The organism is Mucilaginibacter defluvii, from assembly GCF_039543225.1.
Lineage (GTDB): Bacteria > Bacteroidota > Bacteroidia > Sphingobacteriales > Sphingobacteriaceae > Mucilaginibacter > Mucilaginibacter defluvii.
Genome location: NZ_BAABJI010000004.1, coordinates 403,047 through 517,594 on the forward strand (window position 1 = coordinate 403,047; position 114,548 = coordinate 517,594).

Sequence of the window (114,548 nt, forward strand, 5' to 3'; positions counted from 1 at the left end):
ACAAACCACACGTGGTGCTGGAATATTAATTGAATTTTGCAGGAACGATATTGCTTTTGGCCAGGGTGATGATACGCCACGCTATTACAATCAAGGCCGGTATACCTAACCAATGGGCTTGAAACGAGTTGCTGATATTGCCTCTGAAAAGCCACGAAATAGAATGGCCCAGGCCACAGCCCGGGCACCAGCCGATACCCGCCATTTTTAGGGGGCATAAGCTAAAATGTGTTTTGGCGGCGGGATCAGTAATCGCGAGCGCTATAAGCGCCGCTACCAAAAAGCATAATTCAAAATATTTAGCGAACAGTTTTTTAATCAATTTTTTCGGACTTGGTTGCGTATAGTAAAGATACACCAAATGCACTTATTACACCAACCAGCAATGCACCGAACATACGGCCAGAAAACTCTTCGAAATTATTGCCGCTGGATACATAATTGATGAAAACTATAGCAGCAAACACAGCTAAAATACCACCAAAAATTAGTATTTTAAAGCTTTGAACCAGAGCTTCTAAAAAGCCCATTTTTCCATTAAGGTAATTGTCGCGGTAATCCTTAATGGCGATGAGCAGGCCAATAATTGGTATCAATGCCGAAATGTACTCAAAAGGTGATGCCTTTGAATCTTCCAGATTGTAACCGGTTTTGTACATAATAAATAACCAAAGGCCGCTAAAAATACCAATAACCACTCCGGATAGTAATGCGTTTTTCATCTTTATAAATATAAAAGTTAGGTTAAACTGTACTGTCGGCACTTATAGCGCCATGCAGATAATAAAGCGCATTAAAGCTGCTTTTGTTTGAACTTTATGTCACAATTTGGGTTATTCTAAATAAAAAAGGCACTTTTAAGTATATTTGCGGCAATTTTGGATATACGTGATATTTTAGAACGTTACAAGGCTGACAAGAGGGTAACGGCATTAGCATCAGCGCTTAACGCCAGGAAAAACCCGAGGGTTCAGCTGCGTGGTTTGGTTGGCTCAGGTGATGCCGCCATTGCGGTAGCATTGTATTTTTTGCAGCACAGGCACATGATATTTGTGCTGCCCGAACGGGAAGAGGCTGCCTATTTTCAGGCCGACCTGGAGAGCCTTACCGGTAAAGAAGTACTCCTGTTTCCGTCATCATACCGCAAGCCTTTTGAATTTACCCAGCCCGATAGCAGCAATGTGCTGGCGCGCGCCGAGGTTTTAAACGAACTCAACCATTCATCAGAATATGGCCGGCTGATTGTTACCTATCCTGAGGCTCTGGCTGAAAAGGTGATAGACCGCTCATCACTTGAAAAAAACACGCTCGAAATGAGTGTGGGCAGCAGCTTAAGCATCGACTTCATCATTGAATTTTTAGTAGAGTACGATTTTGAACGGGTTGACTTTGTTTATGAACCCGGTCAGTTCTCGGTACGGGGTGGCATAGTGGATATCTTTTCGTTTTCGCATAACCTTCCTTACCGGGCAGAATTCTTCGGCGATTACGTTGAATCTATCCGGACTTTTGAGATTGATAGCCAGTTATCGGCAGAGCAGGTTAAAAGCATTACCATCGTACCTAACGTACAATCAAAATTCCTTACTGAAAATAATATATCACTGCTTGAATACGTAGAGCCCGATACGCAGGTATGGATGAAGGATGTTCAATTCACCCTGGATATTATTAAAACAGGGCATAAAAAAGCTACGGAGTTATGGAAGGCGTTATCGGCTGATGAAAAGCAGCAAAACCCCGAATGGATTGACCCGAAATTTAGTTTTACCGATGAAAAGATGATTGCCGACCAACTGCGTGATTTTGCCGTAGTTGAGTTTGGTAAACAGTTTTTTTACGAGGCCGATGAGCAGATGCATTTTGAAATGCGTCCGCAGCCATCCTTCAATAAGGATTTTAGCTTGCTGATCCACAACTTGAAGAATAACGAGGCTGATAAGATAGAGAACTTTATTGTTACCGATTCGCCCAAGCAGATAGAGCGCCTTTATGCTATTCTGGACGATTTGGACAAAACCATTAAGTTTACACCGATAAACATAGCGCTGCGCGAAGGCTTTGTTGATCATGAACAGCACCTAGCCTGCTACACTGATCACCAGATATTTGACCGCTATTACAAATACAAGCTCAAAAAAAGCTACCAACGCTCGCAGGCCATTACTTTAAAAGATCTGCGGGAGTTAAAGTCAGGCGATTACGTTACCCACATTGATCACGGTATAGGTAAGTACGCCGGATTAGAAAAGGTTGAGGTTAACGGCAAAACACAGGAAATGATTCGGCTTATTTATGCTGATAACGACCTGTTGTACGTAAACATTAACTCGCTTAACCGTATCTCCAAATACAGCGGTAAAGAGGGGCATCAGCCTAAAATGAATAAACTGGGTACTGATACCTGGGAGCGGCTGAAGAAAACAACAAAAAAAAAAGTTAAGGACATAGCCCGTGACCTGATCAAGCTTTACGCTGTGCGTAAGGCGCAAACGGGTAATGCATTCTCTCCTGACAGTTATCTGCAAACCGAGCTGGAGGCTTCCTTTTTATACGAGGACACCCCCGACCAGGAAAAAGCTACGCTTGATTTCAAGAAAGACATGGAATCGCCACACCCGATGGACCGTCTCATTTGCGGCGACGTGGGTTTTGGTAAAACAGAGGTGGCCGTACGCGCTGCGTTCAAGGCCGTTGCCGATAGTAAGCAGGTAGCCATATTGGTGCCCACCACTATTTTAGCGGCGCAGCATTACAAAACATTCAGCGACCGATTGAAGGGATTTCCCTGCAATATTGATTATGTTAACCGTTTTAAAAGCAGTAAGCAGATCAAGGAGACACTGGAGAAGCTGAAGGAAGGTAAGGTTGATATCATCATCGGTACCCACCGTTTGGTGAGCAAGGACGTTAAGTTTAAGGATCTGGGCCTGATGATTATTGACGAGGAGCAGAAGTTCGGCGTATCAACCAAGGAGAAGCTGAAACAAATGCGTGCCAATGTGGATACGCTAACGCTTACGGCTACGCCCATACCACGTACCTTGCACTTCTCGCTTATGGGCGCACGCGATTTGTCGATCATATCAACCCCGCCGCCAAACCGCCAGCCGGTAGTTACCGAGCTGCATGTATTTAACGATAAGCTGATAAAAGAAGCCGTAGAGTTTGAGCTGGCCCGCGGCGGTCAGGTCTTCTTTATCCATAACCGGGTGAGTGATTTGCCGCAGCTTGGCGGATTGATTCGCAAACTGGTTCCACACGCGCGCATTGGCATAGCCCACGGCCAATTGGATGGCGATGCGCTGGAAGATGTGATGATGAAGTTTGTGAATGCTGAGTACGATGTACTGGTAGCAACCACCATTATTGAAGCCGGTTTGGATATACCTAACTCCAACACCATCATTATAAACCATGCCCACATGTTTGGCCTGAGTGATTTGCACCAGATGCGCGGCCGTGTAGGGCGGAGCAATAAAAAAGCATATTGCTATTTGCTGAGTCCGCCACTTTCAACCCTCACAAGCGAGGCACGTAAGCGGTTGAGCGCAATTGAGGAGTTCAGTGACCTGGGTAGCGGTTTCAATGTAGCCATGCGCGATCTGGACATTCGCGGCAGCGGTAACCTGCTGGGTGCCGAGCAAAGCGGTTTTATAGCCGAAATTGGTTTTGAGATGTACCATAAGATATTGGATGAGGCTATACAGGAGTTGAAAGATGACGAGTTTAAGGAGGTATTTCCGGATGATAAGCCACGTGCCTTTATATCATTTACCCAGATAGATACAGACCAGGAGATATTGATTCCGAATGAATATGTAACTAATTTGTCTGAAAGGTATAATCTGTATACTGATCTATCAAAACTGGAAAATGAAACTGAACTGATCGCTTTCAAACAGCAGCTCCATGACCGTTTTGGCCCCGTACCACCACAGGTTAATGATCTGCTGAATACCATGCGCCTGCAATGGCTGGGCAAGGCAATAGGCTTCGAAAAAATATCACTTAAAAAGAATGTATTGCGCGGTTATTTTATAACTAACCAACAATCGCCATACTTTGAAACAGATGCATTCAGACGCGTACTTACCTTTGTTCAGGGTAATCCACGCCGCACTAACCTTAAAGAAGTTAAAAACACGTTGCGACTAAGCATCGACAGTGTAAGTACCATTGATGAGGCGGTGGAGCTATTGAGTGAGGTTGCAGGTGTGGTAGAAGTATGAGCCAATCTGTAAAAGCAATAACAATAAAAGCAGCTCTAAAGCTGCTTTTATTGTTATATAGTATGTAATTTATAATTCACTAGTCCCGGCTCACAAAAAACTATCTTCCTTTTTTTGCGTTCGGGAATTTCATTTTATAGTCTACCTTAACAGCCCCTTTTGAGATATCGCCCAGGCGTTTCTCGATCAGGCGCTTACGTAGCGGGCTTAATTTATCGGTAAAAAGTTTACCCTCAATATGGTCATATTCATGTTGAATGATGCGTGCCGCCATGCCAGAAACTACATCTTCATGATGCTTCCAGTTTTCATCATAATATGATATTTTGATGGTTGGCTTGCGGTAAACATCTTCCCTCACATCGGGTATGCTCAGGCAGCCCTCGTTAAAACCCCATTCTTCGCCTGTTTCCTCAATAATCTGCGCGTTAATGAACGCTTTTTTAAAGTTGGCCAGTTCCGGCTCCTCATCGTCAAACGGCGTGGCATCTACTACAAACAAACGCATGGAAAGGCCTATTTGCGGAGCCGCCAGCCCAACGCCACGCGCATTGTACATGGTTTCAAACATATCATTAACCAATTCTTTTATATGCGGATATTCGTCGGGCTCAATAGCTGTGGCTTTTTTGCGTAAAACAGGATCGCCGTATGCGATAATAGGATACTTCATAGTACAAAAATACGTGAAAAAATTTATTTAGGTTCAAATACCAATGTCATCAGGCGGTTATTATCAAACACTTCGTTGCATATCCGCAACACCTGGTCGGCCGTTACGGCGTTTACTTTGGCAAACACTTCGTCCAGGCTATCGGCATGACCAAAATCAAGCAGGCTCTTAGCCATGGAGATGATCAGGCTCATGCGGCTTTCCTCGGCAAGCGCGATCTGGCCGATAAACTTTTGTTTAGCCTGATGGAATTGCAGCGTGCCCAGTTTGTTATCGCGCATCTTTTTCAGTTCCCGCTGGATCAACTTGGTAGCTTTGGCCGCTTTTTCGGCATCGGTACCAAAGTATATCGAGAACATGCCCGTATCCGTCAGAGAGGTATAATTCGACTCAATAGTGTAAGCTATGCCGTGCTTTTCGCGTATCTCTAGGTTAAGCCGGCTGCTCATACCCATGCCACCCAGCAGGTTATTAGCCAGCAGTAAACCATATTTATCTTCGTGTGAAGATGAATAAGCTTGTGTGCCTATAACACAATGGGTTTGTGTAATGGGCTTTTGTTGGACGATATGTGCGGATGAATTAATTGCGGGCGCCAGCCGTTGTTTTTTATTGTAATTTGCTGGTACTGGGCCAAAATATTTTTCGGCAAGCTTAACCACTTTTTTAAAATCGTAATTGCCAAAAACGCCGAATACCATTTCGTCCGTAGCGTAGTTAGCTTTAATGAATTGGCTAATGTCGTCCCCGTTCAATTGCTCAACTGTTTCGGCGGTGCCGAGTATATTGTTGCCAAGCGGGTGGCCGCTGAACAACATGCCTTCAAAGTCATCCTGTATAGCTTCTTCGGGCTGATCGAGGTATGAGGCAATCTCATCCTGGATAACGCCCCGCTCCTTCTCCAGTTCGTCTTGAGGGAATGTGCTGTGAAATAATATATCTTCAAACAGGTCGGCAGCCCGTTCCAGGTGCTCCTGCAAAAATGAGGCGTGAATACACGTGTACTCTTTGGTGGTATAAGCATTCAGATCGGCACCCACCAGTTCAAGGCGGTTTAATATCTGCGAGGTGTTGCGCCGCTCGGTTTCTTTAAATACCAGGTGCTCTATAAAATGCGCGAGGCCATCTTTTCCTGGCGCTTCATCGCGCGAGCCGGCATTAATTAAAAAACAGCAATGCGTAATCGCGAATGGTGCGTGTTTAAACAGTATACGTATGCCGTTGGGCAACCTATGTAGCTGATGATCCATATTAAGTGCGCAAAGATAGGGTTAATTAAAGCAAACAATGTCAGCCTTATGTATAGTGGCATTTGCAGGCTTAATAACAGTTGCCACATGCGCAATTGCATTTAATTGCGGTTATTTATTTGTTTTGTGTTACATTAGTAGTAAAAATTACTTTGCATATTAAGCCATACCCCAAGGCTGATGCAAAGCAGGTACAACACCCACAAAAAAACTGACATGAATATTAAGATAGCCGACCTTGAATTTGAACCGTTTATAGCAGCCGATGAAATAGAAAAACGTGTTAGGGTGATAGGCGCGCAGCTTAATGTTGATTTTAAACATACAACGCCCATTATTGTAGGTGTGCTTAACGGTAGCTTTATATTTATAGCCGACCTGATTAAGCAGATCACTATACCCTGCGAGGTTACCTTTACCAAGTTGGCATCATACTATGGTGGCACATCAAGCACACGCAAGGTACGCGAGGACATTGATTTGAGTGTTGATATTGAAGGCCGCGACGTGATATTGATTGAGGATATTGTAGAAAGCGGTAATACCCTGCATTATTTGTTGGATAAACTTGCTGTGCGCAAACCAAAATCGATAACAGTATGCACGCTGCTGCTTAAGCCCGCCGCCCTCGACCATAAGATAGATGCGCTGAAATATGTAGGCTTTGAAATTGAGAACGATTTTGTGATAGGCTACGGGCTGGATTACCAGGAACTCGGCCGTAATTTAAAAGAGATTTACAGGAAGGTGTAATCACCCCGAACTAACCCTTCCAATGGAGAGGGTTTAAGATATTCTTGTCTTTTCGACGAGGTACACGCGGAGAGATCTATCGCCTGGCAATGAACGCGTGAAGAGTCCTCACTAACGTTCGGAATGAAAAAAATTTATAAAAAGAAGAGCCTGCAATATTGCAGGCTCTTCTTTTTATATTTCCGTGGCTGGTTGCAGCTTGGTCTTTTTCGTGTTTACTGGTTGCGGTACTTTTACGTAGTAGCCCGTACCATCGTAAGTACGCTTGCGGGGGTGGCTCATGCAGGCATCGCTACAGCAGCCTTCCATTTTGGTGCCGCAGGCATCGCATTGGGTAAAGTGTTCGTTGCACTCGGGGTTAGCGCAGTTGATCATCTTATCAGTAATGGCGCCGCAGTTATAACATTTTGAAATAACTTCAGGGTTTACGCTGTTTACATCAACCGACAGGCGATTATCGAAAACGTAACATTTTCCTTCAAAATCCTTACCGCCGGCCTCCTTGCCATATTTTATAATGCCGCCATGTAATTGGTAAACATCGGTAAAACCTTCGTGCAATAACAGGGCCGATGCCTTTTCGCATTTGATGCCGCCGGTGCAATAGGTCAATATCTTTTTATCCTTGTATTGCGCCAGCTCGTTGATCATGGCCGGGAAATCGCGAAAGTTATCAATGTCAAGTGTTACGGCATTTTTGAATTTGCCTAAAGAGTGTTCGTAATTTGAGCGAACGTCGAGTATCACCACATCATCCCGGTCCTTCATCTCCATAAATTCAACCGGTTCCAGGTGTTTACCGGTTTTTTGTTGCGGGTTGATGATATGCGGATCGCGCAGGCCCGAGTGCACGATCTCCGATTTATAACGAACGTGCATTTTTACGAACGACGGTTCGTCAACCTCATCAATCTTAAACTCCAGGGAGTCAAAGCGGCTATCAGCCTTAATCGCGTCCATATAAGCCTGGCAGGCTTCAACCGTGCCGGATACGGTACCGTTAAGCCCTTCACCGGCTACAATTATGCGACCGGTTAAGCCAAGTTGTTTACAAAATTGAAGGTGATCTGCGGCATACTGCTCCGCATCAGCTATTGTTGTGTAACAATAGTACAGTAGGGTATTATACTTTGCCATAAATACATTGATACCGCTGCAAACGGTGTTAAATGAGCCGCAAAGATAATCAATATCGTTTGAACTGTAAATAGCCGTATTTTAATCGGAATTAATCAACCTTACTGCTTCGCTTTGGCGGCTTTGCTTTCCTGCTGTTTGGCCAATGCTTTAATCGCCTTGTTAAAAAGCGCGATATCGTGGGCGTTGGTAAGTTTTTTCACTTCCTCACCATCAACTTCATAAGTCATCGCGGAATTGTTCATGGTTGATACCGCTATCTTGTCGCCATCAATTTCGTAGGACATAAAGCTTTCCGGGTCCATATGGACGATTTTGGTTTTTGTATTATCCAATACAATTTTTCCGGAAGTGCTTAGTGTTTCGGTATGGGTTTCGCTTCCATAATTGCATGATGCAAATGCAATGCTCAGGCTTAACACTAAAACAGCAGCTAATTTTTTCATGGCGATGCGTTTTGATTTATTGTTAGACGCACCGCGCCCCGTAATTGTTACCTGATACCGTAATAAAGCCTGATGCCCTGCACGTATTTCTGGTTACCAACAAATGATATACCGTAATCAACCCGGAAAAACAGCTTTTTAACACCTACATACAGCTCAGAGTAATTACGGCGGTTGTTTGTATTGAGATAGTTTGCACCAATTACTTCTTCAAGCTTTAAGCCCCGTAAAAAGCCGATCTTGTTAAAAAGTACTCCCGAGAAATTATGAAAATAATGGGCTTCAACAAAAGTTCTGTCAGTACTGAATTCATAAAAAGGCAGAAAGTGGAAGCTACCCACATAAGTAGGGTCGAAGGTGGTACCCACGTTGCCTAAAAAGTGGTTATAATCCATAAAGTAAAGGGTGTTTCGGTTAAAGAATGTGCCCGCGGTTACTTTATATGATGAACGGCCGTACAGTCCCATGGTAATTTCATCCTGCGAAAGGTCAACCGAAGCAAAATCATAATCCACGTCAGAGCCCAGCACATTATTGATCCCTTTACGATAATTAAATATAAGCGTTGGGTATTTTGATTTTACGTAGTACTTTCCATCTGGCCGGTTTAAGTAACGTGGATTAAAGGTAAATTCAACCGAGGTTTTAAACGTAAGGGCATTATGGTCCGGAAACAGGAACGAGCGGTCGTCCGCCGGTGCGGTAACCGGCGCCAGCGGATTGTTTGACCGGTAATCTTTATTCTTCGAATCAAAAATGTGGTTAAAAGAGGTGTTGTATAACTGCCTGCGGTTAGAGTATCCCAGGCTGGTGTTCCATAATATGCCCGCAGCCAGTTCGCGCTGATAGCCAACCTCTCCAAATTTAGAGCGATAGTATTTTACGTAGTTATTCTCATAAATGAGTGAGCTAACTGTATTAAAGAAAAGAGAGCGTGTGCCTACGTTGTTAAGATCCAAAACATCCGACCCAAAACTTGTATAGATTTTTGCGTTGTTAAACTGGTCGTATAAATAGCTGGCCTTTACGTTTGTACTAAACATCTTACTCGAAAAACCGTAGTGCAGCGTAGGCTGAACGGTAATATTGCTGAGGTTAGTGAACTGCCTGCTGAATGTCGGCCTGAAATCAATACCCCAGCCTTCAACCGTGTTGTAAAAAATCGTCTTATAAAAAGGCTCAATGCGTACCGAGCGTTTGGTGCGCCAATCAGTAGCGATGTAGGGAAATATTAACCATGATACCGGCTTAAACTGGTTCTGCGATTTTTGCATCGAGTCAAGGTATTCGGCCGAATGGGTTATTTCAAAAACGCTGTCTTTGCGAATGTAGTCCCGTTTTTCCTGGGCGGTAAGCGGTATCGGGCGGGTTTCATTCCAATACTCGCTGGTTTTTTTGTTGGCGGCGGTATCTACCTTTAAAATCTCACCATTAAAAAAGCCAGGTTCAAATTTAGGGTCAAGTTTATAGTTATTATAAATGGCTACATAATAGCCTGCAAATTGAAAGCCGAATACATTGCCGCCAAAATCAAAATGCGCCGATACGGGCATCCATTTATCGTTTTCAACAGGCACAAATTGCTGACTGATCTGCAAGGTATCAATCAGGTTGATCATATTGGTTTTGCCGGTCAGCATCAGGTCGGCACCATAAATGCGCCAATCGCCATGTACAATGTAAATATTACCCTGAAAAGCCTGGCTGTATTTTCGGCGAGGGATGATCTGTATTTTATCAATAGTTTCGCCGTTTGATATCGTGCTGCCTATCAGTTTAAACCGGTAAAAATCAAAGGCGTTATCAGCTACGGGTGTAACAAAGCCACGCGCGCTTAAGCCGTTTATAGTAAATACGTTATCGTACAGGTTGAATTGCAGGTCTGAAGCCTTGTTGTAGCTAAAGGCGGTGTTTTGGCCGGCTACTTTAGAGGCGATGGTTATTTCGCGCACCTTGTTGGGTCGCTCAAAATTAAATTTTGAAAGTGATTCTGACTGATAAAGAATTCCCCTGCCGTTTGAATCGAGATCAAGCGCACGGGTAACTTCCTTGCTCATCAGGTTTTTAGGTGATTTTATAAGTTTTTGTACACCTTTTATATATACCGCGCATGAGTAGCCTTTTACTTCTTCAAGATAGAATTTGCGTTTTTTTACCACCTCGCGCATAATAGCCATGCCGGGGTCGGCATTGGCGGAGCGTTTTCCGGTAACGGTTACTTCGTTCAACAAAAATATTTCATCCTGCAATTGAACATTGTTTTCAACGTCTTTATCGGTAATGGTAATTTTTACTACCTTTTCCTTATATCCTACAAAGCGATAAACTACATTGTACTGCCCGGGGCTAAGGCGCAGGTCATACCGTCCAAATTCATTAGCCGTAGTGCCGTAGGTGGAATTGCGTATGTATACAGAAGTGAACGGAATTACCTTACCATCAGCATCGGTTATTTTCCCCATAAGCTCATATTGCTGCTGAGCGAAGGCGGCAAACGTGCTTAAAACACTTAAAATCAACAGTAAATATCTTCTCATAGTTGTATTCACATAATACAATCACTGATAAAAATGTTTTATTATAGGCAGATATATTTCAAACGTTGATTTTTACACACTAATAAGTTTTCAATGTGTAATTTTGCCCGATAAACTAAACTGACTTTATGTACAATACACTGCAGCCTGTATTACAGCAGGAACTTACCGAAATAGAGAATGCCGGATTATATAAAAGGGAGCGCATTATAACCTCACCGCAAGGTGCTGATATAACCGTTCAGGGTGGTAAAGAGGTGATTAACTTTTGCGCTAATAATTACCTGGGTCTTTCATCACACCCACGGGTAATTGAGGCAGCAAAAGCTACTATGGATACCCATGGTTACGGCCTATCATCTGTGCGCTTTATTTGTGGTACGCAGGATATACATAAGCAGCTTGAACAAAAGATATCTGAATTTTTAGGTACCGAAGATACCATTCTATACGCCGCGGCATTTGATGCTAACGGCGGTGTTTTTGAGCCTTTGTTTAACGATAAGGATGCTATTATATCCGACGAGTTGAACCATGCCTCAATTATTGACGGTGTGCGCTTGTGTAAAGCGCAACGTCATCGATATAAACATGATGATATGGCCGACCTGGAAGAAAAGCTGAAAGCTACGCAAGATTTGCGTCACCGTATTATTGTTACTGATGGCGCCTTTAGTATGGATGGTACCATAGCCCAGCTTGACAAGGTTTGTGAACTGGCCGAAAAATACAATGCCTTGGTGATGATAGACGAGAGCCATTGCTCCGGCTTTATGGGTAAAACCGGCCGCGGTACGCACGAGCATCACAATGTAATGGGTAAGATAGATATCATTACCGGTACGTTGGGCAAAGCACTGGGTGGTGCATCCGGTGGTTTTACATCGGGCCGTAAAGAGATTATAGATATGCTGCGCCAGCGTTCACGCCCTTACCTGTTCAGTAATACCTTGGCTCCGGCCATTACCGGTGCTTCAATAGCCGTGTTGGAAATGCTGAACGAAACTACTGACCTGCGCGATAAACTGGAAAGCAACACCCAATACTTCCGCGAAAAAATGACTGCTGCAGGTTTCGATATTAAACCCGGCGTACACCCAATAGTTCCTGTTATGTTATATGATGCCAAACTGGCGCAGGAGTTTGCCGCTAAAATGCTGGACGAGGGTATTTATGTTATCGGTTTTTACTACCCGGTAGTACCACAAGGCAAGGCGCGTATACGTGTGCAACTATCCGCCGCTCATGAGCAGGAGCATTTGGACAAAGCAATAGCAGCGTTCACTAAGGTTGGCAAAGAATTAAAAGTAATTGAGTAATTTTGGAAATGAAGATTAAAACCTTACTTGTCACAATTGGTTTGTTGGTGTCGTGTATAGGCGCATTTGCGGCGCAAGGCGATTCAACAAATGTAAAAAGACGTTTTTTTGTTAAAGATTACGAACCAGGATACATAATCTTAGTAGATAATAGTGTAAAAACCGGCCTCGTTAAGTTTAATGGTGACGTTAGCTTTAAGGATAAAAAAGAGTCAGATCGAACAAAATACTCGCCCAAACAACTAAAGGGCTTTGTTATAGGCCGTGACACATTTTGTGTTGCGCAAAATTTAGCTTACAGGGCTCAAGGCATATGGGGAGATAGTTTTACAAAAGGTATAACTTACGTAAAACAGTTAGAATATGGACCTGTGTGTTTATATGAAATGCAAACTAACGTAGCAAATGCTCCTGCATCTTTCGGCGGTTTTTCAACTTATTCGAGTTATATGAAATCAAACTATTACGTTAAACGTAAAGATGATGGAGAATATACACTGGTATCAGAAAACAAGAAAAAATTTAAACTGGGAATGTCATTGTTTTTTCAAGATGACCCTTCTCTCAGTTATAAAATTGGTGAGGGTGAATTAAAGCATGATGATATCGTAAACATTGTTAGGCAATATAACCAGCAACATGCAGCCGGTATAACCAAAGTTAACTAAACAATAAATGCAACAACAAATAGATAAATATACTCAGGAAATAAACAACTTTGTAAAAGCCACGGCCGATGAGCTGGAAGCCTTCCGTATAAAGTTTTTGGGCACCAAGGGTATTGTGAAAGACTTGTTTGAGCAGTTTAAAACCGTTGGTGCCGAAGAAAAACGCACCTTTGGTAAGGTGCTTAACCAGTTTAAACAATTGGCCGAGGCTAAATACAATGAGCTTAAGGAAGGTGCCGGTACCGCTGCCGAAAGCGGCAAAACCGAAGCCGACCTTACCCTGCCGGGCGACGGCTTTGCATTGGGTTCACGTCACCCGCTATCATTGGTGCGTAATGAGATCATTGATATTTTTAAGCGTTTAGGTTTTGTTGTGGCTGAAGGACCAGAAATTGAGGACGACTGGCATAACTTCTCAGCGTTGAACTTCCCTGAGGAACATCCGGCCCGCGATATGCAGGATACCTTTTTTATAAAAAAGAACCACGGTCAGGATGATATCGCGTTGCGCACGCATACCTCATCTGTACAGGTACGTATGATGGAGAATGGTAAGCCGCCATTCCGTGCTATTATGCCGGGGCGTGTTTATCGTAACGAAGCTATTTCGGCGCGTGCGCATTGCTTTTTTCACCAGGTAGAGGGTTTGTATGTTGACGAGAATGTATCATTTGCCGACCTGAAGCAAACGCTGTTTCACTTTGTGCAGGAGCTGTATGGCGAGGGTACCAAGGTACGTTTCCGCCCGTCATACTTCCCATTCACGGAGCCATCAGCCGAGATGGATATATCATGTACCATTTGTAAAGGCGATGGTTGTAATATGTGTAAATACTCCGGCTGGGTAGAGATTTTGGGCTGCGGCATGGTTGACCCGAATGTTTTGGAGAACTGCGGCATCAATAGTAAGAAATACACCGGTTTCGCCTTTGGTATGGGTATAGAGCGTATAACCAACCTCAAGTATGTTATTCGCGATCTACGCTTGTTTTCAGAGAACGATGTGCGCTTTTTGAAACAATTTAAAACCGAGATCATCTAAATGAAGGTTGTGCTGTGCGCATTGCTGGGTTTATTACTGGTTAGCTGCGGTAAGCAGAACGATGTAGTGCCTTATGTGCCGGTAAACATCACAATACAACGGGCAGATCCGCGATATAACAGCATCAGCAGCGCCGGAAGCGTAATCACTTTAAACGGTGGCGTAGCCGGAATTGTGGTTTACAACACCGGCAGCGGCATTGTGGCTTTTGACCGTTGCAGCAGCTATCAGCCTGAAAAAGCCTGCGCTGTAACCGTTGATGAAGGTCTGTTTACAGTAACTGACCCGTGCAGCGGTTCAAAATTTTCATTACTGGATGGATCGCCCGTTAAAGCGCCTGCAACACGGTCACTGCGGTCATACACAGTAGTTATAACCCAATTTGAGATCAGAATAGTAAACAGTTAATGGAAGCCGATAAAATAAAAGACAGTATAAAGCGGGCAGCGCAGGATCTGTTCCGCAAGTTTGGCTACCATAAGACCAGCGTTAATGAGATAGCTAAAAAGGCAAAAATTGCCAAGGCAACCATCTATAAGTATTTTGATAGTAAGGAAGCGGTGTTACACTCCCTGCTGATGGATTACATACGCGTTAGCGTTGACGACCTGATACACATCAACACGCCCGAAAAAAGCGAGGAGGAACACCTGAGTAATCTAATCATGAAAACCTGCCGCCTGTCGTACACCGTGTGTAACGAGTTTATAGGCTGGGAGTTTATCCGCGAATCGGCCAACTCGCAGGAGTTTTTGAAGAACCTGTCTAACGAGCTGGAAGATCTGCTGGTGTTATCCTTCACCCAGTTAACGGGTATGCGCAAGCACGAAACTTTTCAGCAACGTTTACGCTTTCTGATCAAGAGCAGCAAAAGTATTGTGTTCAGTTTCGCCTTTACCTCGGTTAGTGATGCCGACGTGCGCAAAAACTTTGTATCCTTCCAAAAAGAGATACTGCCTTACCTGGTTAAGGCAGCACTCATTGTTTAAGATTTTTATAGGAATACCGGCCTGTCCAGCTTGATGGCTATACGATAGGCGGCATTCATCAAGCCCACGTGGCTATATGCCTGCGGGAAGTTGCCCCACATGCTGCCGGTCTCTTCATCCACATCCTCGCTGAACAGCAATAGGTGATTACAGTATTTCATTAGGTTTTCAAATTCACGCATAGCGTCATCTAATCGCCCTACACAAGCCAGTGCCTCAACGTACCAAAATGCACAGATCAGGAAAGTGGTTTTCGGCTTTCCGAAATCATCAGCATGCAGGTAACGGTAGAACAAACCATTTGGCGTTTTTAGCTCTTTTTCAAGCGCGGCCAAATGGTCTTTTGCCCGCTGTGATGCCGGGTCAAGATAGTTCATCATGATGAGTTGCAGCGTGCTGGCGTCCAGGTGCGGGCTACCGGCCGCGTTGGTATACACCTTTCGTACCGGGTCGTAACAGCTTTCAATATGCGCCGCGGCACGTTCCTTCAGCGCTTTCGCTTTCTCCTCTAAATCTTTATTGCCGATGGTAAGCGCCATTTTTTCGGCGGCGTTACAACCCGCCCATTGGAACAGGTTGCTATAGCAATGTATATTGGCCATGTTACGGAACTCCCATATACCGGCATCCTTTTCGTCAATGGTACGCTCAATTTTGTTGAGTACCGACTCAATCCAGCGTACCGAATCCTTACGTTCACTAAATATGAAACGGTGATCAGTGTATAACGGCAGCAGCGATATCAGTACCTGCCCGTAAATATCATTCTGAATATGCTCGTACGCCTGATTCCCTACGCGCACAGGTTTATCGCCCAGGTAGCCGTCCAGGTGGTCCATGATCTCTTCAACCAGTTTCTTTTTGCCGGTAATGCCGTACAGCGGCTGGTAGCGAAATTCATCTCCTTCGGATATGGAAATGTCGGAAACATAATTAAAATACCGCTCCATCTCCTCAAAATGCCCGATGTGGTTAAGCGAGGTAAGCACGTAATACGTATCGCGCAGCCAGCAATAACGGTAATCCCAGTTGCGGGTACTACCCGGATGTTCGGGTAAACTGGTTGTACTTGCGGCGATGATAGCCCCGGTATCTTCATACTGGTGTATTTTAAGGGCCAACGCCGAACGAATAACATAAGGCTGAAAATACCCGGCTATTGATGAATGCTTGATCCACAATCTCCAATATTCCGCCGTGTTGCGTAAAAACGTTTCGGCTGTACTTACCAGGGGCGCTTCCAGCGGGTCGCCGTAGGATAGCAGCAGGTATTTGGCCTCATTCAGCTGAAAATATTGCTCGTCGATAATATAACTCAACGGTATATTGGTGGTCAGGCGCATGGTTTCTTCACAACCGGCATAATCAATATGGTTACTGCCGCGGCGGGCCTTTTGTTTACGACGGCCGTAATCACACACAGGCTCACATTTCACGCGTATTTTAGGCAAACCTTCAAGCGGTTCTATCTTGCGGATCAACATCAGTGGTTTAAAGTACCGGTCGTACTGGCGAAAGCGCGGAGCAAAATCTGTTATCAGGTATTGGCCGCCTTCGCAATTCACTTTAGTGCAAAGCACGTTGGTATTTTCAAGATAATACTGCTCCGTTTCATAATCGCCTTCAGGCAGTATGGAAAATTCGCCCCCTTTTTCTTTATCGAGCAAACTGCCGAAAACAAAGGTGCTATCAAAACGTGGCCAGCAAAGCCACGTAACATTCGTGTTTTTGTTGATGTGGGCCAGGTAGGCGCAATTACCTATCAGGCCTGCATTATACATGTGTTTCTCCATACTTTTACTAACGGATCAATTTAAAAATTTATGCCTCTGCGTACATTAAATCAATTAAAGTGCTGATTTTGTTTGCGTTTTTAGCCATTTAAACCACATATCGTACATTCAGCAAATATTTTTAGCTTTAAAGTGCAACTAATCCACAGTTACCTGCGTCTAATAATCAACAAAGCTTAAACACAATTAACCAATACACTATTAACATCATGAAAGCTATCAATAAAATTATGCTGGCCACCTTGCTAATCGCCGGCAGCAGCGCAGTCACTCAAGCATCAAACATTAATCATAACGCCGCTATCCGCTCAGTACAAACGACCGAGGATCGCCATCTTTCGGGCTTTAACGCCGTGTCGGCATCGGGTTCATGGGATGTATATATTACACAGGGATCTACCGAATCAGTTAAAGTTGAAGCGCCATCTGATGTGATTGGCAAGATCATCACCGAGGTTGATGGCGGCACATTAAAAATTTATAGCAAGAACAGTAACTGGGGCTGGAGCATGGGCAACAAAAAGATCGCGATATATGTAACGGCCAAAAGCCTGAACAGTATCACTATGTCGGGCTCGGGCGATATCTTCTTTAAGAATGGCATCAAAGGCGATAAACTTGCTTTGCGTTTAAGCGGTTCGGGAGATATTACAGGCCGTGTAACCGTAAACGAGTTGGAGAGCAGCATATCCGGCTCAGGAGATATCAAGGTAAGCGGGACAGCCAAAACATCGGCGGTCAAGGTAGTGGGCAGCGGCGATTTTACCGGTTCTGACCTGGTTACCCAAAGCACCATGGTTAAAGTAGCCGGCAGCGGTGATGCACGCGTAAACGCCAGCCAAAAAGTTGATGCATCCGTAGTAGGCAGCGGCGACGTATATTATACAGGCGGCGCCACCAATGTATCGTCATCAAGCGCAGGCAGCGGCGATATTCATAAATTTTAATTCCCTTTCCCCTTTTTAATAAAAAGAGCGATGAGATTATTCTCATCGCTCTTTTTTGACTACTTGATTTGTATCTCGGGTATTGGATGCGAGACGAAAATATTTAATAGTTTATTTCGATATTGAGCAAGGCTCTGTATCAATTCTTCCGCTCCGGAATCATATGCCCTATGGCTAAAACCAAACATTAATATTCCTTTATTGCCGAACTTATCTGTGTATTCTTTATAGTGGTAAGCATTCCATTCCAGCAGCTTTAAATTGTATCCACTGCCTTCGCTCATAAGAAAATCAAGGATGTACTCATTGCCTTTTTTGCTGAGCTGGTAATTGCAAACAGCGTCTGACTGTTTGCGGATTTTTAGCGTATTGACCTGTGCATTGACAGCATCTTCTAAAGATTTATCAGTTTGAAGAAAGTCAATCAAAATCATATCCTTGAATTTATCGGCTGTTTCATCTTCAGGAAGATATTCCTGTTTATAATATTGTAAAGATGGATGCGAGCTCCAGGATAACTTATAGCTTCGGTTATTGAACGATATTTCCTTAATGCCAAAGTAATCTTTTTCTGTGTAGCTGGTTATGGCAGATAAATTTAAAAAGGCAATTACGATACTTGGAATTGCAATAAACTTTGGTTTGATATTCATGTTTAGCTTCTTTATCAGGCTACTACAACCTTGTATAAACAGCCAGGTGAACCACATTATTTGCTGTACCGCTGCTAACTGCTTTGGTGTACTGATTCATATAGCCCAGCTCCATATCAAACTTTTTGCTAAAGCGGTAGCCAAACCCCACATAGGCGCGGTTTTGGTCAAAAAAGTGTGTGTTCACCTTGTCCTTGTTCTGCACATTTAAAAACACCTCGTTTTGCAGGCCAATATAGGTACCTTTGCTAAAATTACTATCGCGTTTAATGGGTATAACAGCGCGGATAAAATATCGGAAACGCTGGGCGAAATAATTATCGTCACGGTCATCAGCCGAGTCGCCCAGGTAACGCTGCTCCAAACGGAAGCGGTGCGACAGTTGTATACTTGCCCCTGCTTTATGTACCTGCGTAAACTGCTCAAATATTCGGCTTTCGGGCCTGAATGTTTTTTCACCATCCGGGGTACGCCCGTTGGTAGTTACATATGCATAACCCACGTTTACAGATTGGTTCTTGTTAAAATGATACGCTACCGATGGCCGGAGTAAAATGTTACGTAAATAGTCAACCTTATCAGCCGAGCGGAATTGCCCGTCGAACGCGTAACCCCAATGTTCTGATAATTTTTGCGTATGAAACCAAGCCCCCCAAACGCTGAACTGCGAATTTTGTGCATGCAGCTTACTGCCGCCCAGGCACAACAATAGCAACAGTATAAAATATTTGTTTCTCATAACGCAGGTGGTTCTGTATTAGTTAAAGTTAACCAGTTTTTTGCGGCCAAGGTCAACCACTATGCGGAAAGCTTGCTGGTTATCATTCAGGTGCGCGGGCGACTGGTGAAAACTGAACACAAATTGCCCCTTAATGTTTTTAAAGAGGAACGGCGTATAGATCACATCCAAACGGTTGTACAGCTTTTTAAGGTAATACGAGTCGCCATAAATCACATTCTGGCCTTGCCCGGCGTAAAATTCATCAAACAAAGCAATGCGCTTGTAGCTGAAATAGGCGGCGGCCACAAAGCCTGCGTGGTTTTGAAAACCGATATCGCGGTTCATGCGCTCAAGCGACATCATGCCGCCGGCTTCAACACTTAACGAGTCGAGACCGGTTAATTTAGTCAAATTCAAACCCAGCTTGATCTGCGCCGCGCCATTATCGCCCAGCGGGTGTGTAGGGTCGGCTATCTCGGCACCGGCATCATGCAGCATCATAAAATAGTGCGATAGGTAGAACATGCCGTTTACGGATGGTTTGAACTTTCCGGAAAACCCGAAAAGGAACTGTTCACGGTCGGTAGCGGTTTGGCGGCTTACCCAATCCAGCCATACGGTTTCGGTAAAATGCTCGTTTGTGTATCGCGTTAGCAAACCCTCTACGTTGGGGCGGTAATAACGCAGGGTATCATTCAATATAGATCGCGGATAGTCGGACAGCAGGCCCTCACGCGGAAACATACCGGCATTAAACAGCCAATTTTGGCCATGATACTCATAATAAGCAACCGGGTTAACTTTTAAAAAGTAAGGTTTGGCACCAAATTCATGTATGCCGTTCATGCCCACCACAAAGCGGTTAACACTGTCAATGTTCCACCCCAGGTCAAGAGCTAATCGTGTGCCCGAATATGTACGTGAGCGCGGAATGAATGCCTTATACTCGCGGTTATCTAAAAAGCCGAGGGCATTAAAATGTATATCAAGGTTCTGCTGCGCCCAGGCAGCAGTATTTATCGTGATAAATAATAAAAACAGGTAAAGTTTTTTCAACATGCGCAAATGTACTATTCCACCACGAAAGTTATAAAGCCACTGTTACGGTTTCCGTTGAAAGGTGTTGTGTGTAAGGAGAAAAGCATATCGTACCGCCCTTTTTTTGACGGTGCTTTTACCGTAAAGGCAAAGTGCGCGTTGCGCCCCGGCTTAATTTGCAACTTATTAAAGCTATTGTCAGCCACCTGAACATCCACTTCCTGCTTACCATCAAAAAAACAGGCTTCTAAAATTACCTTTTGTTTGATGCCGGTATTGCTGAAACTGATAGGGTATTGGTACGGATTAGTAATTGTTAAGTTAAACGTATGTGCCTGCCCCGGTTTCAGCGTCAGCTTTTTTTCGTTCGTGGTAATGGTTACACGCTGATAGGTACGCAGGCTGTCAATCCATCCTGTATACCACTTGCCTGTGGCGGTGCTAATGGTATCGGTAGTGGCATTATCGGGTTCGCGGGCTACATAAAACACACGTTTGTTTTGCACGCTGTCTTCCAGCGGCCATATTTCAAACTGCGTAAGGCGGTAGTAACGCGAATCGTACGAGAAGCATTTAAGCGTATTATTATAATAGCAATACTTGGCGGGTAACTGAAAGCCATCATTCATTACCACCCAGCTATCGCCTGCCTTTTGCTTGATGGTATGCGCCCAATCCTTGTACCCAAAGAATTTTTTGATAGCCTGCACCTGCTTTACCGGAGCGGGTTGTGCTATTACCAGCAGGCGAATTACCGCGATGATTATAATATTAGCTACCGCCAGTTGTTGCAGCCATTTGGGTGGGGTGGTGACGGATAACTGCGCACTTAGCCAGGTCAGCAGGGCGGCAAAGGCGATGATAGTCCATTGCGGTTGTACCTCGCCGCGCAGTGAAGTAAATAGAAAAAAGAGGATAGTCCCTATAAAATTCACCTTTAATACACGTGTGAAGTTATCCGAAGCGCGCAGGGCGAATCCTCTATAAAACAACAGCCACCCGGTTAATACACCCGCCATTAACACCTGTGACAGCATATAAAAAAAAGTGTAATCAAACCGGTAGGTTTTCTCAGAACGATCGGCCAGGTGGTAGGCTACCGAGGGGTAGTTATGGTTGATCTGCCATAAAATGTGTGGTGTATACAAAGCCAGCGCCATCAAAGCTATCAGCCAGAAAGTGCCGCGCTTTAGTATTTTAATATCGGCCAGTATGGTAAAGCCAACCAATAATATCCCATGATATTTACTGTACAATAGTCCTGCTAAAATAATACCCAGTAACACCGCTTGCGGCCAGGTGTCTTTTTGCAGATAGCGCTGGTAAACGTAAAAAAATAAGGCGGTAAAAAACAGCAGCGGCCCGTCGGGCGTGGTGATAAAGCCGTAGATGTGCAGGGTAAACATACCGCCGGCTACCAGTATAAACCACCTGGCTGATGCGCCGCAGCGTTCGGCCGTTTTCCATAACAAAAACAGCGAAGCCGTGCTCGAAAATATATTGATAAAACGCAGGCCGAGCTCATTGTGCATCAGCAAATCGCCGGCACGGATAAACAGCGCCACAATTGGCGGATGGTCGAAGTAGCCCCAGTCTAAAAACCTGGAATAAAGCCAATAATAGGCCTCATCGCTGTGCAGCTCAAGCGTACAGGCTTGTATAATGTTAAACAGCGTCCACACGGCCAGGAACGAGCCGATATACCTGTCGCTGTTTTTAGCGTATGTGTTTTTTATAGATAACATTAAGTTTTGTAAAGGTAAACTTAATACGGTTAAGTTTATTTTATGACAGGATAAAGAGATTCCTGTTAAGGATAAATAATAATTTAGGCCTTTTAACCACCAACAATTTAACTATGATAAAAGCGATAGAAATATTGCAAAAACCCCGTTTGCAGCTGCTGCAATTAATTGATTCGCTCGACATTCACTTGCTGAACGAAGTACCGGCCGGTTTTAACAACAATATTGCCTGGAACCTGGGCCACATTGTTGCCGCTCAACAAGGCGTTTGTTACCTGCGCGCCGGGCTGCCAATGCGCATCAGTGAGGATTTGTATGAGCTTTATAAACCCGGCAGCCGCCCCGAAAAATTCATCAGCGAAGCTGAAATAAAAGAGATCCGCGGCTTGTTTACCGCTACATTAACGCAATTAGAGCAGGACTACACTGAGGGCTTATTCGGCAATTATACCCCATGGATAACCCGCTACGGCGTGGAGATAAAAAGTATTGATGATGCCATCAGTTTTTTGCCGTTTCATGATGGCCTGCATCATGGCTACATTTTAGCGCAGCGCCGTGCATTGCTGGGCAGGCAGCTTTAATGTTGATGGGGTGTCAAATATTACCCATGCAATAAAAAACATAGGTAAATATTTTGCATTTTTGTGATACTGAGGTAGGTTGTTGTTCTGATAACTATGAGTGAACGGATTATACTGGTTTGGTTTAGAAATGATTTGCGTGTGCATGATAACGAGATTTTGTTAGAAGCTACTCGCAAAGCCGATAAAGTATTGCCCGTTTACTGTTTCGATCCCGTTTATTTTACGCCTGATGAGCACGGCCGTTTAAAAACCGGAAGCTTCCGTGCCCGGTTTCTGCTGCAATCGGTAGCTAACCTGCGCGATAACCTGCGTAAGCTTGGGGGCGAATTATTGATGCGCTGCGGCAACCCGGCTGAGATCATCCCGCAATTAGCTGCCGAATACCAGGTAAACGAGGTTTACCATCACCGCGAAGTAGCCTTTTTGGAAACCGGTATATCTGAAGAAGTGGAAGCCGCCCTATGGAAACAGAAACTTAACCTGAAACACTTTATCGGGCACACCTTATACCACAAAGAGGATTTGCCGTTCCCGATAAAAGATATTCCCGACAGTTTTTCGGTATTTAAAAAAAAGGTTGAGCGCGACAGCAGCGTAAGACCGGAAACCGATACGCCTGAAAAGATCATTACCCCTGAAATTACGGATGCCGGTGAACTGCCCATGCTTACCGATCTGGGACTGGATGAACCGGTTGATGACCCGCGTGCAACGATAACTTTTGCCGGGGGCGAGTGTGCGGGTATCGCCGCGCTCGACGAATATTTTACTACAAACACACCTGTTAAAGCTAAAGCCGCGCGTAACCCGCAGGCGGCCGCCGATAATACATCAAAACTATCGCCTTGGCTCGCCCTTGGCTGCCTGTCGCCGCGCAGGGTATATTTTGAAGTGGCCCGCCACGAAGGGCAAAGCAATAGTAATCCGCTGATATTAGAGCTGCTTTGGCGCGATTACTTCCGCTTTATGTTTAAAAAGCACGGAAAGAAATTTTTTGATGCAGCTGGATTTAAGGCTGGTGCGCCCGAAACCACAGCGGAGCAGGATGCTTTATTTGCGCAATGGGCAAACGGCAATACTGGCGTGCCTTATGTTGACGCCGCCATGCATCAGCTCAACGCCACAGGTTACATTAACAATTACGCCCGCCAAATAGTTGCCGGGTACCTGGTACGCGACCTGAAGGTTGACTGGACCCGCGGCGCGCTTTATTTTGAAGAAAAACTGATCGATTATTCGCCGGCCAGCAACTGGGGTAACTGGGCATTTGTAGCCGGTGTAGGCAATGATCCGCGCGAGAACAAGAACTTTATTACCCGCCAGGTATCGCAGCTCGAAACCAAAAGCCCGTTTATTGACACCTGGCTGTCTGCGCAGGAAGCTGAACCAGCCGTTTAATGTTTCCGCTATTTTAAACCAATCTGCATAACGCTTTTTTAAAACCCTGCTTTGAATGCGCTGTTGAAGTTGCATGGGCAAAACGCTGCGTTTAATTCTTGGCGATCAACTTAATAGCACTCACAGCTGGTTTAAAAAGGTTGACGAAGATGTGGTTTACGTGATGATGGAAGTAATGCAGGAGCAGGAGTATGTAATGCACCATGTGCAAAAAATACTGGCCTTTTTTGCTGCCATGCGCAACTTTGCCCATCAGCTTACCAAAAAGGGGCACGAGGTAATTTACCTCAATCTTGATGATAAACATAACACGCAAACCATTGAGGGAAACATCAAACGTATAATTACGGAAGAAAAGATAGAACGCTTTGAATACCTGCTGCCCGACGAGTATAGGTTGGATGAACAGTTAAAGCAAATATGCAATAAGCTGAAAATAGAGACATCATCAACCGATACCGAGCATTTTTTTACTACCCGACACGAGGTTAAAGAGTTTTTTGGCGACAAGAATTTTTTAATGGAGAATTTTTACCGCAGCATGCGTGTAAAACACCAGGTACTGATGCAAGGCAGCAAACCACTCGGCAACAAGTGGAACTTTGACCACGAGAACCGGAAAAAATACGATGGTAAATTGCCTTTGGTGCCGGCCATCGAGTTTAACCACGATGTATCGGCGCTTAAGGAAATGATCGATGCCAAAAAGGTAAAATACTTTGGCGAGGTTGATGAAAAGCATTTCCCATGGCCGTTGAGCAGAAAGGAAGCGATTAAGCTGATCGATTATTTTTGTGAGCACCTGTTGCCGCACTTCGGTACATATGAGGATGCCATGCTGCAGCAGCATATCAGCTTATTCCACTCGCGCATCTCCTTCGCGCAAAATTCAAAAATGATCGCGCCTCATGAGATCATAGGTAAGGTTTTGGCCCATTACGATAAAAACAAGCACGAAATAACCCTGGCGCAGGTTGAAGGTTATACCCGCCAGATATTGGGCTGGCGCGAATTTATGCGCGGCGTATACTGGGCTAAAATGCCGGAATTTGCCACGCTCAATTTTTTTGATCACCGCGGCGAGCTGCCCGAATGGTTTTGGACGGGTAAAACAAAAATGAACTGCCTGAGCAAATGCATCGGCCAATCGCTGAACAACGCCTGGGCGCACCACATACAGCGGTTAATGGTTATTGGCAACTTCGCGCTGCTTGCCGGACTAAACCCCGACGAGGTTGACGCCTGGTACCTGGGTATTTATATTGATGCGATTGAATGGGTGGAGATCACCAATACGCGTGGCATGAGCCAGTTTGCTGACGGGGGTATTATCGCGTCAAAACCCTATGTGTCATCAGCAGCCTACATTAATAAAATGAGCGATTACTGCGGCAGTTGTTACTATGATTACAAAAAGAAAACCGGCGATAAAGCGTGCCCTTATAACAGCTTGTACTGGGACTTTTTTTACCGTAATGCCGATAAGCTTGAGGGTAATCATCGTATAGGGATGATGTACAACATCCTCAAAAAAATGAACAGGGACGAAATAAACGAAATAAATAAGCAGGCCGGTATATACCTCGATGCAATAAATGAGTTATAGTTATAAACATTACTATGTTGGTAACTGTTAAATCATTTTTTAGAATACGGTTCTGTTAAGCGTATCATTTACAAATAAAATTGAAAGTTTGTAATACGTTATGTTTACTTTTGCACTGATTTTACATACAATTCACCATGAGTGACCTTGACTATATAAACAGCGGGAACGCTTCATACATCGATTCTTTATACGAAAGTTATAAACAAGACCCGGAATCAGTCGATTTCGGATGGCAAAAATTCTTCGAAGGCTTTGATTTTGGTAAGGATGCCCCGGCTCAACAGGCTGTTGCTGCAGATACGCCAGAGCATTTTCTGAAAGAAATTAACGTATTGAACATGATCAACGGGTATCGTACACGCGGTCACCTGTTCTCAAAAACCAATCCGGTGCGCGAGCGTCGTAAGTATTTTCCGGGTAAAGAGCTTGAAACATTTGGTTTAAGCAATGCTGATCTGGACACGGTTTTCAACGCCGGTGTTGAAGTTGGCTTAGGTGCAGCCAAGCTGCGCGATATTCATCAGTTGCTGGAAGATACCTATTGCGGCCCTATCGGTGCTGAGTATCGTTACATCCGTAATCCCATAAAAATAAACTGGTTTGAGCAGCGCATGGAAAAACAGCGCAACAAACCGGATTTTTCTGTTGACGATAAAAAGCACATTCTTAACAAACTTACCGAGGCGGTAATATTTGAAAACTTTTTGGGTACGAAATTCCTGGGCCAGAAACGTTTTTCACTTGAGGGTGCCGAAGCTTTGATACCGGCCCTCGATTCGGTAATTCAAAAAGGCGCGCAAATAGGTATTGAGGAATTTATCATCGGTATGGCGCACCGTGGCCGTTTAAATGTACTGGCCAACATAATGGAGAAAACCTATAAAGAAATTTTCTCTGAATTTGAAGGTAAGAACTATGATTCGGAATCACCATTTGGCGGCGACGTTAAATATCACCTCGGCTTTTCAACCGATATTGAGGCGGCTAATGGCAAAAAAGTTCATTTGAGCCTGTGCCCTAACCCATCGCACCTTGAAGCGGTTGACCCGGTTGTTGAAGGTTTGACCCGCTCAAAAATCGACTACAAATACAAAGGCGATTTCACCAAGATAGCGCCGATATTGATACATGGCGATGCCTCAATTGCCGGTCAGGGTATTGTGTATGAGGTATTGCAGATGGAGAAACTGGAAGGTTACCGCACCGGTGGTACCATTCACCTGGTTATCAACAACCAGATAGGCTTTACCACTAACTTTAAGGATGCCCGTTCAAGCACCTATTGTACCGATGTGGCCAAAACCGTGCTTTCGCCGGTGTTCCACGTAAATGGTGATGATGTTGAGGCTTTGACTTACGTAATCAATATGGCAATGGAATACCGCCAGGTTTTCCACGACGATGTGTTTATAGATATACTATGTTACCGCCGTTATGGCCATAACGAGAGTGATGAGCCTAAATTTACCCAGCCGGTGTTGTATAAGGCCATAGAGAAGCATCCAAACCCGCGCGAGGTGTATCTGAAAAAACTGATCGCCGAAGGCAGCGTTACTGAGCAATTTGCCAAGGATGACGAAAAGCAATTCCGTGCCCAATTGCAAAAGGAACTGGATGAGGTTAAGGCGCAGGACCGCTTTACTGACCAGTTGCCGATGTTTGCCGGTGCGTGGCAAGGATTACATTTGCCAACCGAAAAGGAGCTGATGCTGCCGGTTGACACATCAGTGCCTGAAGAAGATTTGCTGGAGATCGGTCGTGCGATTACTGAATTGCCTAAAGACAAGGAATTCTTTAAGAAGATAGAAAAGCTTTTTGAAGACCGTAATAAAATGGTTAACGAAACCCGCGTGTTCGATTGGGCAATGGGCGAGTTGCTGGCTTACGGATCGTTATTAAAAGAAGGTCACCCGGTAAGGCTGAGCGGAGAGGACGTTAAACGCGGTACTTTTTCGCACAGGCATGCGGTACTTACCCTTGCCGAGAGCGAGAACGAGTATACCCCACTGGAAACAGTAGCCGGTAATACGCCGTTTTATATCTACAACTCCCTGCTTTCTGAGTACGGTGTATTGGGTTTTGAATACGGTTATGCCCTGGCTAACCCTAAGGCCCTTACTATTTGGGAAGCCCAGTTTGGCGATTTCTTTAACGGCGCACAGATCATTGTTGACCAGTATATCGCCAGTGCCGAAACTAAATGGCAACGCGGTAATGGTTTGGTGATGTTGCTGCCGCACGGTTACGAAGGTCAGGGCCCTGAGCACTCTTCAGCGCGTATAGAGCGCTTCTTGGAACTTTGCGCAGATAATAACATACAGGTAGCCAACTGTACTACCCCGGCCAACTTCTTCCATATACTGCGCCGCCAAATGAAACGCAGCTTCCGTAAGCCGCTGGTTATATTTACACCAAAGAGCCTGCTGCGTAGCCCTAAATGCGTATCGCCTATTGAGGAGTTCACCAAAGGCCGTTTCCACGAGTTGTATGATGACGAATGGGCTGATCCTAAAAAGGTAAAACGCGTACTGCTTTGTACCGGTAAAATATATTACGAACTGCTTGAAAAACAGCAAACCGATAACCGTAAGGATGTAGCTATTGTTAGGGTTGAACAATTATACCCTACCCCGGTTCACCACATCCTGAAGATCAAACAAAAATACGCTAAAGCGAAGGAGTTTATCTGGGTACAGGAAGAACCTGAAAACATGGGCGGCTGGCCTTACATCTGCCGTAAATTCCACAACGACAGTGTATTCAACCTCCATGTTATCTCGCGTAACGAAGGCAGCAGTACCGCAACAGGTTATGCCAAGCAACACGCGGCGCAGCAGCTATACATCATTAACAAGGCATTTGAAACGCCGGGCGAAAAAGATGTAAAGAAAACCATCGACAAAACAACTAAGAAGATGGCGGAGACCGGGGCGGATTGATATTTATAGGCGATAGTCCATGGACCATGGTCAATAGTAAAACTATTTTATGTACCATGGACTATTAACTTATACACTGAGAAAAGCATAAATCACCATGGGTATAAACCATGGACTATTGAGAAATAAAACAACTATAACTACTATCATGAGTTTAGAAATAAAAGTTCCGCCGGTAGGCGAATCAATTACCGAAGTAACCCTGTCGAGCTGGATAAAAAAAGACGGCGACCAGGTAGCCATGGATGAAGTGATCGCCGAGTTAGAATCAGATAAAGCTACATTTGAGCTAACCGCCGAAAAAGCAGGAACTTTAAAAACTATTGCCGCCGAAGGCGATACGTTAGCCATCGGCGCTGTGGTGGCCAGTATTGAGGATGGCGAAGGCGCAAGCGCTGCTTCCCCGGCTCCGGCTGATACTGATAAAGCCGACGAATCGGCGCCGTCTGCACCTGCGCAACAAGCGGAGGCACCTGCACCGGCTGCTGAACCTGCACAAGGTGGCAGCACACTCGAAATAAAAGTTCCGCCGGTGGGCGAATCCATTACTGAGGTAACGCTTTCGCGCTGGTTGAAAAAGGATGGCGAAGCCGTTGAGATGGACGAAGCCATTGCCGAACTGGAATCAGACAAAGCTACATTTGAATTAACTGCCGAAAAAGCCGGTACACTAAAAACCCTGGCTGCCGAAGGTGATACTTTACCGATAGGCACCGTTGTTGCCAGCATATCTGGCGGTGGTGCTTCGGCTCCTGCTCCTGCTCAAAAGGCAGAAGCTGCGCCATCTGCACCGGCGGCACCTGCTTCTGAGGCTTCAACACAAAAAACTTATGCTTCGGGCACTCCATCGCCTGCCGCAGGTAAAATACTGGCCGAAAAAGGCGTTGATCCGCAATTAGTAAGCGGAAGCGGCGTAGGTGGCCGTATTACTAAAGAGGATGCCCTGAACGCGCAAAAAGCTGCGCCTGCTCCGTCTAAAACCGAAAGTAAACCTGCTGCTTCAGCGCCTGCCGCTGCTCCTGCTGTAACCGGCGAACGTGGCGAGCGTCGCGAAAAGATGTCGTCGCTGCGCAAAACAGTTGCAAAACGTTTGGTTGCCGTTAAAAATGAAACCGCGATGCTTACCACCTTTAACGAGGTTGATATGTCGCCGATCATGGAGATCCGCAGTAAATACAAAGATAAATTTAAAGAAAAACACGGCGTTGGCTTAGGCTTTATGTCGTTCTTCACCAAGGCGGTTACCGAGGCGCTGAAAGACTGGCCTTCGGTTGGCGCACGCATTGAGGGTGAAGAAATTGTTTACAGCAATTACGCTGATGTTTCTATCGCAGTATCTGCTCCTAAAGGCCTGGTTGTTCCGGTTATCCGTAACGCTGATAAACTGAGCCTGGCTGAAATTGAGAAAGAAGTTATCCGCTTAGCAGGTAAAGCCCGCGAAAACAAGCTGGGTATTGATGAAATGAGCGGTGGTACTTTTACTATCACCAACGGTGGTGTATTTGGTTCGATGATGTCGACCCCGATCATCAATTCGCCACAATCAGCCATCCTGGGTATGCACAATATTGTGGAGCGCCCTGTGGCTGTGAACGGCCAGGTGGTTATCCGCCCGATGATGTACTTAGCCCTGTCATACGATCACCGTATCATTGACGGGCGTGAGTCGGTAAGCTTCCTGGTGAGGGTTAAGCAATTGCTCGAAGATCCGGCAAGACTGCTATTGGGGGTATAATAATACCTATTAGCCGAACCATAATAAAAAAGCTCGACACTAAAGTGTCGAGCTTTTTTATTATGGTAATCAATATAATATATTAATCTACACCGCCACCGTCGCTGCCATTACTTGTTACGCTGGTTATGGTAAAATCCCATCTAAGGCAGCTAAAGGCAGGGATGGTAGTGCTGCTCGCATAGCCGTATAGCAAATGAGATGGCGATATAATAGACAAACTTTGTCCGTTATGGGCCTTTAACAAACCCTCCTGAATTGCGGGTTCACGGTTCTCCACTACAAAAGTAGTGCTGGTTGTAGATTCATCCAGTTTGGTGTTTTTCATGTTATATAAAGCGTAAGTAACACCAACGGTTGAAGTTTTATTTATAACCTTGCCGGTATCTGAGCCTGAAAGTTTATAGTAAAGCCCCGAAGCTGTTTTAGTATATCCGTTAAGCCCTATACCGTTAGCATTCGCATATTTTTGGATGCTTAGGTCGTCATAGGCTTTTTGGTCGGCTACTATACGTACCCAGTAATCCAGGCATTGGTTACCGGCAATGCGGTTTCCAGAGCTGCTACTGCCTGATCCGTAACCATTAATGCCATATGCCATGCGCGATGGAATGAGCAAACGCGCACTTGCGCCTTTGTATTTAAGCACGTTGTAAATAGCATTCTGAAGTCCTTTTGGTAAATTAGATACCTGGAACTGGCCTAAAAAGCCATAATAGTGATTAATAATGGTATCAGATGCTATATACCGCCCGTCAAAACTGCGAATGGTATAAACCATTGCAACGCGGTCAGCATATTGAATGCGCGGGCTATCAACCAACCCTTTATCTATGATCTGGTAATACAATCCAGAGGTGTCGCCATCGCTTGTATCGCGTACCACGGCGCTTAGGCCATTCGCGCTTATGTAGTTTTGGATCTGCTGATCGTCATACTCCTTGATGTTGGGATAAACCTTATCCTTATTGCATGACGCGAAGATGGCGGTTGATAAAAGTAAGAATGTAAAAAGTTTTAATTTCATTTATGTTAGTTCGTTACGTCGTACAGCGTTATATCAAAATCCATCAGTGAGTTGGCCGGTATGCCATATTTAGGCTGTTCATACGGCCCGTAAGCATACCTTGATGGTGTAAGGATGCGTACCCTGCCACCTTTTTGCACCTGTGGTATACCCAGTTGCCACGACCTGATGATGCCGCTGCCCAGTGTGTATGACGGATGGAAGGTGCCTGTAGAATCAACCGTCTGGCCTGTAAGTAACAGCTTTGCCGTGTACCCTACGGTAACCCGGGTTGAGTTGGTAAATACGGCATTACCGCTGCCGGGGTTAAGTACTATATAATACACGCCCGATGTATCAATACGTTTGGCTACATCCTGCAGGTTATTATCGGTAATGTACTTTTGCATCAGTTCATCGTCTATGCGTGCCTGCTCGCGGTACCTCTCGGCCCCTACTAATGATTTTTTACAGCCTGTGGCAATCACCACAGCCGCAAAGCAGCATATAACCAACAGTATCCTGTTCATTTTGATATCTCAACCAGCAAAGTTATCGTTTTATAATTCAAAAACAGCAGCTTAACACTTTTTAACGTTTAACGCTATTGCCGTGGCTTTATTTTAGCCGTGTTAATGTTTATCAGGGTCGTAGTTTGAGGTGAGTGTATTTATTTTTTTTAGCAGATTGCTGAGGTACTCGCGTTCTTTTTCGTTAATGCGGCTATTCAGGTAATTGTTAAACTGTTTAACCACCTGCCTCGCCAGTTGCCGTTTTTCTTTGCCTTCGGCGGTAAGGTATATTTTAACCGAACGTTTGTCTCCCGAATTAGTTTCCCGGTATATCAGTCCGGTTGTTTCCAGGTGATTAAGCATGCGCGACAGGCTGGTTGATTTTAGGCCAAGCAACTGCGCCGCCTGCGATACGGTTGTGCCTTCTGTTTCATCAATATTTATAAGCAGGTAACCTATTTTTTGGGTGATGCCATGCTCAATAACAATTTGGTTATAGCGATTGGCCATATTTTGCCAAACAATTTTAAGCAGGTAATCAATAGTTTCCTGATGCTTTAACGGGTTACGCATAATCAAACATACATAAATTTATTGCCCGCCGGTTTTATCAATAGTCTCTAAAAACTTCACCAATCCATCAAGTGCCCGGGCGCGGTGGCTTATGGCATTCTTTTCTTCCGTGCTCATTTGGGCGAAGGTGATGGTATGGCCGAGCGGCTCAAATATCGGGTCGTAACCAAACCCGCCGTTGCCCGCGCGCTCCTGCCTTATGGTTCCCTCAACTGTACCCTCAAAAAAATGCTCCTGCCCTTCCCATATTAACGATATTACAGTACGAAAGCGTGCCGACCGATTATGTACACCTTCCAAATTTTTGAGCACCTTATCCATATTGGCATCATGGTCTCCATGTACGCCCGAGTACCGCGCCGAGTAAACACCCGGTTCGCTGTTCAGGGCATCTATTTCCAGTCCGCTATCATCAGCAAAGCAATTTATGCCATAACGGTCGTAAATAAAGCGGCTTTTTATTAAAGCGTTTTCGGCAAAGGTAACGCCTGTTTCGTCTATATCGCCGGTAAAGCCTATATCTGCCAGGGTAAGTAATTCAATTTTATTACCGGTCATCTGCGCTACTTCTTCCAGCTTGTGGCGGTTATTGGTAGCCAATACAAGTTTGTGCATGTTTGTTTAAAAGTTTTTAGCCTGTTCCCAAAAGGCCTTTTTGTTCTCGTTGCTGGTCATCATCTCGCCAAAAGCAAAAGTAATCAGCACCGGCAGGTTGTTAAATTGCTGCGGCTGGTTAAATGTTAATTCGCTTAATTCAGCCATTGCAGCCTGATTACCCAGCACCAGTAATTTTGATGGGTTAAGTTGCTCGCGTAGTGCAGACAAAGTCATTCCATCACTACCGGCAGTATTAACGATGGCGATATCATCAATCGTATAATCCTTACGTTTTAGGGTAGCCTCGAGAGCGGCCTGATGATCGGGGGCAATAAAGGAGAAATCAGTATAGTGCGTTAAAACAAGCAGGCTTTTTTTATTTTGGCCGAGATATGGAATTGGCGATGCCTTTACGGTTTGGGCTAACGTTTCAGCTTCAGGTTCGTATTGCGCCTTCGTATTTTCTGGCTCAATAGTCAGCGGTTCACCGTTGAACAAATGTTTCTCGCTGTTCAGCAAAAAGATGTCCTCGTTATACAAATACCGGTATGCTGCTGTATCTTCTACTCTCACTTTAACAAATTTTAACAAAAGTAATTAAACGCTTTAACGCTTTATGGGCATATTAGCACAATAATAAGTTGCATATTTATTTTAACGCGGTAATTAACAATTTTTTACCGAAATTCGTGTTTTTTTAAAGGATAGCTATCCGATACAGAATGAGTAAATTAAGATACATCAAAAACATTGCGAAGGTGGCCTTAGGGTTAATGCTGATGGCAGGTACCGCGTTCGCGCAAAAACAAACGCTTGATAAGGTTGCCGCCGTGGTTGGTAACAGCCCGATACTTTTATCAGATATTGAGCTGCAATATGCACGCATTATGGCCGAGGGCGGTACACCCAACCCGGATATTAAGTGCCAGATAATGCAAACCCTGATAAGCCAAAAGCTGCTTGGCCAGCAGGCTATTATTGATAGCGTACAGGTAAAAGACGAAGAGCTTGATAATGAAGTTGACCGCAGGATACGATACTCTATCCAACGGGCGGGCGGCCAGGAAAGACTGGAGGGCTTTTTAGGCCGTTCAGTAATACAGTATAAAGACGAAATTCGTGATGATTTGCGTGAGCAGATGATCGCCCAGCGTATGCGCGAAAAGATCATTGAAAAGCTGAACGTTACCCCGCAGGAGGTAAAAGAGTATTTTGAAAAGATACCAAAGGACAGCCTGCCAACAATAAACAAAGAAGTTGAGGTTGGCGAGATCGTTTTTCAGCCAAAGCTAACCAAAGAGGAGAAAGCTGTTTATAAGCAAAAGGCCGAAGACTTGCGCGCCCGTGTAAAAAAAGGTGAAGATTTTGCCTCCCTTGCGCGCTTATATTCTCAGGACGGTTCGGCTGCCGAAGGTGGCGACCTGGGTTTTGCTGACCGTAACAGCTATGTTAAGGAATTTGCCGCTTACGCATTTAAATTGAAGGCAGGCGAAATATCGCCGGTATTTGAAACCGACTTCGGTTTTCACTTTTTACAGGTGATTGAACGCCGTGGCGAGCAGGTACACGTACGCCATATATTGATTATACCCGCTACTACCGAACCAAGCCTTGCCCGCGCAAGCCACATGGCCGATAGTATTTATACCATGATGAAAAAGAATAAGGCTATCGATTTCTCGAGCGCCGCGGCTTACTATTCAGACAATAAGGACACCAAGTACAACGGCGGCATGATGCTGAACCTTGAGGATGTACAATCGCGCAGTACAATGATACCAACCGATAAGCTTGACCCGCAGGTTGCCCTGGTTATTGATACCATGAAAGTAGGCGAGTTTTCAAAACCTCAGTTGTTAACGGAGAAGGATGGCAAGAAGAACTATAAAATACTCTACCTGAAATCAGTAACAGATGCGCATAAGGCCAGTATTGAAAAGGACTTTCCGAAACTGAAAGAACAGGCTTACAATGCCAAAATGAACCGTATGATAAGCGAGTGGTTTGAGCGCAAGCGTAAAGAAACATACATTCGTATTGACGATGAAAATGCGGCTTGTCCGCAGCTTAAGGGCTGGTCAACGGCAACAACTACTACTGCGCAAGCCAACTAATTAATATGCAATACAAATCAGACGTTGAGGCAGCTGATGCTTTATGCCAGGCCTATAAAAAACTCCGTGCCGAAATAGGCAAGGTAATTATAGGGCAGGATGAAGTGATCAAGTACGTACTGGTATCTATCTTCAGCAACGGGCATTGCCTGTTGGTTGGGGTGCCGGGGCTTGCCAAAACGTTGCTGGTGCAAACCGTAGCGAGCGCGTTACAGCTCGATTTCAAGCGTATACAATTTACGCCCGACCTGATGCCATCGGACATTATCGGCGCGGAGATTTTAGGCGAAGACCGCAATTTTAAATTTATACACGGGCCTGTATTTTCAAACATTATACTGGCTGACGAGATAAACCGTACGCCGCCTAAAACACAGGCGGCGCTGCTCGAAGCCATGCAGGAGAAAGCCGTTACCGCGGCAGGCGTTACCCATAAGCTGGCACAGCCGTTTTTTGTACTGGCTACCCAGAACCCCATTGAGCAGGAAGGTACTTACCCATTGCCTGAGGCACAGTTGGACAGGTTTATGTTTAACGTAACACTAAACTACCCAACGTTTGCTGAGGAGCTACAGGTAGTTAAAAACACAACGGGCACCCTAAAAAGCGAAGTTAACCACGTGCTCAACGCGCAGCAGATAGTTTACTTTCAGCAATTGGTGCGCAACATACCTGTGGCCGATAATGTTTTAGAATATGCTGTTCGTCTGGTAGGTAAAACCCGCCCTAACGGCGAGCTTGCAACGCCGCAGATAAAGCGTTTGTTAAACTGGGGCGCCGGCCCGCGGGCATCGCAGTTTTTAATACTGGGCGCTAAGTGCCATGCGGTTATCAACGGTAAGTATTCGCCGGATATTGAGGATGTACAGGCCATAGCCAAGCCTATTTTAAGCCACCGCATAGTGCGTAGTTACCATGCCGAGGCCGAAGGGCTTAGCAACGATGATATTATACAGCAGCTTTTTTAGCATCCGTATTAATTCCATAAATAATGGCGGCATTTTTTTAAATAGTCGCCTTTATCATAAAAAGCGGATGAACATCTTAGTGCCCATCCGCTCAACTATATAATCACTATTAAAATTTTTATTGATCCTCTTCTTCGTCGCCGGTGCTATCCGCGGCCGGCTGATCGTTGTTGTTCTCAGGAACGCCAACCACTTTGTAAACCTTTTTATCGTTAGCATCGCGGTCTTCCTTGTAATACACGCCCATTTGGTCAACATACAGTTTTTCGCCGTTAAGCTTTACCTTGCGTGTATCGGGCGGCAAATCAACCACTATATCGCCAACTAAAGGCAGTTGTTCGTTGTAACCCTCGTCGGTATTCAGTTCACCATCCTTACCGGCAATCTGGTAAGTGGTGGTACCGTCATCTTTAGTTACGGGCTGGTAATATACCCCATTCAATTCATAATATTGAACGCCATTGATCACGATAGACTGCGCTTTTTCAGGTATCTCTTTTATTTCTGCACCTACCGGCGGCTCAACAACAGTATACTGGTCATCAGTACTTTGTTGGTAGTATAAGCCATCGCTGTAATAGTACTGTGCGTTGTTCCAGTAAAACGGATAATATCCGAAAGGCAGCACACCTATGCTAAAGCCAATGTGTGGCATATAGTATGAAGCGTAAAAGCCACGGTAAGGATAATAGAAGCCACCGCCGCCATAGTATCCGCGGCCATAGTAACCCCGGTTGCCATAGTAACGATTGCCATAGTAGCGGTTGCTGTAATAGCCACGTCCGTTATACGGTGGGCGACCGTAAACCCGGTTGCCATAATTATTAAAACGGCTGCCTTGGTAGTTATTGAAACGACCGCTTGATGTAACGCTACCACGGTTACCGGGCCTGCTAAAGCCGCCCGATACACCTGGCCTTGTGCCTGGAGACGACATACGCGGCGCTTGCGTAGCGCTGCCGAATGATGGCCTTGAGCTGCCACCACCGAATGAAGGGCGTGAGCTACCTGAGCTCATTGAAGGGCGAGACATGCCGCCGCCACCAAATGAAGGGCGAGAAACGCCTACGCTGCCGCCACCGCCGCCACGCATACCTCCGCCACCACCGCCTCCGCGTCCGGCGCGTTGTGCGTCGGCGCTAAATACCGTAAACGAACAAAGCAGCCCGCTTAAAGCAACATAAAGCAAATTTCTATATGATCTTTTCATCTTAATGTTATTGACTAACAGCTTCGCTGTTATACCTTATACGACTATAAAATAGATAAACGGTTTAACGCTACTTAAATTATTTTATAATGTTAGCGCACAGTCATCAACGGGCAATGATAGGCCAACGGATAGTGAAACTAATAACGGTATTAAATGTTGTGTCAGTAATTATAAACCAAATTGTTGACGTATGGATAATAATCATGATGATTTAAATTACCGCAGCGGTAATTTAAATGAGGAGGAAGGTGCAGCAAAGTTTAATCCGGATGCGCAAAAACATGCTATTGAAGCCATGGAAGAGGATGAAGTTGCCCGTATAAAACAATCTCCCGCCGAGGGAGATGATGAGGACGAAGCAATGGATGCTTACGGGTTATAGCTATAACTCTTCGGCAATGAAAAGCTGCGGCAGATCGAACTGTAAACTGATGAAGCCATCGTGTATGGTTTTAAAACTGCCGCCGCCAATTGCTTCTAGCCCGCTGGTATGCAGCTCACCCGGATGAGACAGGAGCCGGATGAGCTGCCCGGCCGGTTTCCATTTGCTAAAGCCGCTTTGTACAGCGTAAATACGTTCTTTGTCATGCAGTATAACCAGGTTTATCTTGTCGGCAAAAAACATAAAATCTTTTAGCTGCACCTCGTCCGTTATGATGTTAACCGCCGGATAACCGTGCATAACCAGGAACTTAAGCGCCGCCACAGCCATATCATCAGCGCCGGCGGGCATTAGCTCAACGTCTGATTGCAGGTCAACATCCGCATTATCCGTTATCAGCCAATCTATCTTAATACCAAAGGCATGTAATTGTTCTGCCGTTTCGGGCGTAGCAATAACCGTCGGGCTCCATTCCAGTAACTGCCCCAGTAACTCGTCCGAAAAGGTATTTAAACCAAGCACCAGCAAGGCCGGCTCCTGTTTTTCGCGTACTACATGGTGCGATGACATTTGTTTTCTATTTTGTTAACAAGGCATGTAATAGCTTACTTGAGCCAACACGCCCGTTTTCTTATCAAAAAGTAATAAGAGCGAATCATCGCTCATTGTTTTTGAAAGTGCCAGTCTTACACCGGTGTACGTGCCGTCCGCAGTTTTAATATCCGTAACATCGGCACCGGGAAAATTCTTTTTTATATCGTTGAGGTGGGTCTTTCCGTCCAACCTGATTTTATCAAAGGCCAAAAAAGTATTTGGGTTGCGGGTAAAATTTACCGAGGAGAACACTACGGCATCGCCATACTTTTCAAAACAGATGCCTTTAGTATAGTAATATTCAAACTTACGCTCATAATAAGATGTGCAAATATTATTCATATCAGGCGTTACAATGCTATCCGGCTTGCCAAATAAGGCCTTAAGCTTCTTTAGGTTACTTTCCATGGGCAACTTACCGCAAATACGCATTTTGCTGATAGGTAAGTACTCTTTATTAATGCTATCAACAATAACGTTTTTATGGGCGATGCTTTTAGCTAAGCTGATTTGGCTGCAAATAAGAGTGATCGGCAGCGTTAGCATTAATAATGTTTTAACGAGGATGGCCTTTTTCATTTTAGCAAGCTTGGTTGTTAAATATTTCAACTTAGATAAATAACCGCCTTGAGTGTTGGCCTTATCCTTACAGGCAGCCATAAATATGTCAGTGCCATACCACGATGCCCATTCTGAATTGTAAAGTACTTTTGCCTCGCTAACTATAGCGTTTTCTACAGTAGAAAGGTCTTTTCTCTGTGCGGATGCCTCAAATAATACACAGTAGATACGTAAAAGCGATAAGTTTAAGTTGCGCATACGATTTGTTATTTTTTGGCAGCTGCCATATAATCCAGCGTTAAATTGCACAGGGCCTTTACGCCGAGGGTAAAGCCGCTTTCGTCAATAAAAAAATCGGGCGTGTGATGCGGCGGGGCGGTGAGTGCGTTGCCGCCTTTTGGCATTCCGCCTAGAAAGAAGAAGATGCCTGGCACTTTTTCCTGGTAAAAGCTAAAATCTTCGGCGCCGGTAACGGGAGGTACCTGCAGCACTTTATCTTTCCCTGCCGTGCCCTGCAACGTGGGCAGCATTTTGGCTGTCAATTCCGGATTGTTATAAGTTACCGGGTAATGGTTGCTATACGGAATTTTTACATCGGCGGTAGCGTTATACGCTTCAGCCGTTTTCTCGGCTATCTGTTTTACCCGTTGGGTGATCAGTTTTTCATCCGCACCGGTAAAAAAGCGCAGGGTGCCCTGCATCTCCACCGCCTCCGGAATGATATTGAACCTTGTACCGCCCTTAATGGCGCCTATGGTTACCACAGCCGGGTTTTGTGTTAAGTTTACATTACGGCTTACAACGGTTTGCAGGCTACTGATAATCTGCGCTGAAACAACCACCGGGTCAATACTTTGCCACGGATAAGCCCCGTGTGATGATTTACCTTTTACGGTGATCATCATATCGTTAACACCAGCCATCGTTCCGCCCGGGCGACAAGTTATAGTGCCCACCTCTAAACTGGAGTTAATATGTAACCCGAATATGGCATCAACATTAGGGTTAGTAAGTACACCTTGTTTTACCATTTCTTCAGCGCCACCCTTTTCGCCGTACGGAGCGCCTTCTTCAGCCGGTTGAAAAATGAATTTTACAGTACCGGTCAGGTCTTTTTTTATTGACGAAAGCACCTCGGCAACCGCCATCAGTATCGCCATATGCGAATCGTGGCCGCAGGCATGCATAGTACCCACTTCCTGTCCGTTATAAGTAGTTTTTATTTTTGAGGCGAATGGCAGGTTAACGCGTTCGGTAACCGGCAGGCCATCCATATCGGCACGCAGGGCTACTACCGGGCCTGGCTTACCACCCTTGAGTATGCCCACAACCCCCGTCGTAGCAATACCTGTTTTAACGTCAATACCCAGGCTTTGCAGGTGTTTGGCTATGATGCCCGATGTGCGCACCTCGCGGTTACCCAGTTCGGGGTTTTGGTGAAAATCACGCCGCCAGGCAACCAATTTGGCTTGCAAGGCATCAGCCTTAGCGGCGGCTGTTACTTTAAGTTTGGTGTTTTGAGCCGATACGGCCAACGAGAACAGGGAGAAAGCAATAAGGCAAAACTTTTTCATTAATGAAGTTTTGCCTTAAAGATAATATTTAGAACGGTATATTATTTGAAGTTAAGTAAGTCAACCACAAAAATCAATGGTGCGTTTGGCGGAATGGTGCCCTTACCATTAGCGCCGTATGCAAGTCCTGATGGAATGAGCAATAAAATACGGCCGCCCGAATTGATACGGGGAATTCCCAATTGCCAGCCCTTTATAAAACCAACCAGCGGGTAGCTGGTATTTCCTTTGTCGAATTGTGTGCCGTTTAACAGCTTACCAGTATAATTAATGCTGATGGTAGAATTTACCGTTGGATAAGCGCCGGTGCCGGTTTTTAATATTTCATAATAAATGCCGTTCTCGTCCTTTGTAGCATTAATTTTAGCACTTTTTGTTGTGTCGTTATAGGTTTTAATGTAAGCCTGAATATCCTGGTCATCTTTCGCCGCTTGCTTTGATGCGTCATTTTCGCTATCCTTTTTACAAGCTGCAAAAGCCATCATTACTATCGCTAAGGCGCCAAATATGTATTTTAATCTGCTCATATATCTTTTTTTACAACTAACGTAACTTTGCAGCAAAACGCTACAGGGCTTAATTAATTGTTGTAGCGATGCTTAATTCCTTCATTTGCTCAGGGGCTATAGTCGACGGTGAATCGATCATAACATCGCGACCCGAGTTGTTTTTAGGGAAGGCGATTACATCGCGGATAGAGTCCAAACCGGCGAAGATAGAGCACAGTCTGTCAAAACCGAAGGCGATACCACCATGCGGAGGCGCACCGTACTCAAAGGCGTCCAGCAAAAAGCCGAATTGCTTTTGCGCTTCATCGGCGGAGAAGCCCAGGTGCTTGAACATTAATGATTGCAATGACTTTTCGTGGATACGGATAGAGCCGCCGCCGATCTCGGTACCGTTGATCACCAAATCATACGCGTTGGCACGTACGCTGCCGGGTTCAGTATCAAGCAAAGCGATATCCTCAGGCTTAGGCGAAGTGAACGGATGGTGCATGGCATGGTAACGGCCATTTTCCTCATCCCACTCCAGTAGCGGGAAGTCAACCACCCAAAGCGGCGCAAATTTATCTTTATCGCGTAAGCCTAAACGGCCACCCATCTCCAGGCGAAGCTCATTTAATTGCTTACGCACTTTATCGGCCGGGCCGGCAAGCACCAGCATTAAGTCGCCCGGTTCGGCTTCAAATGCGGCTGCCCAGTTGGTCAGCTCGTCTTCATTGTAAAATTTATCAACCGATGATTTCAACGTACCATCGGTGTTATACCGGCAGTACACCAAACCGGTAGCGCCAATTTGCGGGCGTTTTAACCAGTCGGTCAGTTCATCAACCTGTTTGCGGGTATAACCGGCGCTGCCCTTGGCATTAACACCAACTACCAGCTCGGCATTATCAAAAATGGCGAAATTCTTTCCCTTAACCACATCATTCAGCTCAACGAACTGCATACCGAAACGCACATCCGGTTTATCTGAACCATACAGGCGCATGGCATCCGAATATTGCATGCGCGGGAAGGTATCTAAAGTAATACCCTTAACTACGCTGAACAGGTGGCGGGTAAGGCCTTCAAAAATATTCAATATATCTTCCTGCTCCACAAATGAAAGCTCGCAGTCTATCTGGGTAAATTCCGGCTGACGGTCGGCACGCAAGTCCTCATCGCGGAAACATTTCACGATCTGAAAGTAACGGTCGAACCCGCTCACCATAAGCAATTGCTTAAATGTTTGCGGTGATTGTGGCAGTGCGTAAAACTCACCCGGGTTCATGCGGCTTGGCACCACAAAGTCGCGGGCGCCTTCAGGGGTCGATTTAATGAGCACCGGGGTTTCAACCTCCATAAAACCTTGCGCATCAAGGTATTTGCGTACTTCCTGCCCCATACGGTGGCGCAGCATGAGGTTTTGGCGTATCGGGTTACGGCGTAGGTCGAGGTAACGGTATTTGGCGCGTAGCTCCTCGCCGCCATCAGTTTCATCCTCAATCAAAAATGGAGGTATTTTGGCAGCGTTTAGTATATCTAATTCCTCAACGGCAATTTCAATATCGCCGGTTGGTATTTTGGGGTTTTTGCTGGTACGTTCAAGCACCTTGCCGGTTACTTTAATAACAAATTCGCGGCCAAGGCTGCGTGCCTTCTCACGCAATTCAGCGTCGGTATCCGCATTGAGTATCAGCTGGGTTAAACCAAACCTGTCGCGAACGTCAATAAAGGTGGTGCCACCAAGGTCGCGCGATTTTTGTACCCATCCGCAAAGGGTTACCGTTTGGCCTAAACTATTGATATTTAATTCGCCGCAAGTATGAGTTCTAAGCATAGCCCGTTTTATTTAAAGTGAGCAAAAGTACATTTTTGCCCCGAAAGCCAAAAGGTTTTTCGGTATCATAAGCAACAGGGATAAACTGTCTGCCCGTCAAACCCGTTCCAATTTTTTATCAGATTTAAACCGGGATTTTGCGTGCACAAAAAAATCGCTTGTAAAACTTCGTATTCAGCGAAATTCTGATTACGTTTGAATTTTTTGTTGTTGTAGCTTACATTAATTTTTACCCTGAAAGATCAATGTTACGCGTAGACAGCACCAAGCCCTGCAAAATTATTTATGCCATTGCCAGGCATGATTACCTGGGCTATGTTATTGAACCGCACATTGTTCAGCTTAATCCTAACGGCGAATTTTCGCTAACCCATCAGCGCCTTTTCAGTAATACCGCGCAGGAGTTTAACCATTGTATTGATGAAACCGACCTGAAGCTGATTAAGCTTTTGGAGGAGATGGAGCAGGGTAATGTGATTAAACGCTTTTATAAAAAGCCGATACGCCCCTTCGAGTTTTTTGCCAAAGTGTTTAACGAGCAGTTATTTGATACCATTCGCCCTAAGATAGAAAAACGGATGGCCGAAGCGCTGAACCTGCTTAGCAGCAAAAACATTTACCTGATGAGCAAGGAGGGTTACCCCGCTGAAAAGGAGCTGCATATTGCAGGTGAGCCGGCATCGGTATTATTCCATTTCAGGCGTGATGATACGGAGATACGTTATTTTCCCACCATCAAATTCCAGGGCATGCGGATCGAGTTCATGTTTAAGAATGCCGAGATCATTTGCAACCACCCCGCCTGGATGCTGCTTGATGATACCCTGTATTATTTTGACAAGGACATTGAAGGTAAAAAGCTCCTGCCGTTTTTAAACAAGCGCTACATCGCTATTCCGCGAAGCTCAGAGCAATCATACTTTGAGCGTTTTGTGGCGCCGCTAATTGAAAAGCAGAACGTTTATGCCGAAGGCTTCACCATCAATACCGAAAAATATGATGCACGGCCGGTGCTTAAACCTATTTACGTAGAGGGCGGCAAATCGCAGTTACAATTGTATTTTAAATACGCCGGTTACGTTTTCCCTTATGGGGATGGTAGGCATGTTTCGGTGCGTATCGAAAAAAATGGTGATGATTATATTTTTCATCGCATAAAACGCTCAACCACCTGGGAGCGTAATAAAATGGCTTTGCTGGAAGCCCGGGGGTTAAAAACAGCTTCATCGTTATTTCAAAACCTTGAAATAGCGCATAGCGATGATGACGCCGATCAATCATTCTCGGTATTTGAATGGCTCAACCAATATCACGATAAGCTTACCGCCGAAGGATTTGAGATAGAGCAGCCCGACGGTCAGAAAAGATACATCTTCGGCAATACCAAGATAGACCTGGAGATAAAAGAGAATAACGACTGGTTTGATATCAATGCCGTGGTGTATTTCGGTCCGTACCGCATTCCGTTTATTGAGCTAAAAAACCACATACTTAACCACAAGCGCGAGTTTGTACTGCCATCGGGTGAGATTGCGGTTATACCCGAAAAATGGTTTTCGCAATACGGCAACCTGCTGCACTTTAGCGAGGGCGGCGAGGACCTGAAACTGCGCCGCCATCATTTAGGCCTGGTAAGCGAATTAACCGATGGTGAAATGGCAGGCCTGGCAATGACGCGTAAACTACAACGCCTTAACGATTTTGAAGCGTTGGAAGATGTGCCCATGCCGGTTGATTTTGCCGGTGTGTTACGCCCTTACCAAAAAGCGGGTTACAACTGGTTTCATTTTTTAAAGGATTTCCACTTTGGGGGCTGCCTTGCCGATGATATGGGTTTGGGTAAAACCATACAAACATTGGCGCTGCTGCAAAAACATAAAGAAGATACCGAAGCCGAAGGCGGGCACAGTACCTCATTGCTGATTATGCCGACCTCGCTGATATATAACTGGTTGAACGAGGCGCGCAAATTTGCACCGAAGCTGAAGCTGATGGTGCATACCGGTACTTTTCGCTATAAATCGCCGGAGGTGTTTAAGAACTATGATGTAGTAGTAACAACCTATGGCATCAGCCGGATTGATATTGAGCTGTTCAAGAGCTTCTTTTTCGACTATATTATATTGGATGAAAGCCAGAACATCAAAAACCCGTCATCCAAATCATACCAGGCGGTAAAGCAACTTAAATCACGCTTCAGGCTGATACTGAGCGGTACCCCGGTAGAAAATTCGGTTAATGACCTGTGGACGCAAATGTCGTTCATCAATCCCGGTTTATTGGGCACCCAACAGTTTTTTCAGAATGAGTTTGTTACGCCGATAGAGAAGAAAAAGGACGAGGAAAAGGCTCGCCGCCTGCAAGCGTTAATAAAGCCGTTTGTAATGCGCCGTACCAAAGAGCAGGTGGCCACAGAACTGCCGCCCAAAACCGAGAACCTTTTCTATTGCCAGATGAGCGAGGAGCAGGCCGAGGTGTACGAAAAAATAAAATCAGAATACCGTAATGAGTTGCTCAAAAGCATTGAGGATGGTACTTATGCCAAGCAGCAGATACAGGTATTGCAGGGGCTTATAAAGCTAAGGCAAATCGCAAATCATCCGATTATGATCGATCAGGATTATGAGGGCGATTCGGGTAAGTTCGAGAACGTAGTGCACACGCTGGCCAGCGTACTGGATGGTGGGCACAAAGTGTTGATATTCTCACAATTTGTTAAGCAGTTGGCCTTATACCGTGAGCACCTGGAAAAGCAAGGCGTGCCGCATGTGTACCTGGATGGCAGTACGCAAAACCGCGGCGATGTGGTTAAGCGTTTCCAGGAGGATGAAAAAACACGTGTGTTCCTGATCTCTATAAAAGCGGGTGGCGTAGGCCTCAACCTTACGCAAGCCGATTATGTTTTTATCCTCGACCCGTGGTGGAACCCGGCGGTTGAACAACAGGCTATTGACCGTACGCACCGCATCGGCCAAACCAAAAACGTGTTCATCTATAAATTCATCACCAAGGATACGGTTGAGGAAAAAATACTGGCCCTGCAAAACCGCAAGTTAAGCGTTGCCCGTTCACTTATTACCACTGAGGAAAGTTTTATTAAATCCTTGTCGGCTGATGATATTAAGGAAATATTGGGTTAATTAAACAGCATCGCTGCGTTTGCGGAGGTAAAACCAGGCCAATACCCAAAGGCATATCAGGCCGGAAAGAAAGCCGCCGAGCACATCAGTAAACCAGTGCGCGCCAAGGTAAACACGCGAGAAAGGGATGATAAATATAAAAGCGAGCGAAATTACGATAACCGGTATACGCAATGCCGCGGGGAGCGACCGCCGGGTAAGCATTACAATCACCATAAAGCCAAAAAATACCACGTAAAACTGCGTATGCCCGCTCGGGAAACTTTGCTGAACGGTTTTTTCAATCACCTGCACAATATCTTTTGAGGGCCTTGCCCTGTTAACCGCAGCCTTTATAACGGTGCTAACCAAGCCTGAAGTAGGGTAAGCATAGTAAAAAGCGCTTCTTTTTTGTGCTTGAATGCCAAAGACATAACGGCTATAACGGCTGTCATGGTAACGGATATCCAAGCGTAACCCGGATAGCTAACCAGTTTCATCAGTACATCAAGCATCGGCATGCGGTACTTTTGTACGCTCTCTGAAAATTCAAGGTCGATATGGCTCTCCGGAAAATATGATACAAAAACCGACAGCAAAACGAAGCCGGTTACCAGGCCAATAAGTGTAAAGGTGAGTATGCGTGTGCGGCGTTCGAGCATATAAGATTTGGATAAGGTGCAAAAAAAATGTCAGATACCTCGCGTATCTGACATTTTCTAATTAACTATTAACTGACCTCAATATTAAACGAATACTGAGTAAACAAATTTATAGTTGATAAAATCGAGCTGATCGGGATAAAATATCCGGATGGCTCCGTTTTATCAACTGTATTTATAACGATGGCTTTTTTGATTTGTTTTACGGATAGGGCATTATTATACAAAAAAGCTGATACAAAACCAATTGCGATTTTTTAAAATCTATAATTCGTATACTTTCTAAATTGTATTTTGCGGTTGCAAGGATATTGAAGCAACACGTTCAGTAACGACATTTGGCTGTAGCATTATCCTCAAAATAAATACATTATGAATGTTGAAATTTTAGCCCGCATTCAATTCGCTTTTACTATTGCATTCCATTACATCTATCCGCCCCTAAGCATTGGGCTGGGTTTGATCATGACCATTATGGAGGGCCTCTACCTTAAAACAGGAAGAAAGATTTATGAGCAGATGGCGCGCTTTTATGTGCGGGTGTTCGCGTTGATATTTGGCATAGGCGTGGCAACGGGTATTGTAATGGAGTTTGAGTTTGGTACCAACTGGGCAGTGTACTCTAAATATGTGGGTGATGTTTTTGGCAGCGCCCTGGCAGCTGAGGGTATCTTCGCTTTCGCGCTGGAGTCGGGCTTTTTGGGTGTGTTGCTGTTCGGCTGGAATAAGGTGCGCCCGGGCGTGCACTTCTTTTCTACGGTAATGGTTACGCTGGGCTCCATGTTTTCGGCCGTCTGGATAGTAGTTGCCAACTCGTGGCAGCAAACCCCGGCGGGCTATCATATTGTAGGCAAAGGCCTGAATGCCCGGGCAGAAATTACTGATTTTTGGGCGATGGTGTTCAACCCATCATCGGTAACACGGCTTACGCACGTTTGGATAGGCTCATTCTTAGCCGGAGCGTTTTTGGTGTTAAGCATCAGCGCGTTTTACCTGCAGCGTAACCGCCATGCGCATTTTGCCCGCATATCATTTAAAATAGCTTTGGCTGTTGCCACCTTTTTTTCGTTAGCGCAACTTGCGGTAGGCCATAGTTCTGCCGAAGTGGTTGCCGAATATCAACCCGCCAAGCTGGCTGCATTAGAGGGGCACTTTGATGGCAGTAAAGCTGCAGATATGTTTCTGTTTGGTTATGTAGACCAAAAGAACAATCTAACCAAAGGTATCGCCATACCGGGCGGTTTAAGCTTTTTAACCAAAGGCGATTTTAAAACCCCGGTAACCGGCCTGAACGATTTTAAACCGGAAGACAGACCCGGCGCGGTAAATTTCGTTTTTCAAACTTACCATATCATGATCGCTATTGGCATGTTTTTAATAGCGCTTACTTTGTACGCCTCATTTTTGTGGTGGCGGGGTACCTTGTTCCAAAAACGCTGGTTGCTGCACATATTCTCCTTTTCAGTACTGCTGCCGCAAATTGCCAACCAGGTTGGCTGGTATAGTGCCGAAGTTGGCAGGCAGCCCTGGGTGGTTTACGGGTTATTGCGTACATCAAAGGCACTATCGCAGGCGGTAAGCGCCGAACAGATCATGTTTTCATTGATATTATTCACGGTAGTTTATGTGATACTATTTATCCTGTTCATTTACCTTTTAAATAAAAAAATAAAACACGGGCCTTATGATAACCATAATATCGACCATAGTCCGCGACACATTGAAATGGCAGATTCCCTTTAACCTTAAACAACATGGCGACATTTATAGGCATTGATTATCAAACCTGGTGGTTCCTGCTCATCGGAGCTGTATTTACAGGTTACATTATTTTGGATGGTTTTGACCTGGGTGCCGGGGCGCTTCACCTCTTTTTTAATAAAGAGGAAAGCCGGCGTATTGCCCTTAACGCAATTGGTCCTGTTTGGGACGGCAACGAGGTATGGATAGTAATCGGCGGCGGGGCGCTGTTCGCCGGCTTCCCGGAGGTGTATGCCACTATGCTCTCGGCATTTTACATTCCCTTTATGTTGTTTTTGGTGGCGATAATTTTCAGGGCAATCTCTATCGAGTTCCGGAGCAAGGAGCCCATGGCCTGGTGGCGCAAGATGTGGGATGTGAGCTACTCCATATCCAGTGCGCTGATCGCTTTTTTGTTAGGCGTTGTTTTAGGCAATGTAACGCAGGGCATCAACATGGGTGCCGATCATGTTTTTCGCGGCAGCTTCACCGAATTTTTAAATCCTTATGCCCTGCTTACCGGCATTACCACACTGGCTTTGCTGATGATGCACGGTGCCATTTACCTGGTAATGAAAACTGAGAACCGCCTGTATGCCAAGCTTACGGTGATGGTGCGCAATACCACTATCTTCTTTGTGATCATGATACTGCTCACCTCGTTCTACACCTTACTGTATCTGCCCCACATGGCCGCTGTAATACGCCGCTACCCCGAACTGTTTTTTGTACCGGTGCTGATGGTGCTGGCCATAGCGAATATTACCAGGCAAATCACCAAGCGTAAATACATGTTCGCGTTCATATCATCGGCAGTAACCATTAGTTTATTGATGGTACTGGTTGCTATGGAGCTTTACCCTAACATGCTATTATCCAAGCAAAGCGCCGCTTATCATCTAACCGTTTACAATGCCGCATCGTCACAAAAAACCTTGGGCATTATGCTCACCGTAGCCGCCATTGGCGTACCGTTAGTAGTAGGTTACACCACCTTTGTTTTCATGACGTTTAAGGGTAAGGTAGAGTTGGATGAGATGAGTTATTAGTTACTTAAATAAATATAATCATTTACAAAAACGCCTTTTTTTGAAAGCGCTTTATTAATTTGTATTCTCTGCTTGGTTGAGAGCCTTGAATGGTTAATATCTAAACGTTTAAGTGAAGGCATTTTTTCGAGAATTCTGATAACCTCATCCACGTTTGTTTTTTTTGCAAAGCATAATTCGAGTGTATGTAGCTTTTTCAAATTTGGGAAAGATTGCGGGAGGCCACTGACATACAAACCGATAAGTTTTAAATCCTCTAATTCAATCAGGTGTGTAATTTTGTCTAAATATTCAAAATAATGCGCACCATAGGCAATGTCTACATCAACACCCCATGGGCCCTGGTAGGTATTTTCGCCATTTTCTACGTAAAGGCCTTGAATGTTATTAGGTAGAAAAGTTAGTTGCGTATCAGCTTCAGCAAGCTTTACGAAGTCTGCATACTTTTCGTAATGCTTGAAGTTTGATAAAGGTTTCAAACTTTCAAATGCCATTTAGTTATCCCCCTATTATTAAAGAATCATCTACCGTAATCACTCTTCGAAAGCCTTTTTATAATATTTTTTGCTGCTGAATTAAGAGCTGTGAACCATAAATATCAAGAGTATACGGTATCTTGAAAGTTCATGGCATTGATCGTGCTAAATCATCTTTCCGGTACACTCAACGGCTTATCCCATAACTCATCTAAAAAATCGTATCCTTCATATTTTTCAAGCGGTTGTACAGGCATCAACTCAACCGGAACCAGCGAACTTTTCAAATCTATCTCGATGCCGCGCATCCAGGCAAGCTTGTTTAACCCGGCAGCATCCCTTGAAAAAAATCGGGGAAATAATTGATTATCATCCAGTTTTTTAGGCTTATCGATGAGCTTTTTCAGTCCTTGCTCAATTAAAGTCTGGTCATCGTTTCTGAAACCTACAAATGCGTCATGATAACCCTCCAGGTGTATCAGCTTAGGATGTTTTACCAATCGGCCTATACAGTGGATATTCCAGTCGAGCTTGCCCCAGTCTTCAAGTAAAATATTCTGTACCGCATTCGGCAACTGGTAGCCAATATTGATCTCGCCCTCCACCTTGTTTCTTAGAATACTATATCTACTAATAAGTTTAGCGTTGTCTGAAAGCAGGGCGTAACTAATCCGGTACATAAGAAGAGATTGATCAAACTTTGTCAGCATAAACTCTGGAATAAGCGCCGCGCGGTAAAAAAATTGCTTACTGGCTTGAAACGACTGGTTAACATATATTTCATAAAGCGCAAATACTATGTTAGACCCTTCAAGTGAAGGAATATAATAATAAGCTCCGTAAGGCTCTTTTAATTTTTCCCTTACCTTTGCTTCGTCATTTAACATACTATTGTAAATAAGAGTCAGATGCCCGAATTTTTCCATTATTTATAATCTGTAAGTCTTAAAATTACGATTTCCTTTGTGCTTTTGTCAACGGCCGAAACTGTTTTAGTGATTTTCGACAGGTTATTGTTGAGCACCTCACCTAAGTTCTTGATCGCCGGATCGGGACTAATTCTCATGTCCAGAATAGTTTGGTTGATCCAATCGTTACTCATCTGCGCTGCCTTACCTCCCTGTGTTTTAGCATTCAACTTAATTGTCCCAATACTGCTCATTTGCTTGGCTTCATTAATAATAATCTCGGTTGGGTTAGAAAGGTCACCTTTTATGTAAACTGCGTCAAAGCCGTTGTTGCTACCTATCTTAGAGTTGAATTTTTGATATCCGTTGGTGGCAAATATATCATCTGCCAGTTTTTCCATTTTTGTGCCCGCCTGGTCGCCGCTTCATAAATCTTAATGTAAAAAGTCCTCCCGACCGGGAGGACTTTAGTCTTTATCATCATTTAAGCAAGTGGGAAAATATCGTCCGCCGATTATGAAGGCAAGCATTCCTCTTATTTAATGTTGGCATTTGACTCAATTTTGGCATGATTATCTTTCCGGTATACTCAACGGCTTATCCCATAACTCATCTAAAAAATCGTATCCTTCATATTTTTCAAGTGGTTGTACAGGCATCAACTCAACCGGAACCAGCGAACTTTTCAAATCTATCTCCATGCCGCGCATCCAAGCCAGCTTGTTTAGCCCGGCGGCGTCTCTCGAAAAAAAACGTGGGATCAATGGATGGTCGTCCAGTTTTTTGGGCTTGGCGATAAGTTTCTTCAGTCCCTGCTCAATCAATGCCTGATCGTGATTTTTAAATCCGACAAAAGCATCAAGATAACCCTCTAAGTGCATCAATTTAGGGTGTTTTATCAGACGGCCTATACAGTGGATATTCCAGTCAAGCTTGTCCCGGTCTTCCAGTAAAATATTCTGCACCGCATTTGGTACTTGGTAACCAATCCCGGTTTCATGGTTGATTTTATTCTTTAGAATACTGTAACTCTTTATAATGTCCCGATTGTCTGACAGTAGGGCATAACTAATCTGGTACATACCCGAATCCAGAACTCTCCTGTCAAATTTTTCCGACATAAATTGAGGAATGAGCGCAGCCCGGTAGAAAAGTTGCTTGCTTATGGCAAAATTTTTACGCACATATATTTCATACATAGCATAAATAACATTTGAATATTCTAAAGGTGGGACATAGAAATAAACCCCGTCGGGTTCCTTTATTTTGGGAATAATCTCCTCATCGCTTTCCAGATAAGTGTTATAACCATTAATTAACTGTTCAAATTTTTCCATATTAATATCCAAGTAATTTAAGAATAACAATTTCTTGGGTAGATTTATCTACTGCAGAAACAGTTTTCGTAATAAGTGTCCTGTTTTTACGTAAAGCTAAGCCTAAGTTCTTTATTTGGGAATCACTGTGTATTACCATTTGCTCAATAGTTTGATCAATCCATGCTTCACTCATTTGAGCCGATTTGCCTCCTTGGGTTGCCGGATTCAACTTAATCGTACCCACATTACTCATTTGCTTGGCTTCATTAATAATGATCTCGGTTGGGTTTGAAAGATCACCTTTTATGTAAACCGCGTCAAAGCCGTTGTTGCTGCCTATCTTAGAGTTGAATTTTTGATATCCGTTGGTGGCAAATATATCATCTGCCAGTTTTTCCATTTTTGTGCCCGCCTGGTCGCCGTACTTAATAATGTCGTTAATTGCATTTTTTAATGTGGTGCTTGTTGGCGATATTCTTAAACCAAAAGTGTTAATTAGGTAAGCGTTTAAATTGGTGAGGGTAGCATCAGCCGGTTTAATTGCTTTTAACGTTTTAAGCGAAGCATGATTTAAAGTAGTGATGGCTACTTTTATAAGTTTTACCTCTTTCCCTATTTTAATAGCCCTGTAGCCGTTTTTCCCGATGCTATTAACAATTGGCACCGTTTTGACAACGGTTTTAACCCATTTACCTCCTGTAGCCACCCAGCCTACAACCGGCATGGCTGCTGCGGCGCTAAACGCGCAATTAATTTTGTCTCCTTCAAGATAGTATATTCCAGCGTTTGTCAGGTCAGCAGCTTCGCCGAATAATGGGAACATGCCTGCCACATCAAGCATAAAATGAACTTCGCCTTTGACCGTATTCCAGCAAGCAACAGCCGCTAATTTCTGTGTTGACCAGCCAGGATTGTTTAGTTTTAATATTTCATATTCAATATAAAAAGTTTGGACATTACCAATAATCGGGTTCATAATTATCATTGAAGGTGATGGCCATGATGTAACTTCTTCACCAGCTTCAATTTGGGCAAGAGCGGGGCTGTTAAAAAAAGCATTTTCAACGTCGGCGTATTTCAAGGTAATTCCAGTCGTAGGATCGGTGTAAACATCGGTACTCGATGGAGCAGTTGTACCGGTTGTTCCACTTCTGGTGTAAACAAAAATATTCCCCTCAGAAGTTATAGCGGGAGTAGACGGTAAAATAATTATGCCATTGCCAGCAGTAATTGGTGGAATTCCACTATCTCCATTTGTTGGCGTGTTGCTTGTTCCATCGGGGCCACCATTACCCATAGCATAATATATTCCTACTTGAAAAGGCCCGTTGTTGATTGCCGGTGTGAAATATGTTGCTAGCAGCCTTCTTTCCCCATTGGCTGTGTAATATATTTCAACCAGCTTACCCGTAAATTTTTTTCCATTAGAGCTTTGTACTTCGCCGTTAAAAGGCCCAACAACGGTGTGCGTGCCGGATTCATTCAGATCCTTTACTAATTGGTTAAAATTTACAATTTCAATTCTGCAATTAAGGCAGTTTTGATCCATGCCATAATTCTTAATAGGTTTGGTTGGCTTAGCCGGTGCGGTAGGGCAAGGCGCCGGATCAGTAGGATTAGGAAAACCATCATCCGGTGGCCTAACCAGGTTGACTTTCTGGCCTCCTTTTGTGGTTGAAACATTTACTGGTACGCATGGCGACGGATCCGGACTCGTGCCTACACTTCCTCCACTGCCGCTTCCCGAGCCCCCCGATCCTGACCCTGGATTGGTTATCGTGACATCCCCCTGATCTATCATGATGCACTCGGTATAGCTACGCACGTAATCTTGGGTACAACCTTTAAATATTTCATACGGATTTTCGGGCGTACCACCCCATTCGCACCACACTTGATATACATCATATGTGGTGCATGATTCAACGAGATTGTTTTTACAGTTTGTACCTTTTTTTTACTACCGGTACTGTTCTGGTCAACCTTTTTCTGCCGGTTCATTTTCCGCAACAGGTTACCATGCTCATATATCCACCCGCTCACAAATTCACCCTTGGGGGTTGAGTAAATCACTAACCCGCTAAAGTTATTATCACGGTGGTTGTATTTATTCTTTTGTAGTTTGGTCGGGTCGCCGTTAATATAGCTTGAGTCAGCAATCACTGTCATTACATAGGCATTCACCTCTTCGCCGTTTTTGAGCAACACAAAAGAGCTATGGCTGTATTTGGGGTTATAGCTTTTACCGTCGGAGTTGTTAAGGCCGATCAGGTAATCACCGGTTTCGGCGGGCAGTTCAATCACATCATCATCGCCGCGCCGGTAAACGTCAGCCGCATCCCAATCCGGCTGAATGATCTGGCTGATGTCAGCCCGGCCGTTTGCACCTGCATCATTGGTTTGCTTGCCCGATATCGGGTACTTGCCCTGGTACCATGCTTTTACTTTGTTAAGATCGACATCGGCAGGCGCGGTAGTTCCATTTGGTAGAATATCCTTACGGCAACTGTAAATAAAAATGCTGGTTAACAGCAGTAGCAAAGCAATGCTTCCGCTTAAGAAAGGTTTAGTTGTTTTCATGAAAGGCTATAGGTTAATTTATGCGAAAGATAAAAACAATAAACTGTTCATGCAAAATAACTTTAGCGAAAAATTCAGACATTAATTTTTACCAACCCGCCAATCTCAAAACCGCTATCTTTAGTCGATTGAAAAACATTATGACTAAGAGAATATTAGAAGTATGCGCGTTCAACGTACAATCGTGTATTATCGCTGAACGGGCGGGGGCTGTTCGGGTTGAATTGTGCGATAATCCTATCGAGGGTGGCACTACACCGAGTTACGGCGCAATTAAACAGGCACGCGAAAGCGTGGGTATCGATATTTACCCGATCATACGGCCACGCTCCGGGAATTATTATTATAGTGATGAGGAATATGCCATCATCAAAAAGGATATTGTGCTTTGCCGTGAGCTGGGTTGCAACGGCATATCGGTAGGTGCGCAAACCGTTAATGCCAAAATTGATACCGAGTGGCTCAAGCGCATTGCTGACTGGGCCGGCCCTATGGGCGTTACCTGCAATCGTGCTTTTGATGGCACGCCTGACCCTTTCAAGGCGCTTGAGGATATCATTGCCTGCGGTTGCGAGCGTGTGCTTACCTCGGGCCAGGCCAGTGCCGCACCCGAAGCCGGCGAGCTGCTGGGTAAACTGGTTGAACAGGCTGCCGGGCGGATCATCATTATGCCGGGGGCCGGGGTTAAATCAGTTAACCTGCAAAAGCTTATTGAGCAGAGTAATGCAACGCAATACCATTCGTCGGCACGTATAGTAGCGCCTAACCCGCTTACGTACATCAATACCCAAATAAGCGATTACGGTAACGTTTATATTGCCGACGAAAACGAAGTTGCCGCTATGGTAACTATATTGAACAACAACTAATATTATACACGAAGATGGGAAAGCTGATCGACGACTTTAACGCGTACCGAACAAAAATGAACGACCGTATTATGGATACGGCCAACACCAATATAAAACGCTTTTTTGCATTAGATACCACCACCTATGCCGATGGCGCGCTGGATGTGAAAACTAAAGAAATGCTGGGTTTGGTAGCATCCATGGTTTTACGTTGCGATGATTGCATAAAATATCACCTTGGCAAATGTTACGAAGCCGGCATAAAGCACGATGAAATGAACGAGGTGTTTATGATAGCCAACCTGGTGGGCGGCTCAATTGTAATACCACATTACCGCCGTGCGGTAGAGTATTGGGATGAGTTAAACGAGCAGCAAACGGTTTAAGCTTTTACTTTGGCGGGCAATGATACCATAGCGCGTGTGCGGGCCATGCTGAGGCAGAACAAGCTGGCCGCATGCGGTTTGGCATTTATTATTGTCAGCATTGTATTGGCAACGCTTGGTTATGTGATAATGCCTGATAATACGCCTCTCGCTAATAATATGTCGGTGCAGCTAAGCGTGAAACATCCGGGTGCGCGTTATCAGATACTAAGAATCAGGAAGCCTGAGAAAGTAGATACGGTAAGCATCATCAGCAAAATGCTTTTTGGTCAGCCCGATGCTTATCGTGAAGTGCCGTTAACCGCTTTTCATTTTAAGGCTGACTCTATTTATATTGACGAATATATAGGCGATGAAGATGCTCCTGAAAAACATGCCTATAATATATTCGAGGTACTCACCGGAAAAAAAACGGTTTATAAAAACGGGCTTGTGAGTTTCGCTTTGCCAAACGGAAAACAGCAGCAAGTGAATGCAGATGAGGGTATTTATAAACGTGTATCCGATGAGATAGTTGATAGGCAAATTGCAACCCGAACTTTTGTTTTAGGTAGCGATATTTACGGGCGTGATGTTTTGAGCAGGGTTATCCTTGGTGCCCGGGTGTCATTAGCGGTAGGATTTCTGGCGGTGCTGATTAGCCTTGTGATCGGTGTTTTAATCGGGGCTGTAGCAGGTTATTTCGGCGGCTGGGTTGATGCCATATTAAGCTGGCTGATGAACATCCTATGGTCGTTACCGGCATTGCTGCTGGTTATCGCCATATCCTTTGCGCTGGGCAAGGGCTTATGGCAAATATTTGTAGCGGTAGGTTTATCTATGTGGGTAGAGGTTGCGCGGTTGGTGCGCGGACAGGTAATGGCCGTTAAAAAAATGGAATATGTTGAAGCGGCGCGTGCCTTGGGTTATACGCATAGCCGCATTATTTTTAAGCATATACTGCCTAATATTTTCGGGCCGGTGCTGGTTATCGCGGCATCTAACTTTGCATCAGCTATTTTGCTCGAGTCGGGCCTGAGTTTTTTGGGATTTGGCGCGCAGCCGCCTATGCCTACCTGGGGCGGAATGATTAAGGAGCATTATGGCTACATTGTAATGGATGCGGCTTACCTGGCCATAATTCCGGGCCTCGCCATTATGCTTACGGTTTTCGCTTTTAACGTACTCACTACCGGGCTGCGCGACGCCTTTGACATAAAATCGCAGAATATTCGGGTATAAGTTATATATTTTATACTTTAGCCTGACACCCTTAGTAATAAGTATGCCGCCAAGCGAGATGAATTCAGGGGAAGATGAGCTTATCCGGCTGTTGCTTAAAAGGCAGTCGGAGCTAAACTCGTTATTAGAACTTACCCGGGCTATCAATAAAAATATAGCCACGCCTGTGCTTATACAGATGCTCGAGGTAATCTGTCGTAATTATTTACAGATAGGCAAACTGCGCTTCCTTATAGCCGAAGGTAATAACTACATCTGTATCTCAAAGTACGGTGGGCAGTTTGAGCCAACCGGCGAACTTTATAAGGCCTGCAAGCATTTAAAAAAGATAAAAGAGCCCGCCGCCTTACAAGGTGTAAGCCATCCCGTATTAGAAGCCTACGATTTTTTTATTCCCATCTATCAAAAAAATAAAGCCATAGCTTACGCCCTTATTGGTGATTTTAACTCGCCGGATGATATGGTGAGCAATGACATCAACTTTATGCAAACCATTATTAATGTGGTATTGGTGGCGCTGGAGAATAAAAAACTGTTTAAGCAAAGGCTCGAGTCCGAACGTTTGCAGCGCGAAATGGAACTGGCGGCGGAAATGCAGAGCATGCTGATACCGGTCAAAGGCTATGCTGATGATCACATAGACCTGAGCGCCCGCTATCTGCCGCATCAAAACGTAGGGGGCGATTATTTCGACTTTATCCAGGTGAACGACCATGAATATCTTTGGTGTATTGCCGATGTATCGGGTAAGGGAATTTCGGCAGCCCTGTTGATGGCTAATTTCCAGGCAAGCCTGCGTGCATGGGTATCGGTAGAGGACGACCTGCCGACTATAGTGGAACGGCTCAACAAAATCGTTCTGCGCAATACTAAAGGCGAGAAATTTATCACTCTGTTCATTGCCATTTATAACCATAGCACGCGAAAGCTTACCTATGTAAACGCGGGACATAACCCAGCCATTTTATACGCCAACGGAAGCGCCGTGCAGCTAAAGATGGGCACAACCATTATCGGCGCATTTGATGAACTGCCGTTTATAAACCCCGGCGAATTGCAAATTGAACCCGGAGCGCTCATATTTAATTATACTGACGGATTGCTTGACCGGGAGACCGATACCACCAAAATATGGAATGAAGAACGCCTGATGACCTGTGTAAAAAAGAATGGCAAACTTACTGCCGAAAAATTTAATCAGGCTATACTCAACCACATTGATAACAATGTAAAGGCAAAGCCAATCGACGATATTACGGTCTTGACGCTCAAGTTTAAGTAGGCTCAATCGCCCAATAACAGGTAACCTTCGTTACTTTTATCAAGATATGACAGTAGTTTTTTTGCTGCTTTATCGGAATGGTTTAAAAGCAACTTTTTTATTAGGGTAACGTGTTCTGGATAAATGCGGGTAGTTCCGTATGCATCGATATATACACCTGTCAACTTTTTATATTGACTCCACACATCATCTAATAATTCAAACTCCTTTTCTGAGATCGAGAAAAGTTTTTGCTTTCGCAATCTATCTGATAACGAATAGAAATCTATAGCCATTTTTTAATTATCCTGCCCAACCTTCCCTGTCTAAACTGCGGAAATGGATTGCTTCTGCCAAATGTTGCAGTTGTATTTCTTCGGTGCCGGCCAGGTCCGCAATAGTTCGCGCTACCTTTAGTATGCGGTCATAAGCACGTGCCGAAAGGCCGAGTTTTTCCATCGCTTTTTTGAGCAGGTTTTGCCCTGCGGCATCTATCTTGCAAATATCACGTACCATTTGCGAGCTCATTTGCGCGTTGGCATGCAGGTCGGGCTTGTTGCCGAATCGTTCAATCTGCCTGTCGCGCGCTTTTATCACTCGCTCCCGTATATCGCCGCTGTGCTCGGCCACGCGGTCAGATGCCAGCTCGCTGAAGTTTACGGGCGTAACCTCTACATGCAGGTCAATCCGGTCTAACAACGGGCCCGATACTTTGCTCATATACTTCTGTACCGTTCCGGGCGGGCAAACGCATTCTTTTTCGGGGTGATTGTAGTAACCGCACGGGCATGGGTTCATGCTGGCTATCAGCATAAAGCTTGATGGATAGTCAACCGTAAATTTCGCCCTTGATATGGTGATGCGCCGTTCTTCCAGCGGCTGGCGCATTACTTCGAGCACGCTTCGTTTAAATTCCGGTAATTCATCTAAAAACAGCACGCCATTATGCGCCAGTGATATTTCTCCGGGTTGCGGGTTACCGCCACCGCCTACTAAAGCAACATCGCTCACTGTATGGTGCGGCGAGCGGAAGGGCCTTACCGTTACCAAAGCATCCGTGGTTGAAAGCTTACCCGCTACTGAATGTATCTTGGTGGTTTCTAATGACTCGTGCAAGGTTAACGGAGGCAGTATAGATGGCAACCTTTTTGCCAGCATGGTTTTACCCGCTCCCGGCGGACCGATCAATATCACGTTATGGCCGCCCGCTGCGGCTATCTCCAAGGCGCGTTTAATATTTTCCTGTCCGCGTACATCGCTAAAGTCACTATCGTAATTGCTCAGGCTATCGTAAAACTCCTCGCGGGTATTTACTACCTCGCGTTTAAGCTGTTCGTCGCCGTTGAAAAAGCCGGCTATTTCTCGTATGTTTTCTACGCCGTAAACTTCAAGCTCATTCACTATGGCGGCTTCGCGCGCGTTTTGTTTAGGGAGGATAAATCCTTTAAAACCTTCCTTACGTGCCTGTATGGCTATAGGTAAAGCGCCTTTTATGGGTTGTAAGCTACCGTCGAGCGAAAGTTCACCCATAATAAGGTATTTATCTAATAATTCCGTCTCTACTTGACCCGATGCCGCTAATATTGCGGTGGCGATAGTAAGATCGTACGCAGAGCCTTCCTTGCGGATATCAGCCGGGGCCATGTTTACCACCACCTGCTGGCGTGGCATTTTATACCCGCAATTTTTCAACGCCGACTCAATACGGTAATAGCTTTCCTTAACCGCGTTATCGGGCAGGCCTACAATAAAATATTTTGTACCGGGCGCAATGTTTACCTCAACGGTGATGGTAATGGCCTGAATACCGTAAACGGCGCTGCCGAAGGTTTTAACTAACACGTGCAATAAAGTTTTTTGAGCTGAAAGATATGAATTTTGCCGTTAGGTAGAAATGTGATTTTGTTTGTAGCTATATTCTAATGAACAGCAAGTAATACTAATCATACTATAGATAAATTCTATTGCAATCGTCTTGATATATAAACAGCCTTTGAATTGATTATTTTTTCAAAACTTCGTACTCTGCCAGTAATTTAAAATTGGGATCAACCACCAGTTCTCCGGCTTCGGTTGGCGCGGCAATATTCAGGTCGAGCACCCGGTCTTTCATGTTCGCCGTAAAATTGGTGCTGCCCATTTTTATATCAACGCTGAGCTGATAAACCTCTTTTTGCAACTGCTCAATATGCAAATGAACACCGTGATTGGTTTTATCCGTTTCATAACTGATGCGCAATTTGGGATGGCCTGCGGTGTATAACCATTGCTTAAAAAACTGCTCCAGGTTTTGCCCGCCCGCTTTTTCCATTATTGTTCTGAAGTTATTAGTAGTGGCATTGCCGTTTTTGTAGGTGCTGTAATAGGTGCGAATACCTTTTATAAACTTATCATCGCCCAGTTTATGGCGCAGCATGTACAGCACCCAACTGGCTTTTTGGTAGCTGTTGGTATTAAGCAGTGTGATGTCGGCTTTTTCCTTAGTTTTGTCTACAACCGGTGTCATGCGCTCCATTTCAAATGCGAATATTCCGGCACGGTCAATCAGCATGCGTTTCTTGAGGCTATCAATACCATATTTATGCTCATGGTAGTAATGTGTAAAATAGGTAGCAAATCCCTCGCTTAACCAAACATCCGTTACATCACTTTCGGTAGCGGCATCGCCAAACCACTGGTGCGCAACCTCGTGGGCTACTAATGCTTCAATCGCTTTATCATTTACCGAATTTTCGTAATAAAAAATGTTGCTGGCGTTCTCCATACCGCCGAATATGGTTTTTGATTGTACGTTGGCCAGCTTTTTATAAGCATACGGGCCAATCTGCTGACTATAAAAGTTCAGTATTTCTGGCGCGCAGGAATATGCTTTAAACCCATTGCTTTTATCCTGCTTAAACGTGTAGGCATTAACCGGTATGGTGTTTACAAACTCAGGTGTGCTGATGGCAAAATCGGCAACGCCTATCACCATTACTTTGGTTGATACCGGCACATCCTCATGCCAGTGGGTAGCTTTATTACTGCCATTTTGCTTTTCGCTTAATTTAAGGCCGTTGGCTACAACGCTGTAGTGGGCGGGCGCCGTAACAATAAAATCGACACCGGCCTTATCGGCCACATCATCCACACAAGGCAGCCACTTTTGCGCGCGGTGCAGCCAGTTATCACCAAAAAATGTGCGATCGCCGTATTTGTTTTTTGAGATGATGAGCCCATCAGCAGGTATACCGCCGTAGGTAACACGATAGGTATGATTGGTACCTGATTTCGCTGCTGTGTTTATAATTAGCTTATCATCAGCATGGGTAAAGCTCAGCTTTTTTTTGCCTTCGGTAACCGTGAGTACCTGCATGCCTTTGTCGTCAGCAGCTTTACCGTCCAGGTCGAGTGTTATCGAGCTAACGTCGCGGCATAATGATAGCCTTACATCAGCTTCGCCTTTAATCACGTCATCCTGATCATTAAGCGTAATGCTAAATGTGTAATGCTGCACATCGACAGCCGGGACAGGTGCCTGTGCGTTGGCTTGCGTGCATGCGGCCAGCAGCGCAATGGATAGTAAATATTTATGCATAGTCAATTAACGTAAGTAATAATAAACAGATTAATTGACATTTACAGCGGTGATAAATACTATTCCTCGCCAATATATTTCTGATCGATCTGCTTATTGGCTTTAGCGCCCAGTTTCTTGATCTTTTCGGCAGTGATGGTTAAGTTGCCGCGGCCATCAGCCAGTTTGTTGAGCGCTTTGTCATACGCATCCTGGCTTTGCTTAATGTTTTTACCAATGCTTTCCATGTCGGTTACAAAGCCCACAAATTTATCGTACATCTCACCGCTCAGGCGGGCAATCTCCAGCACGTTGCGGTTTTGGCGTTCCTGTTTCCACATGCTGGCAATGGTGCGCAGCGTAGCCAGAAGGGTTGACGGGCTCACGATTACGACGCGCTTGTCCCAGGCATCGCTGAACAGCTCCGCATCTATCTGCACGGCTATACTGAATGATGATTCTATCGGGATAAATAATAGCACAAAGTCAGGAGAATTGATCTGGTACAGATCATGGTAGTTTTTGGATGACAGGTTGTGCACATGGCTTCTGATCGATTCGATATGGGCTTTTGAGTAAAGTTTGCGCTCTTCCTCGCTCTCGCTGTTCACCAACCGCTCGTAAGCAACCAATGATACTTTGGAGTCAATAATGAGGTGCTTTTCGTCCGGCAGGTCAATAACCACGTCGGGCTGCAAACGCATGTTTTCGTTGGTGGTCATACTGGCCTGTATGCGGTATTCATGGTCCTTCACCAGGCCAGAGCGCTCGAGCACCCTTTCGAGTATTACCTCGCCCCAATTACCCTGGCGCTTATTGTCGCCTTTTAGTGCCTTGGTCAGGTTCTGCGCCTCGTCGCTAATCTGGCGGTTAAGTTCCATTAGCTGGGTAATAACCCCTTTTAGTGTATTTCGCTCTGCGGCTTCCATATTGTAAACCTTGTCAACCTTTTCTTCAAAAATCTTGAGGTTCTCTTTTAGCGGATTCAATATGCTATCGAGGTTATGCTTATTCACATCCACAAACTCCCGCGATTTTTCTTTAAGCAGTTTTTCGGCTATATTCTCAAATTCCAGCTTAAATTTTTGCTGAAGTTCCTGAATGTATTTTTCCTGTTCGCCCAAACGTTCACGCTGCGCTTTAAAGGCTTCTTCGGCCTTGGCCATGCGGCTACGCTCGGCCAGCAGATCCTGGTTAAGCGCGGTTACTACGCCTTCCAGGCGAACGCGTTCATCGTGTAAAGTACGGTCGGCTTTATCGCGCTCGGCCAATAAGCCTGATGCGCGCTCTTCGGCCTTGGCAAGCGCTATGCGTAAACCGTCCACCTCGTTTTTCAGGCGCACCAACTCATCCGTGTCGATAGCGATTGGTTTAGGGCGTTTAATAAAAAGCAACACTGCAACAAGTAGGATAACAACGGCAAGAACAATTAAAACAACAGGCGTCATTTGATAAAAATATTAGCAAAACGAAGGTAGCAATTTTTTAAAAAAAGCGGACAAAAGTTATGGTAGTACAGGCTTAATATTATATTTGTTGTACTGATTTATTATCTATGAAACTCGGTTTACCTATCACTTACAAAAAATCATTAAGCAAAAAATTGCTTAATACTGATGTTGGTCGAATAAAATTAATCATTGATTCTGAGCTTTCAGAACGTAAAGCCGGTAACATCCATTTGCAGGGACACGAGGTGTGTTATAACACTACCCAAGAGCAAAATGAGTGGAACATCTTCAAATTCATTGATGAAGGAAGTTTTTCAGTATGTGAAAATAATAAGTTCGTTATTATCAACTACCGGATATTGATCGGAAGTTTAATTTTTAAAGCTATTATTATTGCCCTTATCGGTATGATATTTAATAGGTCGCTATGGGTTGGTCCGGTATTTTTATCCGGCGTGGCAGGTATTAACCTTATGATTATTTACTTCAGGCATTTAATTCTGTTAAGAAATATAGTCAGCAAAGTGAATGGGTAATTTTAGTCGTTAGAAAAATCAGTCTATTTAAACCATTTCTTACTCGCTACCAAAAGCCCAAACTCCTCCGAAGGGTTTTTCTCGGTTGACTTGTGATGGATCTTATGCGCCCTGCGGATGCCTATTAAATAGCGGTTGCTGCTCTTAAATGCCTTAAAGCGGTTGTGGATAAACCAATCGTGAAAAATAAAATAAATGGTTCCGTATATGCTGATGCCGGTGCCTATCCAAAAACGGTAATCGAGCGTTTGGTGCCCGGCCCACATCAGCAATAAAGCCAGCATGGCAAAGCCGATACTGAAAACATCATTCAGCTCAAACCAGCCATGCCGTTGCTGGTGGTGCGTTTTGTGAATAAACCACAATGGTCCATGAAACAGGTACTTGTGAATAAACCATGAAAAACCCTCCATAAAAGCTATTGTAGCTACAGTAATTGCTATGTTGGTGAGGATTGCCATTTATGTAAAATCTTATAAGAATATTAACGTTTATCCTTTAAGGATTTACGGCTTGTTTTGTTTAAAATAAACAACGCTGCGCCACGCAGTAATCCTATCTAAATCAAATCAAACCCGATATCTTTCCTGAAATAAACACCATCGTAATAAATACGGCTGGCATCGGCAGTGGCATGCTGCAGCGCATCAAACAGGTTATCCTGTAAAGTAGTTATAGCCAGCACACGCCCGCCCGCGGTGAGCACATCCTCGCCAACCTTTGTAGTACCCGCGTGGAAAACAATTGAATCGCGGATGTTCTCGATGCCGGTGATGGTTTTATCCTTGAGGTATTCGCCCGGGTAGCCGCCCGCTACGCATACTATGGTGGCTGCTACTTTGTTTGATATGGTAAATTGCTTATCAATCAGCGTACCTTCGGCAACGCCTTCCAGCAGGTCAACCAAATCGCTCTCAATGCGTGGCAATACGCTCTCGGTTTCAGGGTCGCCCATGCGGCAGTTGTATTCAATTACGTAAGGGTCGCCGCCGCAATTCATTAAGCCTATAAAAATAAAGCCTTTGTAGGGAATGTTATCCTGCTTTAAGCCCTCAACGGTCGGGATAATAATGCGCTCCTCAACCTTTTTCAAAAACTCCTCATCGGCAAACGGTACCGGCGAAACGGAGCCCATACCGCCGGTGTTTAGGCCGGTATCGCCCTCGCCAATACGCTTATAATCTTTGGCTGATGGCAGCACTTTGTAGCTGTTACCATCGGTAAGTACAAATACCGAAAGTTCAATGCCCTGTAAAAACTGCTCGATCACTACTTTTGAGCTGGCCGCGCCAAATTTAGCATTGGTCAGCATTTCGGCAAGCTCTAACTGGGCTTCCTCCAAGGTAAGGCAAATTAATACACCTTTTCCTGCGGCAAGTCCATCCGCTTTCAGCACTACCGGCAAACCTAAGGTTGGCAAATACTCGATGCCCTCTTGCAGCGTTTCGCGCGTAAACGTGCGCGATGCCGCTGTAGGCACTTTGTGGCGCTCCATAAACTGTTTAGAAAAATCTTTGCTGCCTTCTAATTGCGCACCCTCAGCCTGCGGGCCGATCACCGGGATGTGTTTGATCTCATCATCGGCCAAAAAGAAATCGTGCACGCCTTTTACCAGCGGTTCCTCAGGGCCTACCAATACCATGTTGATGTTGTTGGCCAGTACAAATTGTTTTATAGCGGTAAAATCGGTAGCCTTAATATCAACATTGGTGCCGTATTGCCCGGTGCCGGCATTGCCGGGAGCAATAAACAGCGACTCACATTTTGGGCTTTGCGACAATTTCCAGGCGAAGGCACTTTCCCTTCCGCCCGAACCTAGGATCAGGATGTTCATGCCCGCAAAGATACTATTTTGGCTAAGAGATAGGTTATATACTATAATGCAGATTAAATAGCAGCGCAAAACTATTAATGGTGCAGCCGTTCAAATCAGTATTTAATACCATCCTAATACACCACAAATTATCTTTATAATATGGAACGCAAACCACATAAATTTGAAAAGCTGCCCGTGTACCAAAAGGCGCAGGAGCTTTTTGATTTGGTTGATATTATTGCCGAAGCACTTAAAGAGGCCGACATGAAGGAGCACCTGGCCGCGCAGATGCTGAGCAATGCCGCCATTATACAAGCCAAAATAGCCGGTGCCGAAGGCGGCGGATTGTACTCGCTGCGTATGCAAAATGCTGTACTGATAAAGCTGGCCGTGCAGGATATGTTCAATGCCGTATCCTTCGCATCCATGGTAAATATAAATGAAGAAGACTATGTGCAGCTGATGCGCGATAAGGTCGAAGAGTTCAGGCTGGTTTTTGTGGATTGGATACGCGGCTTTGATAAAAGCTATGATATACCTGACAATTGGGCGATCCGCTTTGATACCAGCACCCCCGAACAGGAAAAGCTGGAGGAGTTGATGTTTGACGAGGATAAGTTTTTAGAAAGGTTTGATGATGAGCGTTTTGAAGACGATGGAAACTTTAATGAGGATGATAGTGACGAAAGGCCGGATGATAAAAATTAATGACCAATGTTAGCGGCATTTTAAGCTTTGATGCCAATAAGCCCGGTTAAAGTAAAAAATCTTACATTTGTCTGTCAAAATGGCTTTGCAATGTGCTGTGGCGCAATTGTTGAGTTCAAGACCATAGCTATTTAAAAATATATGTTAAATTTTTTCAGTAAGCTTTTTGGGAGCAAGTCAGAACGCGACGTAAAAGGCATTAATCCTATAGTTGATAAAGTAAAGGCCGAGTTTGCCAAGCTTGAAGTATTGAGCCATGACGAGCTGCGCGCCAAAACCATACAATTTAAGCAAATCATTGCCGAAAAGCTTGCCGGAATTGATGAGCAGATAGCTGCCATTAAAGAGCAAACGGACAATAACCCCGACCTTGACGTAAGCGAGAAGGTTGAGCTATATACACAGCTGGATAAGCTGGGTAAAGATCGCGATAAGGAATTAGAAGTAGTGCTGATGGATATATTACCCGAGGCATTTGCCGTGGTTAAGGAAACCGCGCGCCGCCTGGCAGGCAACCCTGCCATTGAAGTTACGGCCACACCGTTTGACCGCGACCTGGCATCACGCAAAAAGAATGTTATTATACAAGGCGATAAGGCCATTCACCATAATACCTGGATAGCTGCCGGCAACGAGGTTACCTGGAATATGGTACACTACGATGTACAGCTTATTGGCGGTATTGTGCTGCACCAGGGTAAAATTGCCGAGATGGCTACAGGTGAGGGCAAAACATTGGTAGCTACGCTGCCTGCGTACCTTAACGCGCTGGCTGGTCAGGGCGTGCACATTGTAACCGTAAACGATTACCTGGCCCGTCGTGACTCGGAGTGGATGGGGCCGCTGTATGAGTTCCACGGACTGTCGGTCGATTGTATCGACAAGCATGAGCCAAATTCAGACGCGCGCCGCCGCGCCTACCTGGCCGATATTACATTTGGTACCAATAACGAATTTGGTTTTGATTACCTGCGTGACAACATGACACGCAGCCCGGAAGAGCTGGTACAGCGTAAGCTGCATTTTGCCATGGTGGATGAGGTTGATTCCGTTTTGGTGGATGATGCCCGTACGCCACTGATTATTTCAGGTCCTATCCCGCGCGGCGATGAGCACGAGTTTTATGAACTGAAACCACGCATCGAGCGTTTGGTTAACGCGCAGCGTAATTACATTACCGGCGTATTAAACGAAGCAAAAAAACAAATAAACGATGGTAAAACCGGCATTGATGATGGTGGTTTAGCCTTATTGCGTGCACACCGCGGTTTGCCAAAAAATAAAGCGCTTATCAAATTCCTGAGCGAAGGCTCAAACAGGCAGGTGCTTCAAAAAACAGAGAACCACTACATGCAGGACCAAAATAAGGAAATGCCAAAGGTGGATGCCGAACTTTTCTTTGTTATCGACGAAAAGAGTAATTCGGTTGAGCTGGCCGAAAAGGGTATAGAGCTGATTACTGCTTCAGGCGAGGATCCGAATTTCTTTGTGATGCCTGACGTAGGTACCGAGATTGCCGCTATTGAAAAATCAGACTTAAGTGCTGAAGATAAGATAGCTCAAAAGGATGCCTTAATGCGCGATTTTTCTATTAAATCAGAACGCATTCACTCGGTTAACCAGCTATTAAAGGCTTACACCCTGTTCGAAAAAGACACTGAGTACATTGTTGATGACGGAAAGGTTAAGATAGTTGACGAGCAAACCGGCCGTGTATTGGATGGCCGCCGTTACTCGGATGGTTTGCACCAGGCTATTGAGGCTAAGGAGAACGTGAAGGTTGAGGATGCTACCCAAACTTTCGCGACCATCACCCTGCAAAACTACTTCAGGATGTACCACAAGCTTTGCGGTATGACGGGTACTGCCGTTACCGAAGCCGGTGAGTTATGGCAGATTTACAAGCTGGATGTGGTAGAGATCCCAACCAATACGCCAACACGCCGCGAAGATCGCCAGGATTTAGTGTACCGTACCGTACGCGAAAAATACAATGCCGTTGCCGACGAGATTGTTAAAATGACGCAGGCCGGTCGCCCGGTATTGGTTGGTACTACTTCGGTTGAAATTTCGGAGTTATTAAGCCGTATGCTTAAACTGCGCGGTATCAAACATAATGTACTTAATGCCAAAATGCACCAGAAAGAGGCGGACATTGTTGCCGAAGCTGGTAAAGCAGGTACCGTAACCATTGCTACCAACATGGCAGGCCGTGGTACGGATATTAAATTAGGCCCTGGTGTTAAAGAAGCTGGAGGTTTAGCCATTATTGGTACTGAAAGACATGAATCACGCCGTGTCGACAGGCAGCTGCGCGGTCGTGCAGGCCGTCAGGGCGACCCGGGTTCATCACAGTTCTTTGTATCGTTAGAGGATAACCTGATGCGCTTATTCGGATCAGAGCGTATATCAAGCCTGATGGTACGTATGGGTATTGAGGAGGGCGAGGTTATCCAGCACTCTATGATCTCGAAATCCATCGAGCGTGCGCAGAAAAAAGTAGAAGAAAATAACTTTGGTATACGTAAACGTTTGCTGGAATATGATGACGTGATGAACTCGCAGCGTACAGTAATTTACGCTAAACGTAAAAACGCCCTGTTTGGCGAGCGTTTGGATGTAGATATCAACAACACCATTTTTGATGTGGTTGAAGATATTGTTACCGAGTACAAAGAGTCAAACAACTACGAAGGCTTTAAGCTGGAAGTGATCCGTATATTCTCGGTTGATGTGGAATTGAGCGAGGACGAATTCAGCAGTATATCAATAAACAACCTGGTTGATAAAACATTTGCTGAGGTTACAGAATTCTACAAACGCAAATCGGATGCTATTGCCAACCAGGCATACCCGGTTTTAAAAGATGTATTTGAAACCCGTGGTGCGCAGGTAGAGAATATTGTGGTGCCGTTTACTGATGGTGTTCACGGTATACAAATAGCTGTTCCTCTTAAAAAATCAGTCGAGAACCACGGTCAGGAAGTAATTAAATCGTTTGAGAAAAACGTGGTACTTTACCTGATTGACGATGCCTGGAAAGAGCACCTGCGCGAAATGGACGAGCTGAAACAATCCGTACAAAACGCGGTTTATGAGCAAAAGGATCCGTTGCTGGTTTACAAATTCGAGGCATTCGAATTGTTCCGCCAGATGCTGGCTAATGTGAATAAAGAGCTGGTGAGCTTCCTGTTCCGCGGTGGTATCCCGGTACAGCAGCAACACCCGGAAGAAATTCGCGAAGCAAGGCCGCAGCCAAAAACTGATATGCGTCAGGTAAAAGCATCAAAAGCTGAGGTGGTGCACGAAAGCAATGGTGTACCAATGGACGATACACGCGAGTTGGAAAAAGCCAGCCCTGTACGTGTTGAGCAACGCATAGGCCGTAATGACCCTTGTCCTTGCGGAAGCGGCAAAAAATATAAAAACTGCCACGGCATAGGCCAGGCGTAATGCATTTAAATGTGCAGATGCGTAAATATGCAGATGTGCAGATAAGAGAATGCAATAAATAAAATTACTCGTTATTGCGAGGCACGAAGCAATGACGGTTTACTGTAATGAATAAATGACTAACACAACATCCACATACAAAGCATTAATTGCCAAAGTAACCGGGTGTTGTGTTTTTTTTATGCTGATAGCCATAAGCGCATCAGCGCAGCGTGGCCGCGTTGAAGTAGTGAAAGACCCCAGGGTTGACACGCTGATCAACCGCTGGGCCGATTTGAGCAAAGGAGGCGGTGTACGCAGTTCTAATTACGGCTACCGTGTGCAGATATTCAATGGGTCGAACCGTAAGGATGCGTATAAAGCGCAGAATCTTTTTCAGGATATGCACCCCGATATGCGCACATACATCAGCTATCGCGACCCGAACTTCAGGGTACACGCTGGCGATTTCAGGACAAGGCTCGAAGCGCAAAAGATGCTCGAAGAACTGAAGCCGTATTTTTCGGGCATGTTTGTTATCCCGGGCAAGATCAATCCCCCTAAATTAAATACCGGTAATGATTAAGGAACAGATACAGGAATTAGCCAAAACTATTTATGATGATGTGGTATGCAACCGCCGCCACCTGCACGCCAACCCCGAACTTTCATTCCACGAGATACAAACCTCGGCCTTTGTGGCGCGTAAGCTGGAAGAAATGGGTTTGGAGTACCATAAAATGGCTGATACCGGTTTGGTAGCTTTAATTAAGGGCGATAAACCGTCGGACAAGGTGATTGCCCTGCGTGCTGATATGGATGCGCTGCCAATTGTTGAGGCGAATGATGTGCCTTATAAATCGCAAAACCCGGGCGTAATGCACGCCTGCGGGCATGATGTGCATACCTCATCATTATTAGGTACAGCTAAAATATTAACACAGCTTAAAAGCGAATTTGGCGGTACCGTTAAACTGATATTTCAACCGGCAGAAGAAAAGCTGCCCGGTGGCGCCAGCCTGATGATTAAGGAAGGCGTACTGGAAAACCCTAAGCCTGATGCTGTGATTGGCCAACACGTTATGCCGCTGATTGACGCCGGTAAGGTAGGTTTCCGCGCGGGTAAATACATGGCCAGTACTGATGAATTGTACGTTACTGTAAAAGGTAAAGGCGGCCATGGCGCGCAACCACAACAAAATGTTGACCCGGTGATTATCACTGCACATATTTTAACCGCCCTGCAACAGGTGGTTAGCCGCTTTGCTGACCCTAAGAGCCCGTCGGTATTGTCATTTGGTAAGGTGATCGCCAATGGCGCTACCAATGTTATCCCTAACGAGGTTTACCTGGAGGGGACTTTCCGCACCATGGATGAAACCTGGCGGCAGGAAGCGCACAAGCGTATGAAAAAGATGGCCGAAGGTATTGCTGAAAGCATGGGCGGCAGTTGCGAATTCAACATCATGAGGGGTTACCCGTTCCTGATCAACGAGGAGAAATTGACCAACAACGCCCGTTCACATGCCGAGGATTACCTGGGAAAAGAAAACGTGCTCGACCTGGATATATGGATGGCCGCTGAGGATTTTGCTTACTACTCGCAGGTTGCTAACAGCTGTTTTTACAGGCTGGGTACCCGTAACGAGGAGCTAGGTATCACCTCATCTGTACATACGCCAACTTTTGATGTTGACGAAACGGCCCTGCAAACCAGTACCGGATTAATGGCTTACTTGGCTATCAAGCAGTTGGGTAATTAAAATATCAAAGTCATGCTACCAAAAAGCAGCAAGTATTTTTTTATACTGATAATGCTTTTTGTCGCACCATTTTGTAAAGCACAAAAAATTTCCCGCTACGATCCGGATACGATAAAAACCATCGTGCTCGATTCGGTGATCAATATCAACTCGCATAAACTGAACGTGCAGGATTTTATTGATGCCGTAACCACTGACACCAGTTTTTATAAGGCTTTTCAAAGCATGCGGCTGTACAGCTATTCGGCAGAGAACAGCATTTACATTTACGATAAAAGAGACCGGGTAACCGGCAAGATCTACCGCAAGATGAATTATAGCCGTGCCGGTGGCAAGCCCACTGTACAACACATCACAAAAAGCGATAGCGGGCAGGTTTACAAAAAGAACGGCAAATACCAGTTATATACCGTAGAGATGTTTGATTATCTCTTCAGTAATACGTACAATAAACCTCTGGCTGCACCTTCAGGTAAAGATGGAAAAGCCGGCGGCAAAAACGCATCGTACAAAAGCAAATTAAAAACGCTCATATTCAGGCCCGGTACCAAGGTTAGTGGCATACCATTCATCAGTGGTAAAACGGAGATATTCTCGCCCGAACTGAAGCAATTTTATTATTATCAGTTTGCACGTGGCACTTACCTGGATAGCATAATGGTATACCGCTTTAAGGTGATTCGCAAGCCCAGTACTGCACCGGGCGATGTGATGATCAATGAAATGACCACTATTTTTGATACACGTACCTTCCAGATCATGGGTCGGTTTATTGATATGAGCTTCAGCAATATGTTTGTGAGCTTTAACGTGCGGATGAATATCGAAATGAATAACTTTAATGGCGAGCTGCTGCCCGTGAAAGTGAGCTACCAGGGCAACTGGGATGTACCCCTGCATAAAGAGGAACGGGCAAGCGTTTTGATAACCCATCGCGATTACCGCCGCGAAAATTAAAGCGCTTAAATACAGCGCAACAGCCCTTTTTTTGTGGATAAAACAATAAATGTTGAAATTTTTAAAATCTGTTTTTTTATAACCAAAAAAATGCCTATACTTGCAATCCAATTTTTACGGGCTAAAAATTGGATTTAAAGGCTAAAAATCATGGATTTAGTAAAATTTGTAGAAGAGCAATCAGTAGTAAAAAAAGAGATTCCTGCATTTAAAGCAGGCGATACTGTTAGCGTATATTATAAAATCAGGGAAGGTAACAAAGAGCGTATCCAGGTTTACCAGGGTGTGGTTATTCAACGTAACAGTGTTGGCGTTTCTGAAACTTTTACTGTACGCAAAGTATCAAACGGTATTGGTGTTGAGCGTATTTTCCCTATCAACTCGCCAAATATTGATAAAGTAGAAGTTAACAGCTACGGTAAAGTACGTCGTGCTAAACTATTCTACCTGCGCGCGCTTACCGGTAAAGCTGCCCGTATCAAATCAAAACGCGTTTAATTCCGGCCTTAGGGCAAACACATACAAAACCTTTCTGCATATACAATTGCGGAAAGGTTTTTCTATTTTAGCGCTTTACCAACTCCAATGGCCAAAGTACCGCTAAAATATCTTAACCGTAAGGAAGAGATTTTCCAGAATTATTTGCAGCTGATAGATAAGCATATTGATGATGTGCTTGAAGGCCGTGTCGAAGAGATGTTTGAGCTGCGCGATCTGGCTGCTTTATTGTTTATACACCCCACTCACCTGAGCAATGTCATCAAGCAGCATACCGGCCTGCATCCCTGCTATTTTTACGAGGAGAAATTGATCAACGTAGCTAAAAACATGCTGGCTGATCCGGAACTTTCTATCGCCGATGTTGCGCGTAAGCTAACTTACGATCCCTCTAACTTTACCAAATGGTTCAAATTCTTTGAACATATAACTCCTTCGCAATATCGTAAGCAATTGCATGAGCAGGCTAATGCAAAGGTGCAGGCCTCGGCACAGTAACTTTTTAGTTTTCTATTTCTTAACCAGCTCAGCAGGGTTAACCTCATGGCTCAATAACTGTCCGAACAACTCCCAGCGCTTAGCCGGATTTTTGGCAGTGCCGCCGTTGCGTTCTATATAGTCTTTAACAAGGTCCTGTCCGTAATTATAGTTGATAACATAACTGCGGTATTTTTTGATAAACTTGACAGACTTGTTGGCCGTTTCGTCGTCCATCAGGCAATACTTGCGCAGCCATTGCTGGGCCTTGCTATCGCTCATTTCATCGCTTAAAATGCCACGTGCGGCTTCGTTGCGCGCATAGTTCAGTTTACCACGGATGGCAAGCGCTTTGAAGTAAAGATCAACATCGGCAGTATCTAAACCGGCAAGCGGCAGCAATACGTTGCGTGTAAAATTCACCTTATCGTTCCCCGGAAAAGCTACCTCAATGCCATAATTGGCGCTCCCTTCCGCAATTAGCGATTGCGGACTGAACAATGGATAAAGCGAAATCTCCACCCATTTTTTATCATTATACAGATTTTTTTCGAGCAGCATGTTATATACATGGTGGCCGGGATAGCTTTCATGGCTGCCTACATCAATGGCTCGGTCTATGTAAATGTCCAAATCAGTGTTAATTTGTACATCGCTGTGGTATTTACCCTTGTACCAGTTATAGCCTGACCATGGCTTGTCCTTCACATATTCCAGCGTAAAGGCTTCGCCTGCGGGTAATTTGTAGTGGGCGAGTGTGCGCTTGCGTGCCTCGGCAATGGCGGCTTTCATAACAGCGTCAACCTTATCTTTCGGAATAATAAATTTTTTGGCCAGCCGCTGGAAGCGGTTGCTCACGTTGCCTTTACCCGGTAAAATGCTGTCGAGTTCGTCTAACTGTGTCTTAAAATAATCATCTTCATATGTAGGCGCTGTTACGCCAAACAGCTGTTTTGATTCTTCGTCAAACGGTAAATACTCGCCCGAGAAAATGCGGATACGCTCACCGAAAGCGATGAGTTGCTTGTACATCCAGTCGGCACGCATGCGGTTCGAGTCAATTTCCGATGCGCGCGATACATCCTTCAAATCATTCATCAATATATTCACCGCTGCCAGCAGGCTATCTTTCGGGAAGGTTTCTTCGGGCTGTGTTTTGGGTTTCAGCGAGTCCGGACCGTAATACGCGTCAACAAAGTCCTCATCGTACTGGCCAATGGTTAACCCAAGTTTTACATATTGTGCAGCAAGTTGGTTGAGTTTGTTGTTTTCCTGCTTTTCGCTTTGCGAGCATGAGAGCATAAACAGTACAGGTATTACGATCAAAAACTTTTTCATAGATGTTATGGAAGCCAAATAAAAGGGCAAAGATGTTAAAAAACTGAAACAGTCACCATTTAAACTGAAACTATCACCATAATTTACAACACATAAAGCACCAATTTTGTATTGATAATGATTAAAAAAACTATCAACACTATGGAAAAAAGTAATAAAATAGCCCTTGTAACCGGTGGTAGCCGTGGCCTGGGCCGTAACACAGCGCTCAAATTAGCGCAGGATGGACACCATGTGGTGCTTACCTACCACAGTCGTAAAGATGAAGCAGAGCAAGTTGCTGCCGAAATAGAAACTCACGGCGTAGGTGCGGTAGTGCTACAGCTTGATGCAGGCAATACTAAAAGCTTTGATATCTTTAAAACTGAACTCCTTGAAAAAATTAAAGCGAAGTTTGGTGCTGAGCAAATCAACTTTTTAATTAATAACGGTGGTATCGAATCATACGCCATGTTTCAGGATGCTACCGAGGAAGCTTTTGATAGTCTGATGAATGTACACTTTAAAGGCGTTTACTTTCTAACGCAAAAATTGTTGCCCGTGCTGGCTGATGGCGGCCGCATAGTTAACTTTTCAACCGGGCTGGCAAGGTTTGTAACACCGGGGTACTCGGCTTATTCATCCATGAAAGCGGCTATTGATAACCTTACCCGCTACCTGGCTAAGGAGCTCGGCGGCCGTGGTATTACGGCGAATACAGTAGCACCAGGACCGATTGAAACAGATTTCACCAAAAAGACTTTTGAACGCCCCGGCACTAAAGATTACCTGGTATCGCAAACGGCGTTAGGTCGCGTTGGCCAGCCCGATGATATAGGTGGCGTAGTTGCTTTTTTATGCAGCGACAGGGCTGCATGGGTAACCGCGCAACGTATTGAGGCTTCAGGCGGGTTGTTTTTATAACGATTAGAAGTAAAAAAAAGAGCGGCAGGTTGATGAAACCTGCCGCTCTTTTTAATATTGGAGTATTTTAGTTATGCTTCGGTCACAACCGTAGCTTTAACCGGTTCAACTACGGATGGCAGCTCGGCCAATATGGTGCGGCCACCTTTTACCACTTCGCCTATGCTTACATTAATCTTTGATCCCAAAGGCAAAAATAAATCGACCCTTGAGCCGAACTTAATAAAGCCGAATTGCTGGCCTTGTTCAACCTCGTCGCCTTGCTTTACGTACCATACAATACGGCGGGCAAGCGCACCGGCGATCTGGCGAAACAATACAGGCACGCCCAGGTGGTTCTCAATCACGATGGTAGTGCGCTCATTTTCGGTTGATGATTTTGGATGCCAGGCCACCAGGTATTTACCCGGATGATATTTGAAGTATTTTACAACGCCCGCAATGGGGTTGCGGTTAACGTGCACGTTTATGGGCGACATAAATACAGATAGCTGTATACGCCTGTCTTTTAAAAACTCGGTTTCCTCTGTCTCCTCAATCACTACTACCTTGCCATCGGCGGGGCAAAGTACCTTAGTTTCGTCGGTTGCTATGCGTAAACTTGGGCTGCGAAAGAATTGCAGGATGATAATAAACAGCAGGAACGAAAGTATATAGATCACCCACTTTAACACGTACGCCTGCGGAAAATAAAATTGTATCCCAGCGTTAAGTACAAATATAAACAGTATGCAAAGGGCGATGGAGGTGTAACCTTCTTTATGAATGGTCATGGCGCTTTTTTATAAGTTGATTAATGGCGCAAAGCTACGCATTTGTTATGAAGTAGAGGTAAGCATAAACAATTGGCGCGGCCAATAAAAGGCCGTCAAATCTATCAAGCAAGCCTCCATGGCCGGGCAGTATACCACCGCTGTCCTTCACGTTGATGCTGCGTTTAAACATGGATTCTATCAGATCGCCCATAGTACCGAATGTGCTGATCAGTATACCAACAGATACCCACTGTTTCCAATCGTATTCAGTATAATAACGGCTTAAGATAACAGCTACGCCGGCGGTAATCAATATGCCGCCAATAAAACCTTCCCAGGTTTTTTTGGGCGAATGCCGCGGAAACAGCTTTACACGGCCCAACTGGCTGCCAACCACGTAAGCACCGGTGTCATTAGCCCAAAGCATCAGCAAAAAGCTAAGCGGTATATGAAAATTAAAGCTGCCGCTGATGAACGCCATACCATGAAAAAATGTAAACGGCGTTATGGTAAACAGCAAACCTAAAAAGCAATAAGCAATGTTATTAAACGGATGTTCGGATTTTTTATAAAGTTCCTGTATAAATATGGAGCCTAAAAGTACCGGCAGCAGAAACAGCAAAAATTTTGACGGGAAATAGCTTTGCGCCGCAAACGCCAAAAAAACAAATATACCGTTCAGTAAACCCGTGTATAGGTTGGGGTCGGCAGTGCCTTGTTTAACCAGGCCGTTAAACTCGTGCAGGCAAAAAACGCTCAGCGCTAAATAAAAAAGGGTAAAAACCACATTGCCAAGCAAAACAGAGCCCAGCATTACTATCACAAAAAAGAAGCCCGTAATGGCGCGTAATCTCATATATTAATTTGGTTGAGGATCATGATTTCGATGGCATGGCTAAAATCCTCATGGTGTACATAAACCTCAATATTGCCAAAGGTGCGGTGCGATGAGTCTTGCCGGTTAAGCAATACCGCATCTATCTGGTGCTCGGTAAGCACCTGTTTAATAATCTCTGATTGATAAAAGTTGGTTGAAGTATAAATCTTTACCCAGTTCTTTTCCATTAATACTCGGGGATGTTCCTTTTGCCCGATGCAACATTTTTAAAAATCCAGAACAAAAATAATATAATTATAAAGCTGATTATATACAGCGGGTAATTAAAAATATGGTCGCTGTTCGGGTCGATATTCGTTTTTTTATTTTGATACAGGTAAGTAGCTACTACTGCCGCGCCATTGTTTATAAAATGCGCCAAAACGCCGGGCCAAATACTGCCGCTATAGGCGGCCATATACCCAAACAAGGCACCAAGCATCAGCCTTGGTAAAAAGCCAAAGAACTGCAGGTGCATGGCGCTAAATATAAAAGCCGTTATCCAGATGGCGGCATGTTTGTTACCCGTCCATTGCCCGAATATGGTTTGCAGGCAACCGCGAAACATAAACTCCTCGCCTATAGCGGGCAGTATAGCCACAATAAGTATTGATATGATGAAGTGGCCAACAGTATCTGTTTGTAAAACGGCTTCAATCATGCGGTTGGTATCATTCTCTGATTGCCGCATCCACCGCTCAACGCCTTTTAAAAATTCAGGCAACGCCAGCTTTGCGTTGATGTTTATCAGCATTTCCATTACCGGGAAAGAGAAAAGCATGATAGCCAGTACCAAGGGTAACAATAAGGGGCTGAATTTTACGGTCGGCTTTATATAATCATCAACATTATAAACAATAAAGCGAGAAAAGTATAAGGCCGGTGCTAAAAACATGCCGATGGTTGTACCTAACGCCAAAACTATTTTTAGTGCATTGAGCACCTCCTGCGGCGAGCCTTTGCTTACCACCTGCATTTGGTTAGTAATATTTTTTCCGTATAAAATAGCGACCCAAGCCAGCGAAACTAAATTTGCCAATAAAGTAAAAGCAAAAAACACCAGTATTAAGTATAGTAATTGCTTTATGGGTTTTATATGATAATCAGCGCTTTCCGTCATGTTTATAAAAATCGTATTTTTGCAGGGCTTAAAGATAAGGGATGTCTGTACGAATAGGAAATATTGATTTAGGGGAGTTCCCGCTGCTGCTGGCACCAATGGAAGATGTGAGCGATCCGCCCTTCCGTTACGTGTGCAAGCAAAACGGCGCGGATATGATGTACACGGAATTCATCTCGTCCGAAGGGTTGATACGTGATGCCGCTAAAAGCATCAAAAAGCTGGATATTTTTGAGTATGAGCGCCCGATAGGCATACAGATTTTCGGCAGTGATATTGAGCACATGCGCGAGGCTACCGAGATTGCCACCCAGGCCGGGCCTGACCTGATGGACATAAACTATGGCTGCCCTGTTAAACAGGTGGCCTGTCGCGGCGCCGGTGCCAGTTTACTCCAGGATATTGATAAGATGGTGGCCATGACCAAAGCCGTTGTTGAAGCTACGCACTTGCCCGTTACCGTAAAAACCCGCTTAGGCTGGAATGACGATACTAAAAATGTGTACGAGGTTGCCGAGCGCTTACAGGATGTAGGTATCAAAGCTTTAACCATACATGGCCGCACCCGCGCCCAGATGTATAAGGGAGTAGCCGACTGGAGCCTGATACGCGATATTAAGCGCAACCCGCGTATACAGATACCGATATTTGGTAATGGAGATATAGATTCGCCGCAAAAGGCTGCCAACTGGCGTTTGGAGTATGAAGTGGACGGTATGATGATTGGCCGGGCATCAATTGGTTACCCGTGGATTTTCAGGGAAGTAAAACATTTTTTTAGGACCGGCGAATTTTTAGAAGGCCCAACCGTTGCCGAACGGGTTGAGGTATGCCGTACCCATTTAGAGAAATCGATTGAGTGGAAAGGCCTCAAAACGGGCATTTTTGAGATGCGCAGGCACTATTCAAATTATTTTAAGGGCATCAATCATTTTAAGGAATACCGCATGCGTTTAGTTACGGCAGCTACGCTTGATGAGGTTCAGGACATACTTTCGGAAGTTGAATTAAAATATTCGGCAGAAGTGGTGTGATTTTTGACTGAACTTTTTAAATTTGACTAACACCAAGAATCTTTGATCATGGTTACTACAATAACTGACGGCGTTAGGGTCTCTGTCGAGACTATCTATCAGCCGGAATATTCTAACCCCGCTAACGAGCATTTTATGTTCGCTTATAAAATTAACATCGAAAATATGGGGGCCTATGCTGTACAATTGATCAGTAGGCACTGGGTGATATTTGACTCTAACGGCGTAAAACGCGAAGTTGAAGGTGAAGGCGTAGTTGGACAGCAACCGGTTATTGAGCCGGGCAGCTCGCATGAGTATGTATCAGGCTGTAACCTTAAAACGGATATGGGCAGTATGAAGGGCGAATACCATATGTTGCGTTTATTGGATAATGCGCAATTTGATGTTACCATACCTGAATTTCAATTAATAGCACCTTACCGTATGAATTAATGTTACGACGATAGTATATCAATTTATAGAACTTTAAAGCCCGTGCGTGTAACTATGCCCGGGCTTTTTGTTGGGTATGCTTTAGCTTAATTATTATATTCGATCAAATTGTGTTTAAAACATTTCGCACCTTTGCACCTCTACATACCCAATAAACAATATGTCATTAGCCTATTTTTTTTCACCAATAGACCTGAAGCGTATAACACCGAAAAAAGGCTATTACACCAGTCAGTTAGGGCAAAAAATTGAGCTCTACTCAGTTGATTTCCCTGATTTGGAACAAAAAATCGACATTGCTATTATTGGTGTGCAGGAGGGGCGTAACGCTGATAATAACGATGGTTGCGCGCACGGGCCGGATCACATTAGGGAGAAATTGTACATCCTGAACGAGGGAAATTACACCACCAAAATTGTCGACTTGGGTAACATCAGGCAGGGAGCTACTGTAACCGACACCTATTATGCCCTTAAAACGGTGGTTGAGGAATTGATTAAGCAGGATATTTTCCCGCTGATTATCGGCGGCAGCCAGGATTTGACCTATGCCCAGTATCTCGGCTACGAAAAGCTGGAGCAAAAGGTTGACCTGGTGGTGATCGATTCGCATTTTGATATTGAGGATGATCCGCATCATGGCAGTATCGAAACCACATCGGCTTCGTATCTAAGCAAAATATTTTTGCATGAGCCCAACTACCTGTTCAACTTCAGTAACCTGGGATATCAGACGTATTTTACCAGCCAGGAGAGCCTGCGCGTAATGGAGAAGTTGTACTTTGATGTGCACCGTTTAGGTGAGCTGAGCGGACAGGTTGCCGTTACCGAGCCTATCATCCGCAATGCCAACATGATCAGTTTTGATATCTCCGCCATACGTTCGGCGGCGGCTATGGGTAATGCCAACGCGTCGCCAAACGGTTTCTATGGTGAGGAAGCTTGTCAGCTATGCCGGTATGCCGGGTTTAATGATAAGCTGACTTCGATAGGCTTTTATGAATACAATCCCGCTTACGACAGCAACGGCCAAACCGCCATGCTGCTTGCGCAGATGATATGGTGTTTTGTGGACGGCTTTTATAACCGTAAGCGCGATTTTCCTCTTAACCCTAAATCGCAATACCTGATCTACAAAACCAGTTTGAAGCATGACGACCATGAACTGGTGTTTGTAAAGAGCAAAAAATCCGACCGTTGGTGGATGCAGGTGCCCTATCCTACGCACGGTTCCATGAACGAACGGTTCCATTTGGTGCCCTGCCGGTATGAAGATTACAAAACCGCCGTATCCGGCGAAATGCCCGATCTATGGTGGCGTACTTATCAAAAACTGGCCTGATACAATTAGGCCGTTATTTACACGTTAATCAGTTAATGAAAAAAAAATTGTTAGCCGCTGCCTTGTTATTACCGGCAATGGCTTTTGCACAAAACGATGCGCCTTTTAAAATAAGCGGAAAACTGGGCAAACTAAACGCACCCGCCAAAGCTTACCTGGCATACCGCGTAGGCGATAACAATGTTACCGACTCGGCGGTGTTTAACAACGGTACCTTTGAATTTAATGGCCGTATTATTGAGCCCACCAACGCCACTTTGTTTATTGACCGCAGGGGTATAGGTTTTGACCGTTACATAGATTTGAATTTTCCGGATGGCGGCCCGTCAAAAACAGCCGAAATGCTTCCGTTCTTTATCGGTAAGGAGAGTTTTACAATTACCGGAACCGATTCTGTAAGTAAGGCTACCATCAACGGATCAAAAATTAATGATGATAATAAGAAACTGATTGATCTCTTAAAACCGATCAACGAAAAAGCTAAAAAAATAAATACGGAAGCCGCCGCCGCTACCGCTCAGCAAAAAGGTTCAGCGTCGTTTCAAAACAGTATGCAGGCTAAATACAAAGCGCTGCAAACCGAGCAGAAAGCGGTGATGAAAAAATTTATTACTGATAATCCTGATAGCTTTATCAGCCTGCTGGCGGTAAGTTCAATGGGTGGACCCTCGCCGGAGCCATCAGAAATTGAACCCTTGTTCAGCAAGTTAAGTGATGAGTTGAAAAATTCAACAGGCGGCAAAGCCATTCAAAGCGCGTTGGAAAGTTTGCGCAGTACGGCCATTGGTGCCATAGCGCCCGACTTTACGCAAAACGATGTAAATGGTAAACCGGTTAGCTTGTCCTCTTTCAAAGGAAAATACGTATTGATCGACTTTTGGGCATCATGGTGCGGCCCGTGCCGTACAGAAAACCCGAACGTGGTAAGAGCCTATTATTTATATAAGGATAAAAACTTTACGGTGTTTGGTGTATCGCTTGATAAACCAAATGCTAAAGACTCATGGCTGGCTGCTATAAAACAGGATGGCCTGGTTTGGACGCAGGTATCTGACCTGAAATACTGGAACAATGAGGCCGCGGCACTTTACGGCGTACGCTCCATCCCACAAAACTTTTTAATTGGGCCCGATGGAAAGATCATCGCCAAAAACCTGCGTGGTGATGACCTTGACGAAAAGCTTGCCGAGTTATTAGGTGGTAAGAAGAAATCGTAAAAAAACAGTTAAAGCAGGCTTAGGCCTGTTTTAACGCTTTAATAATTTCACCGGCGGTTAGCTTTTGCTGTTCGCCGGTGATCATGTTTTTAAAGGCAAGCTGCCCGCTTTCAATTTCCTCGCTGCCAATTAATATGGTATAAGCTATCTGCTTATTATTGGCATAATCCATTTGCTTTTTGATCTTGGCTCCGGCCGGGTAAAGCTCAGCCTTAATATCTTGCGCGCGCAGTTGCTGCAATAGCGGCCACGCATAAGCTTCGGCATCCTTGTCAAAACAACAGATCAGCGCCTTGGTGCTTTGCACCGCCTCGGTAGGGAACAGGTTAAGCTCTTCCATTACATCATAAATTCTGTCGGCACCAAAACTGATGCCCGCGCCGGCAAGGTTTTTTAAGCCGAACATGCCGGTAAGGTCATCATAGCGGCCACCGCCACCAATGCTGCCCATTTGCACCTCGTTGGTTTTTACCTCGAAGATGGCCCCGGTGTAATAGTTCAATCCACGGGCAAGGGTTATGTCTAATTCCAGCGTAGCTTTTTGTAACGGCGCGGCATTAATAAAGTTCAACACCGTTTCAATTTCATCACAACCTTTAAGTCCGGTTGCTGACGTTGCTAAGGCTTCGCGCAGGCTGGCCAGCTTTTCTATATTCGAACCTTGCAGCAGGATAACCGGTTTCAGCTTTTCAATATCATCTTCGGTAAAGCCTTTGGTGATCAGTTCGGCAGTAACGCCATCCAGGCCGATCTTGTCCAGCTTATCAATAGCAACGGTCAGGTCAATAATACTATCGCTTTTATTGATAACCTCAGCAATGCCTGATAGTATTTTTCTATTGTTAATCTTGATGGTAAAAACTTTCAGTCCGAGCTTGCTTAAAGCTTCATCGTATATCTGTACAAACTCCGCCTCGTTAAGCAGCGAATCAGAACCCACTACATCGGCATCACATTGATAAAACTCACGGTAACGACCTTTCTGCGGCCTGTCTGCACGCCAAACAGGTTGCACCTGGAAGCGCTTGAACGGAAAGGTAATATCATTTTGATGCTGCACTACATATCGCGCGAAAGGAACGGTGAGATCGTAGCGCAAGGCTTTTTCGGAGATGTAAGCCACCAAGCCGTTTGAATCAGCCGCTGTCAACTTTTCGGGTTTTACTTTCGATAGGTAATCTCCGCTGTTCAAAATCTTAAACATCAGCTTATCGCCCTCATCACCATACTTACCGTTTAGCGTGCTAAGGTTCTCCATGGCGGGAGTTTCTATCTGCTGATAGCCATATTTACGGAAGACCGACTTAATGGTATCAAAAATAAAGTTACGCTTTGCCATTTCGGCCGGAGAAAAATCACGGGTACCCTTTGGTACTGATGGTTTGATGGATGCCATGCGGCAAAGGTAAAAAAAATCCACTGACTCACCCCGGCTTAGCTTCGCTAGTCACTTCACTCTTAAACCGAATAAAGGGGCATTAACGCATTCAATATTCGCTTGCGTGATGATTAATTGCTAAATTGATATATCATTAAAATCAATAATCGAATGGACCAACATTATTTACCAAAATGCTATCTCAAAGAATTTTGTCAAGTTGGAGATGATTTTCTCTATAAAATAAACTGTGGTTTGATAAAATACGGACGAAGAGCGGGGTATAAAAAAATGCATCCATCCGAAGGTTGTTATGAAAAAGATTATTTTACAATTACAGAAGATTTCAAAAAGCTTTATCCGCGATTTCAATCGTATGAACCATATTTTATCGAAAAACAGTTTCATTCTTATGAAACTATTTATCCATCAATAATAAATAAACTTAAATTAGGTCAAAAATGGCTCTCATTTAAGGATGCTCAAATTTTAATTTATGCCTTGTTTGAGTTTAAAATCAGAAATCGTTTCTTCCGAGACAAAACAGAAATCAGCAAACGTCAAGTAGCAATTGATTTATTCGACGAATATTTAATGAACACGAAAAAGCGAGCATGGGCATTACAAAAATTTCATATCACCGAAGATGAATTGACCAAACATGTATCAATGATGAAAGATGATATAATATCCGATCCTCATTACGCTAAACATTCTCACATTGCTGCTATCATGATGCGATATGAGAATGATAATAGCACACATGACTTTGTTATATCGAACTTACTAATGTATAAGTGGGTTATTTTTAAATCTGATAGATTATTCTTAACATCAGATAATCCTGGCTACTCAATTGGTGTAGACAATATTGTTTACAACACAAGATTTCTTGATGGATTCCACTTTGTTTTTCCATTAACTCCATCTATGTGCCTATGTATAACAGATGATGTCATAGATTTTAAATACTACGATAACATGTCTATCAAACATATAGAATCAGGCTTAGTAAGCGACGATATCGTTTCACGGATAAATAATATGTGCTTGAAACATGTAGTAAATTACGTTTATTCAGGCGATAAAAATGTAATTGAATTTTATTCAAAAGATATAAAATGGGTTGGCGCTGACTCTAAATAAGGCTCATTATTATATAAAGTATTAAATAGTAGCTTTGCAAGCTATGAAAAAGAATAAGCCGACCATATTGGTAGTGAACGATGATGGAATCACCGCGCCGGGCATTAAGGCGCTTATTTACGCCATGAATGATATTGGCCGCGTAGTGGTTGTTGCGCCTGATAGTCCGCAATCGGGCATGGGCCATGCCATTACCATAGGCAAGCCCTTGCGTTTTGATAAGGAAGACCTGTACGAAGGCATTGAGATGTACAAATGCTCGGGCACCCCTGTTGATTGCGTTAAGCTGGCCGTAAACCTGGTTTTTAAAGGCAAAAAGCCTGACTTGTGTGTATCCGGCATTAATCACGGACTGAACAACTCTATCAACGTATTATACTCGGGCACCATGTCGGCCGCGGTGGAGGGCGCTATTGAGAGCATCCCATCCATAGGTTTTTCGTTGGATGATTATACCCAGCAGGCCGATTTTGAGCCTTGCGTTAAATATGTAAAACAGATAGCCTTGCAAGTACTGGAACACGGCTTGCCAACAGCTACGCTATTAAACGTTAACTTTCCGGCTACGCCGTTAAAAGGAATAAAGATCTGCCGCCAGGCGAATGCCAAATGGGCCGAGGAGTTTGATGAGCGCATGGACCCGCACAAACGTCCCTATTATTGGCTGACCGGTGTTTTTCAATTAAATGACCAAGGTGAGGATACCGACGTCTGGGCCTTGGAGAATGGCTACGTATCGGTAGTACCGGTACAGTTTGACATGACCGCCCACCACGCCATACCGGTGTTAAACAGCTGGAAGTTTAACGATTAATTGCTGATATTTACCGTATGAAGTATTACCTGGTAGCCGGCGAAGCCTCGGGCGATCTGCATGGGGCCAACCTGATGAAGGCGCTTAAAGAGCAGGACGCCCAGGCGGAGTTCCGCTATTTTGGCGGCGACCTGATGCAGGCGGAAGGCGGCACCCTGGTAAAGCATTATGCCGATATGGCTTACATGGGTTTTGTGGAAGTGGCGCTTAACCTCCGCGCCATCCTCAAAAACATGAAGCAGTGCAAGCAGGATATTGTTGCCTGGCAGCCGGATGTATTGATACTGATCGACTTCCCCGGCTTTAACATGAAGATAGCCGAGTATGCCAAAAAGAACGGTTTACTGGTATGCTATTACATATCCCCTAAAGTTTGGGCCTGGAACCAAAAGCGTGTGCTCAATATTAAAAAGGTGGTGGATCACATGTTTTGCATACTGCCCTTTGAGGTTGATTTTTATAAGAGCTGGGACATGCAGGTTGATTATGTAGGCAATCCGCTGCTTGATGCCGCCGCCGCTTTTAAACCATCGGCTACTTTTTTGCAGGATAATAATTTGGAGGGCAAACCTATTATCGCCTTGCTGCCCGGCAGCCGTAAACAGGAGATCAATCATTTACTGCCCGATATGGTAGCCATGCAAGCTCGCTTTCCAGATCATCAGTTGGTAATTGCCGGCGCGCCATCATTCAACGAAGCTTACTATCAACCTTATTTAAAAGGTCATAATATCCCCGTAGTTTTCAACGCCACTTATGATCTGCTGCAACACGCTGAGGCGGCCGTTGTAGCATCGGGTACGGCTACTCTGGAGACCGCCCTGTTTAATGTACCGCAGGTAGTGGTTTATAAAGGCAACGCCATAACCATAGCTATCGGCCGTATGGTGATCAAAATAAAGTTTATATCGCTGGTGAACCTGATCATGGATAAGCAGGTGGTACGTGAGCTGATACAGCAGCAATGCAATCCGCAGGAAATATATACTGAACTTAACAGGTTGATAAACGATCAGCCCTACCGCCAACAGATGCTGGATCATTACGATCAACTTGATGAAAGAATGGGCACACCGGGTGCATCAGCCAAAACCGCGGCACTCATCATTAAATATACCACTAAAAAGTAGAGCCCTGCAACAATTGCAAGGCTCTGCGTTTTTCATAGGTGATGTAAGAAAAAATTTATAGGTAGATGTATATGATGATCAGGCTGCCGACAAGTTGCGTTGTTCGGTTTCCTGGTTGTTGCTTTGTTTAGGATGCTTAGCTCTGAAAGCTTGCAGATCCTGCATTAATAGATCACGTAGCTGGCTGTCAAATTTCGCTGCCAATTTGCTTGTTGCTGGTTTGTTGTTAATGCTTTTCATAGGTAGATGATTACAGGTTGAAAAATTTATTAATTACGCAGCCGACAAGCCGTTGTTATTCACTGTGTTTACAAACTGGTTTTTAGCCTGTTTAATTGCTTTCAGATCACTCATTAAAAGCGCTTTTAACTCGTTATCAAACTTTGCTACCAGTTTGCTTATTGATGGTTTTCTGTAGGTTTTCATAGTTGAATATTTTTTATTGTCAGTTAATTAGTTCTTTGTTAGTTCGTCTTTACTTTCATCGCTTAAATTTTCTTTGCGGCGTTCCGCCTCTTTAAGCTGACGTTCCAGTTGCTCCTGATCTCTCGAATCTGCCGGTTTTTCAGGATTAACAGGGTTTTCCCAGGTTTGCTCCTCTTCAGCGTTCGTAATGTTTTTTTTATCGATGACAACCATGATGCTGACGTTTGTGATTGAATTTATTCCAATACAATGCCAAACGCCAATCTGCCCGAAATGTAGCCCTGTGATCCTTCATAGGATTGGATATACAGATTGCTCAAAGCCCCATTTGAAGCTAAAAAGTGCCAGCAATAGCATACAATGTTGTATAAATTAGTAATACAACCTGTCGGCTCGAGTAGTCAATAAAGGTTTTTTTGGAAATTTTAGTTTGTTGTTTTTGTTTGGAGGAGACGTTATTCAAAATTGTCATCCAATTGTCCTGAATGGTGTACATCTTCGTAGACAAATATAAAAAGTCATACTGAGTACATTTATCTGTTTTGCTATTGAGCAAATATTAACCATCATAATGAAACTTATTAAATTATTGATCGATATTACATGCAAGCCAAAATATTATAAACTGTTATCTACCTGTTTAACTACAGAAACGCCTGTTTTTTATTAAGCTGCAACATAAAACATTTAATAAGCCGTTTATTTGCAAAACAATTCAACAACTTTCGATGAAGAAAACATTATTACTCTTAGTTTCGGCATTTACACTATTATTTGTTGCAGATAGCGCAAAGGCGCAGGATTACAATACCGCTGTCGGTTTAAAATTCGGCGGGTATGAAAACGGTATATCCGTTAAGCATTTTACCAATGAGAGCACCGCGCTTGAGGGTGTATTAGGTTTTAGAAGAGGTGGCTTGGTTATAACCGGTTTGTATGAAATTCACCAGCCGGCATTTAATACACAAAAACTTAAATTTTACTACGGCTTTGGTGCGCATGCCGGCTCAATAGGCGCGGGCCGCTATAAAAAACTTGGCGGCGACGAAGTTTTTGAGGATAGCAAGATACTGATTGGTGCAGATGGCGTGTTGGGTTTAGAATATGTATTGCCAAACTCTCCGATAGCTTTCAGCCTCGACCTTAACCCGCGCGTAGAGCTTGCAGGCCCGTTTTTTGACCTGGCGCCCGGCCTGGGCGTTAAGTACACCTTTTAATTAGCCCTTACTACTAAAACCTTCTTTGATTCAACCTGGCTTCCGGCTATCATGCGTAGTACGTATGTACCCGATGCCAGGTTGTTTACGGCTATCTGGGTGTTAAAGGTACCTTCCTGCACGTTTTGGGTTTTATTGTATACTATCCGTCCGCTCATATCAATCAATTGCACGCGTAAGGTACCCGCGGCTTTAATGTTAAGCAAAGCGGTTACAAAATCACTGGCCGGTACCGGGAAAACTGTTAAACCTTCGCCGGGGCTTGTGGCCGTTGTTCCGGTGAGGCGCCCGCCCGACACGATGATCGAATAATCCTGTTTACCATTGCGCAGTATACCTTTGTTTGATACCGTTATCGTATAGGTTTGACCGGCAACCGCCGTAGGGATATAAACTTGTTCAACGTTGTCAACCACGTTATCGCTACGCGTAGCCGCGGATGCCGGGTTTTCCGGATCGAGCACCCAGGGGTTTACCACACCGGTACTGCTGCTGATGCGTACATCAAGATCATTAACCAGTTTAGGCGTGCGGTTATTTAACGTGCCAACGGCTGCTACGGTACCTTCCTGGTCTGTCCAGCAGATGGTTGCCCACAGTGGGCCATTGTTGTTGGCTGTAATTTGATAATTGGATACCTGTGCCTGCTGTAAGGTAGCTTCGTGTATATAGCTTAAGGTGCCGTTATCGGTTATGGTTTGCGCGGCTTTGCGCATATCAAGCACACCCCATCCGTATATGTAATCCGGCCCAGCGTTGCCGGCGTCAAAAGCAGTGTGGCAAACCAGCCCTTTTAACGTTGCCGAGCGCATTACGCTGTCGCTGTGTAAACGGGCGTAATACTCCTGCAATAGCAAAATTGAACCCGCCACATTCGGCGATGCCATCGAGGTGCCCGATAAAGTACTGTATAAATTGGCGCCGTTAGCAGATGTTGAAAGCACGCCTGAGCCCATACCCATAATATCGGGCTTAATGCGCCCGTCATCCGTAGGGCCCCAACTGCTAAAACTCGATACCCTGACACCCGCGGCACTTTGAGGTCCGTTTGGCAGCTGGTTTACTGAGCCAACGGTTAAAATGTTTTTAGCATTGCCGGTGGTTGATACCACATCATACCCATCATTATCACTGATGCCCTCGGGGCGAGGCCCCTTTTCAACAATGGTTTGATCTGTGCGGCTCTCGTAACCGTAATAGGTTGAGCCTACCGATGGGCCGGTATATGCATGGCTATTACCAGCTGATTCAACAATCAGATAATATGGCGCCTCAAAAGCTATCTTATCCCAGGCTTGGGCGCGTTCGTCATAAAAACCAAATAAGTAATCCTCGCTGTCGCCCGGTAAGCCGTACCAGGTCCACCTGCCGCCATCAAAATCCCAACCGGCAATATCACCATACGAGTGGTTTGAAATGAGCAACCCCGCGGCATTATTACTGATCTCTGATACATCGTTGTCAAAATCAAATGATCGCAGCGTGGTAGCGTTGAAGGCCATGCCTTTGGCCAATGGATTTGCGCCGCGTGATACCAGCGTTCCGGCAACGTGGGTGGTATGTTCAATAGCGCCGGTTTGGTTTGCGGCAATGGTGATATTCTTGCCTGAGAATTCCTGGTGCCCTCGAAATACCGTTCCGCCATCCCAAATGGCAAGTTCATCTACCAGTATATTGGCCGAGCCTGATAGGTCAAGATCGAGCTCTCCGCCCGGCTGTACCGCGTTTGTGCGTGTAGCTGCCGCGGCCTCGGTATTGCTGGTACGTAAAAAACGCGGAAATCCCAGGCTGTTTACGCCTTGCAATACAATTACCCGCCCGCCGGGTGTAATTTTGCGGGTTATCCAGTTTTTTGATGCCGCAAGCGACAACGCCCGCTGCTTGCTGGCAGTAAAGCTCGCTGACAACTGCTTGGAAAAATCTTCCAGATTGCGTTTTTGCACATCATTTACCAGTTTACGTTGTGCAAATACCTCACCGGTAAAGCAAACAAATATTAAGCAATAAACTATCGCCTGCAACAAACGTTTCATGCAAAAAAGGCGGGCTTTAAATGTATAATAATGGTTATCAATATTTTTGCAATTTAAATGAAAATGTAGAATATAATTTATCCTGACAATAATTTAATAACTAAAAAACAAAGCCCCTTCGCGGTAAGCGAAAGGGCTTGTCAAACTAAACCAACTAAAAACTCTGCTCAGTATTTAGATAGAGCAGTAACTATCTTATTTATTATTAATAGCGTTTACGGCGCTCGGTACGGTCTTCGCGGCGTTTGCCCGAGAAATCACGGAAACCACCGCCACTTCTTGAACCACCGTCACGGCGTTCGCCACCACGCTCACGGAAACCGCCTTCGCGTTTTTTGTAACCGCCACCGCCTGAACGGCGATCGTTACCGCTGCTTTCGCCCGCTAATTCAATACGTACGTCGCGGCCATTAAAGTCAACGTTTTTAAAGCCTTCGAATACTTTATCCACATCGGCGTTGTCTACTTCAAAAAATGAGTAAACGCCTTTAACGTCGATTTTACCTACGGTGCGGCCGCTGATCTTGGTATTGTTACAGATATAACCTAACAGATCGCCACGGTTAAACTCATCTACCGAGCCCAGGTTGATGAACAGACGGGTAAAGTCTGAACGCATACCGGTACGGCTAAATTTATCACCATCCCTTGCAGGCCTGTCTTCAAACGCGGCATTCAGGTCAGGGGCATTTTTATAGTAGTCCAGGAAGCGGTTAAACTCCAATGAAGCAAAACGTTTGATGATCTCTTCTTTGCTCAAATCTTCAAACTCAGCCATAATGCGCGGAATGTACTGCTCAATTTGCTGCTCATTCACTTCAACATTATGTACCTTATGCACCAGGGCAAATAATTGCTTTTCGCAAACATCAAAACCGGTTGGTATTTCAGCTTTTACAAACTTTTTACCGATAACACGCTCAATCTGGCGTATTTTACCCAATTCTTTACCGTGGATGATAGCGATAGACACGCCTGTTTTACCGGCACGGGCTGTACGGCCGCTACGGTGAGTATAGTTCTCAATCTCGTCAGGTAATGAGTAGTTAATAACGTGTGTAACATCATTAACATCAATACCGCGTGCGGCAACGTCAGTAGCAATCAGTAATTGAAGGCTGCGCTCGCGGTAGCGTTTCATTACCTTGTCACGTTGTTGTTGCGAAAGATCGCCGTGTAAAGAGTCGGCATTGTAACCGTCTTTTATCAGGGCTTCGGCAATTTCCTGCGTTTCAATTTTGGTACGGCAAAATACGATGCCGAAAATCTCCGGGTTAAAATCAACAATACGTTTAAACGCGGCATATTTGTCGCGGGCACGTACTACATAGTACTCATGGTCGATGTTGGCATTACCGGTATTTTTGGTACCCATGGTAAGCTCAAACGGATCGGTCATGTATTTTTTTGCAATCCTTCTAACCTCAGAAGGCATGGTAGCTGAAAACAGCCATGTTTTTTTATCGTCCGGCGTGGTCGATAATATACTGTCAATGTCTTCCTGAAAGCCCATATTGAGCATTTCATCAGCTTCATCCAGCACTACATATTTAACCTGCGAAAAGTCAATCGCCTTACGGTTAATAATGTCAAGCATACGGCCAGGTGTAGCAACAACAATCTGCACACCGCGTTTAATCTGACGTAACTGGTCAGAAATACTTGCACCGCCATAAACCGCTACCACATTAACGTTTTTAACGTTTTTTGCGTAGTTTTTAATGTCGTTAGTAATTTGTAAACAAAGCTCACGAGTTGGGCATAAAACAAGCGCTTGCGGATAGTTTTCGTCGAAGTCCAGTAACTCTAATAATGGCAAGCCAAAAGCAGCAGTTTTACCGGTCCCGGTTTGGGCTAATCCGACAAAATCGTTGCTGCCTGTTAACAATACCGGAATTGACTGTTCCTGGATTGGCGTAGGATTTTCAAATCCTAACTCAGTGATGGCATTAACAATATCATGACGGATTCCCAGTTGAATAAATGGGTTCATGAATTTAAATAACGTATTTGGCGACATTGCCAAATCGGGCGCAAAAGTATGCATAAAAAACGGCATTCCAAACCCTTATTTTAAATTGAGTTTGAAATGACATTTTTTAGCTTAGAAACGCTGGTCGGTTATTTTATTTTCCTCAAATTCAGTAACATATCTTCAACCAATTTTGGCAGGTCAAACTCAGCTTTCCAGCCCCAGTCTTTTTGCGCCTGGCTGTCATCAATTGATTTTGGCCAGCTATCGGCAATGGCCTGGCGCGGATCGTTATCTGAATAGGATAATTTAAAGTCCGGAATATGTTTTTTTATTTCCTCATTTAATTGCTCCGGGGTAAAGCTTACACCGGCGAGGTTGTATGAAGAGCGAATGGTCAGGCTCTTGGCGGGGGCTTCCATCAAGCTGACGGTAGCGCGAATGGCATCGTCCATGTGCATCATCGGTAATTCGGTATCTGCCGAAAGGAAGCTTTGATATTCGCCTTTAGCCAGTGCCTCATGAAATATATGCACAGCATAATCAGTAGTACCGCCGCCCGGTGCGGCTTTCCAGCCTATTAAACCCGGGTAACGGATGCTGCGTACATCTAAACCATATTTTTCAAAATAGTACTCGCACCAGCGCTCGCCGGCCAGCTTGCTGAAACCATAAACGCTGTTCGGGTCCATTACGCAATATTGCGGTGTATTTTGCTTTGGTGAGTTTGGCCCAAACACGGCGATAGAGCTTGGCCAAAAAACTTTGGCTACCTTAAATTCTACTGCCAGATCAAGCACATTCAGCAAACCATTCATGTTCAAATCCCAGGCAAGCTTGGGCTTTTGCTCGCCCGCCGCCGACAGTATGGCAGCCAGCAAATAAACTTGGGTTGGTTTGTACTTTTCAAATATAGCACGCACGGCAGCGGCATCTGTTACGCTTGCTTGCTCAAAGGGGCCGTTGCTGCCGGCATTCTTTGGCGGATGAAGGTCAGACGCTACAACCTGGCTATGGCCATATTTTGCACGTAAAGTAGTTACCAGTTCGGTGCCAATTTGCCCGTTGGCGCCGATTACTAAAATCATTTCGGTCATTAGGTGTTAATATGCCGCAAATGTAAAAAATAGAATTGTGATAACATTGGTAAAACGTATTATCAAATGTTATTATCCAAACAATCAGCGTATATGAGTTTTTTTGCTGATATTTGAATTTGTTAACTGACCCAGTTACATTAATTTATTCAACAAACAGAAGATGTTGTGTTGCATCCATACCATCTTCACAAAAACAATTTTTAAAAAACAATGAAAGTCGCAGTAGTAGGTGCCACTGGCTTGGTGGGCACTAAAATGTTGCAGGTTCTTGACGAACGCAACTTCCCGGTAACAGAATTAATCCCCGTAGCTTCAGAAAAAAGTGTTGGTAAAGAAATCACTTTTAAGGGTAAGCAGTATAAGGTGGTTTCTGTTGAGGATGCGATTAAACAGAAGCCGGATCTTGCTTTATTTTCAGCAGGCGGCAGCACATCATTGGCTCAGGCACCTTTGTTTGCCGAGGCTGGTATTACGGTAGTTGATAACTCATCAGCATGGCGTATGGACCCAACTAAGAAACTGGTTGTACCCGAGGTTAATGCCGATACATTGACCGCTGAAGATAAAATTATAGCTAACCCGAATTGCTCAACCATACAAATGGTAGTGGCCTTAAAACCACTGCACGATAAATATAAAATTAAACGCGTAGTGGTATCAACCTACCAATCGGTAACCGGTACCGGTGTTAAGGCGGTTGACCAGTTGTTTAACGAGCGCAATGGCGTTGAAGGCCCGATGGCATATCCGTATACTATTGATCTTAACGTGATCCCGCAGATTGACGTATTTACCGAGAACGGTTATACCAAAGAGGAGATGAAAATGATCCTCGAAACTAAAAAGATAATGGGGGATGACAGCATTAAGGTAACCGCTACCACGGTACGCATCCCGGTTATGGGCGGTCACTCAGAGTCAGTAAACATTGAGTTTGTGAATGATTTTGACTTGGCCGAAGTACGTGAGCTGTTAGCCGCTGCCCCGGGTGTGGTTGTGGTTGATGATACCGCCAACCTGAAATACCCCATGCCGCTTGACGCGCATGATAAGGACGAGGTTTTTGTAGGCCGCATCCGTCGTGACGAAACGCAGGACAATACTTTGAACTGCTGGATCGTATCAGACAATCTGCGCAAGGGCGCGGCTACCAATGCCGTGCAGATAGCGGAGTATTTAGCTGCCAAGAATTTGATTGGAAGCGCTGTAGAGGCGTAAAACCCCTCTAAATCTCCCCAAAGGGGAGACTTGAAAATACATGAAAGGGATAGCCGGTTGGTTATCCCTTTTTTATGCCTCGCCTCTGCGTTTGGCTGCCCAGCGGGTTAGCAAGTGATAGATGCCTACGAACATTACGCCGGCTATAACACTTTTAACAAAGGCTATCAAAAATTTCTGGTCGAAAATAATGGTGTACACACCGGCCATTATAGCGGTGTAGATAATAAACATGATGATATATCTCTTCGTCATGGCAGGGTGATATTGAGCCGCCAAATTAAGAAAGTTTGTAATTACAACGGTTTTTATAACTTAGTATTATGAGAATGGCTCCAATGTTGTTTTAAGCTTACCGCGCTTCCTCGTGCGGTTGTTCCGCGGTTTCTGCCGCGGGAATATTTTTAATGCCCGTAAATTTTTTTTGAAAACTTAAGTAACAGCCTTGTTATCAGGGCTTGTTATTTACAAATTATTAAAATGAACAACGTACTAAGCAAACAACAGACAGACAATTTTATTAACCATGGATATATTCGTATTGACGACGCTTTCTCAAAAACAACTGCCGATGCGGCGGTTGATATTTTGTGGAATGATATTCCGTTTGACAGAAACTCGCCAAACACCTGGACTGAGCCGGTTGTCCGGCTCGGCATGTATAGCCAAAAACCTTTTACCGACTCAGTAAACACCCCGCTTCTATACAAAATATTTGATGAGTTGGTTGGCCCGGACAGATGGCTGCCCTGCCGTAGCGTAGGTACATTTCCAGTGCGGTTTCCATCAAACAAAGAGCCGAATGACACAGGCATGCATGTTGATGTTAGCTTTCCGGGTGCAGAACCGGCTAACTATTTTGAATGGCGATCAAACATTTACTCAAAAGGTAGGGCGTTGCTAATGCTTGTGCTTTACTCTGACGTGGCTGAAACCGATGCGCCTACACTATTACTCGAGGGCTCGCACCTTAATGTTGCGAGAATGCTGCAACCTAATGGTGATGAAGGTCTTAGCTTTATGGAAATAGCCAACCGGCTGGATACTTTACCGATGCTACCGGTAGTGAAGGCTACGGGCAACGCAGGTGCAATTTATTTATGCCACCCTTTTATGGTACACGCCGCGCAAGTGCATTACGGGCGCACTCCAAAATTTATGGCACAGCCCCCTTTATTGTTGCGTGGCAGGTTTGAGGTTTATAGTACCAATAATCCAATGCCGGTTGAGTTGGCAATACAAAAGGCGTTGTCAATTTGAATTCTGTAAAACCATTATCGACCATCGCCTGTAATTACTATAGTTAATTAAGTTTATTACAAATTAAAAAATACAGCTGTTATGGCAAAGTTAAGCAATCGTAAGGTGGCTATCCTTACTGAAGAAGGTTTTGAGCAGGTGGAGTTAACCAGCCCTAAAGAAGCGTTGGAGGCAGCGGGCGCCGTAGTGCACATTATATCACCAAAAAGCGGCAAGATTAAAGCATGGAACCACACCGATTGGGGTGTTGAAGTAAACGTTGATGTGGAACTGAGCAATGCCAGTCCGGATGACTACGACGCGTTAGTACTGCCGGGCGGTGTTTTGAACCCGGATAAGTTGCGCCTGAACAAGGAAGCGGTGGCGTTTGCATCGGCTTTTCTGGATGAAGGCAAGCCGGTAGCGGCTATCTGCCATGGCCCGCAACTACTGATTGAGACGGGCATGATCAAGGGCCGTACGCTAACGTCATACCCATCGTTGGAAACTGATTTGAAGAACGCCGGTGCAGAGTGGGTAGATCAGGAAGTAGTGACCGACAAAGGTTTGGTTACCAGCCGTACACCTGATGACTTGGAAGCCTTTAATCGCAAAACGATTGAAGAAATAGCAGAAGGCATACATGAGGATGCGGTGCAGAGCTAATTGGTAACAGTTCGTTCATAAAAAAAGAGGTGCTTAGCACCTCTTTTTTTATGCGTTTATTACGCCATCATGCTTTTTATCGTCGGCGCTGCGGATGTTCCAGATACGCTCGGCTTTACGGCCAATGAGCCAGAAAGAAAGCCCGAGTATGGCAAAGAATATGGTGTGATCGATATGATCCCACAGGTACTCCACATATTTGGTGTAAATGAATATTAGTAAAAAAGTGATGCCGAACTCTCGGGCAATGGCATCCTTGGTTTTAAGGCCCAACCATAAAAAGCCACCTGCGATAACAGCCGAAATAATACCCCAATAATAAAGACTGATCTGTTTGATTTGGTACCAGGCATCCATACTGCCATAGTTGCCGAATATGCTCAGCATCCACAGGGAAAGAAACAGGTAAAGCAGGCCGACTATGTAAGTAAGTTCCCAAAACCTTTCGAACCATTTTTTTGAACGGAGCAGGTAAACAACCGTTACCAGTACTGTACCAAATGCTACAAAGCGTAGCGGGTAATTCATCCCCAAAAAGTAATTGGCCCAGCGGGTTTGATAACCCGTTTCGGTGCCAAACCAGCTACCCAGCGATATGAGCGCGAACAGCCATATCAGGCTGGAATCCATTCGCCAGGCTAAAAAGCCGTAGATAAATACGGATAGCAGGAAGAGCAGCGAATAATGCCCCGAACCATTATCAAATGTTTTGCCCAGGTAGGCTATGCAGCATGCCGTAAAAAGTACGCCGGTAAATATCAGCGCTTCGTTACTAAAAACCTGTTCGGGAAATAAACGCTCGCGCCTGCGGCCATGGTAATAAAACAAGGCAGCGGCAATGCCGGCAATTATGCTGATAACAATATCCGGGGTGTAATAGAGTTGCTGCAGCCATTCAATTACCGCATCATTTATTATAAGCGACCCAATGGCGATAACACCACAGGCCAACGCTATCCAGAAGGAATATTTGGCCAGGCGCATCCAGTCAAATCCCTTAACCTCGTATGATGAACGGAGTTTTTGGGCGTGGGTATTATCCAGCAGTCCTTCCTTTTCCCAATGGGCGATGGTGCTGTTTAAGAACTCACTTTCCTGTTTATCAAGGTTTAATTTGGGCATTGGTTATCAATTCAATAGCCATGGTATTTCAAATAAATATCAAGGCGGCTAAATGTAAATATATTAATTATAAATACAAACGCGCCGTATTAAGCAAGCAGTTTTAACACCGCTTCCCGATCTTTAGCCAACTGCGCTGTCAGTTCATCAAGCGAAGCGAATTTAACATCGCCCCGTACGTAATGGTAAAAGTCCATTCGTAGCTGCTCGCCGTATATCTCGGTATTAAAATCAAATATATTAACTTCAATATTACGGGTGATACCATTAATGGTTGGGCGCTGGCCTATATAAGCCATGCCTTTGTATTCCTGATCTTTCAGTTTTACCTTAACAGCGAAAATACCATCGGCCGGTATCAGTTTATAGTGTTCTTCTATCAGGATATTTGCCGTTGGATAGCCTATCTTGCGCCCTATCTGGTCACCGCGCATTACCTTGCCGGTTATAAAAAACGGATAGCCTAAAAATGAATTGGCATGTTCAATATCATTATTCAACAGCGCATTGCGTATGCGGGTTGAGCTTACGGCAATATCATCAATATCCTGCTCCGGTATTTCTTCCACATCAAAACCATACAGCGGGCCTAAACGCAGCAGATCAGCCAAACTACCCTGGCGGTCCTTGCCAAAACGGTGGTCATAGCCGATCACAATCTTGCGCGTGCCTATTTTATCCACCAGTATATCCCGTATGTATTCCTCGGCAGATTGATTAGAGAAATCGCGCGAGAACGGGGTGATGATCAGGTGGTCGATTCCCAATTGCTCCAGCAGTTCAGCTTTTTCCTGAATGGTATTAATCAGCTTTAGTGCTTCGTCTTCCGGGTGCAATATCATCCGTGGATGCGGGAAGAAAGTCAGTATCACTGTTTCGCCACCCGATGCGGCAGCCAGTTCTTTTATCCCGGCTATTATTTTACGATGGCCTATATGTACACCATCAAAGGTGCCAATGGTAACCACGGCGTTTTTAATGGCGGTAAATTCATCTATATGATGATAGATCTTCATTTCAATATCTATTGTTGAATGTTAACGGGGTCGACGCGTAAAAGCACGTTACCCTTTGAATTTTCTTCACACAAAAGAACAGATTTACCAAGAAGAACAGAAACGTCTTTCATGTAGATCAATAAAGCATTATGAAATTCAGGGTTAATAATCTCATTAGGGCTTATGTCTACCTCTATTTCATCAGGAGAAAAGAAATATGTTTTTAGAATAGCATTTTCAATTATTACAGATGCCGAGAAAACACATTCCAGTTTACCATCCCAATACATGTTAACCCTTTCCATATTTAGTTGAGCTGCAGATAAGTTGGTGTTATGATCAAAAAATTCTACAATATAATTCTTGTTGACGTATTCAGCCCACATCATCCAATCATTAAGAGTGGTATCTAAAACATAGATATCCCTTAACGAGCCATCTTCAAAATACAACGCTTTCTTAATTGCATTCCAGTTGCTGAATGCTAAATCATTCAGTTTCATTTACAACTTTCAAATCCCTGATAATATTCACCATTTTCATCACCTCACGGGCATCCTCTATTTTAAAATTACCGCTGCGGGTACGGCGCAGGCGCGACAGGTAGGCGCCATTGCCCAGGGCGGCGCCAAAATCGTGCACCAGCGAGCGGATGTAGGTACCCTTGCTGCATACTACCCTGAAATCAACTTCGGGCAGCTCTATGCGGGTAAGCTCAAATTCGGCAATAGTTATCTCACGGGCGCGGCGTTCAACCTCCTCGCCTCGGCGCGCCTTTTCGTACAGGCGTTCCCCGTCAATTTTAATGGCCGAGTGCGCGGGCGGATATTGCTGTATGGTGCCGATAAATTGCCCTAAAGCGGCCTGCATATCTTTAGCGGAGATATCGCTGATGTTGAAAGTCTGGTCAATTTCGGTCTCCATATCGTATGATGGGGTGGTAGCACCCAGTATCATGGTACCGGTATATTCCTTTTCCTCGGCCTGAAAGGTGTCGATCTGCTTGGTCATTTTACCGGTGCAGATGATAAGCAGCCCCGTGGCCAGCGGATCGAGCGTGCCGGCATGGCCCACTTTAAGTTTTAGGGGTTTAAAGGCATTGCGCAGTTTGCCCACCACGTCAAAACTCGTCCATTTATAGGGTTTGTTGATGAGCAACAGCTCGCCTTCGGCAAATTCACTTATATGATTGTAGTTCTCTTTCACGTAATACTATCTAACAAAAATAGCGATAGACAAAACATCCATCGCTATTCATACAAATATCGGTAATTTAAATCAATTAAAACTCAACGGTACTTTAGCTAAGTACAAGGTTATAATTAGCGCCCCTAATACAATGCGGTACCAGCCAAACAAGCGAAAGCCCCGTTTCTCTAAAAAAGTAATGAATGTTTTTATAGCGATTATGGCCACAATAAAGGCCACTATATTCCCTATCAGTAATAATTTAATTGTGGATGCATTTATTAACTGATAGCCTGATAATAATTTATATCCGGTAGCAGCAATCATAGTGGGTACGGCAAGAAAAAAGGAAAATTCAGCAGCTGCCTTGCGCGAAAGCTTTTGTTGCATACCGCCAATAATAGTAGCCGCACTCCTGCTTAAACCCGGGAATACGATAGCGAGCACCTGGTAACATCCTATAAAAAATCCTTTACGGATGTTCACTTCCTTTTCATCGAATATTTCGGGGTTCTTAAACCATTTGTCAACAAACAACAGAACAATACCACCAAAGAACATCACGATAGCGATAAAGATAGGATTGCCTAAATTTTCATCAATAAAATCGTTTAACAGCTTTCCAAATACCAGTGCCGGAATAACCGCAATTGCGAGCTTTATATAAAAGCTCCATTCAAAAAACTTGAAGAATTTTTTCCAGAACAACACAACCACGGCTAATATTGCGCCCAGTTGTATGGCAACTTCATATAGCTTTACAAAATCATCGTTACCAATGCCCATTGCTGCACTGGTTAGTACCATGTGGCCGGTTGATGATATTGGCAAAAATTCGGTAAGGCCTTCAACAATTGCCAAAATAATGGCCTGTATTATACTCATGCCTTGCTTGCCGGTTTACGTAGAATAGCGTAAAACCCTACGCCAAAGCCGGCCAGTACTACTATTGGCGCCACTACAGTTTTGGTGGTGTTGTAAATATCTGTCGTTCCCGCCATCAGCACAAAACCTAAAGCTACAATAGCTATCGCGATGATGAACAGCTTATAGTTATCCTTATTGAAGATGAAGTTCACGGGTGTTTCAGGCTGAACTGTTTTTGCAGTAGCTCTGAAAGTGGTTACCGGTTTTGCTGGTTGTTGTGCCATGCTTTTTTTTTATTATCGTTTTGGTGATTGTAATTGTTGGATTAACGGTACAGCTGATAAATTTTTAACCTTAAAAAGCGGTTAACGGCCAGGTAGGTGCTAAAGCCCGATATAAATACGCCCAGACCTATCACCCCTAAAAATATCAGGCCGAACTCGGTATAATTTTGTAAAACTACCAGGTCGGGTATCTGTACCTGCGCAAAGTATAGCGTGCCCATTAAAATAATGATGGCGATTAAACCACCTAACAAGCCATGCCAGATGCCGTAGATGATGAACGGCTTGCGTATAAATGTTTTGGTAGCGCCCACCAACTGCATTGATTTTATCAGGAACCTTTGTGAATAGATGGCCAGCCTGATGGTATTGTTGATCAAAGCGACTGATACTACCACAAATATGGCAGCGAATGCCAGTATAACCAAGCTGATTGAGGTGATGTTATTATTCATATCATCAACCAGTGATTGCTGATACTTTACCTCCTTAACCAACGGGTTTTTAAGCAGGCTTGCCTTGAACTTTTCGATGCTGGCATTGTTGGCATAGTCGGCCTTTAAATAAACATCCAGCGAGCCCGAAAGGGGGTTGTAGCCTAAAAACTTTACAAAATCCTCGCCCAGGTCTTTTTTCAGGTGCATGGCGGCAAGCTCTTTGGTTACGTACTGGGTTTGTTTAACCATTACGTTGCTTTCCAGTTGTTTTTGCAGCTCAAGCACATCTGGCTCATGGGCCGACTCGTCAACAAATATATTGAGTACGATATTCTCCTTCACATAGCGCGAAAGGTTGTTGGCGTGTACCAGGATCAATCCCAGCAAACCAACCATTAATAATACCATGGCTAAACCAAATACAGTTGATATATATATCGATTTGGTTTTTTGTGCCGATGCGCTTGCTTCAAATTCTTCCATTTATCACTAATAGATTTGAGATGTTTTTACATAGGCAGCATCACAATATTGCGATACCACACTGGCGAAATTAACAAACCCGCTATAAAGGTAAAAGTTTATATGTTATTAAATAAGCTATTACGCTATAACCGGCTGCGTTTAACAAAAATTAACGCTGTGCCGCTATGGTTAATTGCCTGCCCGGCATAAACAATTAATTAATAATGCCTGTTTATAATGCATGACAAAGCCAGCAAACGACCATCAGAAACCTTCACCATCAGACACGCCTACCGACAGGCCGGGCGATAACGGTGGCGAAGCCGTGAAAAAGAAGGAAGACAAAGTATATAAAGGCGATCAGCCTCAACAGGAGAATATTGCCAAGCAACACGAGAAAGAAGAGCAGCCGGTTGATCCTATTAAAAATCCGCCTGCTGAAGAAGGTATGGATAAAGGCCAGGTACAGCCGGACTAATCCGCACTATACAATACCTCGGCTGATGCCTGTGGAATTAATTTGCAGATCGTATAGTTTGCGGTAATAACCGTTCTCAATACGCAATAGCTGCTGGTGGGTACCCATTTCTTTTATTTCGCCATGATCGAGCACGATGATGTTATCGGCATTTTGTATGGTTGATAAACGGTGCGCGATAACGATGGCGGTGCGGCCCAGCATCAGTTTCTGTATGGCATTTTGTATCAGATGCTCAGTTTCAGTATCTACAGACGAGGTGGCCTCGTCCAACACCAGTATAGCCGGATCATACACCATCGCACGGATGAATGAGATAAGTTGCGCCTGCCCGGCTGATAAAGTAGCGCCACGTTCCTGTACGTTGTAGTCATACCCGCCCGGCAAGCGCTCAATAAATTCATGCGCGCCAACGTCCTTCGCGGCGGCAATCACTTGCTCCCGGCTGATGTTGGGGTTGTTTAGGCTGATGTTGTTGGCAATTGTATCGCTAAATAAAAACACATCCTGAATTACGGTAGCAATACGTGAGCGCAGGTAGTTTACTTCATAATCTTTCAGGTTTTGCCCGTCGATGGTTACCTCGCCCTTGCCTATTTCATAAAAGCGGTTAAGTATGTTTATGGTTGATGATTTACCCGCGCCGGTGGCGCCTACCAATGCCAGCGTTTCCCCGGGTTTAACATGGAAGCTGATATCTTTCAGCACCCAGTTCTCGTCGTTATACGCAAACCAAACCTTATCAAAACGGATATCGCCCTTTAACACGGCTGGCTTTAGCGAGCCTATATTTTCGGCTACTTCGTCAGTATCCAGCACCTTGAAAATACGGTCGGCTCCAACCATACCCATTTGCAGGGTGTTAAACTTATCGGCCAGCTGCCTTATCGGCCTGAAGAGTAAGTTTAACAGCGTGATAAAAGCCACAATAGTACCGGTGGTTATACCTTGTTTGGATGCCGAAATGGAGTTGATCTGCTCATCAGTCAATATGCGTTTACAACCGTACCAAACCAGCAGGCCAATGCATACGGCAAACAAAATCTCGATAACCGGGAAGAAGATGGAATACGACCAGTTACTGCGGATATGCGCATCGCGGTGTTTCTCGTTAACCTCATTAAACTTGCGAAACTCCTGCTCCTCACGAGCGAAATACTGTATAATACTAATGCCGGATATATGTTCCTGTAAAAAAGTATTCAATTGTGCTACCTGTGTACGTACTTCCTGGAAAGCCGATTTGATTGCCGCCTGAAAAATAGACGTTGCAAACAGTAGCAGAGGCATCGGCAGCAGGGTTATTAAAGCCAGTTTCCAATCCTGCCATAGCATGTAGCCGATAATGGCGAACAGCAGCAGCATATCGCCCATGATGGAGATCAATCCCTCCGCGAAAATGTCGGCGATGGTTTCCAGGTCAGATACAGTACGGGTAATGAGCATACCGATAGGCGTACGGTCAAAATATTTTAAACGCAGGGTGGTAATATGGTTGAATACATCAATACGCAGATCGCGTATAACCGACTGCCCCAAAGCGTTGGTTAAATAAGTTTGATAATATTGTGCTACTGTTTGCACCAGCAATTGCGCCAGCATGAGGCCAACCATAAAAACCAGCCCGTTATAATCGCCGGTGATGATGTGGTTGTCCAGCGTTTTCTCGATCAGGATAGGCTGAACCAGCGCTATCGCCGCCAAAAAAATGGTAAGTATTATTGAAATTACAAACGTAAGCCGGTACGGTTTAACGTACGTCATTACCCTGCCCAGCAATTTCCAATCAAGCGCTTTTCCGGTAACGCTCCCCCCGTCCCCTGTAGGAGTGGCTTTTGATGATTTGAATATCTTAAACAATTTCATTTGGTGGTTCAATTGGTTTCCCTTCAGGGGTTAGGGGCAAAAACGGATACTTCACTTCGGTTAAATACAAACCACATGCAGGTACAGATGTTCCGGCTTCGCTGCGGTTTTTACTTTCAATTATGGCGCGTACATCTTCCGGCTTAATTGCTTTGCGGCCAACCTGCATCAGCGTGCCCACAATAGCCCGCACCATGTTGCGCAAAAAGCGGTCTGCCGAAATATGGAATACAATGCCGTCGTTTGTTTCCAACCATTCCGCGCGGCTTATTTTACAATTATTGGTTTTTACCTGGGTATTTGATTTACTGAAACAGCTAAAATCCGTATACTCCATTATAATGGCGGCGGCTTCGTTCATCAGCGCGATTTCCGGCCTGTCCTTTATCAACCAGGAGTAACTGTGCTTAAACGGATCTTTTTTAAAATGAATATGATATTGATAAGAGCGCAGCGTAGCATCAAACCTCGCATGCGCATCGTTATGCACCGGTATAATGTTCTTTATGGCGATGTCGCTCGGCAGGATGGCGTTGATGCGAGCCCCCCAACTCCCTGAAGGGGGAGCGGTTGATACTCCCCCTTCAGGGAGTTGGGGGGTAAAATGCGCAAAAAACTCTGTGGCGTGCACACCCGTGTCTGTACGGCCGCATCCGGTAGCCTCAATTGGCTGGCGCAGTACGGTGGTAAGCGCCTTATTTAAAAGCTCCTGCACGGTTACCGCGTTAGGCTGTACCTGCCAGCCATGGTAACGGGTGCCATCATAAGCCAGTTCAATAAAATAACGTTGGGTAGTCACGCCGGCAAAGGTAATAATTGTTTATGCGGATATTGATCTGTACGAAGTAAACTCTTGTTTACAAATAAAACTCAGGCTATAATTAAACAATTTTATCTTTGCTGCGTAGGTTAAACATAACCGGTTCATTTTTACCCAGCATGATACAACGCATACAAACCATTTATCTTTTTTTAGCCACACTGGTACTACTCGGCTTATACCTTTTTCCGTTGGTGAATAACGTAAACGTTAACGGCACCATATCCAACATCAGCATACAGGGCGTATACCAGAGCCTGGCAGACGGACAGCGCTTTTTTATCAACTTTATCGGGATAAAGATCCTGGCAGCACCGGTAGCGCTTTTACCCACGCTAATCATCTTTTTTTATAAAAAGCGTAAGCAGCAAATAGCCTTATGTTACAGCGCCATACTGGTTATAATAGGTTACAGCTTCTGGATGGCGCAAACCGTAAAAGGCGTAGTGCCCGGCGGTTTACAGGTGGAATTCGCTAACATGGGCATCGGTATGTTCTTAAGTTCGATAGCGATCATACTGGTGATACTGGCCGCGCGCGCTATCCGGCGTGATGAAAAGCTGGTACGCTCAGCCGATAGATTACGATAAATATCAAAGCATAAAAAGCGAAGGGCCGGAATACTATCCGGCCCTTCGCTTTGCTATCAACCAAACTCAGGTTTATAAATCCGTATCAGTACTTAATAAACTTGTCCAATTGCTCTTCGGTATACTTTATCGTATCAGCATTAAACAGGTTGCCTTCGGTATCAAATTCTTTACTTATTAACGGTATGTGCAATTTTAACGGCATAACGTGCAGGTGCATATAGTTGCAAACGCCGGTAAAATGATCAACCCCGCGAATGTTGCCATACTTGCCCGATGATACGCCAACCAGCGCGGCTTTCTTCTCATAAAAGCTATCGGGCCAGGCGCAGGCATCAATAAATACCTTTAATATACCCGGAAAACTGCCATTATATTCGGGGATGATGAAGATGAATTTTTGAGTTGCGGTTACTAACTCCTGGATAGGTTTAAACGCCTCGCTGCGCTTACCATACAAATCGGTAGCGATCAGGGTTGGCGGCAGCGCTTCCAGCGAAAAAACCTGCGCCTGTTGGCCTTTTTCAGTAAGGCGTTTTTTGTAATATTCAGCCAGTTTTAAAGTGGCGCTACCCTCGCGGTTTGTTGATGATATAATGGTGATCACGGTATACTGATGCTGTGTTAATGATGCCTTAAATAACTGATGGTTTTGTGCTTAAATCAGCGCGTTTTTGGCATCAATATGTTAAATATTGTTTGTAAGTTGGCATTTACTGTGGATTTCTGATAGTTTTTATTACTTATCTTAGCATCCGGTAAAAAACCGTTTACGAAGGTAGAATTTATGTAGCTATTCTTCGTTATTATAAGTCTTGATTGTAAAGGAAAAATAAAGCATGAGTAAAATAATAGCTTTGGCCAACCAAAAGGGTGGCGTGGGTAAAACCACCTCATCCATAAACTTGGCCGCGAGTTTAGCTGTACTTGAATATAAAACCCTTCTGGTTGATGCCGACCCGCAGGCCAATTCTACATCGGGCATTGGCTTTGACCCGCGAAACATAAAAGCCAGTATATACGAGTGTATCATTAATCAGATAGACCCGCATGAAGCGATCCAGAAAACGGATACGCCGAATCTTGATCTGTTACCGGCGCATATTGACCTGGTAGGCGCCGAAATTGAAATGATCAACCTGACCGGCCGCGAGTATAAAATGAAGCAGGTGCTTGACAGCGTGCGCGACGAGTATGACTTTATCATCATCGACTGCTCACCGTCATTAGGCCTCATCACCATCAACGCCTTAACCGCTGCCGACTCGGTAATTGTACCGGTACAGTGCGAGTATTTCGCTTTGGAAGGTTTGGGTAAATTGCTGAATACAATTAAGATTGTGCAATCGCGTCTGAATACTACTTTAGAGATAGAAGGTATTTTGCTTACCATGTATGATGTAAGGCTGCGCCTGTCAAACCAGGTGGTTGAAGAGGTGCGTACCCACTTTGAGGATATGGTTTTTGATACTATTATTCAGCGCAACACCCGTTTGAGCGAGGCGCCGAGCTTTGGCGTATCGGTAATTATGCACGATGCCAATTGCAAGGGTGCCATTAACTACCTTAACCTGGCCCGCGAGATTGTAAAGAAAAACGGCCTGGTAAAAAGCAAACTTCAGGAAACAACGGAGACGATATAATACATGAGTGCAGAAAAAAGAAAGGCCCTGGGCAAAGGATTAAGTGCGCTGCTGAACGACTCTGTTGATGTACTTCCGAACAAAAATAATAATAACACCCGTACCACGCAGCCATCAGAGGCGGGCGGATTAGGATCTGTTAACGAAATAAAGATTGACCAGATAGAGGTTAACCCCTATCAGCCGCGTACCGAATTTGATAGCGAGGCTTTGGCCGAACTGTCGGACTCGATTAAACTGCAAGGGCTAATTCAGCCTATTACCGTGCGCCAGGCAGGGCACAACCATTACCAGCTCATTTCGGGTGAACGCCGTTTGCGTGCATCAAAAATGGCCGGTTTGGTTAGCATCCCCGCTTATGTGCGTACCGCTAACGACCAGCAGATGCTGGAGATGGCGCTCATCGAGAACATTCAGCGCGAAAACCTGAACGCCATAGAAGTGGCCTTGAGTTTTCAACGGATGCTTGACGAGCTGGATCTAAAGCAGGAAGAACTTGGAGATCGCGTAAGCAAAAACCGCTCTACCGTTACTAATTACCTGCGGTTGCTTAAGCTACCGCCAGCCATTCAGGTATCATTACGTGATGGCGATATTACCATGGGGCATGCCAAGGCACTTATCAGTGTAAACGACCCGGTAAAACAGCTGTATTTTCACCAGCAGATCATCAGCCATGATTTATCGGTACGAAAAACCGAGGAAATGGTGCGTGAGGCGCAGCGCAATACTGTTAAAAAAGAAGGCAAGCAACCGGAGCCATTGAGCTTCCAGGTGCAGAAGATACAGGACGAACTGGCCTCGAAATTCAGTACCCGTGTTAAACTTAAAATGAATACGCAGGGCAAGGGCAGTATCGAAATACCTTTCCTGTCCGAAGACGATCTGAACCGCATACTTGAAATGCTGGATTGGTAAAGCAATAAGGATATTACAGTAAAAAAATTAATAGATAAAAAGGCTGATTGTGAAATCAGCCTTTTTCGTATGTGGTGATCTAAGCAATGGGCTTTGTAAAGATTAATATATCGCAATAAATCGTTGTTTTTTTTGTTCTTATCGAAATATGTAGCAGTCCATCAGCTATAATTTCAATCTGAACCATAATGTATAAAACAATCGTTTTCACTATTCTGCTGGCCGGTGTGTTATCGTCGGCTGAAGCCCAGCAAACACCCGTATCAACAAACCTCAGGGCGGTTACCCGCGGCATTACTGTACACAGCATTCCGGATACATTGCACAGTCCGCGCAAGGCGGTTACACATTCATTGGTGATACCGGGCTGGGGTCAGTTATATAACCATAAATGGTGGAAAATGCCTGTAGTGTATGGCGGTTTGGGTCTTATCGGCTCCGCTATCATATTTAATCAAAGGTATTATAATCAGTTTCTCACTATAGCCAGGTACCGCCGTAGTGGAGAACAACCGTCGCCAGAAGATAAATATTATAAGGAATATAAGGCACTTAAAGATAGATCAGCAAGCGATACTTATGTGGAAAACGCCCTTAACGGTTATCGCCGTAACCGCGATTTAGCCATATTAGGTATGCTGGGCGGTTGGGGTATACAAATGATTGATGCATATATCGACGCCAAATTCATTCATTCTTACAGTATAGACGATAATTTATCTTTTGACGTCCGTCCATCACTGATAACTCAATCAATGTATGCATCAAGAATAAGTGCGCAGTTCATCCCCTCTTTGAAATTTACCGCTGCCTTTTAACAACTGCTGCAATAATTACTTATTTTTTAGGTTGATAGTAAGCGGCGGTTACAATTTATTTTTAGATAATGCCGCACTATTTATAGATTTGACTGATAATGTATAAAGTGCTGTTTATCCTTTTCCTGCTTGCCGGCCTTACCACAACGGTACAGGCGCAAAATCCTGACACAGCCGGCGTGGCTAAACCTGCTGATACCGTCAAAGTGAAAAAGGAACCAGTTCGTCCGGCGGCGAAACCCGCCGCGGTTAGGGATAATGTTAAAAACAGGCCCGATACTACGCACAGCCCGCACAAGGCTGTTATTCGCTCGCTTATCATACCCGGCTGGGGGCAAATATATAACCGCAAATGGTGGAAAGTGCCCATTGTTTACGGCGGTTTAGGGCTTATTGGCTCTGCCATTATATTCAATCAAAACTATTACAGTCAGTTTTTAACCATAGCGCAGTACCGACGCCGAGGCGAGCAACCCGCACCCGGTGATAAGTACTATACCGAGTATCAAGCTTACAGTACCGCGTCTGACACATTTATTGAGAACGCTGTAAACAGTTATCGCCGTAACCGCGACCTGGCCATATTAGGTATGCTGGGCGGCTGGGGTATACAAATGATAGATGCTTATATTGATGCCAAATTCATACACTCCTATAGTATGGATGATAACCTGTCGTTTAAAGTGCGCCCGGGTTTAATAGGGCAGCCTATGTATGCCGGTAATTTTAATACTGCATTTGTTCCGGCTGTAAAAGTTACCTTTACCTTTTAAATGCTAACTTAACGGCAAAATATATCACCAATACACAAATGAAAATTGCGCTATTAGGCTACGGTAAAATGGGTAAGATAATCGAGAGGATTGCTACCGACCGTAAGCACGAAATTGTTTTAACAATAGACCACGATAACCTTCACGAGCTGACTGTTGAAAACCTGCAAAAGGCAGATGCCGCTATTGAATTTACCACCCCCGGATCGGTACTCCGCAATATTGATACGTGTGTAGCTGCCGGCGTACCGGTAATTGTAGGCACAACTGGCTGGTATGATCATATTGCAGAAGTAAAGGATAAATGTCTGCAAGGTAACGGCGCGGTTATGTATGCCTCGAATTATAGTGTTGGTGTTAACATATTTTTTAAGGTTAACCAGATGCTGGCCAAAATCATGAACAATTATCCGTACTATGATGTGCAGGTAGAGGAAATACACCATACGCAGAAACTTGATTCGCCAAGCGGAACGGCCATTACTATTGCCGAGGGGATATTGGATAACGTTGACGGCAAAAAGGAGTGGGCCAATATATTGATATCTGAGGACCCGGCCGAGCAAACTGATGAGGCGCTTAAACCTGAGCAATTGCTTATCGAGTCGCACCGTATTGATAGCGTGCCCGGTACTCACACCGTAATTTACGATTCAGAGGTGGATACCATAGAATTTAAGCACACAGCGCACAACCGTAACGGTTTCGCGCTGGGCGCGGTATTGGCCGCCGAATGGCTGCAGCACAAAAAAGGTTTTTACACCGTGCATGACATGTTTAACTTTGATATTAATCAGTTATAATCATTAATAATGAACTGGAGATTCTGGAGAAAGAAAGACTCAAAAAAGAAAAAAAGCGCTACCCGCGAGTGGGTCGATGCCATATTATTTGCGGTAATTGCTGCCACCCTGATCCGTACTTTTTTTATTGAGGCGTACACCATACCAACCCCGTCAATGGAGCGGTCGTTACTGGTGGGCGACTTTTTATTTGTGAGCAAGGTAAATTATGGCGCGCGTATGCCTATTACGCCGGTATCATTCCCGTTTGCACATCATACCATGCCAATTTTAGGTACTAAAGCTTACTGGGATGGTATAAAATTGCCTTACTACCGCCTGCCCGGGTTTCAGGAAGTTAAGCGCGGCGATGTTGTGGTGTTCAATTATCCGATGGAGGCCGATTCGCCTTATTACCGGCCGGTTGACAAGCGCGAAAATTATATAAAACGCTGCCAGGGTGAGCCTGGTGATACATTGGCCATACTTAACGCGCAAGTTTATGTAAATGGCAAAATGGCGCCTAACCCTCCCGAAGGGCAAACCGACTATAACGTTAGTACCACCAGTGGCGGCGAGTATAATCCGGATGTTTATAAGGAGTTACATGTATCAGACTATAACGGTAACGGGCAGTTAACCATGACGGCAGACGCCGCCAAAAAATTACGCACTTATCCCGGTATAAAAGCGGTAACACCTAACATAGCGCCGCGTGATTTTGAGTACCCTTTTGAAGAATTAGCCATGTATCCGCATGATAAGCGGTATAAATGGAATGTAGACAATTACGGCCCCATCATCATCCCTAAAAAAGGATGGACGGTTAAGCTGGACAGCCTGAACATCCCGATTTACGAGCGCGTAATACGCGTTTACGAGGGCAACCAGGTGCAGGTAAGCAGTAACGAGATCACCATCAATGGTAAAAAAACCGATAGCTATACCTTTAAAATGAATTACTACTGGATGATGGGCGACAACCGCCACGACTCGGCCGACTCACGCTACTGGGGTTTTGTGCCTGAGGATCATATAGTGGGTAAGGCCCTGTTCGTTTGGATGAGCTGGGACAGCAACGAATCATTCTTCAGCAAAATACGCTGGAGCCGCTTGTTCAGAGGCGTAAAATAATACTCCATGATTTAGAAATTCAGGCCCCGTAGATCAACTCTGCGGGGGCTTTTTTACCCCACCTAAATCCTCCTCGAAGGGAGGATTTAGGTGGGGTTTGTAACATTCTCATAAATCATATTGAGTTTACATTCGGTTTTTCATATTTGCAGTTGTTAACTAAGCAAATAGTAATGAAATATAAATTTCTCTTCTTGTTATTCTGCGCGGCGGCTGTAACCGGTTCTGTATCGGCACAAAAAAAAGCGGCAGCCCAACCTGCGTCAGGTAATGATGTTGCCCGCCCTAAACTGGTGGTAGGCATAGTGGTTGACCAAATGCGCTGGGACTACCTGTACCGCTATTACAGCCGCTATCAAAACGGTGGTTTTAAGCGTATGCTTAATGAGGGTTTTACCTGCGAGAATACCGATGTTGATTATCTGCCAACCTTTACCGCTCCGGGGCATAGCTGTGTGTATACCGGCTCGGTACCATCCATACACGGCATAGCGGGTAATGATTTTATTGTTCAGGCTACCGGTAAATCCATGTACTGTACAGAGGATTCGACCGTAAACACCGTAGGCAGCAGCTCAAAGGCAGGCCAAATGTCGCCACGCAATTTACAGGCCAGCACCATTACGGATGAATTGAAGCTGGCTACAAATTTCCGCTCGAAAGTTATCGGCATAGCTATAAAGGACAGGGGTGGTATTTTGCCAGCGGGCCACGCAGCCGATGCGGCTTACTGGTTTGATGATGCCAGCGGCAACTGGATAACCAGCACCTATTATATGAATGATCTGCCGGCATGGGTAAAAACCTTCAACGGGCAAAAGCTGGCCGAAAAATACCTGAAGCAGGATTGGAATACCCTGTACCCGGTAAATACCTACGTACAAAGCTCGCCGGATAACAGCCCGAAATATGAAGGTAAATTCAGCGGCACCGAGGCGCCGGTTTTCCCTATTAAAACATCACAATTGTATAAAGGCAATGCAGGCATGATACGCTCAACGCCTTATGGTAACTCTTTTACGCTGGATATGGCCAAAGCCGCCGTTACCAACGAGCAATTAGGCAAAAACGTAGTGACCGATTTTTTAGCCGTGAGCCTTTCATCAACGGATTATGTTGGCCACCAGTTTGGTCCTAACGCGGTTGAAACGGAAGATACCTACCTGCGTTTGGATAGGGATTTGGCGGCTTTCTTTACCTTTTTAGATGGCCAGGTGGGTAAAGGCAATTATACCGTATTCCTTACTGCCGACCATGCTGCGGCGCACAACCCTACTTTCCTGACTGACCATAAAATACCGGGTGGTAACTGGAATGAGGGCGCTACCGAATTAAACAAGTTTTTAAAAGATAAATACAAGGCTGATAAAATTGTATTGAGCCTGAGTAATTACCAGGTAAACTTTAATTACAAGGTGATAAATGATAACAAGCTGAACGAGGAAGAACTGAAAGCGGATTGCATCAAATTCCTGCAAAAAGACCCGGATGTGCTGTATGCAGTTGATATGACCAAAGCTGCGGTAGCCAACATCCCCCCCCACCTGCGCGAGCGCGTAATAAACGGCTACAGTAAGGAGCGCAGCGGCGTAATACAGATCATGCTGAAGCCGGGTTATTTCTCCGGCGGCCGTACGGGCACAACACACGGTACCTGGGCGCCGTTCGATGCGCACATACCATTGGTATTCATGGGCTGGGGCGTTAAACACGGCAGCCTTACCCGTCAAACCCACATGACGGATATTTCGGCTACTATAGCATCCATGCTGCGCATCCAGCAACCAAACGGCTGCATTGGGCAACCTATACCGGAACTGATGAGTGGAAGATAGTAGAAGAGAGTCCGAAAGGCGGGAAGTCCGGAAGTCCGAAAGAAAAGGTTAAAGACGTCGAGTCCGAAAGTCCAAAAGGAACTTCACAAAAAAATGGCCAGGCATATCGCTTGGCCATTCTTGTTTATATTTTAATCGGGATAATGAAGCCTGCTATTAAACAAAGCTTTTCATCTTCCGGACTTCCCGCCTTTCGGACTCTCTGCTTACTGCCTCTTAAAATCATAAGCGCCCATCTCCACAAAGTCGGCTACTTTTAGTTTAAAGCCGGTTACCTTGCCGTTTTGCACTGTAAAGGGGAATATAGCCTTGCCCAAAATCGGGTCGCTAAAGGTTACATAGAAACGGTTGCCACCTAACGGTTGTAAGCGGGCATACATTTTAGGGTGATGCTCAAAGCGCATGGTCAGGTCGTTATTGTCGCCGCGCTCAACGTTTACGGTGCCGTAGAGCTGATTGGTGAATTTACCCTCGTAATAACTTAATGATAGTGCCGGGCGTAGGTTAAGCGCCACACTATCACGCAGCTTTTTGTCTACGGCAAGTTGTTCGGCAGTATAGTTTCTGAATTCCTTTAGGTAAGCATCGCTGTAATTGCGGTACGGTAGTTTAAAGTAAGCGTCCAATATCTCCCAGCGCAGGGCTTCGTACAAATTATTCTGATCGGTATTGGTGAGGATCACTACGCCCAAGTTTTCTTCGGGCACCAGCGTAACTGACGATACAAAGCCGTTTACCCCACCGTCATGCATAACCAAGCGGTGGTTATGGTAA

Annotated in this window: 114 protein-coding genes (2 of these 114 cut by a window edge); 53 read left to right on the top strand and 61 right to left on the bottom strand. The window is 44.7% G+C overall.

Annotated features, from left to right (window positions below; genetic code table 11):
• Positions 1-29, top strand: partial view of an ABC1 kinase family protein gene (locus ABD960_RS18715; protein WP_345333622.1) — the final stretch only. 1,294 nt of this gene lie to the left of the window's left edge; the window shows 29 of its 1,323 coding nt (coding positions 1,295-1,323); the start codon falls outside the window, past its left edge; its stop codon occupies positions 27-29.
• Here ABD960_RS18715 and ABD960_RS18720 read toward each other — a convergent pair.
• Together ABD960_RS18720 and ABD960_RS18725 are read right to left on the bottom strand one after the other, a co-directional pair.
• Positions 26-322, bottom strand: a complete 297-nt coding sequence (locus ABD960_RS18720; RefSeq protein WP_345333624.1) for a DUF2752 domain-containing protein — start codon at positions 320-322, stop codon at positions 26-28. The genes ABD960_RS18715 and ABD960_RS18720 overlap by 4 nt on opposite strands.
• Positions 315-722 carry a DUF4199 domain-containing protein gene (locus ABD960_RS18725; protein ID WP_345333626.1) on the bottom strand — a complete coding sequence of 136 codons (408 nt, stop codon included), beginning with the start codon at positions 720-722 and terminating at the stop codon, positions 315-317. The genes ABD960_RS18720 and ABD960_RS18725 overlap by 8 nt, the downstream gene beginning before the upstream one ends.
• 156 nt (positions 723-878) lie before the next feature.
• Here ABD960_RS18725 and mfd point away from each other — a divergent pair, with 156 nt between their 5' ends.
• A complete protein-coding gene (gene mfd, locus ABD960_RS18730; protein ID WP_345333628.1) occupies positions 879-4,232 on the top strand; it encodes a transcription-repair coupling factor in 3,354 nt (1,117 codons plus the stop codon).
• Positions 4,233-4,332: 100 nt separating this feature from the next.
• On the opposite strand, the gene def is transcribed toward mfd, so the two are convergent.
• The gene (gene def, locus ABD960_RS18735) at positions 4,333-4,905 is read right to left on the bottom strand and encodes a peptide deformylase (RefSeq protein WP_345333630.1); all 573 of its coding nucleotides are present in this window, start codon (positions 4,903-4,905) and stop codon (positions 4,333-4,335) included.
• Positions 4,906-4,928: 23 nt separating this feature from the next.
• The gene (locus ABD960_RS18740; RefSeq protein WP_345333632.1) at positions 4,929-6,155 is read right to left on the bottom strand and encodes a M16 family metallopeptidase; all 1,227 of its coding nucleotides are present in this window, start codon (positions 6,153-6,155) and stop codon (positions 4,929-4,931) included.
• A gap of 216 nt (positions 6,156-6,371) precedes the next feature.
• Between ABD960_RS18740 and hpt the strand changes: the two genes are divergently transcribed.
• Positions 6,372-6,908: a hypoxanthine phosphoribosyltransferase gene (gene hpt / locus ABD960_RS18745; protein WP_345333634.1), complete on the top strand. Its 537-nt coding sequence runs from the start codon at positions 6,372-6,374 to the stop codon at positions 6,906-6,908.
• Positions 6,909-7,082: 174 nt separating this feature from the next.
• Here hpt and trhO read toward each other — a convergent pair whose 3' ends face one another.
• From trhO to ABD960_RS18760, 3 genes are all read right to left on the bottom strand, one after another.
• Entirely contained in the window at positions 7,083-8,045 is a 963-nt protein-coding gene (gene trhO, locus ABD960_RS18750; protein WP_345333636.1) for an oxygen-dependent tRNA uridine(34) hydroxylase TrhO, read from the bottom strand.
• A gap of 101 nt (positions 8,046-8,146) precedes the next feature.
• On the bottom strand, positions 8,147-8,491 hold the full coding sequence (locus tag ABD960_RS18755) for a hypothetical protein (RefSeq protein WP_345333638.1): 345 nt from the start codon (positions 8,489-8,491) through the stop codon (positions 8,147-8,149).
• Positions 8,492-8,538: 47 nt separating this feature from the next.
• On the bottom strand, positions 8,539-11,028 hold the full coding sequence (locus tag ABD960_RS18760; RefSeq protein ID WP_345333640.1) for a DUF5686 and carboxypeptidase regulatory-like domain-containing protein: 2,490 nt from the start codon (positions 11,026-11,028) through the stop codon (positions 8,539-8,541).
• A 128-nt stretch (positions 11,029-11,156) separates the two neighbouring features.
• Between ABD960_RS18760 and kbl the strand changes: the two genes are divergently transcribed.
• The 5 genes from kbl to ABD960_RS18785 are packed head-to-tail and all read left to right on the top strand — an operon-like array spanning position 11,157 to position 15,046.
• Positions 11,157-12,347: a glycine C-acetyltransferase gene (gene kbl / locus ABD960_RS18765; RefSeq protein WP_345333643.1), complete on the top strand. Its 1,191-nt coding sequence runs from the start codon at positions 11,157-11,159 to the stop codon at positions 12,345-12,347.
• Positions 12,348-12,355: 8 nt separating this feature from the next.
• Complete coding sequence (locus tag ABD960_RS18770) at positions 12,356-13,015, top strand: hypothetical protein (RefSeq protein ID WP_345333645.1); 660 nt, start codon at positions 12,356-12,358, stop codon at positions 13,013-13,015.
• Positions 13,016-13,022: 7 nt separating this feature from the next.
• On the top strand, positions 13,023-14,057 hold the full coding sequence (gene pheS / locus ABD960_RS18775) for a phenylalanine--tRNA ligase subunit alpha (protein ID WP_345333647.1): 1,035 nt from the start codon (positions 13,023-13,025) through the stop codon (positions 14,055-14,057).
• On the top strand, positions 14,058-14,465 hold the full coding sequence (locus ABD960_RS18780) for a Rieske (2Fe-2S) protein (RefSeq protein WP_345333649.1): 408 nt from the start codon (positions 14,058-14,060) through the stop codon (positions 14,463-14,465).
• Positions 14,465-15,046: a TetR/AcrR family transcriptional regulator gene (locus ABD960_RS18785; protein WP_345333651.1), complete on the top strand. Its 582-nt coding sequence runs from the start codon at positions 14,465-14,467 to the stop codon at positions 15,044-15,046. Before ABD960_RS18780 ends, ABD960_RS18785 begins: the two co-directional genes overlap by 1 nt.
• A 5-nt stretch (positions 15,047-15,051) precedes the next feature.
• Here ABD960_RS18785 and ABD960_RS18790 read toward each other — a convergent pair whose 3' ends face one another.
• Positions 15,052-16,839 carry a glycoside hydrolase family 15 protein gene (locus tag ABD960_RS18790; protein ID WP_345333653.1) on the bottom strand — a complete coding sequence of 596 codons (1,788 nt, stop codon included), beginning with the start codon at positions 16,837-16,839 and terminating at the stop codon, positions 15,052-15,054.
• A 209-nt stretch (positions 16,840-17,048) separates the two neighbouring features.
• Between ABD960_RS18790 and ABD960_RS18795 the strand changes: the two genes are divergently transcribed.
• Entirely contained in the window at positions 17,049-17,786 is a 738-nt protein-coding gene (locus ABD960_RS18795) for a head GIN domain-containing protein (protein WP_345333655.1), read from the top strand.
• A gap of 59 nt (positions 17,787-17,845) precedes the next feature.
• Here the strand turns inward: ABD960_RS18795 and ABD960_RS18800 are convergent, their stop codons facing one another.
• The 4 genes from ABD960_RS18800 to ABD960_RS18815 are packed head-to-tail and all read right to left on the bottom strand — an operon-like array spanning position 17,846 to position 21,943.
• Positions 17,846-18,439 carry a hypothetical protein gene (locus tag ABD960_RS18800; protein WP_345333657.1) on the bottom strand — a complete coding sequence of 198 codons (594 nt, stop codon included), beginning with the start codon at positions 18,437-18,439 and terminating at the stop codon, positions 17,846-17,848.
• Positions 18,440-18,461: 22 nt separating this feature from the next.
• Entirely contained in the window at positions 18,462-19,178 is a 717-nt protein-coding gene (locus tag ABD960_RS18805; RefSeq protein ID WP_345333659.1) for a DUF2490 domain-containing protein, read from the bottom strand.
• 18 nt (positions 19,179-19,196) lie between these two features.
• Complete coding sequence (locus ABD960_RS18810; protein WP_345333661.1) at positions 19,197-20,219, bottom strand: hypothetical protein; 1,023 nt, start codon at positions 20,217-20,219, stop codon at positions 19,197-19,199.
• Between the two features lie 11 nt (positions 20,220-20,230).
• Complete coding sequence (locus ABD960_RS18815; protein WP_345333663.1) at positions 20,231-21,943, bottom strand: ArnT family glycosyltransferase; 1,713 nt, start codon at positions 21,941-21,943, stop codon at positions 20,231-20,233.
• Between the two features lie 113 nt (positions 21,944-22,056).
• Here ABD960_RS18815 and ABD960_RS18820 point away from each other — a divergent pair, with 113 nt between their 5' ends.
• The 5 genes from ABD960_RS18820 (at position 22,057) to odhB (ending at position 30,211) form a co-directional block, all read left to right on the top strand.
• Complete coding sequence (locus ABD960_RS18820) at positions 22,057-22,527, top strand: DinB family protein (protein WP_345333665.1); 471 nt, start codon at positions 22,057-22,059, stop codon at positions 22,525-22,527.
• Positions 22,528-22,623: 96 nt separating this feature from the next.
• Positions 22,624-23,928, top strand: a complete 1,305-nt coding sequence (locus ABD960_RS18825) for a DASH family cryptochrome (RefSeq protein ID WP_345333667.1) — start codon at positions 22,624-22,626, stop codon at positions 23,926-23,928.
• A 73-nt stretch (positions 23,929-24,001) separates the two neighbouring features.
• The gene (locus ABD960_RS18830; RefSeq protein ID WP_345333669.1) at positions 24,002-25,534 is read left to right on the top strand and encodes a cryptochrome/photolyase family protein; all 1,533 of its coding nucleotides are present in this window, start codon (positions 24,002-24,004) and stop codon (positions 25,532-25,534) included.
• Between the two features lie 137 nt (positions 25,535-25,671).
• Positions 25,672-28,476 carry a 2-oxoglutarate dehydrogenase E1 component gene (locus ABD960_RS18835; protein ID WP_345333671.1) on the top strand — a complete coding sequence of 935 codons (2,805 nt, stop codon included), beginning with the start codon at positions 25,672-25,674 and terminating at the stop codon, positions 28,474-28,476.
• A gap of 148 nt (positions 28,477-28,624) precedes the next feature.
• Entirely contained in the window at positions 28,625-30,211 is a 1,587-nt protein-coding gene (odhB, locus tag ABD960_RS18840) for a 2-oxoglutarate dehydrogenase complex dihydrolipoyllysine-residue succinyltransferase (RefSeq protein WP_345333673.1), read from the top strand.
• Between the two features lie 82 nt (positions 30,212-30,293).
• Here odhB and ABD960_RS18845 read toward each other — a convergent pair whose 3' ends face one another.
• From ABD960_RS18845 to ABD960_RS18865, 5 genes are all read right to left on the bottom strand, one after another.
• Positions 30,294-31,238, bottom strand: a complete 945-nt coding sequence (locus ABD960_RS18845) for an FKBP-type peptidyl-prolyl cis-trans isomerase (protein ID WP_345333674.1) — start codon at positions 31,236-31,238, stop codon at positions 30,294-30,296.
• A 5-nt stretch (positions 31,239-31,243) separates the two neighbouring features.
• Entirely contained in the window at positions 31,244-31,747 is a 504-nt protein-coding gene (locus ABD960_RS18850; RefSeq protein WP_345333676.1) for an FKBP-type peptidyl-prolyl cis-trans isomerase, read from the bottom strand.
• A 102-nt stretch (positions 31,748-31,849) separates the two neighbouring features.
• Positions 31,850-32,302, bottom strand: a complete 453-nt coding sequence (locus ABD960_RS18855; protein ID WP_345333678.1) for a MarR family winged helix-turn-helix transcriptional regulator — start codon at positions 32,300-32,302, stop codon at positions 31,850-31,852.
• Between the two features lie 18 nt (positions 32,303-32,320).
• Positions 32,321-32,917, bottom strand: coding sequence for an RdgB/HAM1 family non-canonical purine NTP pyrophosphatase (rdgB, locus tag ABD960_RS18860; RefSeq protein ID WP_345333680.1), 597 nt, complete (start codon positions 32,915-32,917; stop codon positions 32,321-32,323).
• A gap of 6 nt (positions 32,918-32,923) precedes the next feature.
• Positions 32,924-33,472 carry a hypothetical protein gene (locus tag ABD960_RS18865; RefSeq protein WP_345333682.1) on the bottom strand — a complete coding sequence of 183 codons (549 nt, stop codon included), beginning with the start codon at positions 33,470-33,472 and terminating at the stop codon, positions 32,924-32,926.
• Between the two features lie 149 nt (positions 33,473-33,621).
• Here ABD960_RS18865 and ABD960_RS18870 point away from each other — a divergent pair, with 149 nt between their 5' ends.
• Both ABD960_RS18870 and ABD960_RS18875 read left to right on the top strand, forming a co-directional pair.
• A complete protein-coding gene (locus ABD960_RS18870) occupies positions 33,622-35,013 on the top strand; it encodes a peptidylprolyl isomerase (RefSeq protein WP_345333684.1) in 1,392 nt (463 codons plus the stop codon).
• A 5-nt stretch (positions 35,014-35,018) separates the two neighbouring features.
• Entirely contained in the window at positions 35,019-35,981 is a 963-nt protein-coding gene (locus ABD960_RS18875; protein ID WP_345333686.1) for an AAA family ATPase, read from the top strand.
• Positions 35,982-36,099: 118 nt separating this feature from the next.
• On the opposite strand, the gene ABD960_RS18880 is transcribed toward ABD960_RS18875, so the two are convergent.
• Positions 36,100-37,191 (bottom strand): DUF6515 family protein, encoded by a 1,092-nt coding sequence (locus ABD960_RS18880; RefSeq protein WP_345333688.1) that lies wholly within the window; start codon positions 37,189-37,191, stop codon positions 36,100-36,102.
• Positions 37,192-37,384: 193 nt separating this feature from the next.
• Here ABD960_RS18880 and ABD960_RS18885 point away from each other — a divergent pair, with 193 nt between their 5' ends.
• A complete protein-coding gene (locus tag ABD960_RS18885) occupies positions 37,385-37,576 on the top strand; it encodes a hypothetical protein (RefSeq protein WP_345333690.1) in 192 nt (63 codons plus the stop codon).
• Here the strand turns inward: ABD960_RS18885 and ABD960_RS18890 are convergent, their stop codons facing one another.
• The 5 genes from ABD960_RS18890 to aspS are packed head-to-tail and all read right to left on the bottom strand — an operon-like array spanning position 37,577 to position 42,630.
• Positions 37,577-38,146 (bottom strand): thiamine diphosphokinase, encoded by a 570-nt coding sequence (locus ABD960_RS18890; protein ID WP_345333692.1) that lies wholly within the window; start codon positions 38,144-38,146, stop codon positions 37,577-37,579. It lies immediately after the preceding gene.
• 15 nt (positions 38,147-38,161) lie between these two features.
• Positions 38,162-38,989: a hypothetical protein gene (locus tag ABD960_RS18895; protein WP_345333694.1), complete on the bottom strand. Its 828-nt coding sequence runs from the start codon at positions 38,987-38,989 to the stop codon at positions 38,162-38,164.
• Between the two features lie 8 nt (positions 38,990-38,997).
• Positions 38,998-40,305, bottom strand: a complete 1,308-nt coding sequence (locus tag ABD960_RS18900; RefSeq protein ID WP_345333696.1) for an amidohydrolase — start codon at positions 40,303-40,305, stop codon at positions 38,998-39,000.
• A gap of 41 nt (positions 40,306-40,346) precedes the next feature.
• Positions 40,347-40,832 (bottom strand): FKBP-type peptidyl-prolyl cis-trans isomerase, encoded by a 486-nt coding sequence (locus ABD960_RS18905; protein WP_345333698.1) that lies wholly within the window; start codon positions 40,830-40,832, stop codon positions 40,347-40,349.
• A 49-nt stretch (positions 40,833-40,881) separates the two neighbouring features.
• A complete protein-coding gene (gene aspS, locus ABD960_RS18910) occupies positions 40,882-42,630 on the bottom strand; it encodes an aspartate--tRNA ligase (RefSeq protein ID WP_345333700.1) in 1,749 nt (582 codons plus the stop codon).
• Between the two features lie 245 nt (positions 42,631-42,875).
• Between aspS and ABD960_RS18915 the strand changes: the two genes are divergently transcribed.
• A complete protein-coding gene (locus tag ABD960_RS18915; RefSeq protein ID WP_345333702.1) occupies positions 42,876-45,770 on the top strand; it encodes a DEAD/DEAH box helicase in 2,895 nt (964 codons plus the stop codon).
• Here the strand turns inward: ABD960_RS18915 and ABD960_RS18920 are convergent, their stop codons facing one another.
• Together ABD960_RS18920 and ABD960_RS18925 are read right to left on the bottom strand one after the other, a co-directional pair.
• Positions 45,771-46,121 carry a phosphatase PAP2 family protein gene (locus ABD960_RS18920; protein WP_345333704.1) on the bottom strand — a complete coding sequence of 117 codons (351 nt, stop codon included), beginning with the start codon at positions 46,119-46,121 and terminating at the stop codon, positions 45,771-45,773.
• Positions 46,103-46,411 (bottom strand): hypothetical protein, encoded by a 309-nt coding sequence (locus ABD960_RS18925; RefSeq protein WP_345333706.1) that lies wholly within the window; start codon positions 46,409-46,411, stop codon positions 46,103-46,105. The genes ABD960_RS18920 and ABD960_RS18925 overlap by 19 nt, the downstream gene beginning before the upstream one ends.
• A 372-nt stretch (positions 46,412-46,783) precedes the next feature.
• On the opposite strand from ABD960_RS18925, the gene ABD960_RS18930 reads away from it, so the two are divergent.
• Both ABD960_RS18930 and cydB read left to right on the top strand, forming a co-directional pair.
• On the top strand, positions 46,784-48,154 hold the full coding sequence (locus ABD960_RS18930) for a cytochrome ubiquinol oxidase subunit I (protein ID WP_345333708.1): 1,371 nt from the start codon (positions 46,784-46,786) through the stop codon (positions 48,152-48,154).
• A gap of 11 nt (positions 48,155-48,165) precedes the next feature.
• Positions 48,166-49,200 carry a cytochrome d ubiquinol oxidase subunit II gene (gene cydB, locus ABD960_RS18935; protein WP_345333710.1) on the top strand — a complete coding sequence of 345 codons (1,035 nt, stop codon included), beginning with the start codon at positions 48,166-48,168 and terminating at the stop codon, positions 49,198-49,200.
• Here cydB and ABD960_RS18940 read toward each other — a convergent pair.
• From ABD960_RS18940 to ABD960_RS18965, 6 genes are all read right to left on the bottom strand, one after another.
• The gene (locus tag ABD960_RS18940) at positions 49,197-49,694 is read right to left on the bottom strand and encodes a hypothetical protein (protein WP_345333712.1); all 498 of its coding nucleotides are present in this window, start codon (positions 49,692-49,694) and stop codon (positions 49,197-49,199) included. The genes cydB and ABD960_RS18940 overlap by 4 nt on opposite strands.
• A gap of 152 nt (positions 49,695-49,846) precedes the next feature.
• Complete coding sequence (locus ABD960_RS18945; RefSeq protein ID WP_345333714.1) at positions 49,847-50,563, bottom strand: hypothetical protein; 717 nt, start codon at positions 50,561-50,563, stop codon at positions 49,847-49,849.
• 38 nt (positions 50,564-50,601) lie between these two features.
• Complete coding sequence (locus tag ABD960_RS18950; RefSeq protein ID WP_345333716.1) at positions 50,602-50,985, bottom strand: hypothetical protein; 384 nt, start codon at positions 50,983-50,985, stop codon at positions 50,602-50,604.
• Between the two features lie 171 nt (positions 50,986-51,156).
• Complete coding sequence (locus ABD960_RS18955; RefSeq protein ID WP_345333718.1) at positions 51,157-51,921, bottom strand: Imm49 family immunity protein; 765 nt, start codon at positions 51,919-51,921, stop codon at positions 51,157-51,159.
• Position 51,922: 1 nt separating this feature from the next.
• Positions 51,923-53,704, bottom strand: coding sequence for a hypothetical protein (locus ABD960_RS18960; RefSeq protein WP_345333720.1), 1,782 nt, complete (start codon positions 53,702-53,704; stop codon positions 51,923-51,925).
• Positions 53,701-54,483 (bottom strand): hypothetical protein, encoded by a 783-nt coding sequence (locus ABD960_RS18965; protein WP_345333722.1) that lies wholly within the window; start codon positions 54,481-54,483, stop codon positions 53,701-53,703. The genes ABD960_RS18960 and ABD960_RS18965 overlap by 4 nt, the downstream gene beginning before the upstream one ends.
• Positions 54,484-54,623: 140 nt before the next feature.
• On the opposite strand from ABD960_RS18965, the gene ABD960_RS18970 reads away from it, so the two are divergent.
• Genes ABD960_RS18970 through ABD960_RS18985 form a run of 4 tightly spaced genes read left to right on the top strand, consistent with a single transcriptional unit; the run spans position 54,624 to position 58,223 of the window.
• A complete protein-coding gene (locus tag ABD960_RS18970; protein WP_345333725.1) occupies positions 54,624-55,352 on the top strand; it encodes a copper homeostasis protein CutC in 729 nt (242 codons plus the stop codon).
• 14 nt (positions 55,353-55,366) lie between these two features.
• A complete protein-coding gene (locus tag ABD960_RS18975) occupies positions 55,367-55,720 on the top strand; it encodes a carboxymuconolactone decarboxylase family protein (protein WP_345333727.1) in 354 nt (117 codons plus the stop codon).
• 9 nt (positions 55,721-55,729) lie between these two features.
• Positions 55,730-56,941, top strand: coding sequence for an ABC transporter permease (locus ABD960_RS18980; protein WP_345333729.1), 1,212 nt, complete (start codon positions 55,730-55,732; stop codon positions 56,939-56,941).
• A 58-nt stretch (positions 56,942-56,999) separates the two neighbouring features.
• Positions 57,000-58,223 carry a PP2C family protein-serine/threonine phosphatase gene (locus tag ABD960_RS18985; protein ID WP_345333731.1) on the top strand — a complete coding sequence of 408 codons (1,224 nt, stop codon included), beginning with the start codon at positions 57,000-57,002 and terminating at the stop codon, positions 58,221-58,223.
• 2 nt (positions 58,224-58,225) lie between these two features.
• Here ABD960_RS18985 and ABD960_RS18990 read toward each other — a convergent pair whose 3' ends face one another.
• The 4 genes from ABD960_RS18990 to ABD960_RS19005 form a co-directional block, all read right to left on the bottom strand.
• A complete protein-coding gene (locus ABD960_RS18990; RefSeq protein WP_345333733.1) occupies positions 58,226-58,498 on the bottom strand; it encodes a hypothetical protein in 273 nt (90 codons plus the stop codon).
• A 7-nt stretch (positions 58,499-58,505) separates the two neighbouring features.
• Complete coding sequence (locus tag ABD960_RS18995; protein WP_345333735.1) at positions 58,506-60,044, bottom strand: YifB family Mg chelatase-like AAA ATPase; 1,539 nt, start codon at positions 60,042-60,044, stop codon at positions 58,506-58,508.
• 160 nt (positions 60,045-60,204) lie between these two features.
• Complete coding sequence (locus ABD960_RS19000; RefSeq protein ID WP_345333737.1) at positions 60,205-61,779, bottom strand: M1 family metallopeptidase; 1,575 nt, start codon at positions 61,777-61,779, stop codon at positions 60,205-60,207.
• 59 nt (positions 61,780-61,838) lie between these two features.
• A complete protein-coding gene (locus tag ABD960_RS19005; protein WP_345333739.1) occupies positions 61,839-63,206 on the bottom strand; it encodes a DNA recombination protein RmuC in 1,368 nt (455 codons plus the stop codon).
• Positions 63,207-63,313: 107 nt separating this feature from the next.
• On the opposite strand from ABD960_RS19005, the gene ABD960_RS19010 reads away from it, so the two are divergent.
• Positions 63,314-63,745 carry a hypothetical protein gene (locus ABD960_RS19010; RefSeq protein ID WP_345333741.1) on the top strand — a complete coding sequence of 144 codons (432 nt, stop codon included), beginning with the start codon at positions 63,314-63,316 and terminating at the stop codon, positions 63,743-63,745.
• Positions 63,746-63,768: 23 nt separating this feature from the next.
• Here the strand turns inward: ABD960_RS19010 and ABD960_RS19015 are convergent, their stop codons facing one another.
• Both ABD960_RS19015 and purD read right to left on the bottom strand, forming a co-directional pair.
• Complete coding sequence (locus tag ABD960_RS19015; protein ID WP_345333743.1) at positions 63,769-64,206, bottom strand: sterol desaturase family protein; 438 nt, start codon at positions 64,204-64,206, stop codon at positions 63,769-63,771.
• Between the two features lie 98 nt (positions 64,207-64,304).
• Entirely contained in the window at positions 64,305-65,579 is a 1,275-nt protein-coding gene (purD, locus tag ABD960_RS19020; protein WP_345333746.1) for a phosphoribosylamine--glycine ligase, read from the bottom strand.
• A gap of 141 nt (positions 65,580-65,720) precedes the next feature.
• Here purD and ABD960_RS19025 point away from each other — a divergent pair, with 141 nt between their 5' ends.
• The 7 genes from ABD960_RS19025 (at position 65,721) to ABD960_RS19055 (ending at position 73,417) form a co-directional block, all read left to right on the top strand.
• Positions 65,721-66,269: a hypothetical protein gene (locus ABD960_RS19025; RefSeq protein ID WP_345333748.1), complete on the top strand. Its 549-nt coding sequence runs from the start codon at positions 65,721-65,723 to the stop codon at positions 66,267-66,269.
• 141 nt (positions 66,270-66,410) lie between these two features.
• Complete coding sequence (gene secA, locus ABD960_RS19030; RefSeq protein ID WP_345333750.1) at positions 66,411-69,722, top strand: preprotein translocase subunit SecA; 3,312 nt, start codon at positions 66,411-66,413, stop codon at positions 69,720-69,722.
• Positions 69,723-69,837: 115 nt separating this feature from the next.
• Positions 69,838-70,287: an SPOR domain-containing protein gene (locus ABD960_RS19035; RefSeq protein WP_345333752.1), complete on the top strand. Its 450-nt coding sequence runs from the start codon at positions 69,838-69,840 to the stop codon at positions 70,285-70,287.
• Positions 70,280-71,464: a M20 metallopeptidase family protein gene (locus tag ABD960_RS19040; RefSeq protein WP_345333754.1), complete on the top strand. Its 1,185-nt coding sequence runs from the start codon at positions 70,280-70,282 to the stop codon at positions 71,462-71,464. The genes ABD960_RS19035 and ABD960_RS19040 overlap by 8 nt, the downstream gene beginning before the upstream one ends.
• 12 nt (positions 71,465-71,476) lie before the next feature.
• The gene (locus ABD960_RS19045) at positions 71,477-72,421 is read left to right on the top strand and encodes a hypothetical protein (RefSeq protein ID WP_345333756.1); all 945 of its coding nucleotides are present in this window, start codon (positions 71,477-71,479) and stop codon (positions 72,419-72,421) included.
• Between the two features lie 150 nt (positions 72,422-72,571).
• Positions 72,572-72,919 (top strand): 50S ribosomal protein L19, encoded by a 348-nt coding sequence (gene rplS, locus ABD960_RS19050; protein WP_345333758.1) that lies wholly within the window; start codon positions 72,572-72,574, stop codon positions 72,917-72,919.
• Between the two features lie 87 nt (positions 72,920-73,006).
• On the top strand, positions 73,007-73,417 hold the full coding sequence (locus ABD960_RS19055) for a helix-turn-helix domain-containing protein (RefSeq protein ID WP_345333760.1): 411 nt from the start codon (positions 73,007-73,009) through the stop codon (positions 73,415-73,417).
• A 12-nt stretch (positions 73,418-73,429) separates the two neighbouring features.
• Here ABD960_RS19055 and ABD960_RS19060 read toward each other — a convergent pair whose 3' ends face one another.
• Positions 73,430-74,734 carry a hypothetical protein gene (locus ABD960_RS19060; protein WP_345333762.1) on the bottom strand — a complete coding sequence of 435 codons (1,305 nt, stop codon included), beginning with the start codon at positions 74,732-74,734 and terminating at the stop codon, positions 73,430-73,432.
• Between the two features lie 141 nt (positions 74,735-74,875).
• Between ABD960_RS19060 and ABD960_RS19065 the strand changes: the two genes are divergently transcribed.
• Positions 74,876-75,637, top strand: a complete 762-nt coding sequence (locus tag ABD960_RS19065; protein WP_345333764.1) for an SDR family NAD(P)-dependent oxidoreductase — start codon at positions 74,876-74,878, stop codon at positions 75,635-75,637.
• Positions 75,638-75,708: 71 nt separating this feature from the next.
• Here ABD960_RS19065 and ABD960_RS19070 read toward each other — a convergent pair whose 3' ends face one another.
• Genes ABD960_RS19070 through ABD960_RS19085 form a run of 4 tightly spaced genes read right to left on the bottom strand, consistent with a single transcriptional unit; the run spans position 75,709 to position 78,389 of the window.
• On the bottom strand, positions 75,709-76,410 hold the full coding sequence (locus tag ABD960_RS19070) for a phosphatidylserine decarboxylase family protein (RefSeq protein WP_345333766.1): 702 nt from the start codon (positions 76,408-76,410) through the stop codon (positions 75,709-75,711).
• A 34-nt stretch (positions 76,411-76,444) separates the two neighbouring features.
• Entirely contained in the window at positions 76,445-77,248 is an 804-nt protein-coding gene (locus ABD960_RS19075) for a phosphatidate cytidylyltransferase (protein ID WP_345333768.1), read from the bottom strand.
• Positions 77,245-77,457: a putative signal transducing protein gene (locus tag ABD960_RS19080; RefSeq protein WP_232177856.1), complete on the bottom strand. Its 213-nt coding sequence runs from the start codon at positions 77,455-77,457 to the stop codon at positions 77,245-77,247. Before ABD960_RS19080 ends, ABD960_RS19075 begins: the two co-directional genes overlap by 4 nt.
• Positions 77,457-78,389, bottom strand: a complete 933-nt coding sequence (locus ABD960_RS19085) for a CPBP family intramembrane glutamic endopeptidase (RefSeq protein WP_345333773.1) — start codon at positions 78,387-78,389, stop codon at positions 77,457-77,459. The genes ABD960_RS19080 and ABD960_RS19085 overlap by 1 nt, the downstream gene beginning before the upstream one ends.
• A 41-nt stretch (positions 78,390-78,430) precedes the next feature.
• On the opposite strand from ABD960_RS19085, the gene dusB reads away from it, so the two are divergent.
• The 4 genes from dusB to ABD960_RS19105 all read left to right on the top strand — a co-directional run bounded on the left by dusB (position 78,431) and on the right by ABD960_RS19105 (position 82,417).
• Positions 78,431-79,423: a tRNA dihydrouridine synthase DusB gene (dusB, locus tag ABD960_RS19090; protein WP_345333775.1), complete on the top strand. Its 993-nt coding sequence runs from the start codon at positions 78,431-78,433 to the stop codon at positions 79,421-79,423.
• A gap of 48 nt (positions 79,424-79,471) precedes the next feature.
• Positions 79,472-79,858 carry a Co2+/Mg2+ efflux protein ApaG gene (gene apaG, locus ABD960_RS19095; RefSeq protein WP_345333777.1) on the top strand — a complete coding sequence of 129 codons (387 nt, stop codon included), beginning with the start codon at positions 79,472-79,474 and terminating at the stop codon, positions 79,856-79,858.
• Between the two features lie 160 nt (positions 79,859-80,018).
• Positions 80,019-81,200 carry a formimidoylglutamase gene (locus ABD960_RS19100; RefSeq protein ID WP_345333779.1) on the top strand — a complete coding sequence of 394 codons (1,182 nt, stop codon included), beginning with the start codon at positions 80,019-80,021 and terminating at the stop codon, positions 81,198-81,200.
• Positions 81,201-81,235: 35 nt separating this feature from the next.
• The gene (locus ABD960_RS19105; protein WP_345333781.1) at positions 81,236-82,417 is read left to right on the top strand and encodes a redoxin domain-containing protein; all 1,182 of its coding nucleotides are present in this window, start codon (positions 81,236-81,238) and stop codon (positions 82,415-82,417) included.
• A 19-nt stretch (positions 82,418-82,436) separates the two neighbouring features.
• On the opposite strand, the gene hisS is transcribed toward ABD960_RS19105, so the two are convergent.
• Positions 82,437-83,813 carry a histidine--tRNA ligase gene (hisS, locus tag ABD960_RS19110; RefSeq protein WP_345333782.1) on the bottom strand — a complete coding sequence of 459 codons (1,377 nt, stop codon included), beginning with the start codon at positions 83,811-83,813 and terminating at the stop codon, positions 82,437-82,439.
• 153 nt (positions 83,814-83,966) lie between these two features.
• Here hisS and ABD960_RS19115 point away from each other — a divergent pair, with 153 nt between their 5' ends.
• From ABD960_RS19115 to lpxB, 3 genes are read left to right on the top strand one after another with little or no spacing between them, the layout of a single operon-like run.
• The gene (locus ABD960_RS19115; RefSeq protein ID WP_345333784.1) at positions 83,967-84,941 is read left to right on the top strand and encodes a DUF4238 domain-containing protein; all 975 of its coding nucleotides are present in this window, start codon (positions 83,967-83,969) and stop codon (positions 84,939-84,941) included.
• 43 nt (positions 84,942-84,984) lie between these two features.
• Positions 84,985-85,755, top strand: coding sequence for a 5'/3'-nucleotidase SurE (surE, locus tag ABD960_RS19120; RefSeq protein WP_345333786.1), 771 nt, complete (start codon positions 84,985-84,987; stop codon positions 85,753-85,755).
• 17 nt (positions 85,756-85,772) lie between these two features.
• Positions 85,773-86,885, top strand: a complete 1,113-nt coding sequence (lpxB, locus tag ABD960_RS19125) for a lipid-A-disaccharide synthase (protein ID WP_345333788.1) — start codon at positions 85,773-85,775, stop codon at positions 86,883-86,885.
• A 78-nt stretch (positions 86,886-86,963) separates the two neighbouring features.
• Here lpxB and ABD960_RS19130 read toward each other — a convergent pair whose 3' ends face one another.
• The 3 genes from ABD960_RS19130 to ABD960_RS19140 are packed head-to-tail and all read right to left on the bottom strand — an operon-like array spanning position 86,964 to position 87,524.
• A complete protein-coding gene (locus ABD960_RS19130) occupies positions 86,964-87,125 on the bottom strand; it encodes a hypothetical protein (RefSeq protein ID WP_232177865.1) in 162 nt (53 codons plus the stop codon).
• Positions 87,126-87,158: 33 nt separating this feature from the next.
• On the bottom strand, positions 87,159-87,311 hold the full coding sequence (locus ABD960_RS19135) for a hypothetical protein (RefSeq protein WP_232177866.1): 153 nt from the start codon (positions 87,309-87,311) through the stop codon (positions 87,159-87,161).
• A 27-nt stretch (positions 87,312-87,338) separates the two neighbouring features.
• Positions 87,339-87,524, bottom strand: coding sequence for a hypothetical protein (locus tag ABD960_RS19140; protein ID WP_345333792.1), 186 nt, complete (start codon positions 87,522-87,524; stop codon positions 87,339-87,341).
• 515 nt (positions 87,525-88,039) lie between these two features.
• Between ABD960_RS19140 and ABD960_RS19145 the strand changes: the two genes are divergently transcribed.
• The gene (locus tag ABD960_RS19145; protein ID WP_345333794.1) at positions 88,040-88,528 is read left to right on the top strand and encodes a hypothetical protein; all 489 of its coding nucleotides are present in this window, start codon (positions 88,040-88,042) and stop codon (positions 88,526-88,528) included.
• Here the strand turns inward: ABD960_RS19145 and ABD960_RS19150 are convergent.
• The 3 genes from ABD960_RS19150 to ABD960_RS19160 form a co-directional block, all read right to left on the bottom strand.
• The gene (locus tag ABD960_RS19150) at positions 88,525-90,561 is read right to left on the bottom strand and encodes a S8 family serine peptidase (RefSeq protein WP_345333796.1); all 2,037 of its coding nucleotides are present in this window, start codon (positions 90,559-90,561) and stop codon (positions 88,525-88,527) included. The genes ABD960_RS19145 and ABD960_RS19150 overlap by 4 nt on opposite strands.
• A gap of 205 nt (positions 90,562-90,766) precedes the next feature.
• Entirely contained in the window at positions 90,767-92,554 is a 1,788-nt protein-coding gene (locus ABD960_RS19155; protein WP_345333798.1) for a DEAD/DEAH box helicase, read from the bottom strand.
• A 128-nt stretch (positions 92,555-92,682) separates the two neighbouring features.
• The gene (locus ABD960_RS19160; protein WP_345333800.1) at positions 92,683-93,630 is read right to left on the bottom strand and encodes an NAD-dependent epimerase/dehydratase family protein; all 948 of its coding nucleotides are present in this window, start codon (positions 93,628-93,630) and stop codon (positions 92,683-92,685) included.
• Between the two features lie 213 nt (positions 93,631-93,843).
• On the opposite strand from ABD960_RS19160, the gene ABD960_RS19165 reads away from it, so the two are divergent.
• Positions 93,844-94,851 carry an aspartate-semialdehyde dehydrogenase gene (locus tag ABD960_RS19165; protein ID WP_345333802.1) on the top strand — a complete coding sequence of 336 codons (1,008 nt, stop codon included), beginning with the start codon at positions 93,844-93,846 and terminating at the stop codon, positions 94,849-94,851.
• 72 nt (positions 94,852-94,923) lie between these two features.
• On the opposite strand, the gene ABD960_RS19170 is transcribed toward ABD960_RS19165, so the two are convergent.
• Entirely contained in the window at positions 94,924-95,106 is a 183-nt protein-coding gene (locus ABD960_RS19170; RefSeq protein WP_345333803.1) for a hypothetical protein, read from the bottom strand.
• Positions 95,107-95,331: 225 nt separating this feature from the next.
• Between ABD960_RS19170 and ABD960_RS19175 the strand changes: the two genes are divergently transcribed.
• Positions 95,332-96,111 (top strand): phytanoyl-CoA dioxygenase, encoded by a 780-nt coding sequence (locus ABD960_RS19175; RefSeq protein ID WP_345333805.1) that lies wholly within the window; start codon positions 95,332-95,334, stop codon positions 96,109-96,111.
• 81 nt (positions 96,112-96,192) lie between these two features.
• Positions 96,193-96,756, top strand: coding sequence for a type 1 glutamine amidotransferase domain-containing protein (locus tag ABD960_RS19180; protein WP_345333807.1), 564 nt, complete (start codon positions 96,193-96,195; stop codon positions 96,754-96,756).
• A 48-nt stretch (positions 96,757-96,804) separates the two neighbouring features.
• On the opposite strand, the gene ABD960_RS19185 is transcribed toward ABD960_RS19180, so the two are convergent.
• From ABD960_RS19185 to ABD960_RS19215, 7 genes are all read right to left on the bottom strand, one after another.
• Positions 96,805-97,878 carry a DUF2157 domain-containing protein gene (locus ABD960_RS19185; protein WP_345333809.1) on the bottom strand — a complete coding sequence of 358 codons (1,074 nt, stop codon included), beginning with the start codon at positions 97,876-97,878 and terminating at the stop codon, positions 96,805-96,807.
• Between the two features lie 89 nt (positions 97,879-97,967).
• On the bottom strand, positions 97,968-98,894 hold the full coding sequence (locus ABD960_RS19190) for a bifunctional riboflavin kinase/FAD synthetase (protein WP_345333811.1): 927 nt from the start codon (positions 98,892-98,894) through the stop codon (positions 97,968-97,970).
• An 8-nt stretch (positions 98,895-98,902) separates the two neighbouring features.
• Entirely contained in the window at positions 98,903-99,379 is a 477-nt protein-coding gene (locus ABD960_RS19195; protein WP_345333813.1) for a hypothetical protein, read from the bottom strand.
• Positions 99,366-100,082, bottom strand: a complete 717-nt coding sequence (gene truB / locus ABD960_RS19200) for a tRNA pseudouridine(55) synthase TruB (RefSeq protein WP_345333815.1) — start codon at positions 100,080-100,082, stop codon at positions 99,366-99,368. Before truB ends, ABD960_RS19195 begins: the two co-directional genes overlap by 14 nt.
• Before the next feature lie 72 nt (positions 100,083-100,154).
• Positions 100,155-100,949 (bottom strand): undecaprenyl-diphosphate phosphatase, encoded by a 795-nt coding sequence (locus tag ABD960_RS19205; protein ID WP_345333816.1) that lies wholly within the window; start codon positions 100,947-100,949, stop codon positions 100,155-100,157.
• On the bottom strand, positions 100,946-101,215 hold the full coding sequence (locus tag ABD960_RS19210) for a DUF3098 domain-containing protein (protein ID WP_345333818.1): 270 nt from the start codon (positions 101,213-101,215) through the stop codon (positions 100,946-100,948). The genes ABD960_RS19205 and ABD960_RS19210 overlap by 4 nt, the downstream gene beginning before the upstream one ends.
• Positions 101,216-101,256: 41 nt before the next feature.
• The gene (locus ABD960_RS19215) at positions 101,257-102,135 is read right to left on the bottom strand and encodes a cell division protein FtsX (RefSeq protein WP_345333820.1); all 879 of its coding nucleotides are present in this window, start codon (positions 102,133-102,135) and stop codon (positions 101,257-101,259) included.
• Between the two features lie 223 nt (positions 102,136-102,358).
• On the opposite strand from ABD960_RS19215, the gene ABD960_RS19220 reads away from it, so the two are divergent.
• Positions 102,359-102,595 carry a hypothetical protein gene (locus tag ABD960_RS19220; protein WP_345333822.1) on the top strand — a complete coding sequence of 79 codons (237 nt, stop codon included), beginning with the start codon at positions 102,359-102,361 and terminating at the stop codon, positions 102,593-102,595.
• 6 nt (positions 102,596-102,601) lie between these two features.
• On the opposite strand, the gene ABD960_RS19225 is transcribed toward ABD960_RS19220, so the two are convergent.
• Both ABD960_RS19225 and truA read right to left on the bottom strand, forming a co-directional pair.
• Positions 102,602-104,461: an ABC transporter ATP-binding protein gene (locus ABD960_RS19225; protein ID WP_345333824.1), complete on the bottom strand. Its 1,860-nt coding sequence runs from the start codon at positions 104,459-104,461 to the stop codon at positions 102,602-102,604.
• Positions 104,448-105,260, bottom strand: a complete 813-nt coding sequence (gene truA / locus ABD960_RS19230; RefSeq protein ID WP_345333826.1) for a tRNA pseudouridine(38-40) synthase TruA — start codon at positions 105,258-105,260, stop codon at positions 104,448-104,450. The genes ABD960_RS19225 and truA overlap by 14 nt, the downstream gene beginning before the upstream one ends.
• A gap of 140 nt (positions 105,261-105,400) precedes the next feature.
• Between truA and ABD960_RS19235 the strand changes: the two genes are divergently transcribed.
• Positions 105,401-105,871 carry a DUF4293 domain-containing protein gene (locus ABD960_RS19235; protein WP_345333828.1) on the top strand — a complete coding sequence of 157 codons (471 nt, stop codon included), beginning with the start codon at positions 105,401-105,403 and terminating at the stop codon, positions 105,869-105,871.
• Positions 105,872-105,956: 85 nt separating this feature from the next.
• On the opposite strand, the gene ABD960_RS19240 is transcribed toward ABD960_RS19235, so the two are convergent.
• Entirely contained in the window at positions 105,957-106,478 is a 522-nt protein-coding gene (locus ABD960_RS19240; protein WP_345333830.1) for an NADPH-dependent FMN reductase, read from the bottom strand.
• Between the two features lie 232 nt (positions 106,479-106,710).
• Between ABD960_RS19240 and ABD960_RS19245 the strand changes: the two genes are divergently transcribed.
• The 7 genes from ABD960_RS19245 (at position 106,711) to pafA (ending at position 113,774) form a co-directional block, all read left to right on the top strand.
• On the top strand, positions 106,711-107,514 hold the full coding sequence (locus ABD960_RS19245; protein ID WP_345333832.1) for a ParA family protein: 804 nt from the start codon (positions 106,711-106,713) through the stop codon (positions 107,512-107,514).
• A 3-nt stretch (positions 107,515-107,517) separates the two neighbouring features.
• The gene (locus tag ABD960_RS19250) at positions 107,518-108,432 is read left to right on the top strand and encodes a ParB/RepB/Spo0J family partition protein (protein ID WP_345333834.1); all 915 of its coding nucleotides are present in this window, start codon (positions 107,518-107,520) and stop codon (positions 108,430-108,432) included.
• A 188-nt stretch (positions 108,433-108,620) separates the two neighbouring features.
• Positions 108,621-109,250 carry a DUF5683 domain-containing protein gene (locus ABD960_RS19255; RefSeq protein ID WP_345333836.1) on the top strand — a complete coding sequence of 210 codons (630 nt, stop codon included), beginning with the start codon at positions 108,621-108,623 and terminating at the stop codon, positions 109,248-109,250.
• 98 nt (positions 109,251-109,348) lie between these two features.
• On the top strand, positions 109,349-110,023 hold the full coding sequence (locus ABD960_RS19260; RefSeq protein WP_345333838.1) for a DUF5683 domain-containing protein: 675 nt from the start codon (positions 109,349-109,351) through the stop codon (positions 110,021-110,023).
• 38 nt (positions 110,024-110,061) lie between these two features.
• Positions 110,062-110,826, top strand: a complete 765-nt coding sequence (gene dapB / locus ABD960_RS19265; protein ID WP_345333840.1) for a 4-hydroxy-tetrahydrodipicolinate reductase — start codon at positions 110,062-110,064, stop codon at positions 110,824-110,826.
• Between the two features lie 9 nt (positions 110,827-110,835).
• Complete coding sequence (gene lepB / locus ABD960_RS19270; RefSeq protein WP_345333842.1) at positions 110,836-111,939, top strand: signal peptidase I; 1,104 nt, start codon at positions 110,836-110,838, stop codon at positions 111,937-111,939.
• Positions 111,940-112,112: 173 nt separating this feature from the next.
• Positions 112,113-113,774: an alkaline phosphatase PafA gene (pafA, locus tag ABD960_RS19275; protein ID WP_345333844.1), complete on the top strand. Its 1,662-nt coding sequence runs from the start codon at positions 112,113-112,115 to the stop codon at positions 113,772-113,774.
• Between the two features lie 206 nt (positions 113,775-113,980).
• Here the strand turns inward: pafA and ABD960_RS19280 are convergent, their stop codons facing one another.
• Positions 113,981-114,548: the end of a serine hydrolase gene (locus tag ABD960_RS19280; RefSeq protein WP_345333846.1), read on the bottom strand. The gene runs 962 nt beyond the window's last position; 568 of the gene's 1,530 nt are visible here — the last part of the coding sequence; its start codon lies off the right edge, out of view; its stop codon occupies positions 113,981-113,983.

What these genes read in the sequence shown, in the direction of transcription:
- ABD960_RS18970 (WP_345333725.1), top strand. Translation starts at nt 54,624, where the DNA reads ATGACTAAGAGAATATTAGAAGTATGCGCGTTCAACGTACAATCGTGT.
- ABD960_RS18785 (WP_345333651.1), top strand. Translation starts at nt 14,465, where the DNA reads ATGGAAGCCGATAAAATAAAAGACAGTATAAAGCGGGCAGCGCAGGAT.
- ABD960_RS18945 (WP_345333714.1), bottom strand. Translation starts at nt 50,563, where the DNA reads ATGTTAAATGACGAAGCAAAGGTAAGGGAAAAATTAAAAGAGCCTTAC.
- ABD960_RS18800 (WP_345333657.1), bottom strand. Translation starts at nt 18,439, where the DNA reads ATGAATATCAAACCAAAGTTTATTGCAATTCCAAGTATCGTAATTGCC.
- ABD960_RS18965 (WP_345333722.1), bottom strand. Translation starts at nt 54,483, where the DNA reads ATGAAAACAACTAAACCTTTCTTAAGCGGAAGCATTGCTTTGCTACTG.
- apaG (WP_345333777.1), top strand. Translation starts at nt 79,472, where the DNA reads ATGGTTACTACAATAACTGACGGCGTTAGGGTCTCTGTCGAGACTATC.
- ABD960_RS18880 (WP_345333688.1), bottom strand. Translation starts at nt 37,191, where the DNA reads ATGAAAAGATCATATAGAAATTTGCTTTATGTTGCTTTAAGCGGGCTG.
- purD (WP_345333746.1), bottom strand. Translation starts at nt 65,579, where the DNA reads ATGAACATCCTGATCCTAGGTTCGGGCGGAAGGGAAAGTGCCTTCGCC.
- ABD960_RS18875 (WP_345333686.1), top strand. Translation starts at nt 35,019, where the DNA reads ATGCAATACAAATCAGACGTTGAGGCAGCTGATGCTTTATGCCAGGCC.
- ABD960_RS18950 (WP_345333716.1), bottom strand. Translation starts at nt 50,985, where the DNA reads ATGGAAAAACTGGCAGATGATATATTTGCCACCAACGGATATCAAAAA.
- ABD960_RS18940 (WP_345333712.1), bottom strand. Translation starts at nt 49,694, where the DNA reads ATGGCATTTGAAAGTTTGAAACCTTTATCAAACTTCAAGCATTACGAA.
- ABD960_RS18915 (WP_345333702.1), top strand. Translation starts at nt 42,876, where the DNA reads ATGTTACGCGTAGACAGCACCAAGCCCTGCAAAATTATTTATGCCATT.
- rdgB (WP_345333680.1), bottom strand. Translation starts at nt 32,917, where the DNA reads ATGCACAAACTTGTATTGGCTACCAATAACCGCCACAAGCTGGAAGAA.
- ABD960_RS19160 (WP_345333800.1), bottom strand. Translation starts at nt 93,630, where the DNA reads ATGACCGAAATGATTTTAGTAATCGGCGCCAACGGGCAAATTGGCACC.
- ABD960_RS19155 (WP_345333798.1), bottom strand. Translation starts at nt 92,554, where the DNA reads ATGAACCCATTTATTCAACTGGGAATCCGTCATGATATTGTTAATGCC.
- ABD960_RS19145 (WP_345333794.1), top strand. Translation starts at nt 88,040, where the DNA reads ATGAAGAAAACATTATTACTCTTAGTTTCGGCATTTACACTATTATTT.
- dusB (WP_345333775.1), top strand. Translation starts at nt 78,431, where the DNA reads ATGTCTGTACGAATAGGAAATATTGATTTAGGGGAGTTCCCGCTGCTG.
- ABD960_RS18895 (WP_345333694.1), bottom strand. Translation starts at nt 38,989, where the DNA reads ATGCGCAACTTAAACTTATCGCTTTTACGTATCTACTGTGTATTATTT.
- ABD960_RS19100 (WP_345333779.1), top strand. Translation starts at nt 80,019, where the DNA reads ATGTCATTAGCCTATTTTTTTTCACCAATAGACCTGAAGCGTATAACA.
- ABD960_RS19075 (WP_345333768.1), bottom strand. Translation starts at nt 77,248, where the DNA reads ATGAGATTACGCGCCATTACGGGCTTCTTTTTTGTGATAGTAATGCTG.
- ABD960_RS19215 (WP_345333820.1), bottom strand. Translation starts at nt 102,135, where the DNA reads ATGGAAGAATTTGAAGCAAGCGCATCGGCACAAAAAACCAAATCGATA.
- ABD960_RS18755 (WP_345333638.1), bottom strand. Translation starts at nt 8,491, where the DNA reads ATGAAAAAATTAGCTGCTGTTTTAGTGTTAAGCCTGAGCATTGCATTT.
- ABD960_RS18820 (WP_345333665.1), top strand. Translation starts at nt 22,057, where the DNA reads ATGATAAAAGCGATAGAAATATTGCAAAAACCCCGTTTGCAGCTGCTG.
- odhB (WP_345333673.1), top strand. Translation starts at nt 28,625, where the DNA reads ATGAGTTTAGAAATAAAAGTTCCGCCGGTAGGCGAATCAATTACCGAA.
- ABD960_RS18830 (WP_345333669.1), top strand. Translation starts at nt 24,002, where the DNA reads ATGGGCAAAACGCTGCGTTTAATTCTTGGCGATCAACTTAATAGCACT.
- ABD960_RS19060 (WP_345333762.1), bottom strand. Translation starts at nt 74,734, where the DNA reads ATGAAAAAGTTTTTGATCGTAATACCTGTACTGTTTATGCTCTCATGC.
- ABD960_RS18905 (WP_345333698.1), bottom strand. Translation starts at nt 40,832, where the DNA reads ATGAGCAGATTAAAATACATATTTGGCGCCTTAGCGATAGTAATGATG.
- pafA (WP_345333844.1), top strand. Translation starts at nt 112,113, where the DNA reads ATGAAATATAAATTTCTCTTCTTGTTATTCTGCGCGGCGGCTGTAACC.
- ABD960_RS18885 (WP_345333690.1), top strand. Translation starts at nt 37,385, where the DNA reads ATGGATAATAATCATGATGATTTAAATTACCGCAGCGGTAATTTAAAT.
- ABD960_RS18990 (WP_345333733.1), bottom strand. Translation starts at nt 58,498, where the DNA reads ATGGCTATAGATTTCTATTCGTTATCAGATAGATTGCGAAAGCAAAAA.
- ABD960_RS18795 (WP_345333655.1), top strand. Translation starts at nt 17,049, where the DNA reads ATGAAAGCTATCAATAAAATTATGCTGGCCACCTTGCTAATCGCCGGC.
- ABD960_RS19185 (WP_345333809.1), bottom strand. Translation starts at nt 97,878, where the DNA reads ATGCCCAAATTAAACCTTGATAAACAGGAAAGTGAGTTCTTAAACAGC.
- ABD960_RS19070 (WP_345333766.1), bottom strand. Translation starts at nt 76,410, where the DNA reads ATGACCATTCATAAAGAAGGTTACACCTCCATCGCCCTTTGCATACTG.
- ABD960_RS18725 (WP_345333626.1), bottom strand. Translation starts at nt 722, where the DNA reads ATGAAAAACGCATTACTATCCGGAGTGGTTATTGGTATTTTTAGCGGC.
- hpt (WP_345333634.1), top strand. Translation starts at nt 6,372, where the DNA reads ATGAATATTAAGATAGCCGACCTTGAATTTGAACCGTTTATAGCAGCC.
- ABD960_RS19115 (WP_345333784.1), top strand. Translation starts at nt 83,967, where the DNA reads ATGGACCAACATTATTTACCAAAATGCTATCTCAAAGAATTTTGTCAA.
- ABD960_RS19010 (WP_345333741.1), top strand. Translation starts at nt 63,314, where the DNA reads ATGAAACTCGGTTTACCTATCACTTACAAAAAATCATTAAGCAAAAAA.
- ABD960_RS19180 (WP_345333807.1), top strand. Translation starts at nt 96,193, where the DNA reads ATGGCAAAGTTAAGCAATCGTAAGGTGGCTATCCTTACTGAAGAAGGT.
- ABD960_RS19250 (WP_345333834.1), top strand. Translation starts at nt 107,518, where the DNA reads ATGAGTGCAGAAAAAAGAAAGGCCCTGGGCAAAGGATTAAGTGCGCTG.
- ABD960_RS19085 (WP_345333773.1), bottom strand. Translation starts at nt 78,389, where the DNA reads ATGACGGAAAGCGCTGATTATCATATAAAACCCATAAAGCAATTACTA.
- ABD960_RS19165 (WP_345333802.1), top strand. Translation starts at nt 93,844, where the DNA reads ATGAAAGTCGCAGTAGTAGGTGCCACTGGCTTGGTGGGCACTAAAATG.
- aspS (WP_345333700.1), bottom strand. Translation starts at nt 42,630, where the DNA reads ATGCTTAGAACTCATACTTGCGGCGAATTAAATATCAATAGTTTAGGC.
- ABD960_RS19040 (WP_345333754.1), top strand. Translation starts at nt 70,280, where the DNA reads ATGATTAAGGAACAGATACAGGAATTAGCCAAAACTATTTATGATGAT.
- secA (WP_345333750.1), top strand. Translation starts at nt 66,411, where the DNA reads ATGTTAAATTTTTTCAGTAAGCTTTTTGGGAGCAAGTCAGAACGCGAC.
- rplS (WP_345333758.1), top strand. Translation starts at nt 72,572, where the DNA reads ATGGATTTAGTAAAATTTGTAGAAGAGCAATCAGTAGTAAAAAAAGAG.
- ABD960_RS18855 (WP_345333678.1), bottom strand. Translation starts at nt 32,302, where the DNA reads ATGCGTAACCCGTTAAAGCATCAGGAAACTATTGATTACCTGCTTAAA.
- ABD960_RS18850 (WP_345333676.1), bottom strand. Translation starts at nt 31,747, where the DNA reads ATGAACAGGATACTGTTGGTTATATGCTGCTTTGCGGCTGTGGTGATT.
- dapB (WP_345333840.1), top strand. Translation starts at nt 110,062, where the DNA reads ATGAAAATTGCGCTATTAGGCTACGGTAAAATGGGTAAGATAATCGAG.
- ABD960_RS19135 (WP_232177866.1), bottom strand. Translation starts at nt 87,311, where the DNA reads ATGAAAACCTACAGAAAACCATCAATAAGCAAACTGGTAGCAAAGTTT.
- ABD960_RS18835 (WP_345333671.1), top strand. Translation starts at nt 25,672, where the DNA reads ATGAGTGACCTTGACTATATAAACAGCGGGAACGCTTCATACATCGAT.
- lepB (WP_345333842.1), top strand. Translation starts at nt 110,836, where the DNA reads ATGAACTGGAGATTCTGGAGAAAGAAAGACTCAAAAAAGAAAAAAAGC.
- ABD960_RS19205 (WP_345333816.1), bottom strand. Translation starts at nt 100,949, where the DNA reads ATGAGTATAATACAGGCCATTATTTTGGCAATTGTTGAAGGCCTTACC.
- ABD960_RS19105 (WP_345333781.1), top strand. Translation starts at nt 81,236, where the DNA reads ATGAAAAAAAAATTGTTAGCCGCTGCCTTGTTATTACCGGCAATGGCT.
- ABD960_RS19260 (WP_345333838.1), top strand. Translation starts at nt 109,349, where the DNA reads ATGTATAAAGTGCTGTTTATCCTTTTCCTGCTTGCCGGCCTTACCACA.
- cydB (WP_345333710.1), top strand. Translation starts at nt 48,166, where the DNA reads ATGGCGACATTTATAGGCATTGATTATCAAACCTGGTGGTTCCTGCTC.
- ABD960_RS18845 (WP_345333674.1), bottom strand. Translation starts at nt 31,238, where the DNA reads ATGAAATTAAAACTTTTTACATTCTTACTTTTATCAACCGCCATCTTC.
- ABD960_RS19170 (WP_345333803.1), bottom strand. Translation starts at nt 95,106, where the DNA reads ATGACGAAGAGATATATCATCATGTTTATTATCTACACCGCTATAATG.
- ABD960_RS19005 (WP_345333739.1), bottom strand. Translation starts at nt 63,206, where the DNA reads ATGACGCCTGTTGTTTTAATTGTTCTTGCCGTTGTTATCCTACTTGTT.
- ABD960_RS19025 (WP_345333748.1), top strand. Translation starts at nt 65,721, where the DNA reads ATGGAACGCAAACCACATAAATTTGAAAAGCTGCCCGTGTACCAAAAG.
- def (WP_345333630.1), bottom strand. Translation starts at nt 4,905, where the DNA reads ATGAAGTATCCTATTATCGCATACGGCGATCCTGTTTTACGCAAAAAA.
- ABD960_RS19190 (WP_345333811.1), bottom strand. Translation starts at nt 98,894, where the DNA reads ATGAAGATCTATCATCATATAGATGAATTTACCGCCATTAAAAACGCC.
- ABD960_RS18985 (WP_345333731.1), top strand. Translation starts at nt 57,000, where the DNA reads ATGAATTCAGGGGAAGATGAGCTTATCCGGCTGTTGCTTAAAAGGCAG.
- ABD960_RS19080 (WP_232177856.1), bottom strand. Translation starts at nt 77,457, where the DNA reads ATGGAAAAGAACTGGGTAAAGATTTATACTTCAACCAACTTTTATCAA.
- ABD960_RS18760 (WP_345333640.1), bottom strand. Translation starts at nt 11,028, where the DNA reads ATGAGAAGATATTTACTGTTGATTTTAAGTGTTTTAAGCACGTTTGCC.
- ABD960_RS18740 (WP_345333632.1), bottom strand. Translation starts at nt 6,155, where the DNA reads ATGGATCATCAGCTACATAGGTTGCCCAACGGCATACGTATACTGTTT.
- trhO (WP_345333636.1), bottom strand. Translation starts at nt 8,045, where the DNA reads ATGGCAAAGTATAATACCCTACTGTACTATTGTTACACAACAATAGCT.
- ABD960_RS19245 (WP_345333832.1), top strand. Translation starts at nt 106,711, where the DNA reads ATGAGTAAAATAATAGCTTTGGCCAACCAAAAGGGTGGCGTGGGTAAA.
- ABD960_RS19000 (WP_345333737.1), bottom strand. Translation starts at nt 61,779, where the DNA reads ATGCATAAATATTTACTATCCATTGCGCTGCTGGCCGCATGCACGCAA.
- ABD960_RS19175 (WP_345333805.1), top strand. Translation starts at nt 95,332, where the DNA reads ATGAACAACGTACTAAGCAAACAACAGACAGACAATTTTATTAACCAT.
- ABD960_RS19225 (WP_345333824.1), bottom strand. Translation starts at nt 104,461, where the DNA reads ATGAAATTGTTTAAGATATTCAAATCATCAAAAGCCACTCCTACAGGG.
- ABD960_RS18955 (WP_345333718.1), bottom strand. Translation starts at nt 51,921, where the DNA reads ATGGAAAAATTTGAACAGTTAATTAATGGTTATAACACTTATCTGGAA.
- ABD960_RS18900 (WP_345333696.1), bottom strand. Translation starts at nt 40,305, where the DNA reads ATGAAAAAGTTTTGCCTTATTGCTTTCTCCCTGTTCTCGTTGGCCGTA.
- ABD960_RS18925 (WP_345333706.1), bottom strand. Translation starts at nt 46,411, where the DNA reads ATGCTCGAACGCCGCACACGCATACTCACCTTTACACTTATTGGCCTG.
- ABD960_RS18790 (WP_345333653.1), bottom strand. Translation starts at nt 16,839, where the DNA reads ATGGAGAAACACATGTATAATGCAGGCCTGATAGGTAATTGCGCCTAC.
- ABD960_RS19130 (WP_232177865.1), bottom strand. Translation starts at nt 87,125, where the DNA reads ATGAAAAGCATTAACAACAAACCAGCAACAAGCAAATTGGCAGCGAAA.
- ABD960_RS18870 (WP_345333684.1), top strand. Translation starts at nt 33,622, where the DNA reads ATGAGTAAATTAAGATACATCAAAAACATTGCGAAGGTGGCCTTAGGG.
- ABD960_RS19035 (WP_345333752.1), top strand. Translation starts at nt 69,838, where the DNA reads ATGACTAACACAACATCCACATACAAAGCATTAATTGCCAAAGTAACC.
- ABD960_RS19055 (WP_345333760.1), top strand. Translation starts at nt 73,007, where the DNA reads ATGGCCAAAGTACCGCTAAAATATCTTAACCGTAAGGAAGAGATTTTC.
- pheS (WP_345333647.1), top strand. Translation starts at nt 13,023, where the DNA reads ATGCAACAACAAATAGATAAATATACTCAGGAAATAAACAACTTTGTA.
- ABD960_RS18770 (WP_345333645.1), top strand. Translation starts at nt 12,356, where the DNA reads ATGAAGATTAAAACCTTACTTGTCACAATTGGTTTGTTGGTGTCGTGT.
- ABD960_RS18780 (WP_345333649.1), top strand. Translation starts at nt 14,058, where the DNA reads ATGAAGGTTGTGCTGTGCGCATTGCTGGGTTTATTACTGGTTAGCTGC.
- ABD960_RS19195 (WP_345333813.1), bottom strand. Translation starts at nt 99,379, where the DNA reads ATGAAACTGAATGATTTAGCATTCAGCAACTGGAATGCAATTAAGAAA.
- ABD960_RS18930 (WP_345333708.1), top strand. Translation starts at nt 46,784, where the DNA reads ATGAATGTTGAAATTTTAGCCCGCATTCAATTCGCTTTTACTATTGCA.
- ABD960_RS19140 (WP_345333792.1), bottom strand. Translation starts at nt 87,524, where the DNA reads ATGGTTGTCATCGATAAAAAAAACATTACGAACGCTGAAGAGGAGCAA.
- ABD960_RS19220 (WP_345333822.1), top strand. Translation starts at nt 102,359, where the DNA reads ATGACAAAGCCAGCAAACGACCATCAGAAACCTTCACCATCAGACACG.
- ABD960_RS18810 (WP_345333661.1), bottom strand. Translation starts at nt 20,219, where the DNA reads ATGTTGAAAAAACTTTACCTGTTTTTATTATTTATCACGATAAATACT.
- ABD960_RS18815 (WP_345333663.1), bottom strand. Translation starts at nt 21,943, where the DNA reads ATGTTATCTATAAAAAACACATACGCTAAAAACAGCGACAGGTATATC.
- ABD960_RS18975 (WP_345333727.1), top strand. Translation starts at nt 55,367, where the DNA reads ATGGGAAAGCTGATCGACGACTTTAACGCGTACCGAACAAAAATGAAC.
- ABD960_RS18960 (WP_345333720.1), bottom strand. Translation starts at nt 53,704, where the DNA reads ATGATAGATCAGGGGGATGTCACGATAACCAATCCAGGGTCAGGATCG.
- ABD960_RS19255 (WP_345333836.1), top strand. Translation starts at nt 108,621, where the DNA reads ATGTATAAAACAATCGTTTTCACTATTCTGCTGGCCGGTGTGTTATCG.
- surE (WP_345333786.1), top strand. Translation starts at nt 84,985, where the DNA reads ATGAAAAAGAATAAGCCGACCATATTGGTAGTGAACGATGATGGAATC.
- ABD960_RS19210 (WP_345333818.1), bottom strand. Translation starts at nt 101,215, where the DNA reads ATGGCACAACAACCAGCAAAACCGGTAACCACTTTCAGAGCTACTGCA.
- ABD960_RS18825 (WP_345333667.1), top strand. Translation starts at nt 22,624, where the DNA reads ATGAGTGAACGGATTATACTGGTTTGGTTTAGAAATGATTTGCGTGTG.
- kbl (WP_345333643.1), top strand. Translation starts at nt 11,157, where the DNA reads ATGTACAATACACTGCAGCCTGTATTACAGCAGGAACTTACCGAAATA.
- ABD960_RS19235 (WP_345333828.1), top strand. Translation starts at nt 105,401, where the DNA reads ATGATACAACGCATACAAACCATTTATCTTTTTTTAGCCACACTGGTA.
- lpxB (WP_345333788.1), top strand. Translation starts at nt 85,773, where the DNA reads ATGAAGTATTACCTGGTAGCCGGCGAAGCCTCGGGCGATCTGCATGGG.
- ABD960_RS18805 (WP_345333659.1), bottom strand. Translation starts at nt 19,178, where the DNA reads ATGAGAAACAAATATTTTATACTGTTGCTATTGTTGTGCCTGGGCGGC.
- hisS (WP_345333782.1), bottom strand. Translation starts at nt 83,813, where the DNA reads ATGGCATCCATCAAACCATCAGTACCAAAGGGTACCCGTGATTTTTCT.
- ABD960_RS19015 (WP_345333743.1), bottom strand. Translation starts at nt 64,206, where the DNA reads ATGGCAATCCTCACCAACATAGCAATTACTGTAGCTACAATAGCTTTT.
- ABD960_RS19150 (WP_345333796.1), bottom strand. Translation starts at nt 90,561, where the DNA reads ATGAAACGTTTGTTGCAGGCGATAGTTTATTGCTTAATATTTGTTTGC.
- ABD960_RS19065 (WP_345333764.1), top strand. Translation starts at nt 74,876, where the DNA reads ATGGAAAAAAGTAATAAAATAGCCCTTGTAACCGGTGGTAGCCGTGGC.
- ABD960_RS19045 (WP_345333756.1), top strand. Translation starts at nt 71,477, where the DNA reads ATGCTACCAAAAAGCAGCAAGTATTTTTTTATACTGATAATGCTTTTT.
- ABD960_RS18890 (WP_345333692.1), bottom strand. Translation starts at nt 38,146, where the DNA reads ATGTCATCGCACCATGTAGTACGCGAAAAACAGGAGCCGGCCTTGCTG.